Genomic DNA, 87,835 nt, shown 5'->3' on the forward strand with positions numbered 1-87,835 from the left:
GCGTACCAGGAGCGGGTGGAGCCAAATCAACTTCTTACACCCCGTGGAGCCACTTCACGTTCCCACCCTGGAGCCCAAAGAAGTGCTTACAGACAACTGCGCGCGTACGGGGGCGAGAAGGTGAACTCCGGCTTCCCCGAGGATTACTTCAAACAGCCTCCAGCTCTAGGTCCCGCGATTTCCCCTTCAACATCTGTGAGGAGCTGACATGGCAGTCCTGAGCGACGTGATTCTGGCCGTGGCGCCTGCGGGTGCAGCTGTCGCATCCATGACCGCCTGGCACTTTCGGAGGGCCGCGGTCCGGGCCAACACCGACCTCCAGCAGACCCGGAAGCAGAACGCGGTTCTCGGCCTGCAGATCGAGTCCCGAGACCAGGAGGTGGCCCACTTCGCCACCGTCCGCCTGCCCTCCCTCACCGCGGCCCCTTCCGGCAACCCGGCACAAGCGGGAGCCTTACGCCACCCCAACCTGGCCACCACAGACTTCGGCCGCTCCCTACAAGCAGCGCTGCGGCACAGTGCCGACTTCGTCACCGACTTCAGGGCCCGGACCGAGGCGTCGGCCAACGCGCAGATCCAGGCCCTCTTCGCCCCGCTGACGGCTCAGGCCGCGGTGCAGCAGAGCGCGATGGTGCAGCTGCTGCGGAGGGCCGGTGACGAGGAAGTCCTCCAGCACGCCTTCGCCGTCGATCACGGTGTAACGCTGCTGGTCCAGCGGATGCAGATCATCGGGGCCCTGGCGGGGCGGGAAGTGAGCAGCCGCCGCCCGGATGCCGTCCTCATGGAAGTACTGATCGGTGCCCAGTCGCGTGTTCAGGACTACACGCGAGTCAAGGTCACCAACAGGAGCAGCGTCCTAGTCAAGGGTCCGGCGGTTGATCCGCCCGTCGTCGCTCTGGGCGCGCTCGTGGACAACGGCTGCCGGCACTCGAGCCCGGCAAGCACCGTGGCGGTGTGGAGCATGCCTGTGCAGGGCGGCATCAACATCTTCGTCGACAGCGTCGGCCCGATGCGGGATCCGGGCGGGTACGCCCACGCGGCCGCGGTGCTGCCTGGGCAGCAGCGGGTGTTGCTCACGTCGCTCGGTGCGCAGCTGGGCCTGGCCGCGGTGGGTGTCCTCGCCCGTCGCAGCGGCTTTCAGGCGTGGCTCGACCCCCGTCAGCAAGACGGTGTCCGTGCCGTCCTCCACCTTCCCGCGAGGCTTCTTCTTCCGGAGCCCGTCGCCGATGAGCCGCAGCACCATGACCAGGCCAGTGAGGCGGTCATAGCCAGGGCCGGTAGTGCGGGGCGGATGGCGGCATTCAGTCACGGGGCTCGCGCGGGCGGCCAGGCGGGCACCTCCGGTTTCCGGGGCGCGGTCGGGGCCACCGTTGATGCCGAGTCGACGGAGCACGGTGTGCGGAGCTCGCGATGACCGGAGGACACCGGCGTCGGCCGCACCACAAGTCGATGCGGGCCGCAGGAGGGGTGCGGCCGTTCGCCTCTCAAGGCTGCGGGCTGCCTGTAACCGTAGGGCCGGCGGCGCCCCGGCCTCGCGCTGCCGGGCCGGAGGACATCGAGGGCCACCTTCGGGCGCGGCGTGCGGTGGAGCTGCGCCGTCAGTTGGCGACCGTGCTGTACTCCATCGACGCGGTCCTCCCGCTCCTCACGCCGGAGGTGACCCAGGCGGTCGACGGGGCTCGGCAGTGGCTGGACGAGATCACGCCGGCCAACCCCCTTGACCCCGCGGACACGTACATCCGGGCCCTGGAGCACACGGTGCGGATCACCCGGGAATTCTTGGCCCGGCACACGGTGGCGGCCACCTACCTCCACCTGGACAGCGAGCGCCCCCCATGGGCTGACCATCAGCGGCTGGAGATCGCGAGCGCACCGTACTGCCGGCATGTAGCCGTACGCCAGCACGACGTGGCGACCAGCGGCTGGACTCTGGAACAGCGGCCCGGCTTCGCGCGGCTGCGCGGCGACATCGAGGACGGACGGGTGCAGCTCCTCGTGGTCCGCTCAGCCACCGACCTCTCGCCCCCCGGCACCTCGCTGGCCGACCAGAACCAGGCGGCCGAAACTCTCACCGTGTGGTTGACCCGGCGCCGGGCCCGGCTGCTGGTTGTCGACCAGGTCGCCCGACCGCCGGGCACCGCCTAGACCGCCGGTCCCGTGCGGTTGACCTGACACCGCCGCACGGGACCGGCACCCACGACGCTGCACCCGACGACCGCCCGAGGCTCGGTGCCACCGCCACCCCGCCAGCACCGACTTGCCACCCCCGAAACCTCTTTGACCGACGCCCCGGAGACCCTCATGCCCGCGACCGCGACCTCCCGCCTCAACCTGCTGGACGAGCGGGTCCTTGAGGACCCCTACCCGGTGTACGAGGCGATGCGCCGTATGGGTCCCGCGGTCTACCTGGAGCGCCACGGCGTGTGGGCGGTTCCGGGGCACCACGAGATCGCCTCGGTCCTGGGTGCCGCCGACGTCTTCCGTACCGAGGGGCCGCGAGCCCTAACGCCCCTGGCCGGGGCGATCCTGCCGTTCGACGGTGAGCAGCACGCACGGCTGCGTCAGGTTTTAGCTCACCGGCTGGGAGCCCGGGCGATCGCCCGCCTGCAGAGGGACCTCGATGTGAGGGCGTGGCGGCTGGTCTCGGAGCACTGCGAGGGCGGGTTCGATGCTGTGGCGCTGGCCCGGGACATGGCCGCTGGCACGGTGATGGACCTGATGGGCCTGCCGCCGCACGCCCAGCCGGCTGTGCTGGAGGCGTTGACCACGACCCTGGCCGCCTCCGATGCCCTGGGGCCGCCCGCCGCGGGGGCGTTGGCGTCGTTCCTCGCTACGGCCGTCACCCGCGACAACGTGCGGGGCGGGTCGTGGATGGAGACCATCTTCCAGGCCGTCGACTCCGGGAAACTCGATGAGCGCGAAGCGATACCGCTCGCCGCTGTCTATGTGTCCGCCGGGATCGACTCGACGGTCCTCGGGCTGGCCCAGGTGATCGTCCAGCTCTCCCGTCACCCCGAGCAGTGGTCCGAGCTCCGCTCGGTGCCCGCCCGTGCGGAGGCGGCCTTCCACGAGGCGCTGCGGCTCGACGCCCCGATCCAGGCACTCGGCCGGCTCGTCATGGAGAGGGTCGACCTCGACGGTGTCCAGCTGGAGGCCGGTGAGCGGGTGTGGCTGCTGCTCGGCTCCGCTGGCCGGGACCCCAGCAAGTGGGGTCTGCACGCCGACCGCTACGACCTGAGGCGGCCCGGCTCCGACAAGCACCTCGCACTCGGCACGGGACAGCACCGGTGCCCGGGCACCTACCTCACGCTCATGCAGGCCCGCGCGCTGCTGCGAGCCCTCGCGGACCACTGCGCCACCCTCGCCCCGGCCGGAACACCAACAGGCGCCCAGACGCACATCATGCGCGGCTTCACGGCAGCGCCCATCGCCACCAGCGGCTCGCGCATCAGGATGCGCCGCCCGGTAGCCGTATCCCCTTCGGAGAGTCCTCGTTGAACGTCTCCCACGGCGGGCCCGCCCTCCTGGCGGACACCCTCACGCTGCCCGGCCCCGGGTCGGTACGCCTTGACGGCATCGACGTCGTCCTGGTGAACCTGGGCCACGCGCGTCAGGCCGTTGCCCGGCTGGATGCTCTGGGCGGTCTGGACGCGGTCGGTACGGTCTTCGCTCACCAAGACGCCTGGGGCTTCTTCCTCCCTGAAGGGTCCGGCGAGCCGGCCTGGCCCGCGCCGGCCCGCTACGTCCAGGCCGGCTCCTCCCTCATCCTGCCCCCCGCACCCCGCCCGGGCCGCACAGGCGCTCCAGGTCGCCGCATCCCAGGGCTGGCACATCGGGCTGACCATCTGTGACACCACCGGCGGAGCCAGCGCTCCCGCCCTACGCCCCTACCTCAGCCACCTCCTCGACCGCATCGCTCGCGGTGAGTGCGCTGGGCTCATCGCGGTCTCCCGCACCGACTTCACCCCCTTCGATGACGAGTACGAGGCCTTCCTCCACCACCTGAATGACCTGGGCGGCTTCCTCGTTCTCGTCTCCCCCGAAACCGGCCTCTGACCAGGAGCACCCGCATGCCCGCCACCCGCACTCGCCGGACCGCCACCAGAACAACCCGCACGAAGGAGCCCGCGAAGCCGTCCCTGGGCCTGCCCCGGCACAAGAAGAACTCGCGTCTGTCCGACAAGGAACGCAAGGTGTTCGCCCAGCAGGTCGCGGCCGCCTACACCGGCGAACAGCAGGGCGCCATCCGCCAGATCGCCGACGAGACGGGACGCTCGTACGGCATGATCCACCGCCTCCTCTCCCAGGAAGGCGTCCGCTTCCGCCCCCGCGGCGGGAAGCCCGCTAGCGCCGCGCCTCAGGCCGCGGAGTGAGTACGACAACTCCCTCCACAGGGAGCACAGCCGCTGCCGGTACCGCGTCCGACACTCCGCCGTCCGGCATGCCGGGGCTCGTGCCGACGGCGATGACGGCCAATCGCAGCAAGGCCGGCGCGCTGCTGCAGGCCATGGGACTCGCGGAGAGGAACGCTCACGCAACCGCCTGCCGGATCCCCGCAGCCCACCTGAGAGTCCAGCTGCGCGAGATCCGGCGGACCAATGCCGAACAGCTCCGGGAGATCGTCGACGTCCACGGTTGGCCCACCCCCGGGCTGGTCGGCACTCAGGCGGCCACCGACGCCATACGCATCCTGCTGGCCTGCGACGACCCGGGCTTCCAGATCCACTGCCGCAACCTGATGAAGCTGGCCCTCGACAGCGGGGAACTCCCGGAAATTCTGTACGCGTACGTCGCCGACACCTGCGATGTGGCGCTGTCGATTCCGCAGACCTACGGCACCCAGGTCAACCCGCGGACCCTGCACCCCTACCCGATCGAGGACCGGGAAGCCGCCGAACGCATGCGAGCCGACATCGGACTGGTCCCGCTCGCCCAGCAAACGGCCGCCTACCTCAGCGGCGCAACCGCAGTCCAAGCGGACCGGAGCCGGCCGTGACGGCGCCGGGCTGCGGCCACCCGTACGCGGCGAGACCGTCCGCGCCATAGTCCCCGGACTGAGCCAGCCTGCCCACGCCCTGAAGACGAATGACGCCCCCCGCGTGTGCCACGCGATGTGAGAATTGAGGTCCAGATGAGTCCGAACACTGCCTATTGGATGAAATACACCATCGGCGTAGCGCAAAGGGCGTCGCAATCGGGTCTGCGGGTCGGCGTTGCGCTCGTGTCTGAAAGCGACGAGTTAATTTGCTCTGCCTTCGAGGGCGAAGTATGCGGCGCATCCTGGTATCGCATTCTTCGGCGCAGGATGGAAGAACTCGGAACATCCACCGCACACAGCGTATTTCTGACGATCAACACCCTGTCGACAGACCAGTCGTTCGAGCTCGCCGAGCTCCTGAAGGACATTCGTATCGACCGGATCTACATCGGCCTGCCGGCTCCCGCGCTGACGAGCTACCTCGACGACGATCCCGTCACTGCACAAGGCCGCGTACACCGCTTCCCCGATGATCTGCAGCGCGAGATCCTCGAGCAGAACTGCGAACTCTACGCAGCAAGCGAGCAAAATATCGAGTGTAACCCCCACTACTCCACGCATCGGATTAGTGAAACAATCTCCACCCGGCTACAGTCGCGCGGGTTCGCGCTTTCCAGGAGCGATGTCAATTCGAACAGGGGGAGGGCAGCGCTCGCTTCTCTGATCTGTCAGAGGTATGGGATCGAGTACAAGGCAGCTGATCTTGTCGTAAACGACGCACTGTCCGAAGCATTTGACGCGAAATATGGTACGTATGACTACGCGTACGACGCTCGTGCCGCCAACTTGAGGTGGACCGACGACTTCAAGTCGGTTTACGGGAAGTCGTCCCCTAGGTCTCTGTCTGCGGCCAACATCCTCAACGTCGGTGTCGGAGCCGGCTACGAGGCAGCAGCTTTGTTTTCAGATTGCCCGCAAATCACCTTCGTCGACATCGCGGAACGTGGCCTTGCGAACATAGACGAACGTATTCCTTCGTCGAGAACGGTCATCGCCAGCGCCGAGGATCTGTCCGTCCTGCCGGAGGACAATTTCGATCTCTATGTGTCCTTGAGGACGTATAACTCGTCGTTCTTCGACACGTCCGCAGCGGCCTCAGAAGCGCACAGAGTGCTGAAGCCCGGCGGGGTGATTATCGTCTCCGTGGCCAACGGATTTCTGTATACTCAGCGGGGCTGCGTTGTCCCGGGACTGATCATCCCCGGCACTGACTTCGTCGACATCTATCGCGGAATGGACACAGCCAATCTGATTGGCACGGAGCTTGATCGTTTCGGATTCAAGAACATCCAAATGTTCCCAACAAGTACCGAGATTTACCTGTCGGCTGTCACCTCCTAGCGTTTCACCGCCTCTCCGGCCGGCAATGTCACGACGTCCCATCAGCTTTGTGGGAAGAATGAATCGCAGACGGCCGGGCGCGACCGGACGTTCAGAGTGACCAGCATGAAGGAAGGACTTCTCCAATGAACGGGCAAGCGACTGTTGCCGGTCGGATCCTGCGGTTCAACGAGGAACTTGCGGAGACGACGCTTGAACTTCCTCCCGGATTCGCGGTCATCAACCCGTTCAGCGGCCCTCAGAAGGAGCGCGTCCGGGAGGTGACGACTGCGTTCTACAACAAGTACTACGACGACGATAGGCCGCGCCGTCTGGTACTGGGGAGCTCGCCGGCCCGACGCGGAACGGCGGTGACCGGGGTCCCGTTCGAAGATGCCAAGCTCCTCGAGGACGAAACGGGAGTCGATGTAGACGGCTACGCGGTGAGCCGGCGTTCCGCCAACTTTCTGCACGACGTCATCAGCCGCTACGGGGGCCGCGGCAAGTTCTATGCCGACTTCGTCATGAGTTTTGTGTGTCCTCTTGGTGTGGTGAGAACGAACTCCAAGGGTAAAGAGGTCAACTGCAACTACTACGAGAACAAGAAGCTTCTGGAACTTCTGGGGTCTTTCATGGTGGACGCCCTGAAACGCCAGCTGGCATTCGGAATTGACACCTCGGTGTGCTACTGCATCGGCGTTGGTGAGAACTTCGCGTACCTCTCGAAGGTGAACGAGGGCCAGCGCTTTTTCCGGGAGATCGTTCCTCTGGAGCACCCGCGTTTCATCACCCAATACAACGGGGACAGGAAGGAAGAGTTTGCCGAGAAGTATCTCGACGCCTTCCGTAGACAGGGTGATTAGTCGTTGCGTCACCCGGAACGCTTGCCCACCTCTCAGCTGAATAGGCGAAAGTCCTTGATCCGAGCGCGCTGGAACGAGAAGAAGGAGAGCAGTAAATTGGCGGCAGAAGGCAGGCTCCTGGTCCACTTCAACTCGGAACGCGTGAGCGTCTACCGACTCCAGGACGGTGAGTTGAAACTTCTCAAAAGGGAGCGGATCGCGTTCGACGGCAGTAGTGCGCACGAGGTGCTGGCAGAAAGGGTGGGCGAGTTCTGCGTCGGGCTCACGGAGTTCAGCGAGGTCCTTGACAACAAGACCACGCGCCTGCACGCCACCGGGGTCTTTCAGCAGCTCCCGCAGTCGGAAGCGGCGGCTCTGGTCAACAGCCTCTATGTCGACACCGGCCTCTACTTCAACATAGTTGGGCCTCAGCTGGAGCAGTTCTACCTGGAAACCAGCGTGGCCGCGTGTGGGTCGAGCGAAATGATGGAAGGCCTGATCCGTCGGGAATTCCGGAATGCCGTTGTCTGCGGCAGCTTCCAGCAGTCTCTGGGGTACATCGAGGACGTCATAGTCCGTCTGCGCGGGAGCGGTACCGAGGTGCTGAGCCCTCCTTCCACGAGGGTCAAGCCGGAGACCGTGGGTACCGACTTCATCCTCTTCGACTACCAGGATGGTCTGAAGAACGAGCGCGACACGTGGCGGCACAAGTACATGCACGTGGACGCGTTCAGGCGGGCCGACGCTGTGGTCGTATGCAACCCCGGCGGCCGCGTTGGAAAGGGAACGATTTTCGAGCTCGGCTTCATGTCCGCGCTTTCCAAGAGGGTCATCTTCACGGAGGAGCCCCAGGGCGTTTCCGTGCTGTTCCCGTGTGAGGTCGGCCTGGAATCCTGAGCATTCCTGCCGAGCGCTGCCGCACTCAATTCCGCTCTTCAATTGCTGACCGGAAACAAGCGGCGTTCCGGCGAAAGAATCAGGGGCGGGAGAGCAGGCCTCCGGCCCACTCTCGCTCTCTGTTTAGTCAGGTCTCCCTTCGCGCTACGAAGATACGGAAAGGACCCCAGCCGGTGCGTGATGAAGAACCCATCGATACAGTCCTCGACAGGCTGCGAGAGATCGTGGCGTCTGTTCTCGAAGTCGAGAAGGAGGGCATCAAGTCCGGTGCCCTGTTCTATGAGGAACTCGGGATGAGCTCCCTGGAGAAGGTTGCGGTCACGGTCGCGATCGAGCGCGAGTTCGGAGTCCTGGCTGCTGAGGAGGCAGCAGCCCTCACCAGCCTGGACGCTGCGGTGTCCGTGCTCAGCGACCGCGCGGCAAGCCTCCGCGCGGTCGACCTGCTCGACCACCTGGTGGCGGGTCATGTCTCCGCCGGCCGGGGCGAAAGGATCAGCTACCTCGACCCTCAGGCGGGGGCGATCACCTACGCCGCCCTCCTGGAGGCGGCACGTGGGTACGCGGGGGCCCTCAGGGCGGCAGGCGTGCCTGAGGGGGCCCGCGGCCTCCTCGTCGCCGAGGACTCCGTAGCGACCGTCGTCGCTGTCCTCGGCCTGTGGTGGCACGGCTGCGTCCCCGTGGTGATCAGCCCGATGCTCACGGACGACGAAGTCCGCTACATCGCCGAGAACTGTGCCGCCGCGATGGCGCACCTCGACGCAACCCCCACGCGGCAACGCGCCCTGGAGGAGTTGTTCGGGACGACAACCCAGTTCGCCGGCGCGGACGTCCTCGCCGCGCTGGCCACGGCCGAGCCCGGCTCCGCACGCCGCCCGCAGGACGCCGGGCCCCCGGCCGCCTGGAGTGCAGGGCGTGAGGCGCTCGTGCAGTACACCTCCGGAAGCACCGGCATGCCCAAGGGAGTCCGGCACTCGGCGGGAGCGATCACGGCCATGGCCGACGGTATCGGCACCGTACTGGCGCTGACTCCCGAGGACACTGTGCTCTCCAGCGCCCGGCTGTCCTTCGGCTACGGATTCGGCAATTCCGTCCTGTGCCCTCTGGCGGCCGGCGCCCGCGTTGCACTCATCCGCGGCACGGTCGACGTCCACTCGCTCACCGTCGCTCTGCAACACCACAAGCCCACCGTGCTGTTCTCCGTCCCACGGCTGTACGCCGCGCTGCTCAACGCATCCGAGACGGCGGCGGTCGACTCCGTGCGGCTGTGCGTGTCGGCGGGCGAGAATCTGCCGGCTCCGCTCAGCGAGCGGATCCGCACTGCCTTCCAGGCTGAGCTGCTCAACGGTCTCGGCGCCACCGAGGTCCTCTACACAGTCGTGGGCACCCCGCCGGGAAGATGGCGTCCGGGCACCTTCGGGGTGCCGGTGCCCGGGATATCCGCGACCGTCCGCGCTGCGGACGGCACGACCGTCGCCGACGGGGAGGAGGGCCGACTCCACATCGCCGGCCCGACCGTCGCCCTCGGCTACATCGGCCGCCCGGAGGCGGCCGTGGCCACCTTCGCCGACGGCGGCGCCTACACCGGCGACGTGGTGCGCCGGGCGCCGGACGGCACGTTCACTCATCTCTGCCGCTTCGATGACCTGCTCAATCTGGGCGGCTACAGGGTCGCGCCAGGTGAGATCGAGAACGTCATCCGTGGCGCTGATGGGGTCCAGGACTGCGCGGTGGTCGGCGGCCGGGATGCTGATGGCCTGGAGCAGGCCGTGGCGTACCTGGTGGTCCGGCCGGGATCCGACGAAGCCGTGGTGCGGCGCGCGGTGATCGCCGCGATCCGTGGCGGGCTTGCCGCCTACAAACGGCCCGCCCGTCTGGAGTTCCGTGAAGCGCTCCCGACCACGTCGACCGGCAAGCTCGCCGCCTTCGAGCTGAGGAAGGCGGCGGCACAGTCGTGACCTGGGACATCACCGGCATCGCCGCCGTCGCGAACATCGGCGCCAGCCCCGAAGAGATATTCGCCGCGTTATGCGCGGGCCAGGAGAGCCGCGAGCCCCTGAAGGCGTTCGACCCGGACAAGTACCGGGCGGGGTACGCCTACGAGATCGACGATCGGACCGGGGGCGGTGGGGACCTTCCAGGGCGCGCCACCCGCTGGCTCACCGCGGTCATCCGCCAGGCGGCGGCCGACGCGGGCCTGGGCGAGGACCTGTCCCAGGTTCCCGTGCTGGTGGGGACGACCATGCGCGAGCAGCGCAGCCTCGAGCTGTGGTGGCGCGACGGCGCGGACGTCGCTCTTGAGGATCTGCACTTCGGTACCGCCCTGAGGGCCGAATTCGGGGCGTCCGCCACGTACACCTTCGCCAACGCCTGCTCGGCCTCGCTGTACGCGCTCGGCCTGGCCATCGACATGATCGAGGCAGGCATGGCCGACACGGTCGTCGTCGCCGGCACCGACGCCGTGACCGAGAGCGGCTTCGGCACGCTCGACCGGGTGCAGAACGACATCCCCGACGCGCTGCGCCCCTTCGACGCTTCGCACAAGGGCATGCTGATGGGCGAGGGCGCGGCAGCCGTCGTCGTCCAGCGCGCCGGCACCGGGAGAGGGCTCGTCCACGCCCGGGTGCGCAGTGTGTCCATGAACTGCGACGCCCACCACGCCACCGCGCCCGACCCCGCCGGCATCACCCGCGCGGTCCAGGACGCCTACCGCAGGGCCGGGGTACGGGCGGAGGACATCGACCTGGTGATGCTGCACGGCAGCGGCACCCCCCTCAACGACGCGACGGAGTCGAGCGTCCTGAGCCGTATCTTCCAGGGCGCCGGAACCGGTCCGCGGATGACCGCCATCAAGGCGATGACCGGCCACACCCTGGGCGGTTCGGGACTCCTCAGCCTCCTGATGGCGGTGCTCGCCATGAAGGAAGGGACCGTACCCCCGGTCCTGGGACTCACCGACCCGATCCCCGAGGCCACGGGACTGCGCCTGGTGCAGGGCTCCCCCGCAACCGGCGACCTGAACATCGCTCAGGTCGACGCCTTCGGCTTCGGAGGGATCAACGCCGTCGCGATCGTGGAGGCAGCCCGATGAGTACGACGAGCACCGCACGGATGAGTAACCCGAGCGCCAGGGAGGTCGTCGTCACGGGCATCGGGCTGGCGCTTCCCGGTGTCGCGACCTACGGCGACCTCCTCGGACCGCTGCCCGGCGAGGGCGGCTTCGACCCGGCCACCGGACTCAGCGGACGCGAGCTGCGCCACAAGGACCGCGCGTCCCGGCTCGCCCTGCGGGCCGCCGAGTTCGCCCTCCGCCACGCGGGTCTGACCGACGCGGACGCCACGCTCACGGGCGTGGCCAATGCGACCGCCGTCGTGGTCAGCACCAACCTCGGCAATGCGGACAGCATCTGCGAAGCCACCGACACCATCGCCCGGGAAGGCGTCAGGGGCCTCAGCCCCCTGGGCCTGCCCCAGACATCAAGCAACGTCATCGCCGGCTGGGTGGCCATCCGCTACGGGCTGCGCGGCCCCAACCTCACCGTCTGCAACGGCACCACGAGCGGTCTGGACGCCCTCGCCTGGGCCCGCAACCTCGTCGTGGCCGGGCGCGCCGAAGCAGCCGTCGTCGTCGGAGTCGAACCGGCCAACGAGGTGGCGACGAGGCTGCTCGGCGAGCAGTCCACCGACGCGGCGGTCGCGATCGTCCTTGAGTCAGCGGACGTAGCCGCTTCCCGTGGCGCGCGGCCGCGCGCCACGATCGCCGGGTACGCACGGGCCCAGGACGTCGCTGCGGCGCTGACCGCCGCCGGTGTGACGGAGGAGAAGTCCGTCGGACTGTGGCTCGTCGACGAGGCGGGTGCCGGCGCGTGCCAGCTGCTCGCAGCCACTCGCCGGATCGACCTGGAGGCCCAGCTGGGCCCGCTGTCCGGAGCGCTGGGCGTCCTGCAGTGCGCTGCCGCGGCTGCCCATCTGGAGAGCGACGCCACCACCGGGAACGTGCTCGCCACAGCTGGAGGCCCTCACCACGACGCGGCAGCCGCCCTGCTGCTGACCCCTTCACCGACCTGTCGTCCATCCACGTAGGAGCCAGGGGAACACCAATGACCACTGCGTCCGTGAACATCGAGGAGCTCCGCGCTCTGATAGCCGGCGTCCTGGAGATCGAACCCGAGGAGGTCACCGACCAGGCGCACTTCGCCGACGAGCTTGAGATCGACTCGCTGCTGATGCTCGAGATCTCCACCCGCGTGGAGACCGCGTTCAACGTCCCGGAGAACACCGTGGTCATCAGCGGTGCCAGGACCCTCGCCGAGCTGCACGCCTTCGTCATCTCGAAGCGTGTCGGAGATACGCCGGCCGACCCGGTCATCCGCCCGAAGCCACTGAGCGACCCAGCAGCGCGCCTGTTCCTGTTCCACCACGCCGGCGGCTCACATCTGCTCTACCGGGGCTGGGCGGAACACTTCCCCCAGGACTGGGAACTGTGCCTCCTGGAGGTCCCCGGCCGAGGCCACTTGCAGGCACACCCGCTGATCGACGACTGCGACCGGCTGGTCGACTACGTCCACAACGCCATTGCTCCCCTGCTCGACCGGCCCTTCGCGCTCTTCGGCCACAGCATGGGCGCCCTCATCGCCTACCAGCTCACCCGCCGACTCCACGACGAGGGGGAACCGCTCCCCACCTGGCTGGGGGTGTCCGCCTACGGCGCCCCGCGAGTCGAGGCCGGCACCGACGACCGCCCTCACCTGCTGTCCGACGACGAACTGCGCGCGTGGCTGCGGAACGTCGGCGGCAGCACACCGCAGCTCCTCGACAACGACGCCGTCTGGCCCACGTTCGCCCCTGTGTTCCGCAGCGACTTCAAACTCCTGGACACCTGGGCGCCTCCCCACGCCCCCGAGCCGCTGCCCGTTCCGCTCTCGGTGTTCGGGGGCCGCCGCGACAAGCTGACCGGCGAGGACCGCCTGCTCTCATGGCGAGCGTTCACCACGCACTTCCGCGGACTTGAAATGTACGAGGGCGACCACTTCTACCTGATGGACCACCGGCAGCCTCTCGCTGCCGCCATCACGGCCGCGATGCGTTCCGCCGGCGCATGAGCTCCCGTTCACCACCGCGTCACCCGCTGGGTGATCAATCCCAACAGGGTGCCCGCGGAGGGCGCGGTGGCGGGTCCTCAGGCGTCGGGGTCGACCTCGGGGTGCGTGAATCGCACGGGTCGGCCCAGCGCCCGGGAGTACGCGATCTCGGCCCGGGTGCTGTCGCCGATGTAGTCGCCGACCACGAGTACTTCGTCGGCGAGCAGGATCTTCGACCGGTGCAGTTCGTCGAGTCGAACCTTCAGCGCCTCAGCCTCGACAGGATCGGACCAGAGCTCGTGCGGCGACTTCAGATCGCAACCCGGCTTGACGACAATCCTCCCGGCCTTGGTCTCCCGCACATCGGCCTCGGCCATCTCGGCCATGAAGCGTGTGGAGCCGCAGATCGCGACGATACGCGGGAAGCCCAGCTGCTTCTTCGCGTCGGCGAGCATCTCCTCGGGGGTGATCACTTGCGGGGACGACACTGGTTCCTCCTGGTGGTGCGGCCCGAGGGGGCCTGCGGAGACGAAACGAAGGCGCCCAAGATCATCTCTTGGCGAACGACGTGGACACCCGCGCGCCCGCACTCTATGCGACGAGCACCCCTACCTGGTGCCGCTCCGCCCGCCGGCCAGCCCTACGCGCCGCCTGTGCGATGCCGAACCGGTCACCCTCACTACGAGAAGCCGGTGTCGGTTGCAACGTTCAGCGCCTCGATCAGCCGATTCACGCGGCAGGGTGCTGCGGTGTCGGCTCGACCGGCCGGTCCCCCGCCGGCAGCTGGTGGTGGTGCCGGGTCGGGCTCGGGTACTGCCACAACCCGAACGAGGGTGGCGCAAGCAGATGACCGCATTGACGGAGCGCTGTCCGCCGGCGACCTTGCGGCGCCGCGCTGCACCCGTGCGGCACGCCGCAGCTGGCGGCCGCGGTCCGTGCCCGCGTCCTGATCGACCCGACCACCTGCCGCCCGCCAGCATCTGAGCACTTCACTGCGCTTCGACGAGGAGACCATGTCCACCGCATCTCACCAACCCGCCACCAACCCTGTCGCCGCGCCTTCCCCGCCCGGCCGCACCGCGGAGGAGGCAAAGATCAAGGCGGTCGCCGACACGCTGGTACTCGCGTACGGGCTGCACCCGGTAGACATCACGCGTATCCCGGAGGGCACCGCGACGGACAACTTCGCCGTCGTGGACCACGCGGGCCGGTGGCACTTCGCCAAGGTCTACCGCACTCGGGAGCACTTGGATCTGGAGCGGGCGTCGGTCGCACTGTCCGAGTACTGCGCCGACGGAGGTGTCGCGACTGCGCGGGCCACCCGCACGCGCGAGCACGAACTCATCGCGACCCAAGGCCCCCTGCCGCTGTCCCTGTGGTCATACGTGCCGCACACCGCGACCGGCGAAGGCGGCCTGAGGGGCGCACGGTGGGCAGCCGGCGGCGCGGCGCTGGGGCGCCTCCACAGTCGGCTCGCCGCTCACCCCGCCGCCGCACCCACCCTGAAATCTGGCGCTGCGGTGTGTGACGTGGCTACCGCACGAGACAGCTATGAGGGTCTGATTCGCGCGTTCCAGAGCAAGCCCAGGCTCGGGGAGTTCGAGGCATGGTCGCTGCAGGCGACGCGTGAACGGCAAGCTCGCTTCGGTGGCGTCGAGCGCATCCTTGCTTTGCTTCCACCGCTGACGGTCCAGATCCTGCACGGCGACCTGTCCGGCCCCAACGTCCTGTTCAAGGACGACGATGCCGCCGCGTTCGTGGACTTCCGACCGCCCACACCCGGGTACCTCGCCTGGGAAATCGCCCGTCTGGGCTGCGACCCCAGCAGCGTGCTGGCCAACGGTGTGGAGGGCTGGCTCACCGGATACACCGATCTCACCCTGGCCTACCGGGACGCCAACCCCAAGACGTCCGCGAACGACCTCGTGTCCTCGCTCCGTGTCGGCTGTGCAGCCGTGCTCTGCTCGACGTTTCCGTTCTCGGCACCAGTGAAGCGTCCGGACATCGTCGATGCCGCACTTGAGTCCTACGCCAGGGCGCGGCACGAGGCCGATCTGATGCTGCTGGACCGACTACCTGTCTTGGAGGAGGCCCTGCGTGACGCTCTTCGCTGAGTTCATGACTCTCACGGCCGGCGGAGCTCTGTACGTGCGCACACCACCGGATCTCATCCGCCACTGGATCGACCGGCGCCAGGTCGCCAACGCCTACGGTCCGACCGAGGCGACCATCGCCACCCACGTCGCACCGCACCTCATGGCCGACGTCCAGCCCGCGCCGTTCGGCCGGTCCGTGTCTGGGGTGGAGGACTTCCTCCTCGGCGAGGACGACCAGTCCGTGCCCGACGGGCAGCCCGGGCACCTTCACCTCGCCGGTGTGGTCCTGGCTGGCGTGTACGCGGGCCTGCCCGACCGTACGGTGCATGCCTTCCCGAGGCTCAGGATCGGCGGCCGGATCGACAGGCAACTCAACCTCGGCGGCGTGCGCCTGGATCCGGAGGAAGTCGAAGCCGCCGCGCTGACCCTCGCCGGGGTGACCGCGGCCGCGGTGCTCGCTGAGCCGACCGGGGGGAACTGTCCCCGCTCTGCACGTGGCTGTCCCCTGCGGCCGGATCACCGAGGCGCGCGTACCTGGCCGGCCTGCTTGCTTCGACTGCCGTCCCCGCCCGTATCCACCGGTACCCCTCGCTCCCGCTCGCCGGGTACGGCAGACCGGACCTGCGCGCGCTCACCGCCCTGGCCCTCCCCGAAGCCCCGCTGGCCGCCGAGCCGGACGCAACAGCCCCGGCCGTAGCACTGCCGAACGAGGTCCGGGGGTGGTGGCTGCAGGCCACCGGCGCCGAGCCTGCCGCCGCAACGACCGTCTTCTTCTCCTGCGGTGGGGACTCGCTGGTCTGCGTGAGCTCCTGCACCGTGTCAACGAAGCCTTCGGCCTCGCGATCCCCTCTCAGCGTTCACCGCCCCTGGACCAGCTCCGCATCGGCCCCGGCCTGCGACGGGGGTCCAGCCCAGTCATCCAGCACCAGTGAATGGAACCTTCCCCATGAGTACGACACCCCGGCTCGCTGCGCCCGTGTCCAAGGGCGACCGGATCGGCATCGTCACGGTCTCCGCCCCGGAGGCCGCCGACCTGCCGGACGTCTTCTCCCGCGGCGTCCAGGCGCTCACCGGCCTCGGCTTCGAAGTCGTCGTGGGCGCCCATGCCACCGGGCGGTCCGGATACCGCGCCGGCACCACCGACGAGCTCCTGGACGACTTCCACCAGATGATCGCCGACCCTTCGATCGCCGCCGTGTTGTGCGCGGGCGGCGGAAGGAACTCCAACCGGCTCCTGTCCGGACTCGACCTCGCGTTGATTGCCGCCAACCCGAAGCTGATCGTCGGCGTGAGCGATCCCAGCCTCCTCCTCAACTCGATCACCTCGCGAACCGGCCTGGTCACCCTTCACGGGCCGTCGGTGATGTGGGACCTCGCGGCCCCGGACGCGCCCTGTGAGACGGCCGAGCATTTCACCGCGATGCTCGCCGGCCAGAGCGCCGCCGCCCGGATCGGCGCCTCCCTGACCTGGACCCGGCCGGGCTCCGCCGAAGGCCCCCTGGTCGCGGGCTGCCTCTCGTCGCTGCGCTGCCTGCTCGGCACCACCTGGGAGCCCCGATGGGACGGCGCGATCCTGGCGGTCGAGGACGCCTTCAAGCCCACCGACGTCCTTGACCAGACCTTCACCCACCTCCGGGACGTCGGGGTCCTCGACAAAATCGCGGGACTGATCATCGGGGAGAGCGTCGGCTGCGAGGCCACCGCGGGCATCACAGTCACCGCCATGGTCGACGAGCTGTGCCGCGAGTACGCCTGGCCCCTCGCCCACGGCCTGCCGTACGGGCACACCCCGCGCAAGTACACCCTGCCCATCGGCGCCACCCTGCGGATGGACTCCGCGGCAGAGCACCCGCTCACCCTCATCTCGCCCTGGGTCACCGCGTGAGGACCTGGCTCAGAAACCAGCAGCTCCGCTTCTTGCCGTACCCGATCACCGGGGCTTCCCCACAGGGTGCGCCAACCGGTCCAGGCATCGGTGCCAGCCGGTCCGCCAGCCCTCGATGGACATCGAACAGCCGCCGCGCAAGACCCTGATCGGGTGCCCTCAATTCTCCGTCCACTCCAACGTGTGAGTTCAAACGCCTCCAACCCCGAAGGGACCGCCCTGCACGCTGCGATCGCATATCAGTTCGGGAATTTCACCCTTCCGAGTCCGTTACGGCATCCGGCCGTACGAAGTTGTTCGGCCATCCACGCGGTTCCACGTCCACCCAGGGAGGCCCAGTGTCCTCAGCGCCCAACCCCCGCACGGCCTCTGCGCGATTCGAACAGGGCGGGCCTGGATACCGGCCGGCGACGAAGGCGGTACTGCTCGCGCTGCGTCCGGATGGGCGAGTGGCGTTGGTCCGCCGGGCCCACCACCCAGACCAGGGCCAGCTCGCCCTGGTGAGCCGGCGGCTTGAGGCGGCGGAGTGGCTGGACGAAGCCGCCTGCCGAGGTGCTTCCCGCACCTTGGGAATCCGGTTGGAGGTGCAGGACGTCGAACTCAGCGGCCTCCTGCACTACCGCAGCGAGCAGGGCGCGGGCCGCCTGTGCGCGGTCTTCGCCGCACAGCGCTGGTCCGGGAACCCCCGAAACTGCGCCCCCGGCGAGTACAGCGAGGTGGTGTGGGCAGATCCCGGTGGGCCTCCGGCCGACTGCCGGCCGCTGACCCACGCCGTCCTCAATCAGTACGTCTCGGGCACGCTCTACGGCGCCCTCGCCATGCCCGCCGCTCCCACGACCGCGGGCACCGGCCCAAGCTGCCCGGACGGCTGACCTCGGGCCGCACCCGGCCAGTGAATTGCCCACCACGGACCAACCATGAACAAGGGGGACGAATGAGCGGCGAGGACAGCAAGGACTCACAGTCGACGGTCTCGGACTCGGAGCGGCTGCTTTTCGGCGGGGAGTTGGCGTACGACGTCGGCTGGGACCAGCACGAAGGTGCCTGGCTGAAGCTGGGCCTGTGGACCATGGCCAAGGGGTTACCCCGGATGGTCGGCACCGGGCTGCGCCTCGCGCATCTCGCTGACGCCCGCGCGCTGCGGGTGGTCCTCGGCGCCGAGGTGGGCCGCGGGGTCGTACAGGCGATTGGGCTGGTCGCGGTCAACGCGGTCCTGGGTCACATCCTCGCGGGCGGCGGGACGAACGAGCGCCTGACCAGTGCGTTCCCGGCGCTGATCGTCGTGGCCGTCGCCGCGTTGCTCGGTTCGCTGCTGAGGTCCGCGTCCACGGCCGCAACTGGTGAGCTGGAGCCAAAGGTCCAGCGGGTCGCCACCGAGCAGTACCTGGGGCTGGTGCACCGGGTGGAGCTCGCGGCGATCGAGGACGACGAGTTCCACCGGCTGCTGGACGCCGCCCGTTACGGGGCCGACTCCGCCCGGCGCATGATCCGGTACTGCACCAACACGTTGAACTCCGGCATCTCCCTGATCGCGGCGGCCGGCGTGATCACCGTGCTGCACATCGGACTTCTGCCCCTGCTCGTGCTGATGACCCTGCCCAGCGGGTGGAGGTCCCTGACGATCTCCCGGCAGCGCTACCTCTCCTTCCACGCCTTCGTCCAGCACGCACGGGCCGGACACCTCCTGGGGCAGCTGCTAACTCAGCGGGAAGCGGCCGCCGAGGTCCGCGTCCACGAGGTCGGGCCCTTCCTTCTCAGTCACTTCCGGGAGATGGCCGAGACGAGCGAGCGCGAGCAGACCCGCCTGGCCCGCAGCGCGGCGAAGATCGGGCTGATCGCCGACGGCGCGTCCGGCGTTGCCACCCTCCTTACATACGGGGCGCTGGGACTGTTCCTGTGGAGCGGGCGGATGGACCTCGCGGTCGCCGGCACCGCGGTTCTCGCCATCCGCACCGGATCCGCGAGCCTGGACAGCCTCGTCGTGCAGATGGCCGACCTTCACCAGGAGTCGCTCTTCGTGGCCGACTTCGAGCGGCTCTGCACGGAGGCCAAGGCGCGGGCGATCCCGGAGACCGGGGAGGACCTCCCCGTGGATGTTCGGGAAGTCCGCTTCGAGAAGGTCACGTTCACCTACCCTGGCAGCGGCGGCGAGACGCCGGAGCCGACCCTGCGCGAGGTGTCCCTGTCGTTCCCGATGGGCAAGGTGATCGCCCTGGTGGGGGCGAACGGCTCGGGCAAGTCCACGCTGGTCAAGCTCCTGGCCGGCCTGCACCTCCCCGACGTGGGTGGCGGCACTATCTGGTGGGACGATGTCGATGCCGCCAAGGCCGACCGCAAGCAGATCTTCTCCCGCATCGCCCTCATGTCGCAGTCGTTCTTCCGCTGGCCCTTCACGGTCAGGGTCAACATCGGGATCGGCCGGCCCACTCAGCCCATCGACGACCAGGCAGTACAGGACGCTGCCGAGTTCTCCGGCGCCGACCGGTTCATCGCCGGACTGCGCCGTGGTCTCGGCACGTTGCTCGGGCGCGGTTACAAGGGCGGGCAGGAGGCATCGGGCGGTGAGTGGCAGATGGTCGGGATCAGCCGGGCCTGGTACAAACGCGCCGGGATTCTGGTGGTCGACGAGCCGACGAGCGCCCTCGACGCGGTGGCTGAGCAGCGGGTCTTCGACCAGATCCGCGCGGTGGCCGCGACGGGCCAGACCGTTGTCCTGATCACGCACCGCCTGCATTCGGTGCGTGACGCTGACGTCATCCATGTCATGAAGGACGGCCAGGTCGCCGAGTCCGGGACGTTCGCCGAGCTCATGGACGAGAGCATCGGTACGGGCGAATTCCGTGACGCCTACCTGATTCAGGCCGCGGCCTTCGCCGACAGCGTGCCCGCTCAGCGAGGCTCCGTCGCCGATCGGGCGGAGGACCTGACGTGAACTCCGTGTCACCGGCCCGGCTCCGCGCGGGGACCGATATTCTGGCGGGCTGCCCGTCCCGGGGCACCCGGGCGCCGCGGCCGCTGGCGCCTCGGATGCCTGGAGGCACCACCGTGGCCATGACCGCACCCGCACCGCTCCTGCTCGTCGACGGCCACCATCTTCTCTACCGAGCCCACTTCGGTTTCCCGAAGCGATTTCGGGCTCTGGACGGCACCGATGTGACCGGAGCATTTGGGTTCGTGGCGCTCCTGCGGAAGGCACACCGGGAACACTGCGCCGGCCATGAGGTCTTTGTGGTCTTCGACGCCGAGGACGGCGCAGCCGACCGGGTCCACGTTGATGCCGGGTACAAGGCGAACCGGTCTGACGCCGACCACAGCCCGATCCAGGCCCTGGCGCCGCTGAAGGAGATGCTCGACCAGAGCGGGGTGCGGTGGCTGGAATGGCCCGGCGCCGAGGGCGACGACGTGCTGGCCACGATCGCCACCCGGGAGGCCGCCGCCGGCCGTGCCGTGGTGGTGCTCTCGGGAGACCGGGACCTCTACAGCCTGCTCACCGCGGACCGGATCCAGATCCTCAACCCCCAGGCCCCGCCCGGCCGCCAGTTCATCACCGCCCGGGCTGTCACCGACCGGTACGGGGTAACGCCCTCGCAGTGGGCCGACTTCCGGGCCCTGACCGGGGACCCGGCCGACAACCTTCCCGGGGTTGCCGGGGTGGGACCGGTGACCGCCGCCCGGCTCCTTACCGGCGGCCTCCGCCTCGAAGACCTCCCCGCCACCGCGCCGGGCCGACTGGCCAATCCGCTGCTCCGGATCCGGGAGACCTGGGAGAACGTCCTGCGCGACCGGTCCCTCCTGCGCCTGAACTGCGATGTCCCGGTCCCGCAGGACTCCGTCACCGCGACGGCCACGCCCGAACTGACCGCGCCCGCGGTGCTGATGAAGGCGACCGGCCTGTGGTGAACACGCCCCCGGCGGCCCTCACCCCGTTGGCCGCCAAGGTGACCCTGCGTGGCCACCGGTCCTTCCGCGCCTTTCTGACCGGCGAGAGCGCGAGCCTGGTCGGAACGGCAGTGCACGGCGTCGCGCTGCCGGCGCTCGCGATCCTCCACCTCAAGGCCACCCCGGGCCAGATCGCTCTTCTTGCCTTCCTCGCCCAGCTGCCCACGTTCGTGCTTGCGCTGCCAGCCGGGGCGGTCATCGACCGGCACGACAAGAGGACTGTGCTCGTCGTCACCAATCTCGGGGCGGCCGCGGTGGTCGCGGTCATCCCCGCCGCCGCGGTCCTGGGGACGCTGTCCATGCCCGTGCTGTACGCCGTGGCCCTGGCGTTGGGGGCCGTGACGGTGCTGCACCAGGCCGCGGCCATTGCCATCGTCCCCCAACTCGTCGAACCCGGACTGCTCCAGAAGGCCAACTCCCGGATCGGGGCCGCGTTCGGCGCCGCCGACACCGCCGGCACCTACCTGGGGACCGCCGTGGTCGCCCTCGTCGGAGCCGGCCGGGCCTTCGCCCTGGACTCCGCCTCCTACCTGCTCTCGGCCTGGTGCGCGACCCGGATCCGTACCGCCCCCGCACCGCCGTCCACCAGGGCGCGGCGGAGGATGTCCGTCGAGATCTGGGAGGGCCTGGTGTACGTGGCCCGCACCCCCCTCGTAAGGCCGCTCGTGCTGTGCCTCGCCGGCACTGGCTTCGGTTCGGCGCTGACCTCCACCTTCTGGGCCTTCCACTTGCTGACGACGGTGAAGACCGGCACGACCGGGCTCGGGGTGATCATGGGGGTGTCCGGCGCCGGATGCCTGGCCGGGCCGCTCGCCGCACCGAGGATCGTCCGCCGGTTCGGGCCCGGACGGGTCCTGATCGCCGGGTTCGCGATGTACCCGCTGATGAGCGTCCCGCTCCTGTTCGCCGGGCCCGGCCCGATCTGGCTGCTGGTCCTCTCACTCGCGGGCGGTCTCCAGCTCGCGGCGGCCGCCTGCGCAGGCACCACCCAACGCTCGGTTTCTTGGGGCGTTTCAGATCTGTCTCATCGCTCGTCCCTCGTACCGGTGAAGGGTGTCCGCGCTGTTCTCTGCTGACTGCTATCTCTCGTCTCTCAGATGTCTCGGGAGGCAACGAGTATGCAGTTGTTCGCAGTTGACACGGCGTTGGTGCGTCGGTACTTGGACGGTCCGGTCTTGACGGGTGCCGAGGCGGCCAGACTGTTGGAGCTTCAGGGGATCTCGGATGGCACGCCGATCTATCTGGACGACGAGACGATGATGCCGGTGGAGCCGCTGTGCTCGTGGGGCCGGAGCATGTCGTACGCCGACCTGGCCGAAGGCACCTTGAAGGACTACGGGCGCATCATGGCCCGGTTCAGCGGCCACCAGGCCGAGCGTGAGCGGGACGTGCTCACGGCCACGGAGGCCGACATCGTGGCCTACAAGAAGTGGCGCACGCAGTCGCAGAAGAAGCCGGTCGGCTCCTCGGCGTGGTCGAAGGAGTCGTCGGTGCTGGACCAGTTCTTCACCTTCGCGGTCGAGCAGCGATACCTGAGGCGCCGACCGATGCGGGTGGCGTCACGCGGGCGGAATGCGCTGAGTCCGCGGACGCGGCGTGGAATGGACATCCGGCACCTTTCTCTGGAGCAGTACCGCTACTTCCGGGATGTCGGGCTCGGCGGGCAGCGTCCGAATTCGCAGCTCAACCGGTCCTATCGGGGCAGTTCCCCGCATCGCGACCGGGCGGGCGCGGATCTGGCCGTGTGTACCGGTATGCGGTGGCAGGAGTGGGCCACGGTGCTGCTGCCCGAGCTGGGCATCGGCGTGGACCGCTACGCGGGCGAGGCCGAGTTCAATGTCCAAGCATGCGCGAAGTATGGCAAGGAACGCGGGATCTTCGTTCCTGAGCAGGCCATGCGGACGGTCGAGACCTACTGCCTGCTGGAGCGCCGCGAGTTCACCGCGGCGGCGGCCCGACGGCTGGAGCGCAGGCACCGGGAGCTGTTCGTCGTCTCTCGCGTCGAGCCGGAGACGGGCCGGATCCACGGCACCATCGACGGTATTCACCAGGTGGTTTCCATGCAGGCAATGCCGCCCAAGCTCCGCCGGATCACGGTCTGGGAAGGGGAGTTCGGGCTGGAGGCGATGGCGGTGTTCCTCTGCCGCGGCGGTCTGATGCCGGGGGCGGACTCCTGGAAGCGGTACCGGCATGCAGCCTGGCGCCGGATGGTCGCCCTGGCCAATGAGACCACGCCACGGCTGCCCGCCAAGCGGTGGCGCTGGCACGATCTGCGCCACACGTACGCCTTGCAGCTCCTTACCTACCTCGAGCAGCAGATGGACGGAGCCGAGCCCGACCTGGCCGCGCGGCGGCGCCGTCACCGCTCCTACGTAAGCGGACACATCCGCTACAACCCGCTGCTGATCGTGAGCCGCAGACTCGGTCATTCCAGCCCGGAGACCACGTACGCGTACCTGGAGTACACCGACGATCTGGTGCACGAGTACGAGGCGGCGTTCGCCGGGTGGCTCGGTGACCCGGACGAAGAGGCCACGTACGCGCAGATCGCCGCCAGGGCCTTCCATCTGGAGAAGTCGCCGGCGGGGGCGAACTGATGGCGCGCAAGCGGGGGGCGATGTCGGCCGAGCGGACCGAGTTCCTGCGTCAGGCGCTGGGGGCGCCTACCGGGGACGACCGGATCGGCGTCCGTGTGGTCGCGGTCGATGACCAGGGTCGGGAGCGCCTCCACTACATCGACCCGGCGGACTACCGTTGCTCGCGGCTGGCCGCGCAGCTCGCCGACGAATGGGCCGAGTACGTCGCATCTACCGATCTCTCGGCCTCGGCGTCCCGCGATTACGTGCGCGCGGTCGACCTGGTGTGCTCAGCAATGGACGCCGCATACGACGCCTCTGCGTCTTTGTCTCTGGAGTCGGCGGATCTGCTGCCCCTGCTGGCTCGGTGGGAGCGCACCTTGCCCACCGCCTACAAGGACGGGTCGCGTCAGCCCGGGGTGATGTCGTCTGGTGTGAGGCTCCTGATCGTGCGGCGGGATGACCATCCCGAGCGGACGGTCGATGAGGCGCTCGCCGGGTTCGCCCGCGGCCGTACCTTGACGCCCTGGGGTGAGACGTCGGAGCGGGACGAGTTCAGCCGGGCCGACAAGCGGGCGCTGGTCAAGGCCGCATGGTCGGCGGTGCACGCCCTGGAGAAGCGGCTCGCCGACGGCTGGGCACTGGCGGCTCAGGGCCGGCATCCGGATGAAGGGGACTGGCTGCACATGCCGGATCTGCTGTGGGGGCTGTCCCGGGAAGTGATCCAGCCGCGACAGATCGCGGACCGGCTGCCGCAGCTGACGTCACAGTGGCCCGACGAGCTGCGGGAGATGGTGATCAACGCGGACGGGACGGTCACGAAGCGGCGAGCCAGACGGGACCTGATCTTGCGGCTGATCACCCGCCTGTACCCCACCAACGTGGATCTCCATGCCTTCCGGGTACTGCTGATGGACGCCACCGGGCACGCCCCGGAGGAGGTCACGGGCTTCGGCGAGGGGGACATCGAGTTCCTCCCCAAAGGCGTACGCCTGACTCTGGTCAAAAACCGCGCCCACCGAGTGCGCCACCGGGCTTTCCGTGACGACGCCGCATCCCAGGACTTCGACGAGGGCGAGTCGGCGGCAAGCGAGGTGCTTGACCGGCCCCGCCGCGAGGTGAGCGCGATCGTGCGCCGGCTGCTGGCCGTGACGGAGAGGGTCCGTGAGCGGTGCCCGGACGTGACCGACACCTTGTTCGTCCGTCCCTCGCTGGTGTACTACGAGCTGCGCTTCGGCCGCTGGGATTCCAACATGCAAGGCCACCGGTTCACCGACTGGCTGGCCTCGGTCGCCGTCACGGTCGACGGCGAGGCCCACATCGGTCGGCTACGGAAATCCACCAAGGTCGAGAAGGCCATCGTCTCCGGCGGCCGGATCAGCGTCGCCGCCGACGACCATCTGGAGGAGACCTTCGCCGGGCACTACGCCCAGGGCACCACGCTGCGGATCCTGTCCGGCAAGGTGATCACCACGGCCCAGGACCACTGGTTCCAGCAGGCCGTCCACGGGCCGACCGTGATCTCGTCCGACGCGGCCGAGGTCGCCGAGAACAGCGAGCGGCTGCAGGAACTGGGGCTGGACAAGGAGCAAGCGGACGGGATCGTCCAGGGCGAGCTCGACATGGGAGTCTCGCACTGCAAGAACCCCTGGGACTCGCCCTTCAGCCCGCCGGGGGAACTGTGCGCCGTCGCGCCACTGCGCTGCCTTGAATGCCGTAACGCGTGGGTGCTGCCCAGCCAGCTGCCGCAGCTGCTGCTGTTCGCCCAGCACCTGGAGAGGGTACGGCGGCGGCTTGACCCGAAGACATTCACTCGGCTGTGGGGCCAGTCGTACGTCAACCTCCGCGCCGCTCTGGATGAGCGCACCGAGGAGGAGAAGGCCCTCGCGCAGAAGCACATCGACGCCGGGGACGTCTCACTGGACCTCCCCCTGTCTGCACACGTGGAGTTCGACGCATGATCATTGCGAATCCCGGCGGCCGCCCGCAGTCCCTGTTCCGCGCGGACGAGCCGATCGTCCAGAGCCGCCCTCTCCTTCCGCAGGCATGCCGGCCCGAAGCCCGGGTCCCGTTGTTCGGCGACACCGAGGTCCTGGACTTCAACGGCGTGGTGCGTAAGCCCGCCAACCGTCACCCGTCCTGGTGGAAGATCCGTCTGGCCGGGGATCTGGCAGAGCCACGTTGGAACCTCCTCGCCCGTGAAGTCGTGATGATCCTGGCGAATCCCCAACACGAGCAGCTGCAGGCGTCAGGACTCCACTTCGGCTTCGACCCCTGGGACATCGGCACCATCAACTTGAACATGAGCTGCCTTCGCGGCCTGATCGAATGGGCCCGCAAAGACGGTCTCCCCGGTGATCCGGCGTACTGGAGCGAGGCCGACCTCCGGCGGCGTATCAAGGCCCTCAAGTCTGACGTCGAGCCCCCAACCCTTACCCGGCATGTCGCCTTCGTGCAGAAGATGGCGGCATTCGCCCCGGCACTCAGCTGCGGCTGGCCGGCGGGCAACCCCTGGCCGGGGAAGCTCGCAGCGCAGGTCGCCAAGGATGTGCGCGACGGGACGCTGTCCACGAAGGCGATCCCGCCCGAGATCTGGTTCCCGCTCGTCCGCGCGGCGTGGACGTACATCCACACCTTCGCCCCGGACATCTTCCGCGCTCTGCGCCAGGCCGAACAGCTGCGCACCGCCGCAGGGCCGTCGGCCGCGGGGAAGGATGCGGAAGTGGACGCGTGGTTGGCCGACCCTGCGAACAAGGTGCCCTGCCACTACGACCCGCAGTGGCCCGAAGATCAGCCCCCGAGGTCTACTGGGGGATGCTGATGCTGCTGCTGGGCGTAGAGGACCGGCACCACGGCTCGCTGTTCGGTCGGAGCTCGGCAGCCAGCCGAAGGCGGCGGGCCAAGGTGCTCCGGGCGGTAGCAGAAGGCCGCTACGCCTACGGGCTGCCCGTGGAGCTGACTGAGGTGACTCGCCCGGACGGCAGCACCGGTCCCTGGCACCCGGGGTTTGACCTGTATGAACTGTCCCGGCTGGCGACCATCCTGCGTAACGCCTCGTTCGTGCTGGTAGCTGCCCTATCAATGATGCGGGACTCCGAGTTGCAGGAGATCGCCCGCGGCAGCGTGGTCGAGCACTTCAACGCGCCGGCCATCGCCTCCACCCTCGTCAAAGGCCACCAGGCGCGCCCGCGAAAGCACTGGTGGATCAGTGAGCCGGTCGCCGAGGCCATCGCTGTCGCCGAAGCGGTGTCCCCTCACCCCTCGCGGGTCTTCGCACCCCTGCAGCCAGGGGCGGTCAACGAGGAACTCGACGGCGGCGACATGGTGGACTCGTTCATCGCCTTCGTCAACGCCGGCCGGGCCTGGTCCGGGCTGGAGCTGATCCCCAAGGGCAAGGTCCGGCCCCATATGTTCCGCAGAACGATGGCGATGCTCACCGACCAGTTCGCCGGCTCCGAGATCGCGCTGGGTATGCAGCTCAAGCACATCGCCACCCGCGCCCTGGCCAACCGGTCCACCCGCAGCTACGCGGCGCCCGACGCCTCATGGGCCAAACACCTGGACGACGCCGTCCATGCTGCCCGGTTCCGCCGGCTCAAGGACCTGTACCAGGTCCACGGCAGAGGCGAGGAGATCGGATTCGGTCCCGGAGCCGAACGCCTCAAGGGCGCATTCGACCAGATCATGGCCACGGTCAAGGCCCGCCACGGAGACGCCCGCGTCGAGGACGACCTGCTCCGCAAGGCACGGATCACGATCCGCTTCGGCGCGCTCAACAACTGTCTCTTCGACGAGCGCAACCCGGCCGGGGCCGTATGCCTGGACAACGCGATCGTCCCCGAAGGGCACACCGGCCCACTGGAGGACCGCTGCCGCCCCGACCGCTGCCCCAACAGCGTAATCGGCACCGAGCACATCCCGTTCTACGACGCGCACCACCGCACCCAGCTCAACCTACTCCAGACCCCCGGCCTCCCCGCCTGCCGCAAGGCCCTCATCACCAGGGAAGCCGAGCGCGCCGGAGCCGTCCTGAACTCGATCCGAGGCACCGCCCCATGACCCACCGCCCCCGCGTCACCGAAGACGGCGTCTCGGCAGAAACCGCCAAGGCCCTGCGCGCGGCGATGCTGCGGCTCTTCTCCGGCAAGCCGCAGCGCACCGACGGACGGCTGACGAAAGAGAACCTCTGGCGCGAAGCCCAGGTCAGCCGGGCCACCATGAACCGCGCCCAGCCCATCCTCGCCGAATGGGACGCCCGCATCGCCGAGCACGGCAAGACCACCGCCGGCGAGACGCGCCGCGACGCCGAGATCAGCCGCCTCCGCAAGAAGCTCGCGGACAAGACCCAGCAGTGCACCCTGCTGGAAACCAGACTCCACGCCGCCGCGACCGCCATCGCCGCCCTCCACCACCACAACGAGGCACTCCGTGCCGAGCTCGCCGCCCGTACCGGCTCCGTTGTCCCCCTCGTCATCCCCCGGCCAGGACCCCCTTCGACATGACAAACCCACCCGAGGAAGCGGCCCACTCGGTGGCTTCCGGTCTCGACAGCAGCTGGCAGTTCGCAGCTGCCCTTCGACCCGGGGCACGCGAGCGCAGAACCATCGGATCAGGGGCGGACCATGTCGGCCCTCGGAGAAGTCCACCAGGCCCCTGTCTCATGGGCGGGCAACCCGCAGGTCACCCGATCGATCGAGTCGACGCCGTCGGATACGCGCTCACGGCGATGGGTACGACAGCGGTTCTAACCGACCGGGCTCGCTGCACCGCGGGTCAGGTGCTGATGAGTTGCAGGAACGGTGGGAAGTAGTCGTTCTCACGGCTATGGAGGTAGACCCCGAGGCTGGCCGCGCCCGACGGCTGCCAGATGGCGAGGGAGATGGTGCCGCGTACGCCGTTGAGGGCGTCGGTGACGTCGAGCGGGATCCAGTCGGCGGTCGTGGAGATCTGTCCCGTCCCATGGGCTGTGCCGGGCGCGGGTGAACGGTTCCAGGTGGCGGCCGTCTCAATCCAGGCTGTGCCGTCGGTGGCGAACGCCTGGAGGGTGGCGAGGGTGCCGGCCGAGTCGGCAACCCGGCCATACGTCCAGAGCACAGCCCGCTGGACGGTGCCGGTCACGGACGAGGTGTCGAAGTCAAGCAGGGCGCGGCGGCTGTAGCCGCTGTTGCTCGGGGTGGCGTTCTTGACGGTGAGTGTCTTCTCGGTGCCGTAGTTGGTATTGGCGTAGATGCCGTCGCGCAGGTAGGTGTCCTGTGTGGGGGCGAGGGTGGTGGCGGCGGCCGTGGCGGGAGCGGTGCCGATGGTGTGTAGGGTGACGGTCCGTCCCGCGCCCTGGGTGCCGCCGGTTTCGACGAGGAGGGAGATCGCGCCGCCGAGGGTGAGGATGCTGACGCCGGCTGAGGGGTCCGCGCTGTGGTAGCCGTTCTTGGCGATCGTCACCTGGACGGTGGCGGATGTCCGAGAGGGGTCGGAGACCGTGACGGTCATGGTGCCGTTCTTCTCGCGAAGCAGGACCGAGCAGGCAGCGGAGGCCGTGATCGGCCCGGCCTCGCCCGCCGCGAAGAAGTTCGCTGCCGTGACACCCGAGGCGGTGTCGTGGATCGCCTGGGCAGAGGCGGAGTTGGCCACAACGGTAACGGTAGGGTTGGCGGCCCGGGCCGCTGCGGTCGACGCGCTCGCGCCGGGCATGATCAGGTAGCTGTAGGCTGCGGCGGTCGGGTCGGTTCCGTGGTCGATCCACAGGGTGAGGTAGCGGCGCGTCAGCTGCTCGGTGGTGCTGCCGCCGTTGATGTCGTGCCAACTGCCGGTCCGGGCCTCGCGCACGGCGTGGACCGTCGCTCCGCCCGGGAACACGTATCCGCCGAATCCGGCGATGCCGATCGACCGCGCGCCATTGAACTGACCAGACCAGCCGAGGGTGGTGGGCTGGTCGGCGCCGTCGACGGTGAGAGTGCTGGTGCCTTGGGTTCCGAGGTTGCGGTTGTCGATGATCGTTTCGACGGGGACGCCGTCGGTGCAGGTGATGCCCGCGCCGAGGCAGACGATCGAGTCGTCGAGCAGGAACCAGGACTTGCGGCCGCTGAGCGTCGAGGTCAGGCTGCGCACGTCCTGGCCGTAGGCGGCGTACATGCCGTCGGTGGCGCCTCCGGCCCAGGTGTTGTCGGGTCGGGGCGCGCCCCATGCGCCGCCGGCGGCGTCGGCCAGTGGCTTGGTGGAGACGGTGGTGCCGGGCAGACGGTAGGGGTTAACGGTGGGCCAGTAGTTGTCGGAGTACTGGCCGTTGCCGTAGGTGTCGCCCCACCAGTAGAGCATGCCGCTGTTGGTGTGCCAGCCTCGGACGTTCTCCTTGTTGCCGTTCTCGTAGAAGGTGGTGCGGGCCGAGCAGACGCTGAGCGCGGCCGTCCACCTGGCGCGGCGGACCACGGCGCGGTCCATGGCGAAGATCTGAGTGCCGAGGGGTTCCGGGGCGGCCGGCACGGTGGAGTCCTTGAGCAGCGCCTCAGCGCGGGCCAGTTCGGGGACCTCGATGTAGCCGTCGGAGAGGTAGGGGCTGTAGTAGTCGCGGCTGATCCAGCCCTTGACGGCCGCCTTCCAGGTGGCGGACTGGTCAGCCGGGGCGGCGCCGGAGGCCGCGAGCCGGAGGATGTCGCCGATGATGCCGTGACCACGGGTGTGGTCGTTCTGCTGGAGGTGCAGTAGGTCCTTGGTCTCAAGGCCGCGGCTGACGGACCGTCCGCTGACGCCGTCCATCACCAGGCCGTTGAACACGAACGGCGCGAACGCGTTGGTCACGGCGGTGAACAGATTGGGCAGCTGCGGAGTGTTGACCTGCCACTCCGTGCCCGCCAGCAGGCTCAGCAGCTTGCTCAGCCCGTCGAGCAGCACGCTCCCGTACGAGCCGGTGTACGGCACCCACGTGTGCTGGACGAAGCTGCCGTCCGCGTACAGGCCGTCGCCCGTGAGGACATACGGGAAGACGGGAGTGAGCGCGTTGGAAGCGGTGGCCAGCTTGTCGGTGCTCTTGCCGAGCACGCCCCGCAGCGCGAGGACGCGACAGAGGTCGACGCGGTTGGCGCCGGTGCTCCGACCGGTGTAGGCGGCGACCGTGGAGTCCGGCACGCTGTGGTCGACGGCGGACAGGTAGCCGGCCAGCTGGGTGGCGGTGAGCTGCGCGTACATCAGGACGCAGACGTCGAGGAGGGCCCGGGGGCTGCCGATCTGCCAGTCCCACCAGTTGTTGTAGTTGACGGCGGTGGGGGTGTAGGCGGTCGCGTGGAGCTGGTCCAGGCCGGTGATGACGGCGCTGGCGGTGGCGGCGTCGCCGGTGAGGCCGGTGCCGGGCTGGGCCCAGGCCATGGCCATGATGCGCAGGCGCTTGTAGCTGCTGGTGATGTTGGCGGATGCGGTACCGAGCGGGAGGTCGGGCCAGAGCGAGGAGGAGGTGGGGGCGAAGGTGCTCAGCTGGTCCCGGGCGCGGCCGCCGAGACCGGCGAGGGTGCCGGCGTACGGCTGTGCGGTGGGATCGAAGCCGCTGCCGGTGAGAAGGTCGTGCCAGCGCCCGCGGAGGGTGTCGTAGGCGTCGGCGGCCCGCGCGGGCGTGGCGGTGAGTCTCAACTGGGCGGCCACGGTCACGGCCGCTGTTGCGCCAGCGGCCTGAAGCAGTCGGCGGCGGGAGAGCATCGGGAGGGCGGCGTCGGAGTGGGAATTCATCGGGGCCTCCGGGCGGCGAGGGTCGCGGGCACCACGGACGGGGGAAGAAATGGGTGCGGCGACATCTGGACGGAGAGCCTCTCGGGTCCAGGTGGCAGCGAAGGTAAGCGCCGCCCCGATCGAACGTCAACGGGCACGCACAATTTGATTAAATGATCGACAATTTGATCGCGCCCAAGCGTAGCCCGCGCATGCCCCGTCGCACGTGTCGACCTCCGGGCACCGGCGCTGGGCGCCTGCACGTCTTGCGCGCCCTCGGCATCCACGCCAGGCCGCAGAACGTTCAGCTCCCAGCCCGCCCGCCTGTCCAGCCCCGCCTATCGCGGCCCGACCAGAACACGAGTACCGGACACCTGCGACCCACCACAGCCGCTTCGTCCTGACGGGATGGACACCGGCCGGCCGCCCCATCGCGGGCGCGGGGCAACAGCGGCCGTCGGGCGGCCTCGACCTCTCTCGGCGGCCCTCATCCGACTGAGATCAGACGCTGGGTCGGCCGCTCGATCAGCCCGTGTCCACGGTCACGCGCCGCCCTGCAGCGTCCGGGTAACCGGTCTGGAGTCGCCTTGCGGGAGCCTTGGTGGATCGGCGGCACCCGCTGCTGAACGATGTCCAGTCAGCACCCGCGCCACCGCACGCTTCGATCAGATATGACCGAGCGATATGATTTGATCGAACATTGGTAGTCATGAACGGTAGAAGGGGTAGCCATGGCTCTCTCTGCAGAGGAACGCCGTATCCGCATCCTCAGGGTCATGGGCGAGGTCGGCACCATCCGCGTCGTGGATTTGGCCGAACGCCTTGGGATCCCGGCCGTCACGGTGCGGCGTGATGTGGCTGCCCTGGCCGACAGCGGGCGGCTGCAACGCTCCCACGGTGCGGTTTCGCTGCCCGACACCCCTGTGCCGGGGCAGGAGAGCGCGGCCCCTTCGGGCCGCGGCCGGGTGATCGGCATGTTGGTGCCCACCATCGGCTCGTATTTCGACGACGTGATCGATGGCGCCCGCGCGGCCGCAGCCGCCGCGGGTGCCCGCCTGTCGCTCGCAGTAGCACCGTACGGGGTGGGCGACGACCGGACACAGGTCGAGCGACTGCTCGAGGCCCCGGTGGACGGCCTGATGCTCACCCCCACGTGGAAACCGGGCATCTCCGCGGAGGACAACGACTGGCTCGCCCACCTGCCCGTCTCCACTGTCCTGGTCGAGCGCCGGGCCGCCCTCGGCACCTTGGGTGCCGACCTGGACTCCGTTGCCTCCGATCACCGCCACGGCGTGTTGCTCGCCCTGCGTCACCTGGCCGGGCTGGGCCACACCTCCGTGCTGCTCGCCGCCCGCGACGACACGTGGACGGCGCACGAGATCCGGGCGGGCTATGCCGACGGTGTCCGCCTGTTCGGGCTGGCCCCGCAGCCGGTCATCGACATGCACCGTTCCAACGGCGTGTTCGCGCCCCCGGATCCGGATCGCGTCGCCGACGCGATCGCCGACGCTGTCGGCGAGACGGGTGTGCGCGCCGTGCTGGCCCACAACGACACGGCCGCGATCCAGCTCCCGCCGCTGTTGCAGGCCCGTGGCCTGCGTGTCCCCGAGGACCTGGCGCTGATCTCCTATGATGACCTGTTCGCCGCCCATGCGACGCCGCCGCTGACCGCTGTCGCGCCGCCCAGGCAGGCGGTCGGCGCGACGGCCATGGAATTGCTGCTGCGGCGCCTGGCCGTCGACAGCGCGCTGCCCGCGCAGCGCATCGAGCTGCTGCCCACGCTGAAGGTGCGCGCCTCCTGCGGCGCCTCGGCCCGCTGAGGTCCGGCAGCCGCACGAGAGGCGGTCCCGGCCGCTCTGGTCGGGGTCACGCCCGAGGAAGCCCGGCCAGGTGGGCCGCGCCGGAGGCCAGCAGGTCAGGAAGCGGGGCCGCCGCCGGGTACCAGGGGGCCTCGTACTCCCAGGAGACCCAGCAGTCGGCCGGAAGCAGACGCAGGCACTCGGCAATCGGGAGGATGCCTCGGCCGAGGGGCAACGGGGTCGTGTTTTGCGGGCCGGCCACGTCCTTGACCTGTACGTATCCGAGGTGCGGGGAGAGCGCGGCGTAGGAGTCCGCCGGTGACTCGCCCGCGAGGTGGGTGTGCAGGAGGTCCCACAGGCCGCCGGCCACCGGGCTCGCTGTCCGTTCGAGCAAGCAGGCCAACTCGCCGCCGCCCCGGTGGGAGTCATGGGTCTCGACCAGGATCCGGACGCCGAGGGCAGCGGCCTCGTCCGCGACGGCGGCCAGCCGACGGGCCGCGCGCAGGTCGCTCTCACCCACAGGTCCGTCGCCGCGCGGGAAGACCCGGACGTAGGGGGCGCCGAGGTCGGCCGCGAGCCGCAGATGGGTCCGCAGGGCCTCGGTCACGACTCGGTTCTCGCCGGATTGGGCGACGCCCACGTACGAGGCCACGGTGAGCGGAGTGATCCCGGCCGCGGCGAACGCCCGGGCCGCGCTGCGGCGCTCCCCAGCGGTCAGACCGGGATGGACGGGTTCTCCTTCGGCGCAGCGCAGTTCGAGACCCTGCCAGCCGTTGTCGGCCGCCAGTCCCAGGGCCTCGGCGAGGGGCCGGCCGGGGATACCGAGGGTGGAGTAGGCGAGTGGCAAGGGTTGCCTCCTTGAAGTGACGGACGCGTCCGAATCCAGGATCACGCAGATCAGACGCCGAGTCTCACGATCATATGATCTCCTTGATTGGATTGTAACCTGACCGGGAGGCCGGCGAACTGGGCGGTGGCCTTGCAGGTCACAAGCGAATCATGCGTCTACGGGCGACGCCCGAGGGCGAGATCGACTCTGATCAGTCGATCCATTGCCTTGACTTTGATCGAGACCACCCCACACGATTGCGCCACACCCACCGACCGCCACGATCCAGGCGATTCTGGATCAATCGGACGTCCGTGGGTTACTCACCCACCCAGGAGCTGAGCCATGACTTCTCCCACTTTCCTCCGCCGCAGAGCCGGCCGCCTCGCCGTAGCTGCCACGGCGACCGCCATGTGCGTGTCCGTGCTGGCCGCGTGCGGCAGCGGTGGCGCGGCCGAGGACGCCGCCCCCAGCAAGCCGGTCACCATCACTTTCTGGGGCTGGGCGAAGGGCACTCAGGATGTCGTGAAGGCGTTCAACGCCTCGCACAAGGACGTCCAGGTCGCGTTCGAGCAGATACCGTCCGGCCCGGCCGGCGGCTACGCCAAGATCTCCAACGCCTCCAAGGCCGGCAACGCCCCCGATCTCTTCAACGTCGAGTACGCCGTGCTGCCGGACTTCGTCAGCCAGGGCGCCGTGCAGGACATCACCAAGCTCGTGGGCAACAACCTCAAGGCCAAGTACCTGCCGCAGGCGGTGGAGCTCACCACCCTCGGTGGCGCGACCTGGGCGCTGCCGCTGGACGCCGCCCCGCAGGCGTTCTTCTACCGCAAGGACCTGTTCGAGAAGGCCGGCATCACCGCCCCGCCCAAGACCTGGGACGAGTACCGCGCCGCGGCCCAGAAGCTCAAGACCGCCAACCCGAACACCCGCATCGGCACCTTCTTCCCCGACGACCCGAACACCTTCGAGGCGTTCGCCTGGCAGGCCGGGGCGCACTGGTTCGCCAGCGTCCAGGACACCTGGAGCGTCGACATCAACAGCTCCGCGACCAAGCGGGTCACCGACTACTGGCAGCAGCTCGTCTCGGACGACCTGGTCCGCGTCCAGCCGTCGTTCAGCCAGCAGTGGACCGCCTCGCTGCAGAGGGGCGAGACCGCCGGCTACCTCGGCGCGGCCTGGGGCGGCGGCGTGCTCAAGTCCACCCTCGCCTCCAGCCCCGAAGCCTCCGGCAAGTGGGCCGTCGCCCCGATCCCGACCTGGGACGGCAAGCCGGCCAGCGGCATGCTCGGCGGCAGCACCTTCGCCGTCTCCAAGGACAGCAAGAAGGCGAAGGCCGCCCTCGAGTTCGCCACCTGGGCCACCACCACCCCCGAGGGCATCAAGTCCCGCATCGCCTCCGGCACCTCCTCGCTGTTCCCGGCCGACCCGGCCCTGATCCCGGTCGCCAAGGCCGCGTTCAACACCGACTTCTACGGCGGCCAGGACATCTACAGCGTCTTCACCGACGCGTCCAAGTCGATCAAGCCGGACTGGCAGTGGGGCCCGGCCATGGGCGCCACCAACACCTCGCTGAAGGACGCCTTCGGCAAGCTCGGCCAGGGCGGCACCATCCAGGCCGGCGTCGACGCCGCCCAGCAGGCCACCGTCGCCGAACTCAAGAACCGCGGACTCAAGGTCGCCCCGTGAGCAACAGAACCACCGGCTCCTCCCGCGCCGCCGGCATCAGGCGGCGCGGGGCCTACTGGGCCCCCGCCGTACTGATCGTCCCGTTCCTCATCCTGTTCACCGCGGCGCTGCTCGCCCCGATCGGGTACGCCGTCTTCCTGAGCCTGTTCACCGAGCGCCGCTCCGGTCTCGGCTTCGGCGACGCCCAGACGGTCTTCACCGGTCTGGGAAACTACACCCGGGCTCTCGGTGACGCGGCCTTCCGGGACGGCTTCTGGACCGTCGCCCAGTTCTGCCTGCTGTACATCCCACTGATGATCGGGCTGTCGCTGACCGTGGCGCTGCTGCTGGACTCGGTGCTGGCCCGGGCCAAGCGCTTCTTCCAGCTGGCCCTGTTCCTCCCGCACGCCGTCCCCGGCATCATCGCGGCGCTGATCTGGACGTACCTCTACACACCCGGCATCAGCCCGGTGCTCGACGCCCTGAACAGCGCCGGCGCGACGATCGACGTGCTCGGCCACCCGCTGCCCGCCGTGGTCAACATGGCGCTGTGGGAGTGGACCGGCTACAACATGATCATCTTCTTCGCCGCGCTACAGGGCATCCCGCGCGAGGTGCTGGAGGCCGCCGTCGTCGACGGCGCCGGCGCCCTGCGCACCGCCCTCAGCATCAAGGTCCCCCTGATCAAGGCGTCGATCACGATCGTCGCCCTGTTCACGATCATCGGCGCGCTCCAGCTCTTCACCGAACCGACGATCCTGCGCGGTGCGGCTCCGGGAATCACCACGACCTGGACTCCCAACATGTACGCCTACACCGCCGCCTTCGAACGCAACGACTACGGCCTGGCCGCTGCCGCCTCCGTGCTGCTCGCCCTCGCCGCGGCGCTGCTCTCCTTCATCGTCACCCGGGCCACCCGTGCCCGCTCCGAACGCCGGAAGGAGGAGACCGTCTGATGAGCTCGCACGCCAAGAAGCCCCGGCATTGGTCCCTCTCCAAAGGTGCGGTCAACGCCTCGCTGGCACTGGTCACGCTCTACACCCTGCTGCCGCTAGTCTGGCTGATCACGGCCTCCGCCAAGAACACCCCGGACCTGCTCGGCGGCAACAGTCTCTCGCTGAGCAACTTCCACCTCGGCGACAACCTGCACGCCCTGGCCACCGAGGACGGCGGCATCTACTTCCGCTGGTTCCTCAACTCCCTGCTCTACGCGGGCGGCGGCGCCCTGCTCTGCGCCTTCATCTGCGTCTGCGCGGGCTACGCCTTCGAGGTCTTCGCCTTCCGCGGCAAGGAGAAGCTGTTCGGCCTGGTGCTGGTCGGCGTCCTGGTCCCCACTACCGCGACCGCCCTGCCGCTCTACCTGCTCGCCTCCAAGATCGGCCTGGTCAACACCTTCTGGGCCGTGTTCATCCCTAGCCTGGTCTTCCCCTTCGGCGTGTACCTCTCACGGATCTTCGTTTCCGGCTACGTGCCCGTCGAGGTCCTGGAGGCCGCGCGGATGGACGGCGCCAGCGAACTGCGCACCTTCTGGTCGATCGGCCTGCGGATGGTGACACCTGGATTCGTCACGGTGTTCCTGTTCCAGTTCACCGCCATCTGGAACAACTTCGTCCTGCCACTGGTGATGCTCTCCGACACCAGGCTCTTCCCGGTCAGCCTCGGCCTGTACTCGTGGAATTCGCAGACCCACAGCCTCCCGGACTTCTATCCACTGGTGGTCACCGGCTCGCTGCTCGCCGTACTCCCGCTCGTCGTCGCCTTCATCGCCCTCCAGCGGCACTGGAAGGCCGGCCTGACCGCGGGCAGCGTCAAATGACCTCCCCCGCCGCGCGCCTCACAGACCCAACGGAGAACCGAGTGCCCCAGCAGCCCACCGCCGCCGTCGGCTCCCCGGACCCGGCGGACCCCGGCCGGCGCCGCCCGCGAGCCGTGCTGGCCATGCACCCCGATCTCGCTCCCCAGCTGCTGGACAAGCGGGCCCTGGACCGGCTCACCAGCCTCGCCGACCTCGACCCCGCACTGGTCCTGGACGACCTCACCACCCCCGAGGCCGTCGCCGCCCTGGCTGACACCGAGGTCCTCATCACCAGCTGGGGCTGCCCGCCCATCGACGGGGCGGTGCTGGCGAGCGCGCCGAAGCTGCGCGCCGTCATTCACGCCGCCGGCTCGGTCAAGCACCACGTCACCGACGCGTGCTGGCAGCGCGGCATCCAGGTCGCCTCCGCCGCCTGGGCCAACGCCCTGCCGGTCGCCGAGTACACCGTCGCCGCCATCCTGTTCGCCAACAAGCAGGTGCTGCGGATGGCCGCGGACTATCGCGAGCTGCGCGCCCCCTACGACTGGCGGGCCGCCTACCCGACCATCGGCAACTACCGCCGCACGGTCGGCATCGTAGGAGCGTCGCAGATCGGCCGCCGGGTCCTCGAACTGCTCAGGCCGTTCGACCTTCACCTGCTGCTGCACGACCCGTACGTCACGCCCGAGGCGGCCGCCGCGCTCGGCGCCCGCCTGGTCGAGCTCAACGAACTGTGCGCGCTCAGCGACGTGATGAGCATCCACGCACCCCAGCTGCCGTCCACCCAGCACCTGATCGACCGCCGTCGGCTCGCCCTGATGCCAGACGGCGCCACCGTGATCAACACCTCGCGCGGCTCGCTGATCGACCAGGACGCGCTCACCGAGCAGCTGGTCTCCGGCCGGCTCAGCGCCGTCCTCGACGTCACCTCCCCCGAGGTGCTGCCGGAGGACTCGCCGCTCTACGAGCTGCCCAACGTCCTGCTCACCCCGCACGCCGCCGGATCCCTCGGCGGCGAACTGCACCGGCTGGCAGCCGCCGCGGCCGACGAACTCGCCTGCTACGCCTCCGGACTGCCCTTCGTCCACCCGGTGGCCGCCCACGACATCCACCGCACCGCCTGACCAGTCACAGGCGGCTGCCGCGAACGACCACAAGCGACCTCCATCCCCGCCCGTCCCCTGGGCGGACCTGTCGCCCCCGCTTGGCCTCGCGGCAGCGACAAGCACCTTCCGGCGGCGTGCACCCCCGCGACACTATGAATAGGAGAATCCACCCATGTCCCGCAGAGTGATCGGCATCGTGATGAACGGTGTCACCGGCCGGATGGGATACCGGCAGCACCTCGTCCGCTCCATCCTGGCCATCCGCGAGCAGGGCGGCCTCACCCTCGAAGGCGGCGAGGTGCTGTGGCCCGAACCGATCCTGGTAGGCCGCAACGAGCACAAGCTCAAGGACCTCGCCGGCCGCCACGACCTCACACACTGGACCACCTCGCTCGACGAGGCGCTCGCCCACCCGCTCGCCGAGATCTACTTCGACGCCCAACTGACCCAGGTCCGCGAGCAGGCCCTCCGCAAGGCCATCGCGGCCGGCAAGCACATCTACACCGAGAAGCCCACCGCCGAATCCCTCGACGCGGCGATCGAGCTGGCCCGCCTCGCCCGCGAGGCCGGCGTGTGCAACGGCGCCGTGCAGGACAAGCTCTTCCTACCCGGCCTGCTCAAACTCAAGCGCCTGGTCGACGGCGGCTTCTTCGGCCGGATCCTGTCCGTGCGCGGCGAGTTCGGCTACTGGGTCTTCGAGGGCGACTGGCAGGATGCCCAGCGCCCCTCCTGGAACTACCGCGCCCAGGACGGCGGCGGCATGATCCTCGACATGTTCCCGCACTGGCGCTACGTGCTGGACAGCGTCATCGCCCCCGTCCGCTCCGTATACGCGCACACCGCCACCCACATCCCCTCGCGGGTGGACGAGCACGGCCGCGCGTACGAGGCGACCGCCGACGACGCCGCGTACGGCATCTTCGAACTGGAGGGCGGCATCACCGCCCAGATCAACTCTTCGTGGGCCGTGCGCGTCGACCGCGACGAACTGGTCGAGTTCCAGGTCGACGGCACGGAGGGCAGCGCCGTGGCCGGCCTGCGCAACTGCCGCTTCCAGCACCGCGCCGCTACCCCCAAGCCGGTCTGGAACCCCGACCTCCCGGTGACCGAGTCCTTCCGCACGCAGTGGCAGCAGGTGCCGGACAACGCCGAGTTCGACAACGGCTTCAAGATTCAGTGGGAGCTGTTCCTGCGCCACGTCGCCACCGGCTCCGAGTACCACTGGGACCTGCTGGAGGGCGCCAAGGGCGTCCAGCTCGCCGAGCTCGGCCTCGCCTCCGCCCGCGAGGGCCGACGCCTCGACGTCCCAGAGCTGGAGATCTGATGCCCGACTTGAACCTCCCCGGCACTGGTGCCCACCGGCTGCGCGAGCCCGTCGTACTCGAGCTTTCCGGCACTGCCCCCGTCTCCCGGACCGCGTTCGCCGCCGCACATGTGGTGGCCGACCCGCGCGGGAAGAACACCCCCGGCTCTCCCACGACCGTCGACTGGGAGGCCACGCTCGCCTTCCGCCACCACCTGTGGTCCCTCGGCCTCGGCATCGCCGACGCCATGGACACCGCGCAGCGTGGCATGGGCCTGGACTGGGCCGCCACCAGGGAACTGATCACCCGCTCCGGCGCGGAGGCACGCGCCGTCGGTGGCCGCCTGGCCTGCGGCGTCGGCAGCGACCAACTGACTTCTGCAGACGTCTCGTTGGCCGACATCCTGGCCGCGTACGAGCAGCAGCTGGACGTCGTCGAGGAGGCTGGCGCCCAGCCCATCCTGATGGCCAGCCGAGCACTCGCCGCCACAGCGGCCGGCCCGGACGACTACCTGCGCCTCTACGGCCGCCTCATCGGCCAGGCGCGGCAGCCCGTCATCCTGCACTGGCTCGGCGAGATGTTCGACCCGGCGCTCAGGGGCTACTGGGGCTCCGCCGACCTCGACCGGGCCACCGAGACCGTGCTGGCGCTCATCAACGAGCACACGGAGCAGATCGACGGCATCAAGGTCTCCCTGCTCGACGCCGACCGCGAGATCGCGCTGCGTCGCGCCCTGCCCGAGGGCGTTCGGCTCTACACCGGCGACGACTTCAACTACCCGGAGTTGATCCGCGGTGATGCCCTCGGCCACAGCGACGCGCTGCTGGGCGTCTTCGACCCCATCGCCCCGGTCGCGGCCGCCGCGCTGCACGCCCTGGACGCCGGGGACCTGGACCGCTACGACTCCCTGCTGGCCCCGACGCTGCCCCTCGCCCGGCACCTGTTCGCCGCCCCGACCTACCACTACAAGACCGGCATCGTCTTCGTGGCCTGGCTGGCCGGTCACCAGAACCACTTCACCATGGTGGCGGGCGCCCAGAACGGCCGCTCCGTCCCGCACCTGGTGGAGCTCTTCCGGCTCGCCGACGCAGCCGGCATCCTGCCGGACCCGGACCTCGCGGCCGACCGGATGCGCCGCTTCCTGGCCGTGGCGGGGGTGGAGGCCTGATGCGGCTCTCGCTGAACCAGATCACCACCAAGCGCTGGAGCCTGCCCGAGGCCGTTCAGGGCTGCGTGGACGCCGGCATCCCGGCGATCGGCCTGTGGCGCGACAAGGTCGCCGATACCGGTCTCGCCGAGGCCGCGAAGCTGGTCCGCGACGCAGGCCTCGCGGTCAGCACCCTGTGCCGCGGCGGCTTCCTGACCCCCACCGACCCCGAGGGACGCCGGGCCGCCCTCGCAGAGAACCTCCGTGCCCTGGAAGAGGCCGCCGAACTCGGCACCGACACCCTCGTCATGGTAGTCGGCGGCCTGCCCGACGGCAGCCGCGACCTGGCCGACACCCGAGAGCGGATAGCCGACAAGCTCGGGGAACTCGCCCCGCACGCCGGAGACTTCGGCGTACGCATGGCGATCGAACCACTCCACCCGATGTTCTGCGCCGACCGCGCGGTCGTCTCCACCCTCGGCCAGGCCCTCGACCTCGCCGAGCGCTTCCCGGCCGACCAGGTCGGCGTGGTCGTCGACAGCTACCACCTCTGGTGGGACCCGCAGCTGGCCACCCAGATCGCCCGGGCCGGCGCCGCCGGTCGGATCGCCTCCTACCAGGTCTGCGACTGGACCCTCCCGCTGCCCGCCGACACCCTGCTCGGCCGGGGCCACGTCGGCGACGGCCACATCGACTTCCACGCCCTGACCGCCATGGTCACCGAAGCCGGCTACACCGGCTGGATCGAGGTCGAGATCTTCAACGAGAAGATCTGGAACACCCCCGGCGAGCAGACCCTGCAGACCGTGATCGAGCGCCACCTCGCCCACATCGAACTGCGGGAGACCCGGTGAGGGTCGTCATCGCCCCCGACTCCTTCAAGGGCACCATCACCGCGAGTGACGCTGCCCGGGCACTGGCCGACGGCTGGCGCTCCATCAGACCGGACGATCACCTGACGATCCGTCCGATGGCCGACGGCGGCGAGGGCACCCTCGCCGCCGTCACGGCCGCCCACCCGGAAGCCGCCCTGCACCGGGTGGTCGGCTGCACCGGCCCCGACGGCCACCCCGTCGACTGCGCATACGCACTCCTGCCCGACGGCACCGCCGTCATCGAACTCGCCATCGCCAGCGGCCTGCCACTCATGACGCAGCTCGCCCCGCTCACCGCCACCACCCGGGGCACCGGCGAACTCATCGCCGCAGCCCTCGACCACGGCGCGACCTGCCTTCTGATCGGCCTCGGCGGCTCCGCCTCCACCGACGGCGGCACCGGCCTGCTCCACGCACTCGGCCTGCGCGTCCTCGACACCGACAGCCGACCCCTGCCGGACGGCGGCGGCGCGCTCACCCACGCCCACCGGATCGACCGCAGCCGCCTGATGCCCGCCCCGCCCGACGGCGTACAGCTGCTCACCGACGTCACCAACCCGCTGCTCGGACCCGCCGGGGCGGCCGCCGTGTACGGGCAGCAGAAGGGCGCCGGACCCGAGGAGACCGACCGGCTCGAAGCCGGCCTCACCCGGCTGAGCGAGCTGCTCGGCGGCGCCCCGGACCAGCCGGGAGCCGGCGCGGCCGGCGGCACCGCGTACGGCCTCGCAGCCGTATGGGGCGCAACCATCACCCCGGGCGCGGCCGCCGTAGCCGACCTGCTCCGCCTTGACGAGGCACTCGTCACCGCCGACCTGGTGATCACCGGCGAGGGCCGATTCGATTCGACCAGCCTGCTCGGCAAGACGGTCGGCGAGGTGATCAGCCGGGCCGAGCGAGCCGCCGTACCGGTGCGAGTCGTAGCGGGCGAGTCCACCGACAAGCAGGCCCTGACGCTCGTCGACCTGGCCGGAAGTACCGGCGACGCCCAGGCACGCGCCGACCACTGGCTGCGCGAGGCCGGTGCCCTGCTGGCCCAGGCTGCTTACTGACCGGCCGTTTGCAGTAGTCCATCCCTGGGGCACTGGGAGCCTCGCGGTGAGGACCCTGAGGTAGCCCGCCACGGGGGCGTCGTGAGCCTTCGGCTCTGGGTCGCGGAGAAGGAGATCGCAACGGGGGCGCCCGCCCTACCCACCATTCCGGAGCGCCAGCCCATGACGGTCGACAACAGCTTCCGTTGCAACTGCACCGACCAGCGGAAGGGCCTGTACGCCTGCTCAGTCATCGCCATCGTGCCCTTCGTCGTTCCCTTCGCAGTCATCGAGTGCAAGGTCGTCTGCGGACTGACCATCGGATCCGCCGAATAGTGCGAGCCAATGCCCACCCCCTCCCGTCCCTGGCAGCCGGGGCGGTAGCCCCCAATCGGCAGTACCGCACAGTAAAGGGGAAGCTCATGAAAAGGCGTCACCACGTCCTGACCACCACCGCAACCGCTCTGGTCCTTTCCGTATCGTCGGCGGGCTGCGCCAATGTCGACGACCGAGGAGAAGTCACCCTGCGGCTGGTGGCCGCCGACTATGAGGTGGCAGACCAGTCCGACAGCACCGAGCGATACTGGGCAGATCTGATCGCGGCATTCGAGTCTGCGCATACCGGCATCACCGTCGAGGTGGAGATCGTGCCCTGGGACCGCGTAGACCGCCACGTCGCCGCTATGGTCAAGACAGGGCACGCGCCTGACGTGGCACAGATCGCTTCATACGCCGAATTCGCCGCAAGGGGTGAGCTCTACTCCGCCGACCAACTGCTCTCGGTACCTGTGGAGGCGAACTTTCTGCCGCAGTTCGCTGCTGCGGGGCAACAGGAGCGTACGCAGTACGGCATGCCGTTCTCGGCCTCGACCAGGCTCCTCCTCTACAACCAGAACCTGTTCGCCGAGGCAGGCGTTGACGAGCCCCCGGCGACCTGGGACGAACTCAGGGCCGCGGCGACGCAGCTGAAGAGTCGTACCGACGCCCCATACCCCATGGCAGTGCCGCTTGGACCTGAGGAGGCCCAGATCGAGGCCATGACCTGGATTTTGGGAGGCGGAGGAGGTTACACCGGATCCACCGGGCGCTACACGATCGACTCGCAACAGAACATCGACAGCCTGACGTGGCTGAAGGAGAACCTCGTGGAGAAGGGGCTCACCGGTCCGGTCCGGCCCGAGCGCCTCAATCGCAAGGAGGCGTACGCGGCGTTCGTGCGCGGCGAAGTTGGCATGGTAAACGGACCCCTTTCCTTGCTGCGGGCCGCGAAGGCAGCAGGGATCAAGGTCGGCACGACCCCTATGCCTGGACGTGTCCGCGACGCCAACGACACACCCGCGGTGGTCGACTGGATTATGGCCTTCAAACGGAACGGACACCGGGCGGAGCTGGGCAACTTCCTCGACTACCTCTTCAGCGACAAGAACGTGCGGGAGTTCGCGATCCGCAACAACCTGCTACCCGTCACCGTGTCAGTCACCAACCAGATGGAAACCGATGCCAAGCACGAGGATCTGAGGGCATTCCTGCGCGCTCTGCCGACATCGGTGTCGCCGCCCCTCGACAAGATCTCATGGGCCTCTGTCAGCAACAGCACCAAGAAGAACATCGGTAGTGCCATGTCACGCGACGGCAGCCCCGCCGAAGCACTGCGCCGAGTATCCGACGTTGCCATTGAGGCCGAGCGCGCTCCGTAAAGTCACGGGCATGAAGCTACGGCTGCGAGGGCCTTGGCAAGTGGGCTCTGTTCTGTGCGGCTTCGGACGTGAGCAGCGGAGCCCCGGTAAAACTGGCAGTCGACCAAGACAGCCGTTCACACCACCGAAGCCTCCGCTGCCCGATCCGTGTGTGTGACCACGCGCCACATCACGGTAGCCAAGGGCCTGTTCGCCCACAGGCACCTGGGGAACCCACCCAGATCACCCGTTCGAGATGGCCGATGCGACCTCATCAAAACCAGTGCCGGCCAGCAACGACTCAGGAAGACCCCCGCGGGTGGTGGTCTACCGCCCTCCCCCTCACGGGTGTTGGCGGGGCAGTCCGCCGCGCCGGCGGTTCGCGCCTTCCCGCCTGGCCGGCTCCTGCCGCGCGGCCCGGGACCGGGGTGGGGCACCGGCTGCGACTGCCCGGTGCCCACCTCTCCGAGCATTACCGGTGATCACTGCCGCCCAGGCGCCGGCTCGGACGACACCTTCACCGACTCCCTCGCCAGAACAGCACGGTGTGCCGTGCCGTCGGGCCACGTCACACTGACCCAGCCGCCTCCCGCCGCGCTGCCGGTACGGACACGGGCATCCACCGAGTTCGCGAGCGGTTCGATCGTCAGCCGCGAGGTGCTGACGAACAGGCCCTGGCCGCCAAGGCCGGTGACGCGCCCGGTCAGTACGGGTACGGCGGCGGACGGCCCGAACGCCGTACCCTGAGCGAGCCGCACGACGTGGGCTGCGTCGAAGCCCGCCACCATGCCGAGCTGGCACTGTGGGCCTGGCCTCTCCCCAACCGCCCGGACGCGGGCGACACCGGCCGCCACCTGGGCTTCGCCCTGCTCCCCGGCCACCGCCCAACCGGTCTGCCGGACCTCGGTGCCAGTGGTGGCGCCGAGAACCAAGTGGGCGTGGACCTCGTCCGCGCCGTGGGCCATCACCACGGAGGTCACGGTGACGCCGGGCAGTTCGGTTCCGGCGGTCCGCGGCCCGTGGGTGGACGAGGCCCAGCCAGGCCCGGTTCCGAGCGGCCGGATCCGCCCCCGCTCGCTGAGCGTGCCGTCGATCACCAGGCCGAAATGGTTGTCCGGGGCCTCCCCGGCCGCGGTGGGGCCGCTGGCCGTCGAGTAGGCGAGGCGCGCGTAGAGCGGGTTGTCGGGCAGGACCTGCTCGACGGGTTGGTTGTCGCTGCCGTGGTTGTGCAGCCGGACCAGCCCGTCCCGGGCGGTGGACTGGATCAGCCAGCCGGGGGCGGGAAGCGCCAGCAGCCGGTCGGACACGGCCGACGGGGCCGGCTCCTCGGTAGCCGTCCACACCGGGTGGTCGGGGGGCAGCAGGAGTCCGACGAATGCCTTGCTCGCCCAGTACGGCGAGGCCGGGCCGGAGTATGACTGGATCGTCGGCGGGTGGGAACCGTGCCAGCCCAGTGAGAGCAGCCCTTCCGCCGTGACGGCGCCGCGTTCCAGGAAGTGACGCAGTGCGCCGGAGGCCAGCCGCCGGGTCGCGCCGGGCGGGAGCGGGGTGTGGCCGCTGAGGGCGCCGGCCCACAGCGGGGCGGTGGCGGCGAAGCGGTAGGTGAGCGACCGGCCCTGGTGCATAGGTGTGCCGTCGGCGCCGAAGGTCGCGGCGTATCCGTCGAGATAGGCCGCCAACCGGCTTCCGTAGGTGTCCAGCAGCGGCCGGTCGCCGCTCAGGTGGGCGTGCAGGACCGGGTAGAAGTGCAATGCCCAGCCGTTGTAGTGGTCGAAAGCACGGAGCCGGCCGTCGGTGTACCAGCCCTCGCCGGAGTACCACTGCTCGATCTTCGCCAGGCCCGTGTCGATCGCCGTGCGGGCGGCGGCGGTTTCGATACCGGTGTCGGCGAGGAAGCCGCCGACGGTGAGCGGGAAGAGCCACCAGTTGTTGTCGTGTGGGGCCCGGAAAAGGGAGTCGGCGAGCCAGCGGCCGACGCGCTCGCGTACCTCGTCGTCGAGCCGGTCCCACAGCCAGGGCCGGGTCAGACGCAGGGCGAGCGCGATCGAGGCGGCCTCCACCATGGCCTGACCACGGTCGGTGATCACTGGCCAGGCGTCTGGTGCGCCGGTGGTCAAGTCCCGTTCGCGCGTGGGTCTGCGCGTGCCGGTATCGAGACCTTCCGCGTAGCGGTCGAGCAGACCGGCCGGGTCCTGGCCGCCGCTGCCGGCGATCCGGAAGGCGGCGAGAAGGTAGGTGCGGGCGAATCCTTCCAGACCGTCCGAGCGCGTGCCCGAGATGCTGGGCCCGGGACCGGGCAGGTTGATCAGCGCATGGCCTGGGCTGGCATACCTTGCGGCGGCGGCCAGAAGACCGTCGGCCGTGGCCTCCCAGTGGGCGCGGGTCCAACCGCTCATCGGACTCAGAATGCGGTTCTCGGGCGGGAGTTGGAACGACAGGGGACGCTGAGGCATGGCAGGGCTCACCCATTCTGGAACCGGAGGCAGCTGGCTCCAGAATCTACGAATCAAACTGATCAAAAGTCAACATCTGATCAATTTCTGATCCATTTGATCCACTGAGGCCGCTTAGCTAGAGCCGAGTCAGCCCGGACTGTGCGACCTCGGCACGCCGACCGACGGCTTGCGGTCCGCTTGAAGACAGCGACGTACTGCCTCACCGACGCTGACCTCGCTCCAAGGCGCCGGACCGATGCCTCATTCGCATCACACCAGCCCTGCGCGGGGCGCGCAGCGCCGCAACGGGATCAACCGCAGTGCGGTCGCACCGCAGCGGCCCGGATTTCCGGACATCGAGTCCGAGGCGGCCAGGCGGCAGCTCCTCCCCGGACAGACCGAGGATCGCGGGCCAGGCCCGGATCACAGTGACCGGAGGGATCGAAAGAGAGGCTTCAAGAATTGACCTTCCTGTATCAATCTCCCAATCTTGATTATATGACCACCCTGGTGTAGATTTGAGCAAATGGTCGACCTATCTTCGTTCTCTCGGCTTGACTTTCTCCCCTGTAGGAGTCGTCATGATCACCATTCTCGACCGGCGGAGCGAGGCGTCGGACGGCTGTAAGTCCCGTCCTGCCTTGCCCGACCTGTTGTCTACGTAACTGTGATCCCGGCGACTCCGGCATCGGTGTCCGAGCTGAGGAGGCTGGTGCGGGACCAGGCCAGGCGGTGGGCGCTGCCGGAGAACGCGGAGGATTCGCTGCAGCTGATCGTGAGCGAACTCGCCGGAAACGTCGTCCTCCACAGCGGCAGTCCGAGCGACCGTCGGGACAAGCATCACCTGGGACTGCACAGTCAGCGAACGATGGCGTGGCCGATCTCGCCGCCGTATCCGTGAGTGCCGGCCTCGATCCGGCCGTCGATTCCGATAGCACCGGCGATCCCTGTGCCCAGGGCGATGAACAGGAAGCGATCGACTCCGCAGCCGCAACCGACCTGCCCTCGGCCACCCACCTGAGCGGACGTCGTGGCCGAGCGCCACCGGGATGCCTCCAGGCGCTCGCCGAGCAGCTTGCGTATCGGCAGGTCCCGCCAGCCGAAGTTGGCGGAGAAGACCGCGAGTCCGTTCTCCACATCGAACGTCCCCGGCACGGCGACGCCCGCGGCAAGGGGCGCGACGAAGTCGAGGATGGCGGCGACGACGGCGTCCGTACCACTCTGCCGCTCGGTCGGGCGGCGGGCTTCGAACAGCACAAGGCCGTCCTGGGCAAGCAGCGCGGCCTTCCTTCCGGTGCCGCCCACGTCGAGTGCTACGACGTGCTTCACGGGGACGGTCTCGCCCGACCTGACCAGAGAGGTCTAGTCCAGTTGGTGGATTTCATGACTTGCCACGGCGAGGGATCGCCCATGCGTGCGTGGGACGACGGCTTCGGAACCGCTGGCGCGGCCGCGTCCGGTCCCGCTCGTGCGTGGGAGGTTAGGTATCGATTGCTCAGGTTCGTACACCGTGAGCACTGGAGGGTGGTCGGTGCGGGGATGGAGAGTCCGCGAGGCGATCTCTCCGCTCCGGATCGGAAGAGCAGCTCCTCCCTGAGGTGACGTCATGGTTGACATCGTCGAGAACACCGTCATCCAGCACGGACGCAACAGCGGATACTGGCCGCTGGCGCACATCCCGGAAGCCGCTGGCCAGGCGCGGGGTATCGCCCGCGCGATGCTGGCCGACTGGAGGCTCGGCGACGACGCCGTAGAGGCCATCATCCTGGTGGTATCCGAACTGGTGACAAACGCGATCGAGCACGCCATGGCACCCATCCTCTTGCATCTGCACCACGAGAGTCCGCGCGGCGGGGTGCGGGTCGAGGTCTTCGACGGCGGGCCGGCCGCCCGCGACGGAGAGTGGAGTGCCTCGTGCGGCGCCGGGGAGTGCGGCCGCGGGCTGTCCCTGGTCGCGGCGCTGAGCGAGGCCCACGGATCCAGGCCCACCGAGCGCGGCAGGGCGTGGTGGGCGCGGCTGGCCACGGAAGTCGCCTAAAACGCGCCGGCGGAAGGCATTCGAGTTCCCAGTATCAAGCGCCGCTTTCCACCTGACCGAAACCCGACTGCGGCGCGGCCACCCTCAACGTTGGTGCACCTGATGCGGCTCGGACGGGAGCGCCTCGAGGCTCGCGCCGAACTCCCTCATTGCCTGGCTCAGCTCGCGCCGGGTGTTGACGCCGAGCTTGCTGTAGATGTTCTGCAGATGATTGTCGACGGTCCGTACCGACAGGACCAGCTGTGCAGCGATGTCCTTGCTCGGCGCTCCGGCGGCGGCGAGCAAAGCAACATCTCGTTCCCGGGCGCTGAGCGGGGCGCTGGTCCCGGTCATGACGAGTAGCGGGGTGCGGACGCCTTTGCACCGGGCAGCGTAGGCTGCGGCTCGAGTGGTGGCGGCGGTGACGTGGCGGGACTGACCATGTCGTCGCCAGGCCGTGCCTGCGGCGCTCGCCGCTTCGGCAGCCAGCAGGAACGCACCGATGGCCTCCAGCTCGCGCGCCACGGCCAGCAAGTCATCGGGATTGTCTACGGACAGGGCATGCGCCAGCCGGGCTCGGGCCGGGGCGAATGCGCCGTCGCAGGTCATCGCAAGGTCTGCCAACCGATCTGCGGCGTCGCCGGCTGCGCCCAGCCGCGCCAGATCTGTCAGTAGCAGGATCTCGGATGTCACATGCCCGGTTTCGCGGGCTGCCTGGGCCGCTTCGGTAAGTACGTCGCGAGCCTGAGCGAGCCGTCCGTGCGCCACGTGCAGCCACGCCTCGCCGAGGCGTTCCTCGCCGGCGAATAGCCCCATGTTCGGGTGTTCGCGCATCTCCGAGAGAGCCGCCTCGGCGGCAGTCAGGTCGCCGAGTGTCGCCGCTGCCGCGGCCTGTCCCGCGAAGGCGTGGCACAGCACTCGGGTCTGGTGATACGTGCGTGCTTGTGCGACGGCCTCGGCGTACCAACGGCGGGCAGCCGCGATATCGCCCGCGAGCCATTCAACGCGGCCGCGGAGGAACAGGGCCCACACCCGAGGCTGTGGGCCCTGGGCCGCCACAAGGTCGGACAACGCCTGTTGGGAGATCTCTCGCGCTGCTTCGAGTCGGCCCGCGTCGGCCAGGGCGACGACCATGGGCAGCAGCTGTGAGGCCGGCGGTGGGGCGCCCAACGCGTTCTGATCAATCTGCAGATTCCTAGAGTAGGCATGTTGGGCCCAGGCGATCGCGTCCTCGGTACGCCCGCCCAGCATCAATCCGGCCGCCTTGGACAGCGCAGCAGTCGCCCACATATTGGGGTCGAGTGCGTCCCATGCACTGGCCTCCGTGCCCTCGAGGATTGCCAGGCCGCGGGCCGGTTCGCCTGAGAGCGTCCGTAGAGACGCCTCATTGACCGTCAGTGTGCGGCGGAGCTCCGGCGCGTCTGGGGGGATCCGCTCGCGGGCTGCTTCGTTCACTCGCAGGGCCTCTTCCGTGCATGCGGCCATCCAGAACAGGTTCCAGGTACGGATGAGGGTCGCGGTGACACCCTCGGCCCCGCCATCGGCTCTGAGCTCGGCCTCGGCAAGGATCTGATCAGCCCGCTGCCATTGCCCGGTCTGGAGAAGAGAATCCCCCTGGAGGACCAGACTGGCGGGCGTGTGGTCGCCTGTAGGCAGCGCGTCAAGGAGTGCTATGACCTGACCGTAGTCGCGGGCATGCCTGGCAAGGACAGCAGCCTGTGCAAGGAGCACGGAATCAGCTTCGCCAGTCGCTGCCAGCCGCCATGTCGCGATGTTCAGCGCGTCCTCCCGTCGGCGGGAGCCATGAGCCTCGATCCGCTGAGCCTGTTCCACGAGCACGCTTCGGCGCCGTAGTAGCGAGATCCTCTCGCGAAGGGCCTCCCCGTAGAGCGGATGGGTGAGGGTTATGGTGAGGCGTCGCCTTTCCTGGCGGATCTGCACCAAGCCAGCATTCTCGAGAGTGGCCAGCGTATCGGCCGCGGGCGCGGCCGCGATCGCGTCGGCCAAGGCCATCGGCTCGCACAGCGCCAGCAGCTCCAACATTGGCCTGACAGCGCGCGGCACGGCAGCAAGACGGGCCTCGATCAACTCGGCGAGTCGCGGTGTGCCCACCAGCCAGTCCTTGGCCAGGTCCCATATCTCCCCGTCGTTTGCAAGGCTCTTGGCCCGCAGTGCCCCCAGCACCAGCTCCCGAAGGTAGAGCACATTGCCGCCGGATGCCTCATGAAGCTGGTGCACGGCGCGATGCCCGACAGGACCGCCCAGAGCTGCTCGCAGTACCTCCTCGACCTGGTGCGGAGCAAACTCGACAAGGTCGATTCTGAGTGCCGCGTCATCCCCAATCAGAGCGTCAACCGCGTCGGTAATGGGCTCGCCAGCGCGCACCGTGCCGATCAGCCGTGCTGCGGACGCTTCGACTACGCCGTGAAGCAGCGCTGCCGATGCCGCGTCCAGTAGGTGCAGGTCGTCGATCAGCAATGCCCGCCGTGCCCGCCGCTTTGCCTGGCCGGCAAGCACCCGAGTGGCCACAGCGAAGCCCTTGACGGGGTCAGACAGGTCCACTTCCGGGGGGAGGAGGTGCGCGATCGCACCCAGCGGGATCGTGGCGGCCGCTGCCGAGGCCGTCGCGCGTCCCCCGCTCCACCCGGCGCGGACGGCACGGGCCAGGTACTCTTCGGCCAGTCTCGATTTGCCTACGCCCGCCGGTCCCACGATCACCACAGCACGGTGCCGCCGGCCTGCCCATGCCTGGTCGAAAGTCTCAATCTCGCTGTCTCGCCCTGCAAGCGGCCAGCGCCCGACTATCGAATCCTGCACGCTCATGAGGACACCTCGGCGAGTCGCGGCTTGAGCGTCCGTTCAGCCCGGCATGGCTAGTAGCACTGCTCCCATCCTACTGAGCCCGGTCGCATGGCCGCCTGGCGGGCCGAGAGCCAGAAGCGCTCGCTGGGCCCGCGGAATGATCGCCCGTTTGTGCGAGGACGCGATGCTGTACATGATCCGGGCCAGGATGACCTGGCACCACCTGCCACACGACGTCCCGCCCGCTACGGTGTGGTCCGACTGCAGTGCCCTCGGTACCCGCACCGCCGACCGATCGATCGGCTCGGCATCCGTCTGGGCCAACAGCACCGTGCCTGCCCACCGACGCCCAGGGCGTGCCTCCTCAAGCAGGCGACGGTCACCGTCGTCGTCGCGGACTGTAACGGCGGAGAAGCATCCGCTCGCCAACAGTCACGAGTCGTTTCATGCCGTGCTCAGCACGCTCATGTCTGCGTGATCATTGCGCTACCACTCAGCGTCGGAGGCAGGGTGCGGCGTCGACGTCTTAAGGCGGGCGTCCATGACGAAGGTGGCAGGACGCCCGATCAACGCGAAACAGGCCGGTGTCCCTGCCCCGGCCTGATGCCAGCGCCAGAGCCGCACCACCGCCCGGGCACGGGCGTAAGCCACAACCGCCCCCTGCCACCACGCCTCACCACCGGGATCCTCCACTCACGGCAGCCCAGGCGAGTCCACTTCGCCCCCACGCCCATGGCAAGGCTCTCGCGCGTTGAGCTGTCGACCTTGCTACTTCCGAGTGAACATCGCGAACGCCCCTGCTGGGTGCAACCTGTCTCATCCGTCCACACGCACGCCAGGCGAGGGAGAACCTTGAGGAGCTTCACCGATCCGAGATTCAAGAGGGCTGGCAACGTCTCATGAGACATCCGAATCGCGCAGAACTCGGTACGCCAGCAGATCTGTCCCCCCGAGCTGCAGGCCCGCGCCCAGCAGACCTCCACCTGGCTTGTCACCGGCATCCGCCCCTTCGCCACCCTCACCGCGGGCGCCCTCGCCACCGCCACCAACGTATGGACGGTCCTGCTGGCCGGAGCTGTCGTGCTCGCCGTGCCCGCGCTCGTCCTGTGGCGCTCGCCGGTCTCCCGCCTCACCTCCATGCCAGTCCCCGCGCCCGCTGGCGCCACTCGCCCCTGATCTTGAGGAGTCTGGCCATGACCATCCTGTCCACCGAGCCGCGCGGCACCGCAGCCCTTCTCGTGAACGCTGCCGACCAGTACCTCCTGCATCTGCGGGATGCCAACAAGGGCGTCGACCCGGGGACGTGGTCCATCCCGGGTGGTGACCGCGAGGGCGAGGAAACCTGCCGCCTTGCCGTCGAACGCGTGCTGCTCGCCGCCGTGTTCGGACTGCCCGGAGCCGCATGGCCGCTGAACACGGTCGGCTTTGTGTTCGACGGCGGCCGGCTCACCGCGGCGCAGCTCGAAGGGATCGTGCTGGACCCGGCCGAGCACGACGAGGTCCGGGCGCTTGCGGTAGCCGACTGGGAACCGCTCATGCCCGGCCGGGACTTCACCCGCCTCCAAGCGGTCGTGGCCGCCCGGGAGTCGGGCGTGCCCGTGTACTTCGAAGCCTGGAACTGGGAGAAGTAGATGAGCATCGTGCTGATGTCCGACCCGAAGGTGGCCGCGATCCCCGTCGCCGACAACGGCGAGCGGCTGGCCGACATCCGCGCCGGCGGGCACTTCCTGGTCGATGACCGTCGCTGCGACACGGCAGGCGCTTTCGCCCTGCTCCGCTCCGGCGTCGTGGACCGGCTCCTGCACGCACAGGAGCTGCTGCCGGACGGGCTGCGCCTCCTGATCGTCGAGGGGTACCGGCCGCCGAACCTGCAAACGCAGTACTTCCAGCAGTACACCGACCAGCTCCGGGCGGCCTACCCGGCATGGACGGAGGAGGAACTGCGGGCCGGGGCGAGCCGGTACGTCTCCCCGCCGGAGATCGCCCCGCACAGCGCGGGAGCGGCCGTCGATCTGACCCTCGTCGACGCGGAGGGCTCCGAGCTGGACATGGGCGTCCGCGTCAACGCGACCCCGGAGGAGAGCGCGGGCGCCTGCTACACGCTCGCCGACTCCATTACTCGCCAGGCCCGGATCCACCGCACCGTCCTCATCGACGCCCTGACCGGAGCGGGCCTCGTGAACTACGGATTTGAGTTTTGGCACTGGTCGTTCGGGGACCGGTACTGGGCCCTGATGTCGGGCCGCTCGACCGCCCTGTACGGACCGACCGTCCCGCACCCGGCCTGACCTCCCTGAACATCCTGCTGAAGGAGCACCCCGTACATGAGTACCCCACCCACCATGCAGGGATGGCACGACCACTACGACCGCGGTCGTGACTTCAAGCCGCTGACCGACGAGGAGAAGGCTGCCCTCCGACACCATCTGGCCCTCCCCCAGGACGCGGGCGACGCCGCGGCCCTGGAGCTGGGCTGCGGGACCGGTGAAGTGGCCCGGCTGCTGGCGGAAGTCGGATACCGGGTTACCGCGGTGGACTGGGCCGAGGCCGCCATCGAGCGCGCCGGAGCCAACCCGTCGCAGGCCATCACCTACCACCAGCTCGACGTCACCAGCGGCGACCTCGCCTCCCTCAACCCGGGCGGCGAGGGGTTCCGGGTCATCACCCTGCGTCGAACCCTAGCCCACCTGCCCGACCGGACCCGCACCGTCGCCGAACTCGCAGCCCTCCTTCAGCCCGAGGGCACGCTGTGCGTGATCACCCCGCACGCCGACCGATTCCCGGAAAAGCTGCGCGGGATCTGTCTGGACGACGCCGAGATCGACCTGCTCTGCGACGGCTGGGAGCACATCGAGCGCGTCGAGGCCAGCGACTCCACGGTCCTGCTGCTGCGCGGTCCGAAGACCGGCGCCGTCGTCTACGGGGAGAAGCGGACGCCGACGCCGGTGGCGATGGCCGGCGTCGCGGTCGTCGTCACCAACACCCGCGGGCAGCTCCTCCTCGGCTGGAACAACGCCCGCACCATGTGGGAGCTCCCGGCCGGGAAAGTTGAGCCGGGCGAGGCGTTCCAGGTAACGGCAGTAAGGGAGTTGGAGGAGGAGTCCGGACTGGTCGCCTTCCCGGAGGCGGTGATGCTGCTGGGCACCCTGTGCGACGTCACCCACGGGGGCTTCACCCGTGTCACCGAGGTCGCCCGGATCACCGACTACACCAGCGAGCCGACGGTGCGGGAGCCTGACCTGTCCCGTTGGGAATGGCACAACCTGTCCGACCTCCGGAGCCTGCCGCAACCGCTATTCACCGCCAGCGCCCAGGCCCTGAACGTCGCCTGGCCCGGCCTGCTACCCAACGTCCCGGCTGCCCACCACACCCCCCGCCCCGCCGGCACCATCCCTCTCAGGTTCGGTGAGTCTCAGAGCGCCCTTCGGCTGCGCGAACAGCTCGTGCGGGAGCTGACCGAGGCAGGCTGGACCGACACCGCCGAACTTCAACGGGCCTTCGAGACCGTGCCCCGCCAGGCCTTCCTGCCCGAGCAGCCCTTGGACCGGGCGTACGCCAACGAGGCAGTGGCGACCGTCTTCGACGAGGCGACCGGCCGCTCCATGAGCTCGGTTTCCCAGCCCGAGATGCAGGCCCTCATGCTCCGCGAAGCCGCTCTTCGGCCGGGCGACCGGGTGCTGGAGATACTGGAGTCCCGACAGGTTCAATCGCCCTCTGATCTGCCACGAACCTGCATTCCAGCAGGTAGATGCCCTGAAGCCTGGCCCCGCTCGATGGTGTGAGATTTCGGCAGTAACTCTTGGATTCTGCGAGTAATCGCTGTAACTTCCCTGTCCGTGGCAGATTCTGGAAGTCGCTGGCTCACGCTGGTCCACCCTCCGGCCCCGGACACGGCGCCTGAGACTTTGATCGCTACTTGGCCATGTTGATTTCCAGTTGGCCAGTAACGCGCCGTGATCAGAATCGTTGCTGTCAGTTGTGGTCGGGTACGGAGATACGTACACAGCCGGTAGGCCGGGCTGGTGTCGTGAGGGCGTGAAGACACAGATCAGCGCCCTGGTGCGGTCAGACGTTTGTGGGTTGGACGAGTTGGTCGTGCCGTACGACGCCGGTGACGTGGTACGCGCTCGCCTCTCACAGGAAGGTTCATGGCCGCGCCGGTGGTCGGCGGCGTGGCGTGTCGGCGGTGACGAGGTGGTCTGGCCGGTACGGGACATGGCTTCGGTTCCACTGGCCGGTACGGGACCGGTGCGTCGCTTCTCGTGGCGGGCCGGGCAGCGGCATCGGCCCGGGCTGCAGTTCCTGGTCTCGACGGGGCGGCATCACGGGTTCGAGTCGTTGGAGGAGGCCCGGCTTCTGTCGGTGCTGGACTTCGTGAGAGCGGCCGAGGTCTTCCCGCAGCCCTTCCGCATGTCGTTCGAGCACGAAGGGGGCCGCTCGGAACACACGCCGGACTTTCTGGCGCTTATGCCGGACGGCGGGCGGTGGTTGTTCGACGTCCGGCCGCGGCCGTTGGTGGGCGAGGAGGATGCTCTGAAGTTCGCCGCGTCCGGGGAGGCCGCATCGGTCTGTGGCTGGCGCTACACGGTTGTGACCGGGTGGCGGCCGAATGTGCTGAGCGTTCTGGACGCGTTGTCCGCTCAGCGCCGGCCTTTGCAGGATCCGTTGGGGCTGCAGCGGGAACTGGAGGCGGCGGCCATGACAGGGCCATCGCCGTTCGGCCGGCTCGTGGAGCGGACGAGGCTTCCCGCGGTCGCCCGCGCTCACGCACTCCACCTGCTCTGGCATCGCCGACTCGGTGTTGACCTGGGCCGGCCGCTGACGGACGCAACTCTGGTCTGGCGCCGAGGTGAGACCGGAGGAGGCACCTGATGCCGCTGCTGGACGTCGCCCGCGGGCTGACCTTGAAGATCAACGGCGTCAACCGGACGGTGGTGGAAGTACGCCCTCATCTCGGGCAGGTCGTCTTGGACCAGGGAGAGGGGGAGACCGAGGTGCGGACGATCCGGTGGCTGATCAACCACCCGGACTGCGTCCCGGTCAAAGCCGCCATCACCACGGGGATTGCCAGCGGACATCAGCCCGTCGCCAGAACGGACTTGAGCGAGGTCCAGCTGGACCGGGCCCGGAGACGGGCCGAGCACGTCCTCGAGGCGGAGACCGGCTACCGCTCTGGAAGCCCCCTTCGGGCACGGCCGGGCGAACCGAAGCCGGCATACGACCCGGCGAGGACCACGGTGAGCGAACGGCGCCGGTCGAAGGCTGCCGAACTCGGGGCCTTGGACCGCGGGGACGCCGCAGCTCTGGGCCTGTTGAACATGAGCGAGCGGACTCTGCGCAGACTCGCCTCGCAGAGCGCTACCGAGCTGGTGACCGGGTGCGCGGACGGCCGCTGGACCCGGAGGCGGGGCGGCCATCCGAGCATCACGGAGGAGATCCGGGAGGCGATCTTCGCGGTGAAGCGGGAGTGCGTGGACCGCTCCCGGATCAGCATGCGGGCCCGCCACCGGCTGATGCACCAGTACGTCGTCGAGAAGTTCCCCGACTTCCCGGCCGAGGACATCCCGGGCTACTTCACCTTGCGCAATGTCTGGCTGGAGTGGTTCGGCAGTGACGGCGGCCGCCAGCGCTACCTCCGCTCGGCGGAGGCCGTGGGGGACACCTCGCCGAGGGTGGTGGTGCACAGGCCGGGCCAGGTCGTCGCCCTGGACACCACGCCGCTGCCGGTGAAGGTCCGTGAGTCGGTGTTCGGGGATCCGGTGACGGTGATGCTCACCCTCGCTCTGGACCTTTACACGCACTCGATCGTCGCGTTCCGGCTCACGCTGGTGGCGGATACTTCGGTGGACATTGCGATGCTGCCTGGGGACGTGATGATGCCGCTGCCCATGCGAGAGGGCTGGGGCGGGGAGATGGAGTGGCCCTACCCGGGCGTCCCGGCGTCGGTGGTGGCCGAGTTCGCCGGGCACAAGGTTGCGGCCCTTCCGTTTTTCGCGCCGGAGACGGTAACCACCGACCACGGCGCCGCCTACAAGAACCACCATGTGGTGGAGGCTGAGCGAATCCTGGGCTGCAATATCTTGCCCGCCCGCACCCTTCGTCCTACCGACAAATTCGCCGTCGAGCGGGCGTTCTCGGCCGTCAACAGCCTGCTGCTGGAGCACCTGCTCGGCTTTACCGGCGCCGATGTCGCCGACCGCGGCGCCAACCCGGAAGGGGACGCCGTCCTGACCATGTCGCAGATGGAAGACCTGGTCGCGACCTGGGTCGTCCGGGTGTGGCAGAACAGGGTGCTGGGTGAATACGCCCCGGCCTGGGGCCCGGGTGAGGAACACAGCCCGAACTCGCTGTTCGCCGCCTCCATGGAACAGGGCGGGTTCGCCCTGCAGATCCCTCAGCCCAAGCTCTACTACCAGCTCCTGCGACGCCATCACGTGCAGATTCATGCGCGACGCGGGGTGAAGATCCTCGGACTCTGGTATCACGATCCGGTCCTGGACGAGCCCCGTCACCAGCAGCCGTCCGCCCGCGGCGGCAAGCACAAGGGCAAGTGGGTGGTCCACTCCGACCGCCGCGACCGGCGCACGGTGTTCTTCCAGGACGCGGACGACCACGGCCACTGGCACGTTCTGCGCTGGACCGGGCTGCCGCCCGAGGGCGAGATCCCCGCGTTCTCCGACCGGTCCGTCGAGGATCTCTTGGGCGAGGTCCGCCGGCGCCGCCTCGCTCCGCGCTCGGATGCCGAACTTCTCCCTGTTCTGCTGGACATTCTCGGAGAGGCGATCCCGGTCGGGCAGTGGCCGACGCAGAAGGCGAAGCAGGAGTCGAAGCGGCGTCGCACCGGCCGTTCCCGACAGGCCGCGCAGGCGCGGGCAGCCGAGCTGGACCGGACTCCTGCGGGCGGCGGCCCGAGGCCGGCGGGTGAGGTGGCGGAGTGGCCGGAGCAGGCCCGCTCCGTCGCGGAGGCGGTCGATGCGGACCGTCGGCGGCGGCGTGAAGCGTCTGCTCCGCGCCAGGCGACCCCTCCGCCGAGGCTCGGCGACTCCCTGCGGCGTCGGAGCCTGTTCCTGCTGCCACCGGACGAAGACGACGAGAGCGACGCAACCACAAGGGAGAACGCGTGAGTGAGGTCCTTGCACCGGGGGTCCTTGCCGGGATGCTGACCGGCAAGCCGCCCCGGCGGGACACCTACGAGGGGTGGCAGCACTACCGGGCGACCCGGGAGTCGTTCACGCCGGCGCCGAAGCTGTCCTTCGCGCAGTGGCGGGACCTGAGCCCGCACCGGCGGTCTCTCTACGACCTGCACCGCACCGCCACCCACGTGAACCTGCCGCTGCAGGAGACTCCGATGTCTTTGAGAGTCTCGAGGCTGGTCAACCGGCGGATGCGCAACAACGCGCTCAAGCAGAAGCCGGCCACCCGGGCCGGAGTGATGGTCACCGGATGGGGATATCAGGGCAAGACCGAGACGGTCTGTGAGGTCGCCGCATCCTTCGAGGACGCGTGGCTCGAGATGCACGGCCACCTCAACCCGGCTGCCGTCGAGGGCACGTGGGATCTGCACGCCCCCGTCGTCTATGTCCAGACGCCGGTGACGGCGAAACCGAAGAGCACCTGCCAGGCCGTGCTCAACTTCTTCGGCGCGAGCATGACGAGCATGAACCTGCCGCAGCTGATCCAGCAGGTCGCCCGGTCCCTCCACGACCATGGCGTCAAGGCGCTCATCCTCGACGACATTACGCGTCTGCGCATGCATCGGGCCGACGACCAGGACACCCTCGACCTGATCCGGGCCTTCATGAGCATGAACGTCACCCTGGTCCTGGTCGGCGTCGACATCCCTGGGTCGGGTCTCCTGCGCGAGGCCCGCTGGGACGGTCAGACACGGCAATGGGTGATGCCGTCCTCTGAGCACGCCCGCGTTCACGGCTTCGAGACCACTCAGACCGAACGCCGCTTCGACCTGGTCGAGCTCGATCACTTCCGCTACACCACCCCCGACGAGGTTGCGGCCTTCGAAGACCACCTCGGCGGCCTGGAAGGCCAGCTGCGGCTACTCAAGGCCAAGACCGGGATGCTCACCGGCGGTTCCATGCCCGAGTACCTGATCCGACGCACTGGCGGAGTCGTCGGTCTCCTGGAACGGCTCATCGAGGACGGCGCCCAGGAGGCCATGGACAGCGGCAAGGAGTTCCTCGACGAAGACCTTCTCGACGAGATCGTGATCAGTCTCGACGACCCCGGCCGCGACCACGCCGCCGGCGAGGTCCCCGCCATCCCTCAGCAGGCCAGCTCGCCGAAGAGGTCCGCAGTCCGCGGGCGCCGCCGGAACACCGTTTACGACGACCGCGGCCCCCGCGCCGCCGGCAGCTGACCGATGTCGAGGCCCGTTCCCCTTCCCCGGAGCCTGGTTCCCTTGGCGGGCGAGAGCCTGAGCGGCTTCCTGCTCAGGCTGGGACACCGCCTGGACCAGAGCCCCGGAGAGATCGCCCGGCGGACCGGAATCTGCCGGCGCTCTCACCAGGTTCCCGCCAGCCACATGCTGATGCTGGAGGCCGAGCAGCTTTCCTCCTTCGCCGCCGCCACCCGGCTTTCCCAAGCACAGGTTGAAGAGCTTCTGCTGCGTCGTCTGGCCCGGCACTACCCGCCGGCCGCCCAGATGAGACCCCGGGGAGTTTTCCCTCCCGGGCTCCTCGGGACGAGCACCCGCTTCTGCCCTCGTTGCCTGGCCGGGGACCAATCGGAGATCCAGCGGCGGCACGGCGGGCCCTGGCAGACGAGCTGGCGCCTGGCCGTCGTGTTCGCCTGCCCAGAACACCAGATCTTCCTGCGACACGACTGCTCCGCCTGCCAGCAGCCCCTCCTCAGCAGACGGCTCCTACCCGCGCTGACCGCGTCGGGGCTGCACCCAGCCCAGTGCCGCAGCCAGCTACCCGGACAAGGAGACCTTTGCGGAAACCGCCTGGACCGTCCGGATTCCCTGCCAACCGCGCCCGTCCTCAGCGGGCACCTTCTCCTTCTCCAGCGCCGGATCCTCAGCCTCCTCGACCCTGCCCAGCCGGCCGAGCACGCCTACACAGCGTTCGCCGATCTTCAGTTCATCGCCGCCGTCGTCAGCGCGACCTGGCCCGCAGCCTCCACCATCACGGCGGAGCCGGGCCTCGTTGCCCACCTTGATGAACACATCGAACGCGAGCGGAAACGCGACCCGCGCACGCTCACCCACATCGACAGGAGCAACCGCTGGGCGACGATCCCGGACTCGCCTTCCGCGACCGCCGCGCTGCTGGACATCTCCTCCCGGCTGCTCGGGCTGCCGGGCAACGGTCTCAGTCACGCGCTGACCGCACTCCTCGAACGCGCTCTGCCACCGAGCACCCCCGGCTGGGGCAAGACCTGGAGCATCCTGCGAACGGACGCCTCAACCAACCTCAAAGCCCAGGTCAGAGATGCTCTGCCCGCTCACTTCCCCGGACAGGCCGCGGCAGCGTCCACCCGTCGCCGCTCTCTACCGCCCTTGATCCCTCTCTTCGCGCGCGACTGCTCCTACCAGCCCGAACACATTCCCCAGTGGCTCCCAGACGAATGGTTCACGGCCATGGACGTCGCTCCCTCTGCACTGTCCATGGCACAAAGCCATATCTTCCGGCGCTTCGCGGCCCTCCAGATGATCAAGAACGTCACTGACATGACCACCGAGCAGGCCGCTCACTACCTCGGGATCCCGGACACCTGGCATCAAGGACCCCGGCGCCTGCGCAGACTCCAGCCCCCGGAGAGCCACCGGCACCGCATCAATCTCGGCACCGCCTTCGAGAGGCTGACTGAGCAGGTCTCTCGGCTCGCAAAACCGGTCGACTACCGCAGCCGACGGCTGCACTTCGCCGCCTGGACCCTCCCACCAGCGGATTGCGAAGCGATCGTTCAGCAGATCAAGGAGCCTCTGCCGAAGACCCGGTTCAGGCTCGACACCCGGCTGCACGACGCGGCCTCGGCCTTCATCTGGGCATACCTCACCGGCAACGAGTTCAGCCTCGCCCCCAGCCCACGCAACCCACGAGCCGTCATCGACACGTCGAGGAACAGCCCAGTTCTGAGCGCAGTCCGAATGATCAGGAGCCCAGGCGCAGCCAAGACCGGCTACCAGCTACTCCAGAGCCTGCTCACAGAGCACGCTGAAATGGTGCTCACAGCCCACGAAGCAACGAGTCCGGGACTGGCCAGATAGCGCGCAACGGTCTGGCCAACTACCGATCAACGAAATCCCGGTGACCAGCCCGGTCTCTGCACTCACTGGCCAGCTATCGATCAACGTCACAGCGCCCGAAGAGCCTGTGCCGCCTCCGACGGAGACCGGGCTCGCGAACGTGGTCACCCTGCAGCGCCGCGCGGCCGCGACCGTCACCGATGGCGACGCCGAGGCGTTCTTCCAGGACACGTTGATGGAGTACCTATGGGCGCGCGACGTCGCAGGTCTGGCCCCCACCACCCTGCACCGCCAAGTCCAACCCGTCGTCGAGGTATGCGATTTCTATGACCTGCCACCGTGGCAGATCACACCGCGGCACCTGGATCAGTACTTCGCCGGAGTCGGCAAGCGGGCGACGTCCACGCTGCGGAGCAAGCTGCTGAAGATCGACGGATACTCCACTTTCTCGAGCAGCGGTACGCCGGGGAGATCGCCCGGCGCTTCGGCGTGGCTGTCGAGTCTCCGGTCGATCCGTTCAACCAGCCTGTGCACCGTGGGGACTTCGGGCTGCGGGTCCCGCCGTCGAAGCGGGCGACGAAGGAGTTCTTCGCCTCGTGGCGCGGCTCGCTGCCGGACGCCCGGAAGTACCCGGTGTCCTGCCGGGACTATGTGATGGCCAAGCTGACGTACATATCGGCGGTGCGAGCTGCGGAGTTGTGCGCCGTGACCATTGGCGACATCCACTGGGAGCTGGGTCAGTGGGGCCGGTTCATTGTCCAGGGCAAGGGCGCACGGCGGTCCGGTCCGCGCGAGCGGCAGGCGTATCTGTTCCAGGAGGGCCGGGACCTTCTGTGGTGGTATCTGGAGGAGATTCGCGGGGAGTTCACCGACGACGCGAGCGATCCGGGCGCCCCGTTGTTCCCGTCCGAGCGACTACCGCAGGGGGTGGCGGCGCTGAATGTGCCGATTGCCCCGCCGGTCGGCCCGGATGCGTTTCGCCGGACGCTGCGGGATGCCTCGAAGCTTCATCTGACCGGGCCTGTCACTCGTCTATTTCCGCACCTACTCAGGCACGCCTGCGCGACACACCACTATGAGGACGGCATGCCGTTGTGGGATGTACAGCAAATTCTTGGCCACCGCTGGGCAACGACGACGGTTGGGTACCTTTCGTCGGTTCGCGCTGATCCGGAGAAGGCAAGCCTGGAAGCATCGCACCGGGCGGTCCAGCGGCTGAGGGGAAGGGCATAGCGGTGAAGTGGAACTTGCGGATGGTCGCCTCGCAGCGGGACATCTGGCGGCCGGTGCAGCTGCTCGCGGCGTTCAAGGAAGTGGGGTTCAGTCCGTCGCTGAGCAAGGTCGCCGCGTTGTGGGGCAGCCAGCCGGTCACCGTGCGGCTGGAGGACCTGGACATGATCTGTGCGGCGCTCGAATGCACGGTCGCGGACCTGATGCAGGAGGAGCCGGAATCCCATCGCGCTGTACGCGACGAGGCACCTCGCGCAGTCGGGGGCGGCAAACCCGGGTCCGACGCGGCACGGCCGGTCTCCCGCCCCGGCGGTTCCGGCCGCAAGTCGCTTCCTCCGAACTAGACCAGGCCATGGGCGTTCGAGAGGAGCAGTGGGAGAGGTGGGCGGAGCGTGGACCTGCGTCGTGTCGGAGATGCGGCGCCTGGGGAACGGTGCGACCCCGGGGCGTGTGCCAGCCATGCACTGACTGGCACCCCGCGAACCACGGTGTCGGACGCTGCCGCCACTACAGATGGCCGCAGGAGGTCACCCTCGACCAGCGCGGGATGTGCCGCCTGTGTGCGCTGGAGTGCCGCGTCGCCGCTGGGGAAATGGGCATGCCCAGGGCAGGTCGACCGCAGTCTCTGCAACTGTCCTTGATTCTCCCCGAGGTGCTGCGGTCGACGGCCGGCCGATCTCGGGTGTACCAGCGGCAACAGGAGCGAGTCCAGCGGCGGCAGCGAGAGGAACTTCAGGCTGCTTCGTTCCCACCGCAAATCCCCGGGCAGTTGTCCCTCCTTGTTGTGAGGCGGGGAGGGATGTCCGCAAGGGACTTCACGACAGCCGGCTACTCCCGAGAGATGGAGGCCGTCCGGGCGGCCATCGACGCGACGGTGGAGGCGCGGGGTCCGTGGGTCCGTGACATCGGCCTCCTGTCGGACTGCCTCCACGCTTTGACCGTACGTCCTCCCGGGACACGCCGAGTCAGCCTCGACGCCGTCCTTCGACTGCCCCGCCGACCGGCGCTGATAGCGGAAGTCCTCGACCGCGCCGGACTCGGACCGCAGGTAGAGCGGGCTGAGATCATGCGGCTGGCCCGCCAAATAGTCGCACCGGCCTCCAGTTGCGCCTACTGCCTGGCGTGGAAGGCCGACGGAGCCCGGCTGTGCCTGCCGTGCCAGCGCTTCAAGCAGGCCCACCGCCAGGTCGGCGTGTGTGGGGGCTGCGGACGGAACCTGCCACTGCAGCAGAGACGATGCCGAATGTGCCTGTACGCCCTTGCTCACATCGGAAAGCAGACTTTGACGTCCGGCGTCCAGTTGTGGGTGGATGGGGCAGGGCTACGTCCGCGCTGGCGCGGGTATCGACTCGTCACCGGACAGGACGGCATCCGGCGCCCAGTCGCCGCCGAAGGGACCGCGGACCGCCGACAGCCCGTGGTATCTCCCGCGATGGCTACTGCCGGTCAGCTCGCTCGCTCTGTTCGCCGCACCGCCGCGGCACTGGGAAGTTCTGCACCAGCGCGAGCTGCCCGCGCTCAGCGACCGGGCTGAAGCACTTCGCCGGGAGCTCGCCCAGCTCGCCGCCCGTCAAAAGTGGCGCCCACGGGTCGCCAGCGCCCATCAACGGACGCTGATCACGATCACGGCGTGGCTGGGCGTCGACGCGCCGATCGAGGAAGCCGACCTGTGGGCGATAGCTCGTCTGGGAAACGCCTACAACGCCCGCCGGCTCATCCCCTTTCTCACGGAGCGAGGTCTGCTCATCGCTGACCACCTACGGCACGCCGACCCCCACCGGGCCGGTGTCGCCCGCCTACGCCGACGGATTCCTGGCCATCTGCTGCCCGAGGTCGACGTATGGATCGCAGTTCTGCGCGGGGAGGGTAGGCGGCCATCGCGCCCATTCAGCTGGAAGACGGTGAACGGCTCTCTCGGCTATGCGACGCCCGTGTTGGAATCGTGGGGACCGTCGGTGACCTCCCTACGCGAAATCACCAAAGCTCATGTCCAAAAAGCCGTCGACAACGCTTCCGGTGTTGATGGTGTCTTCACCGCCTTGCGGTCCCTGTTCAAGGCACTCAAGCGAGAGCGGGTCATCTTTCATGATCCTGCCCGCTCAACCACTTTCACGTTCCGCGTCGCCATTCGCAGGCCCGTGCCCTCGGACCGGCTCGTCGGACTTATTGACCGTGTTCCCACCGCGTCAGGCAGGGTCGCCGTCGCGCTGACCGCCATCCACGCGCTGCGGGCGCACACCATCCGCGGGACGCTGCTGTCCGATCTGAACCGGTCGAAGGGGACCCTCGGCGTACGGGGTGCATCCGGCAGACAGACGCGACTGGTCTACCTGGACGACTTCACGCTGTCCCTGATCGCCACGATGCTCAAGGAACGTGTCGCGCGCTGGCCGCACTCCACCAACTCACACCTGCTGGTCACGCGGGTGACGGTGCATGATCCTGCGGGTCCTCAAATGAGTCACAAGGCATTCCAGTACTTCTTTCGGTGCCTCGGAATCAACGCGGAGCAGGTACGCATCGACAGGATCTTGGACGAGGCCCGGGCGACCGCTGATCCGGTACACCTGATGACGGTCTTCGGGATCGCCGAGGACACGGCCATGGATTACCTCGCGTCTGCCCACCCCGAGAGGTTTCACACCGACCCCATCGCGCCGTAGGTCCGCTCCGCCCGACAGCTGGTGTGCTGCGCCAGGCAACGGTTGCCCTGTAGTTCGCGGCGCGCTGACTGATTTCCAGGCGTAGCCGGAACCGTCCGGCGCGTCGGGTGGGACCGAAGCCCCTGATCTCCGTTGTCCTTCAAGACGGATCAACTGACTCTGCTCAGGTAGCGGGGCAATCAGCCGCAAGCTGTACGGCTTTGTCACGCTCCTCCAGCTCTACCTTCAGGAGTGCGTCGATGCGGCCAATACTGGTCAAGACCTCGTCGTGATTGGCGGCTACTCCGTGGGTCCAGCCTAGGTAGCTCTCCGTGCCGGTGCGCCAGTCGAGAAGGGTGCCCGGTCGGACTGAGGGGCTGAACTGTGTGACGCCCGGCAGCTTCCGGATCTCTCGGATACCGCTGATGCTTCGCACGACAGCGACTTGTGTGGGTGCCGGGGACAGATATTCGTAGGCCACCTTCTGAGGGGCATTCCGGTCCCAGGCGTACGGCATCCCAAGTGCAGCACAGAGTGCCGCCTGCAACAGGTCTGGTCCCCCGACCGCTCGGATGACGGGGGCGGTACCGCCGCCAACTCGGCCGTTGACTTCGATCAGCCTGGGCCCCTCCAAGGTCAGCTTCACTTCGGTGTGGCTGATTCCATAGCCGACGCCGAGCGCGTCCAAAGCGCGCATCGCGAGCTTCTCCGCGTCACGCAATGGCCCTGAGGACAAGGTCGAAGGAAAGACGGAGCCTGTTTCCCGATACGGGGTGACGAGCGGGAGCTTGCCACATACCGCAAGGACCTCGTGCCCCTCCGGACCCGTCAGCGTCTCGACGGAAACGTAGTCCCCCCATTGGGAGCCGGCCACTGACGAGTCGCCTCTCAACTGTTCCTCCAGAACCATCTCCTCGTCGTCAGGCACGGCGCTCAACGCGGAGTGCAAGGAGTGAAGGTCTGTGACGGGGAGGGTGTTGCGGCTTCCTGCGCCGGATCGAGGCTTGAGCACGGCGGGAAAGCGCACTTCTGACGCGGCCTCTGTCGGGTCCTGAGAGGGTGTGATGAGTTGGTGCCGCAGCGGGGAGACTCCGGCTTGTGTAAACGCGGTGCGCTGCACGGCCTTGTCCGTGAGCGCGCGTGCAGCATTCAGCGAGTGGTAGGGCCAGCCGGCCGCCACCGCGACGTCCGCAGTCCATCGGATGCGGGACTCGCTGAATGTGGTGATGGCGTCAACGCCTCGGATGACGAGCGCTGCCGCAGCCTCCTGGGGAAGTAGCCCTGCGACGTCCAGGACAGCGGCGGTGTGTCGAAGCAGGGGCACTGCCTCCCGTATGGATCCGTCCGAAGAGTCGTAGACCCAGAGGATCTCGCACAGCCCGCGTCCAGCCTCTGTGACGGCTGTGGGGCTGCCCGCTCCGAGCGCGTAGACAACGGCGACAGTAGGCAGGCTGGTGTTGGTGTAACTCATGGCTCCACTTGGTTCGCTTGGGTGACGAGACGGCAGCCCTTTGGCGGGCGCCGAACAATGAGGAGAGGGGTTGTGCTGAGGCGACCCGGTCGGGCCAATGGCGGCCGCCGGCAGCAGGACCGCCGGGGGCCGCCCAGGGATGGCTGTACCTATTGGCCTGGCGGTAGCAACAGGAGGGAGGTCCGGCTGCGCCCGCGACGGGTATCCGGTCCCGACGGGTTGCAAATAGGCTTCCCGCTCGGCCGGCCCTACAGTTGGCCCATCTCCTGCGCCAGCAGATACCCCAGATGTGTGCGGTTGCGAGCACCGAGGCTCGTCATCATCTTGGATACGTGGGCACGACAGGACCGTTCACTGATCCCGAGTCGTCGCGCGATTGCTGAATCCTTGTCCTCCTCGAGGAAGAGCCGCGCGATGGCACGCTGCATGTCCGAAGTGATCACCTTCTCTCGACGCGTTTCGTACGCCGAGGCGAAGGGCCTAGCCACGTTCCAGCCGATCTCGAAGGCACTGGTCAGGAAGGCCACGACCGAGGGCTCACGGATGCGGACGGCTGACGATCCCTCACGTCCCGGTATGAATGCTATGCGCTGATCAAAGATGATCAACCGCGGGAACAGTGTGGCCAGTGTACGAATCTCGGCACCCGCCTGGGTCAGGCGCTCCGCGAACGCCTCGGTGGCGGTGCTGTACCTGGCGCTGTGCTGATAGATGGTGCGCATCCGCACCCCGCGGTTCACCATGTCGACGTCCCGTATGCGGGCCTGGGCAAGTGCTTCGGCCGGCCGCGGCCCTCCGGGCTGCGCGGTCAGCAGACTACTGCTGCACGTTGCCGCGTCTTCCTCCAACATGGCGTTGACGTCCGCCGCTGAGAGATGCAGAAAGTCCTCACCCGTGGATTCCGGGGTTGAGGCGTACGCGTTGCCCAGCGCAGCCAGCACCAGGGAGGCTTCCGCGATCCGGACCTGCGCGCTCCGGAGGGAGTGCTGCATGGATCCCAGCAGCCGCGTCTGAGCTACGTCGGTGGCGGTGCTCACATATGTACCGGTTTGGTCCTCCGGTCGCAGCAGGCCTATCTCCAGGAGTCTACCGACGGCTGCATGCGCCTCATGTTCGGTCAAGCCGAGGCTGGAGGCCAGATCGCTTGGTGAGTGGGGGCCGCCCTTGAGCATCTCTTCGTGGATGAGCTTCATGGCAGCTGCGGCAGACGCGAGTACGAAATCATCCGCTACTTGTGGTTTAGATGGCATTCGTCCTGCCTTCCTCTTTAGGAGTTACCTGTTCATGATCCATTAACCCTGTTCCGGTAGAGAGCGCTGTGGATCATGATCGGTTGCACGCCATCTGCGGAGGGCGATGGAGTTGCTGGACAGCTGTCCGGTGCCACGCGGGGAGCGAGCAGATCAGTGAACGGGAACGGGCGGGTGCCTGCTTGGTGGGTGCCGCGCCTCGGCTGCGTCGCCTGCCGCCCGCGTGGCTGGCGCGGTATGAGGGCAGAGTCGGCGCCTCGCCCACCCCGCCCTTCGGCGAAAGCCTGGGGTACTCATCGGGATGCGTGGGCGAACGACACTCCGCCAGCGTTGACCGCCACAGGTGTTGAGGCCGATGAGCACAGAGGCATGCGGTGTCCGTGACAGATGTAGCCGACCACCCTATTCGCGGAGCCTAACCACTTCATCTTTATCTGAAGGGCAGGCTACGAGGAGCCTCAATAACGGGAGAAGCAGTGCTACTCGCACCTGATCACATCAATTTCGCCGAACTCCGCTCTATGCTCGAGGAAGAGTATGGTGTTGGTTCGCAACCACTCGTCTTCCAGCCGCTCGGTGAAGACAGCTGGGCGTTTCACTCCGGCCTCTTCTGGATCAGTGTGCGCAGGGATCTCCGCGGGCACGTCCCTGGAGCCTATGAGGCTGCAGTCGAGCTGCATAACAGTGGGCTGCGCTACGTCCTGGCGCCACTGGTTGGTGCGGACGGGCGGGTGGTGCGCGAGATCAACGGAAGCCCCCTCGTCGTGTTTCCATTCGTCGAAGCCTCGCAGACGACGCGGGATAGCGTGTCCGCGCAGAACTTGGACCAGATCGTTCAAATGCTGCACCAAGTTCACGATTCCCGAGTCGACGCTGAGTTGCCGTCAGAAGATTTCCGGCTGAGCTTCGAGAATGACCTTCGGTCGATTTTCGGTTTTGCAGACGATGCAGCTCCGGCGGGCGATGGCCTCCCGGGGCGGCTCCATCAACTCCTGGGCAGGCACCGCCAGCGCCTCCAGGAGCTGTATGACGAGCAGTGTGGCCTGGCGGGCGAATGTTTGGCGCTTCGGGCGGACCCGGTCCTGACCCACGGGGAACCGAGTGCGCCTAACGTGCTGCGCACCGCTCAGGGATTTCTTCTGGCTGACTGGGGCGGCGCTATGTGGGGGCCGCCGGAGCGGGACTGGTTTCACGTGCGACGTACATTCGGCCACGCGCCTACCGGGCGGAGTGTCGTCACGCGATTCTACGAGATCAAGTGGATCTTGAGCGAAGTGGCCGAGTATTCCATGATATTCCGCGAATCGCCGAGAGAGAATGGCGAAATTCGAGCCATGTGGAACAGGCTTACCAATTATCTGCCCGAGCGATAGGCGCGTCCCCACCCGCCCGCTTCCCCATCTCGTCGGTTGTTTCTCGTTAGGTGAGTTCGATTTATGTCTGGTATTAACTGGAATGAGTGTTCCGTAGATTTCGGCGAGGCCTCCTATCCGTATTATTTTGGGGAGGATTGCCTCGACAGAATTGTTGCGTCGATGGCGGGCTATGGCGCGGATCGGTTCCTGGTCGTGACCGATGACAATGTTCTGCAACTGCACGGTGAGAAATTGCTGCCTGCCCTCGCCAGAGTCGCACCGGTAGATGTCTTCAGCCGGCCAGCCGGCGATGGGGCGAAGTCTCTGCACAACCTCGGCGCCTGTCTGGAGCAGGCGATCGCCGCAGGCGCCTCACGGCAGTCGGTCGTTGTTGCCTTCGGTGGCGGCGTGCCAGGCAACCTCGCCGGTGTCGTCGCCTCACTACTGTTCCGCGGCGTTCGGCTCGTGCACATACCGACCACGACCGTCGCGGCCATGGACTCGGTGATTTCGCTCAAGCAGGCGATCAACAGCACCCACGGCAAGAACCACATCGGCACCTACAGGACCCCGGAGGCCGTCTACTTCGACGCCGGCCTCCTCAGCACCCTCCCCAGCAAGCAGCTGCGCTCCGGGTTGTGCGAGGCCACGAAGAACTGTCTCGCCATTCGCCCGCAGTCGATCGCGCAGATGCGGGATCGACTGGCTGCCGGTGACCTGGCGTCCCCGCAGACACTGCTGTGGCTCCTGGAGGAGAGCCTCGAGGCCAAGTGCTCGGTGATGGCACAGGACACCTACGAGCAGCGAGCCGGGCTGATCCTGGAATACGGCCACACCGTCGGGCACGCGGTGGAGATGTGTGACCAGCGACTGAGAGGGAGCGACGGCTTGTCCCATGGCGAGGCTGTGATGCTGGGCATGCTCGCCGCCGCTCGCATATCCAACGCCATGGGTGCCCTGGACGACGCCGCGGTAGCTGTGCACGAGGAGTTGGCACGTGCCTTGGGCGTCGGCACCGAGATGCCGGGCGGCCTGCTGATCGAGGACGTGATGGATGTCGTGCGAGTGGACAACAAGCGCGGATACCTGACGGTCTCGGGCGAGGAGGCGGCCATGGTCCTCCTCGGTCGGCTGGGCGTCCCCCTGGGGTCCCACGATTTGCCTCTGACCGCCGTCCCCCTGGGCATAGTCAAGGAAGCCGTCGCCACCCTGGTGCCTGACAACCAGTGATGAGCAGCCCCATCTGCGCAATCGAAAGTGAGAAGCAATGACGCAGCGGCTCGTCCGGGACGGCGGCTCACCCACCTGGCGCGGAGGCTGGCCCCGTTGGCCTCAGCCCGGCCCGGGAGCAGAGCAGCGCCTCCTCCAGACCCTACGGGGTGAGCGCTGGGCGGTCAGCGGCCCTTGGACAGGTCTGCGACCTCAAGAGGCGGAACTGGCCGAAAAGTTCGCCAGCTTCGTCGGGTCGGAGTGGTGTGTGCCAGTCGATCACGGGTCCAGCGCTTTGATCGCTGCCCTGCAAGCTGTCGGGGTCCGGCCTGGCGACGAGGTCATCGTCCCCGGACTCACCTGGGTCGCCAGCGCCTCGGTTGTCGTTCGGTGCGGAGCAGTTCCCGTGCTCGTGGACATCGACCCTCGGACGTTGTGTCTGGATCCGCAAGCGGTTGCTGCTGCCGTGACCCCGGCCACCGTGGCGATCATCGCCGTGCATCTCTACTCGTCGATGGCAGACATGGACGCCCTCCAGGACCTGGCGGCCCGGCACGGCCTGGCACTCATCGAAGATGCAGCACAGGCCTACGGTGCGACCTGGCGGGGGCGAGGTGCCGGCAGTATCGGCATCGCCGGGGCGTTCAGTGCTCAACAGGGCAAGACGCTGACCTCTGGGGAGGGCGGGCTCCTGGTCACCTCGGACCTTCAGGTCCGCGAACGAGCCGAGATGTTGCGAGGTGACGGCCGGCGATACGGGCAAGGTCCTCATGTTCTGGGACGTCCCGACCTGGTCGAAGCGTCGGCCGTGCAGGGCTGGAACATGCACATGACGGAGTTCCAGGCCTCGCTGCTTCTCGACGGCCTTGAGCGGCTCGACGAGCAGAACCGTCGGCGAGCCGCCGCCGCCGAGTTTCTCGACGAAGCTCTCACCGAACAGGGGGACCTGGAACCGGTCATCCCCCATCCACAGAATGATCAGCGCGCCTACTACCACTACGTCATCAGGCTCCGGGAAGGGTCCTTCGCGGGACGGAGCGCGGCTGTTGTCGGCGACGCGCTCAGCGAGGAACTCGGATACTGGATCCACACCCCGTATCAGCCGCTGAACCAGCATCCCCTCTACGACCCCAGACGGCTACCCGGACTCGTTGAGCAGGGCCGCGGGCCTACATTCGACCCCACTCGATTCCACCTGCCCATGGCACGGCGGGAGGCCGACCGGGCACTGGTGCTGCACCACTCAATGCTCCTCGGTACTGAAGACCACCTTCGTGCCGTGGTTGAGGCGTTCGCGAAGGTACGCCGCCTCGCTGGTGACCTTCCTTCAGTGAGTCAGAGGTGAGGCCTGTGTGGGTTCCACCACTTCCTTCGACTGCCGTTCTGAACCTGATCGACACGGAGCTCGCGCGGCGAGGCAGAGTACGGGTCGATGAGCCCGAGATCATCCGCCGATGGAGTATTTCCGCAGTCTTCCGGGTGCCGACCGACCGCGGCGGCCCCGTCTGGTTCAAGGCCGTCCCGCCTGCATTCGCGCACGAAGGCCGCATCGCCGGCTGGGTCGCACAGACCCGGCCGGAGCACGGTGCCCGTGTAGTAGCCCACGGAGATGGCTGGCTGCTCACCGAGAACCTTGGCGAGGTGCTGAAGCAAGAATCCGTCCAGCCTCACGGGCATCCGCTCGAAGCCGCAGCGCGCATTCAGATTGCCTCAATCGGCCGCACCAACGAACTGAGCGCCCTCGGCTGCCCTCAGCGAGGCCCCACCCAGTTGTGTGCCGAGCTGGACAGCCTTTCGAGGCGGTTGGACCTGCTCGAACCGCACGTGGCGCAATCCTTGGAGACTGCGCTGCCACGGTTGTTCCAGACATTGGAACCACTCGAGGAGGATGGCCTGCCGAACGTTTTGGTACACGGCGACATCCAGGAGGGCAACGCCCACTGGACGGGTCGGTCATGGGTGATCATCGACTGGACGGATGCGGTGGTGACCCACCCCTTCGCAGAGCTGGCCCGACCGCTGATGAACGCCACCGGCGAGGAGCGACGACTGGCCGAAGCGTCCTTCATCCGCGTCTGGGCCGATGTCGTGCCCCCCTCAATGGTGGAGAGAGGCTTGCGGGCGGCCGCAGTTCTCGGCGCCGCGCACCAGGTGGCGAACTACCGCCACATCGTCGACAGGATCGGCGGCGCGGATGGCTTGCAGGAGTTGCTAGTGGAATGGCTGCGGCGATTGCTTATGGCATCCACCAACTCAGCTTACGAAGGCGTTGGGAGGGCGATGTGACGTACCGGCAGAGCTTTGCGTGGTGGTCGTTGACGGAGGGGCCGCTCCAGGTTCCGGATCTTCTGGAGCGGGCTGCCGACATTGGCTTCCGGGGTGTCGACTTCCTTCCTGCGCCGTTGTGGCCGAGAGCGAAGGACCTGGGTCTTGAGCTGGTCGTCGTGGACGGTCATGACTCGATCGACATCGGGTTCAACGATCGATCGCACCATGCCGATCTCGGGGACCAGGTGCGCCGGGCATTGGAGATTGCTCACCGAGAAGGCATCCATAACATCTCCGTGATGTCAGGAGTCGCACACACGGCTGACGACGCTGCAGCCATCGCTCTGTGCGCCGAGGCATTGCGCCCGCTCGCCGCCGAAGCTGAACAGGCCGGTGTGGGCCTGCTGCTGGAGCCGCTGAATACAAAAGTGGACCATCCGGGACACCAGTGCCGGACCACAGAGTGGGGAGCGGCCGTGATCGACCTGGTAGGCTCCCCGGCCCTTCGCCTGCTCTACGACGTGTACCACATGCAGATCATGGAGGGCGATCTTCTACGCACCATCGGTGCCCATCTGCATCGCATCGGCCACTTCCACACGGCAGGAGTGCCCGGTCGGCACGAACTCGACTCCCGCCAGGAAGTCAACTGGGGCGCCATTGCTCTGAGTCTGCAGGAGCACAGATACACAGGCTTCATCGGCCACGAATTCATACCGCGAGCCGACCCGGTGGCGGCGCTCCAGCAGGCTTACACCCTTTTCGAACCAGCAGCCTAGGCGGCGGACGCCCCCAGCGCTTCGCCCCCACTACCAGAATGATTCGACATGTCCCGCGACAGTTACCGGATTTCCGGCCTGGAAGTCACCGACGCCGACCACGCCATGCTGCCCAACACCGCCCGCACGATCGTCGTGGGCGCTGGTCTCGCCGGCCAGGAAGTCGTCGGTGAACTGTCCCGCAGGGGCGTCCGAGACGTTCTTCTGATCGAAGCAGGCCCAGCCGACGATCTCCGTCACGTCAATGTGGCCCACGCTCCGGAGACGGCCCTTCGGATGTGGCTCGAGCCGACGACCGACTCCTCGTTCGTCCAGCCGTGGACCTCTCGGACTGCACCGCACTACACAGGGAGCTCCGGGATACGCAGGCGGCTCGGAGGCCGTGCCTTGTACTGGTACGGCGTCACCCTGCAGATGGAGGACTGGGCGCTGACCGAGCCGGCCTGGCCGGCCGCGGTGGTACGCGATCTGCGTGTGTCATGGCGGGGCGGGCCGTCGCTGTACGCGCAGGTCGAACGACGACTGCGAGAGTGGGCGGAGCGCACGGAAACCGGCAGCGAGCCCGTCGCGCTTCCCCGCCAGGTCGACGCTGGATCGATCCGACTGATGCCCACCCCCTTGACCCGGCGTACGGCTTCCCACTCACCCGCAGCCTGGTACGCGTACTCGGGCCTCGACGACTGGCGGGACCCTGTCACGGGGAAGTGGCACGGCACGCCTCCCGGGACCCGCCTGCTGACCGGAACCGAGGTTGTCAACATCGTTGTCCGTGACGGAAGGGCGCGCGGTGTGATGATTCGCCGCCCCGGCAGTGACCTGCTAACCGAGGTCTCCGCCGAGAACATCGTCCTGTGCGCGGGCACAATGGAAAACAGCCGACTCTCCCTGCAGGCACTGACTCCCGCGGATCACTCAGGCCCGGCCACGCTTCCCGGCCTCGCCGACCACATAGTGCAGGGCCTGTTCCTGCGGCTGGAAGGCGCATCCGCCGCACGGTTGATGGAGGCCGTACCGGTCGGTTCCTACTATGCGTCGTACGACCCGCCCGCCCGCTCCAACCTGTTCGTGGACGTACACCCGCAGGATGCGAACGGCGGTGTACTGGTGGAGATCCGTGCCATGGGTGAGCAACTGGACCAGGGAACGAGCCGCGTCGAGGTAACCCCGGCCGACAGCTACCCCTGGCCCACGTCGGTCCACTCGGTTCCCTCGGAGGCGGACCGCCTACTGATCGCCGCACAGCAGCAGATCGTGCGCGACTGTTACGCGCAAGTGTGCGCGATCGCCGGAGTCAGGAGACGGGAGTTCGAGTTCGCGGCCTACGGAGACCCGGAGCGGGGCAACGCCCTCGCCCTGCCCGAGTCGATCGCCACGATGCCCTTCGCAGTCCCGACGACCTGGTCCAACCTTCTCGGCACCGAAGACCATGAGGGTGGGACGCTTCCTCTGGGCGAAGTACTGGACGAGCAGCATGAGTTCCGAGCCATATCTGGACTGTTCGCGGCTGGGCCGTCGACCTTTCCGCGGCTCGGCGCAGCGAACCCCTCGTTGACGACAATGGCCCTCGCCCACCGGCTGGCTGCGCTTCTCGCGGATCGTCTGACGTCGGACACGCCAGTGGCAGGAATGACGGGCGGGACCCGTTGACCCCAGACCTGACGTGCTATTGGTCCGATGTCCTGCTGGCACATCGACTGGCGGACTTGGCAGACCGCATGGCCCTCGAGTGGTTCTCCCGTACACCCGGCATCTCCGTGAAGAGCGACGGCTCACCCGTCAGCGAAGCGGACCTGGCGGTCGAGGCATCGTTGCTCGCCGCGCTGACGGCTGAGCGGCCACAGGACGGAGTGCTCGCAGAGGAATCCGGTACACGCGCGCCACACGCCCGGCGGCGCTGGATTCTCGACCCCATCGACGGCACACGCTCCTACCTTGCGGGCGGTCGTGCGTGGGGTACACACATTGCCCTGGAAGTGGATGGCCGGCTTACCGTTGCTGTCCTGACCCGCCCGACGGAGCAGCTGCGATGGTGGGCGGTGCACGCCGCAGGCGCGTACCGCAGCACGACGGCAGATCCGCTCAGCACGGGACGACGCCTCGAGGTGTCCCGCACCGCTCGCCTGGCAGACGCCCGCGTCGCCGGACTTGTGGACCCTGGGTCACCCGGTGCGGCCGCGCTCGCAGCCCGCGGCACCTGGACGCAGGACACGGTCTCGCCGGTCGCCGCACTGCTTGAAGGACGGATCGACGTCCTGCTGGACGATGGCGGCAATGCCTGGGACCAGGCTCCGGCCGTCCTCCTGGTCCGTGAGGCGGGCGGCTTCTTCCAGGACCCCGACGGAGGCGAGCGCATCGATCGCGGCTGGGGCGTCTATGCCAATCCGCTGCTGCGCGACGAGGTCCTGAACGTTTTGGGCCATTCCGACAAGACTTACTGACCGGGAGGGACGGGGCCGTTCGAGCCCCGGACCGGCGTCCCGCCTTCCCCTGCCGTTCCCCCATCCCTTTCGCCACATCTCAAAGGAGAAACCATGAGCCTCGTCGACGTACACAACGAATGGGACCCGCTCGAAGAAGTCATCATCGGCTCCATCGAAGGAGCCCGCGTCCCCGTACCGGGAACCGACCTCTTCACCATCGACTACGCGGACTTCGGTTCGATGGACAGGATTCCCTCGGGTCCCGTTCCCCAGCAGGTACTGGAGCAGACGCGCGAAGACCTCGAGGGGCTGTGCCAGGCCCTCACGAACCTCGGCGTCACGGTCCGGCGACCCCAGGACACGGACCACGCGGCCACCGTGGCCACTCCCGACTGGCAGACGGACGGTCACTACAACTACTGCCCGCGCGACGTCCTGCTCACCATCGGAAACACGGTCATCGAAACGCCGATGGTGCTCCGGTCCCGTTTCCTGGAGCCCTTCGCGTACAAGAACCTGCTCCTGGAGTACTTCGATAGCGGCGCCCGCTGGCTCTCCGCGCCCAAGCCCCGTCTCACGGACGACATATACGACGTGACACGCGAACCGGGACACCGACTTCTCGACATTGAGCCGGCGTTCGACGCGGCGAACATCCTGCGCTTCGGCACGGACATCCTCTACCTCGTCTCCGACAGCGGGAACGAGCGGGGATGGAAGTGGCTGCAGTCGACGCTCGGTGATGCCTACACGGTGCACCCCTGCCGTGACCTATACGCGTCCACGCACGTCGACTCGACCATCGTGCCGCTCCGGCCGGGGCTGGTACTCCTCAACCCCGAGCGCGTCAACGACACGAACATGCCCGACTTCCTGCGGGGCTGGGACAAGGTGTGGTGCCCCGAACTGGAGGACATCGGGTTCGTCGGCGAGCGGCCCTACTGCTCGACCTGGATCGGCATGAACCTTTTGGTTCTGAAGCCCAACCTGGTGGTGGCCGATGACAGGCAGCCGGAGCTCATCCGCACTCTGGAGAAGCACGGAGTGGACGTCCTGCCGCAGCGGCTCACCCACGCGCGCTCCCTGGGAGGCTCGTTCCACTGCGTATCGCTTGACGTCCGACGGACCGGAACGCTTGAAACCTACCGATAGCCCGGGCGCGTAGTACCCGGAGAACGTCTCGCCCCTACGCAGCTACCCGGGAGGCCATCCATGGAAGCCCTCGCCAGCCGACTGAGGCTGTTGCGGACCCTCAGATCCGCTCGAGCGCCCGTCATCGCGCTGCTCATCGTCATACTCCTCATCGAGAGCGTTGCTCCGGCAGCGTCGGCCCATGCTCTGGCCATGCTCGTGGGCGAGCTCGACGTGTCCACAACGCATGGTCTGTTCGCGATGGCACTACTGCCGCTCGGGGTGTTCGCGAGTGTGCTGGTGACAGCGCATGTCGCCGAAGCCATGGTCACACCTGTGCGGTTCCTGGCAAGCGCGCGGATCGACGGGGAGCACCGAGAGCGAGTGGCCCGTGTGGTCGCCGCCGGCACGCGCATCGACGCCCTGGAACGGCCCGAGGTGCAGGTGCTGGTCCGTGAGGCGATGGCCGACCGCAGTCGTGGCTACGACTGCACGCCAGCTGACGGTGCCATCGGGCAAGTCCGGTGGGCGGCGACCATGATCGGAGCCGTCGCCGCCTGCGCGGTACTTGCCTCCTACGCGTGGTGGATCGTCCCTCTCGTCCTGCTGCCTGCGGCACTCAACAGAATGTTGCGGACACGGGACGAGTTCGCCCTGGCCCAGTTGTGGCGTGGTGCCACCAAGGGCGAGATGCACGCCGATGTGTGGCGGCACGCTGCGACCTCAGCGAGCGAGGGCAAGGACGTCCGGATCTTCGGCTTCTCCGACTGGATGATCCGGCGGATGCAAGAGCACATCCGCACGGCCAACACCCCGCTCTGGGACCACATCGCGGGCATGGTCCGCGGCATGTGGAAGCAGCTGCTCATCGCGCTTGTAGGACTCGTCCCGGCCTACGCCGTGGTGGCCTACAGCGCGGCCCACGGCACGAGCGAGGTTGGGGTGGCCGCGGCGGTCTTCGCCGCCGCCTGGTCACTGTTCCAGGTCCTTGACCCCGATTCGGAGGTCTACCACATCCTGGGGGCGACCCGAGTGCTCAAGGCGTACGACGGGTTGTGCCTGGCCATGGCCGATTCGGCGTCGGGCAACACGGTCGACCCGCATGCGGACAAGCGATGCCGTGAACGTGAGACACCGCCTCTGATCCGGTTCGAAGACGTGTCGTTCGGCTATCCCACCCAGGAGCGGGACGTTCTGAACGGACTCGACCTGGAGATACGCCCGGGCGAGTTGCTGGCGATCGTCGGACTGAACGGTGCGGGGAAGTCCACCCTGATCAAGCTGCTGAGCCGCCTCTACGAGCCGACGGGTGGTCGCATCACCGTCGCCGGCGACGACCTTGCGCGCATCGATCCGACGACCTGGCGCAGGAAGCTGTCCGTGGTGTTCCAGGACTTCGTCAAGTACCAGCTCTCGGCGGCCGACAACGTGTCACTGGGCCAGGGCAGCCTTTCCCCGGATCGACAGCTGGTCAAGGCCGCTGCTCACGACGCGGGATTCGAGGACGTGCTAGACAGGCTGCCGAACGGCTGGGACACCCCACTGGCTCGTTCCCGTACAGGCGGAGTCGACCTGTCTGGCGGCCAGTGGCAGCAGGTCGTGCTCGCCCGGGCGCTGTATGCAGTACGGCAGGGAGCCAGGTTGCTCGTCCTCGACGAACCGACGGCGCATCTCGATGTCCGTACCGAGTTCGATGTCTTCGAGCGGATCGCGAAGAACCGGGGCGAGACCAGCGTGGTCCTCATCTCGCACCGCCTGTCCACCGTACGCCAGGCGGACCGCATCGTTCTCCTGGACGGGGGCCGCATCACCGAGACCGGCACGCATGAGGAACTCATCGCGCTCGGTGGCCAGTACGCGCAGATGTTCGAGATCCAGGCCGAGAGGTTTCGGCGTGGTCACGAGGACAGGATCGAAGCGGAGGACCTCGGATGAGGCGGTACCTCAGACTGTGGCGAGAGCTGCTGTCGCTGTCGTGGCGCAGCCAGCGCAAGTACACAGCCGCTACTCTGTCCGCCATTGTCGGTTCGGTCCTGGTCGTGGCCGTCTGCGCGCTGGCCCTCCGGGAAGCCGTGGACGCCATCGTCCGGGGAGAGACGACCCGGGCCGTGGTCGCAGCCGTGGTGGCCGCCGTCGTATACGCACTGAACCTCGTGCTGCAGAGCACCTCTGACATCCTGCGCGTGACGACCAACGACCGACTGGGCCGGCTCCAGCTGCACCCCCAGGTGCACCGTGACATCGCTGAGATCGAGGGGCTCGAGCACCTGGAGCGCACCGACTTCCTGGACCGGGTGAGCATCATCCGTTCCGCCACCGGACACGTCAGCTTGAGCATGTGGAACGCCGTCATGGCCGTCGCCAACGTGCTCAAGCTAGTCATCACCGTGCTTCTGCTCGGAACGGTCAGCACGTGGCTCGTACTGCTCCTGGTGTTCGCAGTTGTCCCCGTCTGGTGCGACCACCGCGGACAAGGAGTCGTGACGCGCGTCGAGGTGGAGACGGCCGAGTCCTACCGTCTGCACCAGCACCTCTCGGAGTTGGCGGTCGGCGTTGCAGCGGGCAAGGACATCCGTGTCTCCGGTGCGGCTGACGAGGTCATCCGTAGGCAGAGCGAGGCATGGCAGGCGGCCATGGGACCGCGCTCGCGGGCCCAGTTCGCCGCCGCGGCGTGGAAACTTGCCGGCTGGCTCGTGTTCACCACCGGCTTCATCGGCTCCCTTGGTCTGCTCACGTACCTCACCGCACACGGCCGCGGCAGTGTCGGCGACCTGGTACTGACAGTGACAATGGCATCGAGCCTGCGTCAGACCGTCGCTAGTACGGTCATGAGCACGACCTCGACGGCAGGCGCTCGGCGCATACTGGACCCCTACCTCTGGCTAGGTGACTACGCGGCCGCCGACCAGGCCCGTGCCCGCGGTTCACAGACGCCCCCCGCGCAGCTGCGCGAAGGCATCCGCCTACAGGACGTGACGTACTCGTATCCAGGTACGGACCGGCTGGCCCTCGACGGCATCACCACTTTCCTGCCGGCGGGCTCGGTCGTCGCCATCGTCGGGGAGTACGGCTCCGGCAAGACGACGCTGGTGAAGCTGCTGAACAAGCTCTACCGCGCCGACAGCGGCAGCATCATGGTCGACGAGGTGGAGCTGTCCCAGCTGAACACCGAGGCATGGCGGTCGCGTTCCAGTGCCGCGTTCCAGGACTTCGGAAGATTCCGGACGACGTTCGCCGAGGCCGTCGGGCTCGGTGACCTGAGGCACCTGGAGGACCGGCAGCGGATTTGGCAGGCGGTCCAGGAAACCGAGGCGGAGAACCTGGTCAAACAGCTTCCCGACGGCCTGGACACACAACTGGGCCGGGAGCTGGGCGGAGTGGACCTCTCGGAAGGGCAGTGGCAGCGCACCGCTCTTGCCCGGGCAGCGATGCGTTCCGACGCACTGCTGTTCGTCCTCGACGAACCCACCGCCTCCCTCGATGCCCCGAGCGAGCAGGCGATCTTCGAACAACAGATGTCCCGCGCACGAACCTTGGGCGAGCGGTCTGGGGCGGTGACCGTCATCGTTTCGCACCGGTTCTCGACCGTGACAGGCGCCGACGTGATCCTCGTGCTCGACAAGGGTCGACTCGTCGAGTCCGGAAGCCATGAGGAACTGATGCGGTTGAACGGGCGCTACGCCGATCTCTACGGCATCCAGGCCACCGCATACGCCGCGCACTGACGGACAGCCTAATTACTTGCACGTTCAATGAAATGGATGAAATGATGGGCATTTCCGTCATCACCGGAGCAAGCTCGGGTATAGGCGCAGCAGCGGCGATAGAGCTGACACGGCGTGGGAAGCAGGTCCTCATTACGGGCCGGTCGTCTCAGAAGCTGCACGCCGTGTACGAAAAGATGCTTTTCGTGGCGCCCCGAGGCTCAAAGGTCCCAACGCCTGTCGCCGCCGACCTTGCCAGTCTGAGCGGTGTGCGCGAGCTTGCCGACCGGATCCTCGAAACCTGTCCGCAGCTGGATCTACTGGTCAACAATGCTGCGGTCCAGCCCAGCAAGCGCCAGGAATCCGCGGACGGCTTCGAACTGGGCCTGGCCGTGAACCACTTGGCTGTTTTTCTACTGACCAACCTGCTTGCCAGGCGGCTCCTGGAGAGCTCGGGGCAGGTCATTACGACCGCCTCGTCCTCACACACGAAGGGAGCCTTCGACTTCGAGGACCTCCAGCTGCGGCATGGATGGACCGGATCTCTGTCTTACGGCCGCTCCAAGCTGGCCAACATCCTTTTTACCCGTGTCCTGCGGGAGCGTACGTCTCTTGCTGCATCCTGTTTCCACCCTGGTGCCATCCGAACGGATATCAACCGGGACTCCCCGTTCGTGCGCGTCGTGAAGCCCTTCGAGAGGTTTGTCCTCAGCTCGCCCGAGAAGGGCGCCGACACTTTGGTGTGGTTGGCCGAACAGCCACGGGTGGAAGCCCCTACGGCCGTGTACTACGCGGATCGCAAGCCTGCCGAGATCAGTACCCTCGGAAGGGATCTCGACCTGGCCAACCGTCTATGGGAGGCCAGCATGGAGCTCACCCGTGCCGAGGAATGGCCGGCCGGCTGATGCCTGCCGATGCCTCCGTAGAGCCTGGACGGGACGGAGGGCGGAAGGTGGCGAGCGCCCTGCTGTCCAAGGACGGAACAGGACTCACGACGGACGGCGCCGCCGTGACCGCCACGGTCGCAGCTGCCTTGCTGCTGCTTGTCGGCCGCTACGGCCAGGTGGCGTCCCCGTTCATTGCCCTCGCCAAACGGATCGGCGCGGCTGGGGTCTCCCAACCAGTTCCGATCTGCGTCGACTTGGAGTCCTCGCGAACGGGCGCAGAGCTGGTTGATGCCGTGGGACACCAGGTGACCACCAGTGATCGGGCCGGGGGATCGACGCCCCCGCCCGCTGATGCGAGTGAAGTGCCGAAGGGGAGCCTCCGGGTGTTCATGGAGCGCATCCCTTCCGCAGTCGACGACGTCCAGTCGACAGCCACTAGCGATGTGACCAGGGAGCAGGGCGGCGACGATGTGATCGTCCGGCTCTACGAAGAGCTAGGTGGGCGGCATCGCGTCTCGGTATCCAGCTTGGACGGGGCTCTCGCCGAGGACCTTGTCGACGGTCTTGTCCATGTGTACGGGCAGCTCCGGGCCACGCCAGACATGCCGCTGCGCGACTTGGATGTCCTTGCCCCCGACGTGATTGAGCGGGCGTGGGCAGTTGGCCGAGGCGCGAAGCGGCTGACACCCGGTCAGCCGGTCACAGAAGCCATCGAGTACCGCTGCCGCCAATCGCCGACGAACGTGGCGTTCGCCACCGACGGTCACTTGGTGACGTACGCCGAGCTCGACGCAGCGGCAAACGGCATCGCCAACGCGTTGACTGGACGTGGGGTGACGGCGGGTGACGTGGTAGGCATCCTCCTGGACAACTCGCCAAGCGCTGTGATCGCCTTGCTCGGAGTGTGGAAGGCAGGTGCCGCGTTCCTTCCCCTGAGCACGCTGTTTCCTTCGGAACGTCTGCACAGGATGCTGAATGATGCAGATGTGCGAGTCGTGATCACTGATCAGAACCTGCGGGACACTCTGCCGGGTCAGTACGTTCCCGATTCCTTGCTCGTCGACGCCGTCGAACCGGCGGAACGGCTTGAGAGGCCAACTCGCGCCGCCTCATCCTCGGACTTGGCCTACGTGATGCATACCTCCGGCTCAACGGGAGCGTCGAAGGGCGTCGAAGTTACCCATGCTGGCATCTGGCGCCTCATCCTCGACCGGGAGTTCATAGGTATCCGGTCGACGGACGTTGTTCTCCAGCTGGCACCCCTTGCCTTTGACGCCTCCACGTTCGAGATATGGCCGTGCCTGGCTGCCGGCGGCAGGCTCGAATTCCTCCCGGGACGCCATCCGTCGCTGCGTGACATCGGACAGATCATCCAAGACAAGCGGATCTCCGCGCTGTGGCTGACGGCTGGGCTCTTTCACCATATGGCCGAGCACGAGGTCGGTAGCTTCCGAGCTGTACGAAGACTGTTCGTGGGCGGTGACGTGGTATCACCCTCGCGTGTGCGTACAGTTCTGGACGAGTGTCCAGGGATCGAGATCGTGAATGGCTATGGACCCACGGAAGCCACCACGTTCACGTGCTGCCATCTGGTGAGGTCACACCAGGATCTGTCAGCCTCATCGGTGCCGATCGGCCGTCCTATAGTCAACACGGACGTGTATCTTCTGGACAGTCACATGCAACCCGTTCCTCATACCGGCGTAGGCGAGCTCTGGGTGGCAGGGCCGGGCGTGGCGCGTGGATATCTGAATCGCTCGCGCCTGACGGAGGACAGTTTTGTCACTCCGGGCAGCGGCCCGCTGCAGGGGATTCGCCTCTACCGTACGGGCGACTACTGCCGATGGGGTGCAGGCGGATTCCTCGAATTCGTTGGGCGGCGCGACTCCCAGGTGAAGGTCCGAGGCTACCGAGTCGACACCGCAGAAGTGGAGTCAGTGCTCGAGGGGTGTCCGGGGGTGGTCCAGGCCGCAGTGGTGGCCGCCGACGACAAGGCCGGCTCAAAGTTTCTCGTCGCAGTGGTCAAAGCATCCCCGGGAATAGAAATCGGGAAACATTTCTTTGCGGAGCTGCGCTCACTGTGCGCTCGCCAGCTGCCGCCCTACATGGTGCCCCAGCGCTGGAGGGCGATTGAAATCTTCCCGCTGAACAGGAACGGCAAGCTCGACCGCAATGCTTTGCTCGCTCTGAAAAAGCATGGAAACTGAAAGGATCGAAATGGATTCCAATACTGTTGAAGAGAAGGCGCGGTCGGCTTGGGAGGTGGCCCTGGACGACGAGGTGGATTCCGAATCGGACTTCCTGGATGCCGGCGGTCATTCTTTCATGGCAATGCAGATCATAGCCACTTTGGAGGCCGAGTTGAAGACACGGATCCCCTTGTCCCTGCTCTACGACAATCCCAAATTCTCGGATTTTATATCGGTCCTTGTGCGGCACACGGCCGGCACATCTGACTGAGACCCGCTTCATCCTTGACCTGCAGATCGGGGGCAACCCTAAGAAAGGATCCGATATCATGGACGCCCTGACTGGCCCATTGTCATTTCAGCAAGAAGATGTGTTGCGCAAGGCGCGAAAGCATCCAGCATCTGCACCGGGGTACGACTATTGCTTTCTCTTCCGTCTGGAGGGGGCGGTCGACGTCGGCCATCTTCGGTCGGCCCTCGAGGAGCTGCTGTGCCGCCATCCGGTGCTGCGGACACGGATCGCACGGGCCGGGACCGACTATGTGCAGTCGATCTCGGCCGTTGAGGGCTTCATCGAGACAGATGGTGGTGGAGCGGTAACCGAAAGCGGGATGGTCCAGGAGCTGATCGCGCAGCGCCATGACCTGGACAAGATCCTGAAAGGGGAAGCGCTCTTGCGCGCCACGATTCACACGGCGCCCCAAGTCTATTTGTCGCTCACCATCAATCACCTGATATATGACGGGTGGTCACTGATGCTTCTCTGGCGCGACTTGGCTGAACTATATGCTGCGCGAATCGAGCACCGGGCTCCCGATCTTCCTCAAGTGAGGGCTACCTACCTCGAGTTTGCCGAAAAGCAGCGGACCTCGTGGGAGCAGCGCAAGGAGTCGGCCACAGAGTTCCTGGCGAAGGCGGTGGAGGGCTACCAGGACACGATCGCTTGGCCCGCTTCCGGCGAGATCAATACAGCTTCGGAGCCCGAACTCAGCCTGCTCTCATTCGACGTGCCGCCATCCCTGACCAGCCGGATTCGCGAAGTTTCACGTGCTGCCCGAGTGTCACCCTTCACGGTTCTCCTATCCGCCACCGCGCTCGCGGTTGCGAGGGTGACAGGAAAGCGCGACCTGATGATGGGGACGGACACATTTAACCGGGACGAGGAAACCTGGGAAAGCGTAGGTCACTTCGTGAATACCCGGATCACCCGGGTCGGCATTGACCCTACTCGACCGCTGATCGAGGCCGTCCAGTTGATACGCGCCAGCTGGATGGCTGCCGACGACTATGGAGACGTCTTTTCGGAGAAGGTGCTCGCCGACATCGGAGCCCCGTTTCCCCTGATGGTGAACATGCCGAGCCTGGCGCAGTCTTCCGGGAATATGGAAGTGTTGCGACTCAAGAACATTGCAGTCGAATCCGTACCTGTTCCGGTTAAGAATTCCACCTGGCGTGACTTCTATGCCACCTGGTTCCACGACAAAAATGGATATCGTGGAGTTCTCAGTCACCGGACGGCGCGTGTGGACAACGCTACGGCACGCATGATTTTCGAGGAAATAGAATCCGGTCTCGCGGATCCGTTCGGCGATGCATCGGTCTGATTGGGGAGAAATATGCGCATGGTCGGACTTTCTGACTGTCGAGTGAAGCCCGGCCGCCTCGTTCAATGGAGGGTGGAACTGCCGGAGCAGTTCTCGGGCGATGGCATCAAAGACCATCCGGTGCCCGCTTCTTTCAACCAGGAGTCGCGTATTGCCTCCCACCCTTCCATGCGGGGGTCCGGATCTCTTTCGCCACGATGGTATGCCATTGCGGTCGAATTTCCCCATGCGCTCGACGAGGTCGTTCTCCAGGCAGCGCTGAAGGAGTTTGTTATCCGACATGAGGGTCTACTCAGCGGCTTCCGTGTCTCCCGTGGGCTCCACAGATTCGTGGTGGATGGAACCCACGTTTCTGTCGAGCGAAACCACGTCGGGGTCTTCGAGTGCCGGGAGTCCATGCTTTCAGCACTAAAGGCCGTGTTCGATGCGCATACCGATCCTCTCGCCTGGCCGGCTTACACCTTCGGCGTGGCACTCGACGACGAGTGCGCAACACTGTTCATGGCCTTCGACCACAGTGTCACGGATCTGCACTCCTTGGCCCTGGCGGCTGGCGAGATTCGAGAGCTGTACGGGGCCGGACTGGCTTCGAAGGAACGGAGTCTCCCGGCGGCCGGGAGCTTTCTGGACTTCTGTGTCGAAGAGCGTCAGGTCCCGCAGGACAGAATCGGTAGTGCGGTCAGCCGATGGCGTGATTTTGCCGAGGCTGCAGGAGGTCACCTTCCGCGTTTTCCCCTGGATCTCGGACTCTCCCCAGAGGAAGGAGACGTGCCTCTCCTTGCCGAGGAGACCGACCTGTGCAGCGCGGATGCCGCTGACCGGTTCGAAGCGAGATGCCGGAGCGTTGGGGGTGGCACCTTCGCGGGTCTACTGGCTGCCCTAGGGGTGGCATCAGGCGCCGCAGGCGTCCGGCCGCAGATGCTGCGCCTCATGGCTCCTTATCAGACGCGAAACCCTGCGATGAAGTCCACATTCGGATGGTTTGTAAATGCCGTACCGCTTGAGTTCAGGATCGATGGCGAGCTGAGTTTCGACGAACTTGTAAGGCGCGCGCACACTGCCGTCAAGGCCGCCTTTCATCACGTAGACGTGCCCTTCGGGCTGATCGAGAGGCAAATGCCGCCGCATTTGGTTGAGCAAGCGGGTTCCTGGGTCTCCTATCTCGACTATCGCCCTTACGAGAAATCCGGCCGTCACGCTGCGACTAACGCGCAAATACTTACCAACCCGCGTCGCGGTCAGGAACTGGATCTCTGGATGAGCCGAACCATGAAGGGTGTGGCAGTCCACGCAAGGTATCCAGATAACCGGGTTGCGAGAGACAATGTACGAGAATATTTGCGCAGATTCTCCGCCTGTATTGACGAGGTAGCCGCTGATGTACGGCTCTAACCTCGATCCTTCACGATTGGTCGTCACCGCCGGTTGACGGCCAGTTCATTTCCCAGGGTGTTCTTGGCGTGTGAGTGTGGCCCGACAATCCAGCCGTTGACATATTTTATCAGAAACTCAAAGGGTTCTCGTCCAGGGTGTACCGGACATGGGGGCCGCCGCAAGGCTCGAGCGTTCTCATCTGGTGGGCGTGATCAGGTCGAGTGCGTGGTCGGGGTGTGACCGGTAGTGATCGACGGCTTGGGCGTGGTTGGCC

Annotated in this window: 71 protein-coding genes; 63 read left to right on the top strand and 8 right to left on the bottom strand. The window is 67.7% G+C overall.

Annotation, left to right across the window (positions count from 1 at the left end):
* Positions 1-208 precede the first annotated feature (208 nt).
* The 13 genes from ACFWP3_RS15165 to ACFWP3_RS15225 all read left to right on the top strand — a co-directional run bounded on the left by ACFWP3_RS15165 (position 209) and on the right by ACFWP3_RS15225 (position 13,196).
* Entirely contained in the window at positions 209-1,414 is a 1,206-nt protein-coding gene (locus ACFWP3_RS15165; protein ID WP_384220585.1) for a hypothetical protein, read from the top strand.
* Positions 1,415-1,602: 188 nt separating this feature from the next.
* The gene (locus ACFWP3_RS15170) at positions 1,603-2,145 is read left to right on the top strand and encodes a hypothetical protein (protein WP_384220587.1); all 543 of its coding nucleotides are present in this window, start codon (positions 1,603-1,605) and stop codon (positions 2,143-2,145) included.
* 156 nt (positions 2,146-2,301) lie between these two features.
* Positions 2,302-3,498 carry a cytochrome P450 gene (locus ACFWP3_RS15175; RefSeq protein ID WP_384220590.1) on the top strand — a complete coding sequence of 399 codons (1,197 nt, stop codon included), beginning with the start codon at positions 2,302-2,304 and terminating at the stop codon, positions 3,496-3,498.
* Positions 3,495-3,851, top strand: a complete 357-nt coding sequence (locus tag ACFWP3_RS15180) for a hypothetical protein (protein ID WP_384220592.1) — start codon at positions 3,495-3,497, stop codon at positions 3,849-3,851. The genes ACFWP3_RS15175 and ACFWP3_RS15180 overlap by 4 nt, the downstream gene beginning before the upstream one ends.
* A 219-nt stretch (positions 3,852-4,070) precedes the next feature.
* Positions 4,071-4,373, top strand: a complete 303-nt coding sequence (locus tag ACFWP3_RS15185) for a helix-turn-helix domain-containing protein (RefSeq protein ID WP_384220595.1) — start codon at positions 4,071-4,073, stop codon at positions 4,371-4,373.
* Positions 4,374-4,441: 68 nt separating this feature from the next.
* Positions 4,442-4,996 carry a DUF6624 domain-containing protein gene (locus tag ACFWP3_RS15190; protein ID WP_384220598.1) on the top strand — a complete coding sequence of 185 codons (555 nt, stop codon included), beginning with the start codon at positions 4,442-4,444 and terminating at the stop codon, positions 4,994-4,996.
* A 159-nt stretch (positions 4,997-5,155) separates the two neighbouring features.
* On the top strand, positions 5,156-6,379 hold the full coding sequence (locus ACFWP3_RS15195; RefSeq protein ID WP_384220600.1) for a class I SAM-dependent methyltransferase: 1,224 nt from the start codon (positions 5,156-5,158) through the stop codon (positions 6,377-6,379).
* Positions 6,380-6,504: 125 nt separating this feature from the next.
* Entirely contained in the window at positions 6,505-7,221 is a 717-nt protein-coding gene (locus tag ACFWP3_RS15200; protein ID WP_384220602.1) for a uracil-DNA glycosylase family protein, read from the top strand.
* A gap of 54 nt (positions 7,222-7,275) precedes the next feature.
* Complete coding sequence (locus ACFWP3_RS15205) at positions 7,276-8,097, top strand: hypothetical protein (RefSeq protein ID WP_384220605.1); 822 nt, start codon at positions 7,276-7,278, stop codon at positions 8,095-8,097.
* Positions 8,098-8,270: 173 nt separating this feature from the next.
* The gene (locus ACFWP3_RS15210) at positions 8,271-10,052 is read left to right on the top strand and encodes an AMP-binding protein (RefSeq protein WP_384220607.1); all 1,782 of its coding nucleotides are present in this window, start codon (positions 8,271-8,273) and stop codon (positions 10,050-10,052) included.
* Positions 10,049-11,185 (top strand): beta-ketoacyl synthase N-terminal-like domain-containing protein, encoded by a 1,137-nt coding sequence (locus ACFWP3_RS15215; RefSeq protein WP_384220610.1) that lies wholly within the window; start codon positions 10,049-10,051, stop codon positions 11,183-11,185. The genes ACFWP3_RS15210 and ACFWP3_RS15215 overlap by 4 nt, the downstream gene beginning before the upstream one ends.
* Positions 11,182-12,177, top strand: a complete 996-nt coding sequence (locus ACFWP3_RS15220) for a beta-ketoacyl synthase N-terminal-like domain-containing protein (protein ID WP_384220612.1) — start codon at positions 11,182-11,184, stop codon at positions 12,175-12,177. Before ACFWP3_RS15215 ends, ACFWP3_RS15220 begins: the two co-directional genes overlap by 4 nt.
* 17 nt (positions 12,178-12,194) lie before the next feature.
* Positions 12,195-13,196 carry an alpha/beta fold hydrolase gene (locus tag ACFWP3_RS15225; protein WP_384220614.1) on the top strand — a complete coding sequence of 334 codons (1,002 nt, stop codon included), beginning with the start codon at positions 12,195-12,197 and terminating at the stop codon, positions 13,194-13,196.
* A gap of 77 nt (positions 13,197-13,273) precedes the next feature.
* Here ACFWP3_RS15225 and ACFWP3_RS15230 read toward each other — a convergent pair whose 3' ends face one another.
* The gene (locus ACFWP3_RS15230) at positions 13,274-13,663 is read right to left on the bottom strand and encodes a hypothetical protein (RefSeq protein ID WP_383398057.1); all 390 of its coding nucleotides are present in this window, start codon (positions 13,661-13,663) and stop codon (positions 13,274-13,276) included.
* A gap of 525 nt (positions 13,664-14,188) precedes the next feature.
* On the opposite strand from ACFWP3_RS15230, the gene ACFWP3_RS15235 reads away from it, so the two are divergent.
* The 12 genes from ACFWP3_RS15235 to ACFWP3_RS15290 all read left to right on the top strand — a co-directional run bounded on the left by ACFWP3_RS15235 (position 14,189) and on the right by ACFWP3_RS15290 (position 28,173).
* On the top strand, positions 14,189-15,289 hold the full coding sequence (locus ACFWP3_RS15235; RefSeq protein ID WP_384220617.1) for a phosphotransferase: 1,101 nt from the start codon (positions 14,189-14,191) through the stop codon (positions 15,287-15,289).
* Entirely contained in the window at positions 15,273-15,968 is a 696-nt protein-coding gene (locus ACFWP3_RS15240; protein ID WP_384220618.1) for an AMP-binding protein, read from the top strand. The genes ACFWP3_RS15235 and ACFWP3_RS15240 overlap by 17 nt, the downstream gene beginning before the upstream one ends.
* 249 nt (positions 15,969-16,217) lie before the next feature.
* A complete protein-coding gene (locus ACFWP3_RS15245; RefSeq protein WP_384220620.1) occupies positions 16,218-17,156 on the top strand; it encodes an LD-carboxypeptidase in 939 nt (312 codons plus the stop codon).
* Between the two features lie 449 nt (positions 17,157-17,605).
* Positions 17,606-18,028, top strand: a complete 423-nt coding sequence (locus ACFWP3_RS15250; protein WP_384220623.1) for an NUDIX hydrolase — start codon at positions 17,606-17,608, stop codon at positions 18,026-18,028.
* 62 nt (positions 18,029-18,090) lie between these two features.
* Positions 18,091-20,088: an ABC transporter ATP-binding protein gene (locus ACFWP3_RS15255; protein WP_384220627.1), complete on the top strand. Its 1,998-nt coding sequence runs from the start codon at positions 18,091-18,093 to the stop codon at positions 20,086-20,088.
* Positions 20,089-20,207: 119 nt separating this feature from the next.
* Entirely contained in the window at positions 20,208-21,056 is an 849-nt protein-coding gene (locus ACFWP3_RS15260) for a 5'-3' exonuclease H3TH domain-containing protein (RefSeq protein ID WP_384220629.1), read from the top strand.
* Positions 21,053-22,171, top strand: a complete 1,119-nt coding sequence (locus ACFWP3_RS15265; RefSeq protein WP_384220632.1) for an MFS transporter — start codon at positions 21,053-21,055, stop codon at positions 22,169-22,171. Before ACFWP3_RS15260 ends, ACFWP3_RS15265 begins: the two co-directional genes overlap by 4 nt.
* Before the next feature lie 99 nt (positions 22,172-22,270).
* Entirely contained in the window at positions 22,271-23,692 is a 1,422-nt protein-coding gene (locus tag ACFWP3_RS15270) for a site-specific integrase (RefSeq protein WP_384220634.1), read from the top strand.
* Entirely contained in the window at positions 23,692-25,632 is a 1,941-nt protein-coding gene (locus tag ACFWP3_RS15275) for a hypothetical protein (protein ID WP_384220637.1), read from the top strand. Before ACFWP3_RS15270 ends, ACFWP3_RS15275 begins: the two co-directional genes overlap by 1 nt.
* Positions 25,629-26,492: a hypothetical protein gene (locus ACFWP3_RS15280; RefSeq protein ID WP_384220639.1), complete on the top strand. Its 864-nt coding sequence runs from the start codon at positions 25,629-25,631 to the stop codon at positions 26,490-26,492. The genes ACFWP3_RS15275 and ACFWP3_RS15280 overlap by 4 nt, the downstream gene beginning before the upstream one ends.
* The gene (locus ACFWP3_RS15285; RefSeq protein ID WP_384220642.1) at positions 26,450-27,730 is read left to right on the top strand and encodes a hypothetical protein; all 1,281 of its coding nucleotides are present in this window, start codon (positions 26,450-26,452) and stop codon (positions 27,728-27,730) included. Before ACFWP3_RS15280 ends, ACFWP3_RS15285 begins: the two co-directional genes overlap by 43 nt.
* Complete coding sequence (locus ACFWP3_RS15290; protein ID WP_384220645.1) at positions 27,727-28,173, top strand: hypothetical protein; 447 nt, start codon at positions 27,727-27,729, stop codon at positions 28,171-28,173. Before ACFWP3_RS15285 ends, ACFWP3_RS15290 begins: the two co-directional genes overlap by 4 nt.
* 271 nt (positions 28,174-28,444) lie before the next feature.
* Here ACFWP3_RS15290 and ACFWP3_RS15295 read toward each other — a convergent pair whose 3' ends face one another.
* Complete coding sequence (locus ACFWP3_RS15295; protein WP_384220647.1) at positions 28,445-31,381, bottom strand: polysaccharide lyase family 8 super-sandwich domain-containing protein; 2,937 nt, start codon at positions 31,379-31,381, stop codon at positions 28,445-28,447.
* Positions 31,382-32,091: 710 nt separating this feature from the next.
* Between ACFWP3_RS15295 and ACFWP3_RS15300 the strand changes: the two genes are divergently transcribed.
* Positions 32,092-33,180 carry a substrate-binding domain-containing protein gene (locus tag ACFWP3_RS15300; RefSeq protein ID WP_384220649.1) on the top strand — a complete coding sequence of 363 codons (1,089 nt, stop codon included), beginning with the start codon at positions 32,092-32,094 and terminating at the stop codon, positions 33,178-33,180.
* Positions 33,181-33,226: 46 nt separating this feature from the next.
* Here the strand turns inward: ACFWP3_RS15300 and ACFWP3_RS15305 are convergent, their stop codons facing one another.
* Positions 33,227-34,006: a sugar phosphate isomerase/epimerase family protein gene (locus tag ACFWP3_RS15305; RefSeq protein WP_384220652.1), complete on the bottom strand. Its 780-nt coding sequence runs from the start codon at positions 34,004-34,006 to the stop codon at positions 33,227-33,229.
* A 327-nt stretch (positions 34,007-34,333) separates the two neighbouring features.
* Here ACFWP3_RS15305 and ACFWP3_RS15310 point away from each other — a divergent pair, with 327 nt between their 5' ends.
* The 10 genes from ACFWP3_RS15310 (at position 34,334) to ACFWP3_RS15355 (ending at position 44,608) form a co-directional block, all read left to right on the top strand.
* Positions 34,334-35,677 (top strand): ABC transporter substrate-binding protein, encoded by a 1,344-nt coding sequence (locus ACFWP3_RS15310; RefSeq protein WP_384220655.1) that lies wholly within the window; start codon positions 34,334-34,336, stop codon positions 35,675-35,677.
* 35 nt (positions 35,678-35,712) lie between these two features.
* Positions 35,713-36,612 carry a carbohydrate ABC transporter permease gene (locus tag ACFWP3_RS15315; RefSeq protein WP_384220752.1) on the top strand — a complete coding sequence of 300 codons (900 nt, stop codon included), beginning with the start codon at positions 35,713-35,715 and terminating at the stop codon, positions 36,610-36,612.
* Positions 36,612-37,472 (top strand): carbohydrate ABC transporter permease, encoded by an 861-nt coding sequence (locus tag ACFWP3_RS15320; protein ID WP_384220659.1) that lies wholly within the window; start codon positions 36,612-36,614, stop codon positions 37,470-37,472. Before ACFWP3_RS15315 ends, ACFWP3_RS15320 begins: the two co-directional genes overlap by 1 nt.
* A gap of 122 nt (positions 37,473-37,594) precedes the next feature.
* Positions 37,595-38,575, top strand: a complete 981-nt coding sequence (locus ACFWP3_RS15325; RefSeq protein ID WP_384220754.1) for a hydroxyacid dehydrogenase — start codon at positions 37,595-37,597, stop codon at positions 38,573-38,575.
* Between the two features lie 154 nt (positions 38,576-38,729).
* Positions 38,730-39,881: a Gfo/Idh/MocA family protein gene (locus ACFWP3_RS15330; protein ID WP_384220662.1), complete on the top strand. Its 1,152-nt coding sequence runs from the start codon at positions 38,730-38,732 to the stop codon at positions 39,879-39,881.
* A complete protein-coding gene (locus ACFWP3_RS15335) occupies positions 39,881-41,029 on the top strand; it encodes a dihydrodipicolinate synthase family protein (RefSeq protein ID WP_384220665.1) in 1,149 nt (382 codons plus the stop codon). The genes ACFWP3_RS15330 and ACFWP3_RS15335 overlap by 1 nt, the downstream gene beginning before the upstream one ends.
* Positions 41,029-41,862 carry a sugar phosphate isomerase/epimerase family protein gene (locus ACFWP3_RS15340; protein ID WP_384220668.1) on the top strand — a complete coding sequence of 278 codons (834 nt, stop codon included), beginning with the start codon at positions 41,029-41,031 and terminating at the stop codon, positions 41,860-41,862. Before ACFWP3_RS15335 ends, ACFWP3_RS15340 begins: the two co-directional genes overlap by 1 nt.
* Positions 41,859-42,932 (top strand): glycerate kinase, encoded by a 1,074-nt coding sequence (locus ACFWP3_RS15345; protein ID WP_384220671.1) that lies wholly within the window; start codon positions 41,859-41,861, stop codon positions 42,930-42,932. The genes ACFWP3_RS15340 and ACFWP3_RS15345 overlap by 4 nt, the downstream gene beginning before the upstream one ends.
* An 81-nt stretch (positions 42,933-43,013) precedes the next feature.
* Positions 43,014-43,247: a hypothetical protein gene (locus ACFWP3_RS15350; RefSeq protein WP_384220673.1), complete on the top strand. Its 234-nt coding sequence runs from the start codon at positions 43,014-43,016 to the stop codon at positions 43,245-43,247.
* A gap of 86 nt (positions 43,248-43,333) precedes the next feature.
* Entirely contained in the window at positions 43,334-44,608 is a 1,275-nt protein-coding gene (locus ACFWP3_RS15355; RefSeq protein ID WP_384220675.1) for an extracellular solute-binding protein, read from the top strand.
* 461 nt (positions 44,609-45,069) lie between these two features.
* On the opposite strand, the gene ACFWP3_RS15360 is transcribed toward ACFWP3_RS15355, so the two are convergent.
* The gene (locus ACFWP3_RS15360; RefSeq protein ID WP_384220677.1) at positions 45,070-46,983 is read right to left on the bottom strand and encodes a DUF2264 domain-containing protein; all 1,914 of its coding nucleotides are present in this window, start codon (positions 46,981-46,983) and stop codon (positions 45,070-45,072) included.
* Between the two features lie 706 nt (positions 46,984-47,689).
* Between ACFWP3_RS15360 and ACFWP3_RS15365 the strand changes: the two genes are divergently transcribed.
* Entirely contained in the window at positions 47,690-47,923 is a 234-nt protein-coding gene (locus ACFWP3_RS15365) for an ATP-binding protein (protein ID WP_384220679.1), read from the top strand.
* Here the strand turns inward: ACFWP3_RS15365 and ACFWP3_RS15370 are convergent.
* Positions 47,881-48,351: an ROK family protein gene (locus ACFWP3_RS15370; protein ID WP_384220681.1), complete on the bottom strand. Its 471-nt coding sequence runs from the start codon at positions 48,349-48,351 to the stop codon at positions 47,881-47,883. The genes ACFWP3_RS15365 and ACFWP3_RS15370 overlap by 43 nt on opposite strands.
* A 277-nt stretch (positions 48,352-48,628) precedes the next feature.
* Here ACFWP3_RS15370 and ACFWP3_RS15375 point away from each other — a divergent pair, with 277 nt between their 5' ends.
* A complete protein-coding gene (locus ACFWP3_RS15375; RefSeq protein WP_384220683.1) occupies positions 48,629-49,060 on the top strand; it encodes an ATP-binding protein in 432 nt (143 codons plus the stop codon).
* Positions 49,061-49,144: 84 nt separating this feature from the next.
* Here ACFWP3_RS15375 and ACFWP3_RS15380 read toward each other — a convergent pair whose 3' ends face one another.
* Positions 49,145-51,862 carry a LuxR C-terminal-related transcriptional regulator gene (locus ACFWP3_RS15380; protein ID WP_384220686.1) on the bottom strand — a complete coding sequence of 906 codons (2,718 nt, stop codon included), beginning with the start codon at positions 51,860-51,862 and terminating at the stop codon, positions 49,145-49,147.
* 1,172 nt (positions 51,863-53,034) lie between these two features.
* On the opposite strand from ACFWP3_RS15380, the gene ACFWP3_RS15385 reads away from it, so the two are divergent.
* The 10 genes from ACFWP3_RS15385 to ACFWP3_RS15430 all read left to right on the top strand — a co-directional run bounded on the left by ACFWP3_RS15385 (position 53,035) and on the right by ACFWP3_RS15430 (position 65,941).
* The gene (locus ACFWP3_RS15385; RefSeq protein WP_384220688.1) at positions 53,035-53,472 is read left to right on the top strand and encodes a hypothetical protein; all 438 of its coding nucleotides are present in this window, start codon (positions 53,035-53,037) and stop codon (positions 53,470-53,472) included.
* Entirely contained in the window at positions 53,473-54,129 is a 657-nt protein-coding gene (locus tag ACFWP3_RS15390; protein WP_384220690.1) for a M15 family metallopeptidase, read from the top strand.
* Between the two features lie 36 nt (positions 54,130-54,165).
* Positions 54,166-55,623 (top strand): NUDIX domain-containing protein, encoded by a 1,458-nt coding sequence (locus ACFWP3_RS15395; protein WP_384220693.1) that lies wholly within the window; start codon positions 54,166-54,168, stop codon positions 55,621-55,623.
* 298 nt (positions 55,624-55,921) lie between these two features.
* Positions 55,922-56,713, top strand: coding sequence for a TnsA-like heteromeric transposase endonuclease subunit (locus ACFWP3_RS15400; protein ID WP_384220695.1), 792 nt, complete (start codon positions 55,922-55,924; stop codon positions 56,711-56,713).
* Complete coding sequence (locus tag ACFWP3_RS15405) at positions 56,713-58,965, top strand: transposase (RefSeq protein WP_384220698.1); 2,253 nt, start codon at positions 56,713-56,715, stop codon at positions 58,963-58,965. The genes ACFWP3_RS15400 and ACFWP3_RS15405 overlap by 1 nt, the downstream gene beginning before the upstream one ends.
* On the top strand, positions 58,962-60,215 hold the full coding sequence (locus ACFWP3_RS15410) for an AAA family ATPase (RefSeq protein ID WP_384220700.1): 1,254 nt from the start codon (positions 58,962-58,964) through the stop codon (positions 60,213-60,215). The genes ACFWP3_RS15405 and ACFWP3_RS15410 overlap by 4 nt, the downstream gene beginning before the upstream one ends.
* A 3-nt stretch (positions 60,216-60,218) precedes the next feature.
* Positions 60,219-62,069, top strand: a complete 1,851-nt coding sequence (locus ACFWP3_RS15415; protein ID WP_384220702.1) for a TniQ family protein — start codon at positions 60,219-60,221, stop codon at positions 62,067-62,069.
* A 318-nt stretch (positions 62,070-62,387) separates the two neighbouring features.
* Entirely contained in the window at positions 62,388-63,281 is an 894-nt protein-coding gene (locus tag ACFWP3_RS15420) for a tyrosine-type recombinase/integrase (protein WP_384220705.1), read from the top strand.
* Positions 63,282-63,283: 2 nt separating this feature from the next.
* Positions 63,284-63,622 carry a helix-turn-helix domain-containing protein gene (locus ACFWP3_RS15425; RefSeq protein WP_384220707.1) on the top strand — a complete coding sequence of 113 codons (339 nt, stop codon included), beginning with the start codon at positions 63,284-63,286 and terminating at the stop codon, positions 63,620-63,622.
* Positions 63,623-64,588: 966 nt separating this feature from the next.
* Positions 64,589-65,941 (top strand): hypothetical protein, encoded by a 1,353-nt coding sequence (locus ACFWP3_RS15430; protein ID WP_384220710.1) that lies wholly within the window; start codon positions 64,589-64,591, stop codon positions 65,939-65,941.
* A 163-nt stretch (positions 65,942-66,104) separates the two neighbouring features.
* Here ACFWP3_RS15430 and ACFWP3_RS15435 read toward each other — a convergent pair whose 3' ends face one another.
* Together ACFWP3_RS15435 and ACFWP3_RS15440 are read right to left on the bottom strand one after the other, a co-directional pair.
* Positions 66,105-67,391 (bottom strand): ATP-grasp domain-containing protein, encoded by a 1,287-nt coding sequence (locus tag ACFWP3_RS15435; RefSeq protein WP_384220712.1) that lies wholly within the window; start codon positions 67,389-67,391, stop codon positions 66,105-66,107.
* Between the two features lie 248 nt (positions 67,392-67,639).
* Complete coding sequence (locus ACFWP3_RS15440; protein WP_384220715.1) at positions 67,640-68,584, bottom strand: LuxR C-terminal-related transcriptional regulator; 945 nt, start codon at positions 68,582-68,584, stop codon at positions 67,640-67,642.
* Positions 68,585-69,117: 533 nt separating this feature from the next.
* On the opposite strand from ACFWP3_RS15440, the gene ACFWP3_RS15445 reads away from it, so the two are divergent.
* From ACFWP3_RS15445 to ACFWP3_RS15515, 15 genes are all read left to right on the top strand, one after another.
* Entirely contained in the window at positions 69,118-70,014 is an 897-nt protein-coding gene (locus ACFWP3_RS15445) for a phosphotransferase (protein ID WP_384220717.1), read from the top strand.
* Positions 70,015-70,077: 63 nt separating this feature from the next.
* Entirely contained in the window at positions 70,078-71,226 is a 1,149-nt protein-coding gene (locus ACFWP3_RS15450) for a 2-deoxy-scyllo-inosose synthase (RefSeq protein ID WP_384220719.1), read from the top strand.
* Between the two features lie 37 nt (positions 71,227-71,263).
* The gene (locus ACFWP3_RS15455) at positions 71,264-72,550 is read left to right on the top strand and encodes a DegT/DnrJ/EryC1/StrS family aminotransferase (RefSeq protein WP_384220722.1); all 1,287 of its coding nucleotides are present in this window, start codon (positions 71,264-71,266) and stop codon (positions 72,548-72,550) included.
* 5 nt (positions 72,551-72,555) lie between these two features.
* A complete protein-coding gene (locus ACFWP3_RS15460; RefSeq protein ID WP_384220724.1) occupies positions 72,556-73,491 on the top strand; it encodes a phosphotransferase in 936 nt (311 codons plus the stop codon).
* Positions 73,488-74,252, top strand: a complete 765-nt coding sequence (locus ACFWP3_RS15465) for a hydroxypyruvate isomerase family protein (protein ID WP_384220727.1) — start codon at positions 73,488-73,490, stop codon at positions 74,250-74,252. The genes ACFWP3_RS15460 and ACFWP3_RS15465 overlap by 4 nt, the downstream gene beginning before the upstream one ends.
* Before the next feature lie 48 nt (positions 74,253-74,300).
* Entirely contained in the window at positions 74,301-75,899 is a 1,599-nt protein-coding gene (locus ACFWP3_RS15470) for a GMC oxidoreductase (RefSeq protein ID WP_384220729.1), read from the top strand.
* A gap of 56 nt (positions 75,900-75,955) precedes the next feature.
* Positions 75,956-76,690, top strand: a complete 735-nt coding sequence (locus ACFWP3_RS15475) for an inositol monophosphatase family protein (RefSeq protein WP_384220731.1) — start codon at positions 75,956-75,958, stop codon at positions 76,688-76,690.
* A 93-nt stretch (positions 76,691-76,783) separates the two neighbouring features.
* Complete coding sequence (locus tag ACFWP3_RS15480; protein WP_384220734.1) at positions 76,784-77,824, top strand: inosamine-phosphate amidinotransferase 1; 1,041 nt, start codon at positions 76,784-76,786, stop codon at positions 77,822-77,824.
* A 60-nt stretch (positions 77,825-77,884) separates the two neighbouring features.
* Complete coding sequence (locus ACFWP3_RS15485; RefSeq protein WP_384220736.1) at positions 77,885-79,738, top strand: ABC transporter ATP-binding protein; 1,854 nt, start codon at positions 77,885-77,887, stop codon at positions 79,736-79,738.
* Positions 79,735-81,528, top strand: coding sequence for an ABC transporter ATP-binding protein (locus ACFWP3_RS15490; RefSeq protein WP_384220738.1), 1,794 nt, complete (start codon positions 79,735-79,737; stop codon positions 81,526-81,528). Before ACFWP3_RS15485 ends, ACFWP3_RS15490 begins: the two co-directional genes overlap by 4 nt.
* Before the next feature lie 32 nt (positions 81,529-81,560).
* Entirely contained in the window at positions 81,561-82,412 is an 852-nt protein-coding gene (locus ACFWP3_RS15495; protein ID WP_384220740.1) for an SDR family NAD(P)-dependent oxidoreductase, read from the top strand.
* Between the two features lie 47 nt (positions 82,413-82,459).
* The gene (locus ACFWP3_RS15500; RefSeq protein ID WP_384220743.1) at positions 82,460-84,601 is read left to right on the top strand and encodes an amino acid adenylation domain-containing protein; all 2,142 of its coding nucleotides are present in this window, start codon (positions 82,460-82,462) and stop codon (positions 84,599-84,601) included.
* 10 nt (positions 84,602-84,611) lie between these two features.
* The gene (locus ACFWP3_RS15505) at positions 84,612-84,854 is read left to right on the top strand and encodes an acyl carrier protein (RefSeq protein ID WP_384220745.1); all 243 of its coding nucleotides are present in this window, start codon (positions 84,612-84,614) and stop codon (positions 84,852-84,854) included.
* A gap of 58 nt (positions 84,855-84,912) precedes the next feature.
* A complete protein-coding gene (locus ACFWP3_RS15510; protein ID WP_384220748.1) occupies positions 84,913-86,187 on the top strand; it encodes a condensation domain-containing protein in 1,275 nt (424 codons plus the stop codon).
* Between the two features lie 72 nt (positions 86,188-86,259).
* Positions 86,260-87,579 (top strand): condensation domain-containing protein, encoded by a 1,320-nt coding sequence (locus tag ACFWP3_RS15515; protein WP_384220750.1) that lies wholly within the window; start codon positions 86,260-86,262, stop codon positions 87,577-87,579.
* Positions 87,580-87,835 lie beyond the last annotated feature (256 nt).

The sequence above is a fragment of the Streptomyces sp. NPDC058525 genome (genome assembly GCF_042719495.1).
Taxonomy (GTDB): Bacteria; Actinomycetota; Actinomycetes; order Streptomycetales; family Streptomycetaceae; genus Streptomyces.

What these genes read in the sequence shown, in the direction of transcription:
- ACFWP3_RS15165 (WP_384220585.1), top strand. Translation starts at nt 209, where the DNA reads ATGGCAGTCCTGAGCGACGTGATTCTGGCCGTGGCGCCTGCGGGTGCA.
- ACFWP3_RS15175 (WP_384220590.1), top strand. Translation starts at nt 2,302, where the DNA reads ATGCCCGCGACCGCGACCTCCCGCCTCAACCTGCTGGACGAGCGGGTC.
- ACFWP3_RS15185 (WP_384220595.1), top strand. Translation starts at nt 4,071, where the DNA reads ATGCCCGCCACCCGCACTCGCCGGACCGCCACCAGAACAACCCGCACG.
- ACFWP3_RS15190 (WP_384220598.1), top strand. Translation starts at nt 4,442, where the DNA reads ATGCCGGGGCTCGTGCCGACGGCGATGACGGCCAATCGCAGCAAGGCC.
- ACFWP3_RS15195 (WP_384220600.1), top strand. Translation starts at nt 5,156, where the DNA reads ATGAAATACACCATCGGCGTAGCGCAAAGGGCGTCGCAATCGGGTCTG.
- ACFWP3_RS15200 (WP_384220602.1), top strand. Translation starts at nt 6,505, where the DNA reads ATGAACGGGCAAGCGACTGTTGCCGGTCGGATCCTGCGGTTCAACGAG.
- ACFWP3_RS15220 (WP_384220612.1), top strand. Translation starts at nt 11,182, where the DNA reads ATGAGTACGACGAGCACCGCACGGATGAGTAACCCGAGCGCCAGGGAG.
- ACFWP3_RS15225 (WP_384220614.1), top strand. Translation starts at nt 12,195, where the DNA reads ATGACCACTGCGTCCGTGAACATCGAGGAGCTCCGCGCTCTGATAGCC.
- ACFWP3_RS15235 (WP_384220617.1), top strand. Translation starts at nt 14,189, where the DNA reads ATGTCCACCGCATCTCACCAACCCGCCACCAACCCTGTCGCCGCGCCT.
- ACFWP3_RS15245 (WP_384220620.1), top strand. Translation starts at nt 16,218, where the DNA reads ATGAGTACGACACCCCGGCTCGCTGCGCCCGTGTCCAAGGGCGACCGG.
- ACFWP3_RS15255 (WP_384220627.1), top strand. Translation starts at nt 18,091, where the DNA reads ATGAGCGGCGAGGACAGCAAGGACTCACAGTCGACGGTCTCGGACTCG.
- ACFWP3_RS15260 (WP_384220629.1), top strand. Translation starts at nt 20,208, where the DNA reads ATGACCGCACCCGCACCGCTCCTGCTCGTCGACGGCCACCATCTTCTC.
- ACFWP3_RS15275 (WP_384220637.1), top strand. Translation starts at nt 23,692, where the DNA reads ATGGCGCGCAAGCGGGGGGCGATGTCGGCCGAGCGGACCGAGTTCCTG.
- ACFWP3_RS15280 (WP_384220639.1), top strand. Translation starts at nt 25,629, where the DNA reads ATGATCATTGCGAATCCCGGCGGCCGCCCGCAGTCCCTGTTCCGCGCG.
- ACFWP3_RS15290 (WP_384220645.1), top strand. Translation starts at nt 27,727, where the DNA reads ATGACCCACCGCCCCCGCGTCACCGAAGACGGCGTCTCGGCAGAAACC.
- ACFWP3_RS15295 (WP_384220647.1), bottom strand. Translation starts at nt 31,381, where the DNA reads ATGAATTCCCACTCCGACGCCGCCCTCCCGATGCTCTCCCGCCGCCGA.
- ACFWP3_RS15300 (WP_384220649.1), top strand. Translation starts at nt 32,092, where the DNA reads ATGGCTCTCTCTGCAGAGGAACGCCGTATCCGCATCCTCAGGGTCATG.
- ACFWP3_RS15310 (WP_384220655.1), top strand. Translation starts at nt 34,334, where the DNA reads ATGACTTCTCCCACTTTCCTCCGCCGCAGAGCCGGCCGCCTCGCCGTA.
- ACFWP3_RS15320 (WP_384220659.1), top strand. Translation starts at nt 36,612, where the DNA reads ATGAGCTCGCACGCCAAGAAGCCCCGGCATTGGTCCCTCTCCAAAGGT.
- ACFWP3_RS15325 (WP_384220754.1), top strand. Translation starts at nt 37,595, where the DNA reads ATGCACCCCGATCTCGCTCCCCAGCTGCTGGACAAGCGGGCCCTGGAC.
- ACFWP3_RS15330 (WP_384220662.1), top strand. Translation starts at nt 38,730, where the DNA reads ATGTCCCGCAGAGTGATCGGCATCGTGATGAACGGTGTCACCGGCCGG.
- ACFWP3_RS15335 (WP_384220665.1), top strand. Translation starts at nt 39,881, where the DNA reads ATGCCCGACTTGAACCTCCCCGGCACTGGTGCCCACCGGCTGCGCGAG.
- ACFWP3_RS15340 (WP_384220668.1), top strand. Translation starts at nt 41,029, where the DNA reads ATGCGGCTCTCGCTGAACCAGATCACCACCAAGCGCTGGAGCCTGCCC.
- ACFWP3_RS15355 (WP_384220675.1), top strand. Translation starts at nt 43,334, where the DNA reads ATGAAAAGGCGTCACCACGTCCTGACCACCACCGCAACCGCTCTGGTC.
- ACFWP3_RS15360 (WP_384220677.1), bottom strand. Translation starts at nt 46,983, where the DNA reads ATGAGCGGTTGGACCCGCGCCCACTGGGAGGCCACGGCCGACGGTCTT.
- ACFWP3_RS15375 (WP_384220683.1), top strand. Translation starts at nt 48,629, where the DNA reads ATGGTTGACATCGTCGAGAACACCGTCATCCAGCACGGACGCAACAGC.
- ACFWP3_RS15380 (WP_384220686.1), bottom strand. Translation starts at nt 51,862, where the DNA reads ATGAGCGTGCAGGATTCGATAGTCGGGCGCTGGCCGCTTGCAGGGCGA.
- ACFWP3_RS15385 (WP_384220688.1), top strand. Translation starts at nt 53,035, where the DNA reads ATGACCATCCTGTCCACCGAGCCGCGCGGCACCGCAGCCCTTCTCGTG.
- ACFWP3_RS15390 (WP_384220690.1), top strand. Translation starts at nt 53,473, where the DNA reads ATGAGCATCGTGCTGATGTCCGACCCGAAGGTGGCCGCGATCCCCGTC.
- ACFWP3_RS15395 (WP_384220693.1), top strand. Translation starts at nt 54,166, where the DNA reads ATGAGTACCCCACCCACCATGCAGGGATGGCACGACCACTACGACCGC.
- ACFWP3_RS15405 (WP_384220698.1), top strand. Translation starts at nt 56,713, where the DNA reads ATGCCGCTGCTGGACGTCGCCCGCGGGCTGACCTTGAAGATCAACGGC.
- ACFWP3_RS15415 (WP_384220702.1), top strand. Translation starts at nt 60,219, where the DNA reads ATGTCGAGGCCCGTTCCCCTTCCCCGGAGCCTGGTTCCCTTGGCGGGC.
- ACFWP3_RS15430 (WP_384220710.1), top strand. Translation starts at nt 64,589, where the DNA reads ATGGGGCAGGGCTACGTCCGCGCTGGCGCGGGTATCGACTCGTCACCG.
- ACFWP3_RS15435 (WP_384220712.1), bottom strand. Translation starts at nt 67,391, where the DNA reads ATGAGTTACACCAACACCAGCCTGCCTACTGTCGCCGTTGTCTACGCG.
- ACFWP3_RS15440 (WP_384220715.1), bottom strand. Translation starts at nt 68,584, where the DNA reads ATGAAGCTCATCCACGAAGAGATGCTCAAGGGCGGCCCCCACTCACCA.
- ACFWP3_RS15450 (WP_384220719.1), top strand. Translation starts at nt 70,078, where the DNA reads ATGTCTGGTATTAACTGGAATGAGTGTTCCGTAGATTTCGGCGAGGCC.
- ACFWP3_RS15455 (WP_384220722.1), top strand. Translation starts at nt 71,264, where the DNA reads ATGACGCAGCGGCTCGTCCGGGACGGCGGCTCACCCACCTGGCGCGGA.
- ACFWP3_RS15470 (WP_384220729.1), top strand. Translation starts at nt 74,301, where the DNA reads ATGTCCCGCGACAGTTACCGGATTTCCGGCCTGGAAGTCACCGACGCC.
- ACFWP3_RS15480 (WP_384220734.1), top strand. Translation starts at nt 76,784, where the DNA reads ATGAGCCTCGTCGACGTACACAACGAATGGGACCCGCTCGAAGAAGTC.
- ACFWP3_RS15485 (WP_384220736.1), top strand. Translation starts at nt 77,885, where the DNA reads ATGGAAGCCCTCGCCAGCCGACTGAGGCTGTTGCGGACCCTCAGATCC.
- ACFWP3_RS15490 (WP_384220738.1), top strand. Translation starts at nt 79,735, where the DNA reads ATGAGGCGGTACCTCAGACTGTGGCGAGAGCTGCTGTCGCTGTCGTGG.
- ACFWP3_RS15495 (WP_384220740.1), top strand. Translation starts at nt 81,561, where the DNA reads ATGGATGAAATGATGGGCATTTCCGTCATCACCGGAGCAAGCTCGGGT.
- ACFWP3_RS15505 (WP_384220745.1), top strand. Translation starts at nt 84,612, where the DNA reads ATGGATTCCAATACTGTTGAAGAGAAGGCGCGGTCGGCTTGGGAGGTG.
- ACFWP3_RS15510 (WP_384220748.1), top strand. Translation starts at nt 84,913, where the DNA reads ATGGACGCCCTGACTGGCCCATTGTCATTTCAGCAAGAAGATGTGTTG.